Below are 110,862 nucleotides of genomic sequence, written 5' to 3' on the forward strand. Positions count from 1 at the left end.
TCTCGTCGCGCGCGGCATTGTCCAGTGCCCGGGTGATGTAGATTTCCATTTCGTCGCGCGGGATTTCGTTGGCCTCCGGTACCGGATTGGCAATCAGCATGCCGCCATCGACGCCGAGCAGGTCGCGCATCCTCTGGAAATTGGCAATTGCTGCCGGGCTGTTCAGCATCAGCGGGCTCTTCAGGCCGCTGTCGCGCGACCAGAAGGCCGGAAAGATGTCGCTGTCATAGGTGACGACCGGAACGCCGCGCGTTTCCAGAACTTCCAGGGTTTTTGGAATGTCGAGAATGGCTTTTGCGCCGGCGCAGACGACGATGACGCCGGTGCGGGCCAGTTCGTCGAGGTCGGCGGAGATGTCGAAGCTTTCTTCGGCCTTGCGATGCACGCCGCCGATGCCGCCGGTGGCAAACACGCGGATGCCGGCGCGCGCCGCTGCAATCATCGTTGCGGCCACCGTGGTGGCGCCGGTGCGGCGCTCGGCGATCGCAAAGGCGAGATCGGCGCGCGACAGCTTCATGGCGCCTTGCGTCTGCGCCAGCGCTTCCAGCTGGGCATCTTCAAGGCCGATATGCAGGACACCGTCGATGACGGCGATTGTTGCCGGGACGGCACCTTCCTCGCGGATGATCGCTTCGACGCTACGGGCCATGTTGAGATTGCCCGGGAAAGGCATGCCATGGGTGATGATGGTGGATTCCAGCGCGACGATCGCTGCGCCGCGTGCCTTGGCGGCCGCGACTTCGCTGGAATATTCCATCGGCAGAAGGGGGGAGAAGGGCTTGGTCATCGCGGATCCTTGTTTGGCTTTTTAAGGCGCGTTCATGACAGGATTTCGGCTGGCGGCACAAGTCGAATTGCTTCTTTGAGCATTGCCCGCGACATTTTTTCCGATACGGCCAGTGGCGACCGGACGGTGATGCCGGCAGCGGCAACGCCGGAGCGAAGGCATATGTCGAGCGGTTCGCCTTGGACAAATGCCGACAGGAACCCGGCTGCGAGCGAATCGCCAGCGCCCGTGACGTCGGCCAGCGCGTCAAGCTGCGGCGGTGCGACCGTAACGGTTCGCCCGTTCTGAAAGGCGATTGCGGGCTTGCCGCCGCGGGTGATGACGCCGCCGGTCAGGCCGGCCGCCTTGAGCAGAACAGGCCATTCTGCGGCTTCCGCGCTGTCGCGGCCCGTCAGTGCCCGCGCTTCCGCCTCGTTCATGAACAGGAAGGTGAGCCCGGGCAGACTTTGCACCAGCCGCGCGACTTTCGCAGGGGAAATGGCGATGGCGGCGATCGGCTTTGTTCCGGCGTTTGCCCGGGCAACCAGACCGGTCAGCGTCTCTTCGGGCAGGTTGGCATCGGTGACGATCAGATCGCTTGCCGAGATGATTTCGCGCATGGCCTTCTGTTGCAATCGCCTGGGAGAAAACAGCCGGTAAAGCTCCATGTCGGCCAGCGCGATGACCAGATTGCCGTCATTTTCGAGAATGGCCGTGTAGCTTGGCGTCTTGCGATCGAGGAAGATGAAGGGGCAATCGATAACGCCGGCTTCGCTTGCCGCCCTGGCCACCGTCTCGCCGGCGGCATCGCCGCCGCGCGGGCTGATCATGCGAACGTCATGTCCAAGCCGCGCCAGATTGCGGGCCGCGTTGAAGCCGCCGCCGCCGGCCTCCTCGAACCAGCTGCCCGGATTGCTCGATCCCGGCACGGTGGTGCCGAAGATACGGGCCCGGCGGTCGATATGCGCGCCGCCGAAGATGGAAACTTGTCTGCCTGTCATGCGTTTTCCCGTGTGCCGATCCCTGGCGATTCGTTGCGCTATGATGTTGATCCGCTTTTTGTTTCAGTCATTTCCACCGATTGTGGAATCTGTCGAACGAGGCCTGGAACAAGAAAAGAACACGCATCCGTTTATGTTGATAAATCAAGTTCATAGATGGCTCTTGCAAAATGAGAACAAAAAGTGTACATAGCTTTCATCGGCGACTTCATTGCCTCAACAGCTTCCATAACTTAAAGGTGGATCACATGGCACAAAACTCTTTGCGGCTTGTAGAGGACAAATCGGTGGATAAAAGCAAGGCACTTGAAGCGGCACTTTCCCAGATCGAACGTTCGTTCGGCAAGGGATCGATCATGAAGCTCGGTGGAAAAGACAGCATTGTCGAAATCGAAACCGTTTCGACGGGATCGTTGAGCCTGGATATCGCGCTTGGTATCGGCGGACTGCCCAAGGGGCGCGTCATCGAAATCTATGGACCGGAAAGCTCGGGCAAGACGACGCTGGCACTGCAGACCATTGCCGAAGCCCAGAAGAAGGGCGGCATCTGCGCCTTCGTCGATGCGGAACATGCGCTGGATCCGGTCTATGCCCGCAAGCTTGGCGTCGATCTCGAAAACCTGTTGATCTCGCAGCCGGATACCGGCGAACAGGCCCTGGAAATCACCGATACGCTGGTGCGTTCCGGCGCCATCGACGTACTCGTCATCGATTCGGTTGCTGCACTGGTGCCGCGCGCTGAAATCGAAGGCGAAATGGGCGACAGCCTTCCCGGCCTCCAGGCCCGCCTGATGAGCCAGGCGCTGCGCAAGCTGACCGCGTCGATCTCCAAGTCGAACTGCATGGTCATCTTCATCAACCAGATCCGCATGAAGATCGGCGTCATGTTCGGTTCGCCGGAAACGACGACAGGCGGTAACGCCCTGAAGTTCTACGCTTCCGTTCGCCTCGACATCCGCCGTATCGGCGCCGTCAAGGATCGCGAAGAGGTGATCGGCAACCAGACGCGCGTCAAGGTCGTCAAGAACAAGATGGCGCCGCCCTTCAAGCAGGTCGAATTCGACATCATGTATGGCGAAGGCGTGTCGAAGACCGGCGAACTGGTCGATCTCGGCGTCAAGGCTGGCATCGTTGAAAAATCCGGTGCCTGGTTCTCCTATAACAGCCAGCGCCTCGGCCAGGGCCGCGAGAATGCCAAGATGTTCCTGCGCGACAATCCCGATACGGCCAAGGAGATCGAACTGTCGCTGCGCCAGAATGCAGGCTTGATCGCCGAGAAATTCCTTGAGAATGGCGGCCCGGAAGCCGGAGACGAGGATGACGATGCCGCTCTGGCATAAGATCGCTTGATTTTCGACATCATGTTTGCCGGCCGCCCTTTCCAAGGGCGGCCGGTTTTCTTTTGCCGTCTGGACAGGGATTGGCCCTGACGATAAAAGCCTGTGTTCCCATGGGGCGGGAGAGGATCGGCGGATGTCCGGTGATCCGCAATTTTCAAAAGTTTCCGGTTCGCGGTTCGGCCAGGCAGGTCGCGGACGGTCCGATGCAAGAGATAAGGGCGCAATATGAGCGGCGTGAATGAAATCCGGTCGACGTTCCTCGACTACTTCAAGAAGAACGGCCATGAAGTCGTAGCGTCGAGCCCGCTGGTTCCGCGCAACGACCCGACCCTGATGTTCACCAATGCCGGCATGGTGCAATTCAAGAACGTCTTCACCGGCCTTGAGCAGCGCCCCTACTCGACGGCTGCGACCGCGCAGAAATGCGTGCGCGCCGGCGGCAAGCACAACGACCTCGACAATGTCGGTTATACCGCGCGTCACCACACTTTCTTCGAAATGCTCGGCAATTTCTCCTTCGGCGATTATTTCAAGGAGCGGGCGATCGAGCTTGCCTGGAACCTGATCACCAAGGAGTATGGTATCGACGCCAAACGCCTGCTGGTCACCGTCTATCACACGGACGACGAGGCTTTCGGCCTGTGGAAGAAGATTGCCGGCCTGACCGACGACCGGATCATCCGTATTCCCACCAGCGACAATTTCTGGGCGATGGGCGATACCGGTCCATGCGGTCCCTGTTCTGAAATTTTCTACGATCACGGCGATCATATCTGGGGCGGCCCTCCCGGCTCCAAGGATGAAGACGGCGACCGCTTCATCGAAATCTGGAACCTCGTCTTCATGCAGTACGAGCAGGTGACGAAGGAAGAACGGGTCGACCTGCCGCGTCCGTCGATCGATACCGGCATGGGCCTCGAGCGTGTTGCGGCCCTGCTGCAGGGCAAGCATGACAATTACGATATCGACCTTTTCCGCGCGCTGATCGCAGCTTCGGAAGAGGCGACGGGCGTCAAGGCTGAAGGCGATCACCGCGCCAGCCACCGCGTCATTGCCGACCATCTGCGCGCGTCCGCCTTCCTGATTGCCGACGGCGTTCTGCCGTCGAAGGAAGGCCGTGGCTATGTGCTGCGCCGGATCATGCGCCGCGCCATGCGCCATGCGGAGCTGCTGGGCGCCCGTGACCCGTTGATGTGGAGGCTGTTGCCGGCGCTGATCGGCCAGATGGGCCGCGCCTATCCCGAACTTGTCCGGGCGGAATCGCTGATTTCGGAAACGTTGAAGCTGGAAGAGACCCGTTTCCGCAAGACGCTGGAGCGTGGTCTCGGCCTGCTGTCGGATGCAACGACGGATCTGGTCGAAGGTGACCAGCTGAACGGCGATACCGCCTTCAAGCTTTACGACACGTTCGGTTTTCCGCTCGATTTGACGCAGGACGCCTTGCGCGCCCGCGGTATCGGCGTCGATACCGAGGCTTTCACCGCAGCCATGCAACGACAGAAGGCGGAGGCCCGCGCCTCATGGTCCGGTTCCGGCGACAAGGCAACGGAAACGATCTGGTATGAGCTGAAGGAAAAGCTCGGCGCCACCGAATTCCTCGGTTATGACACCGAGACCGCCGAGGGCGTGGTTCAGGCGATCGTTGCCGATGGCAAGGCGATCGAAACCGCGTCGAAGGGGGACACAGTGCAGCTGGTGCTCAACCAGACCCCATTCTACGGCGAGTCCGGCGGCCAGATGGGCGATACCGGCGTCATCTCGACCGATCACGCCAAGCTGACGGTGACCGACGTGCAGAAGCGCGGCGAAGGCCTGTTCGTGCACTCCTGTGTTGTGGAAGACGGAACGGTCAAGGTTGGCGACGCTGCCGCACTCACGGTCGATCACGCCCGACGCTCGCGCCTGCGTGCCAACCATTCGGCCACGCATCTGCTGCATGAAGCGCTGCGCGAAGTGCTGGGAACCCATATTGCCCAGAAGGGCTCACTGGTTGCGCCCGAACGCCTGCGTTTCGACGTCTCGCATCCCAAGCCGATGTCGCCCGAGGAGTTGAAGATCGTCGAGGACATGGCCAACGAGATCATCGTGCAGAACAGCCCGGTGACGACGCGGCTGATGAGCGTCGATGACGCGATTGCCGAGGGTGCGATGGCGCTGTTCGGCGAAAAATACGGCGATGAAGTGCGTGTCGTGTCGATGGGGCAGGGCATCCATGGCGCCAAGGCCAACCGGCCCTACTCCGTCGAGCTCTGCGGCGGCACCCATGTCGGCGCCACCGGCGAGATCGGCCTGGTGCGGATCGTCGGCGAAAGCGCCGTCGGTGCGGGCGTTCGCCGTTTGGAAGCTTTGACCGGGGTGTCGGCACTTGCCTATCTCAACGAACAGGACGAGCGGGTCAAGACCTTGGCAACGACGCTCAAGGTTCAACCGGCCGACGTTCTGACCCGCGTCGAAGCCTTGATGGATGAGCGCCGCAAGCTGGAGCGCGAACTGAACGAGGCGAAGAAGAAGCTGGCGCTCGGCGGCGGCGGCGCCGGTGGTGCTGCCGATCAGATCCAGGATATCGGCGGGGTCAATTTCCTCGGCAAGGTGGTCACCGGCGTCGAGCCGAAGGACCTGAAGAGTCTCGCCGATGACGGCAAGACGAGCCTCGGCTCCGGCGTCGTCACCTTCGTCGGCGTTTCCGCAGACGGCAAGGCGAGCGCCGTTGTTGCGGTGACCGCCGATCTGACGTCGCGGTTTAGCGCCGTCGATCTGGTTCGTGTCGCCTCTGCAGCGCTCGGCGGCAAAGGCGGCGGCGGCCGTGCCGACATGGCGCAGGCCGGTGGCCCGGATGGCAGCAAGGCTGCGGAAGCGATCGATGCTGTTGCTGCGGCACTGGCCGGGTAATCCGGCTTCCGGTTCATGACAGTATTTGAGAAGCCGGGCTGAAAAGCCCGGTTTTTCTTTGCCCAATCGTTTTTTCTCCTGCTCAAATCGTGCGCGCCAACTCCGCAGGATTTGTCAAATGCGGATGTGGTTCTGTCTGGTTGTTCGGCTTGTATGAGGATCGGCATGAAGGAAGACAGCATCTGGGCGGTTTACGAGCAGCGTCTGCGGCGCGTATCGGCCTATATTCACGATCACCTGGACGAGGAGCTCGATCTCGATCGGCTCTCGGATATTGCGTGCCTATCGCCGCATCATTGGCACCGGATCTACCGGGCCCCGTGCACGGCGAGACGCTGGCGGCGACCGTCAAGCGGTTGCGGCTGCACCGGGCGGCGGGTGATCTGGTGCGCACCCCTCTTTCTGTCGAGGAAATCGCAAGACGGACCGGCTATCCCAATCTCCAATCCTTCAACAGGATTTTCAAATCGGTGTTCGGCATACCACCGGCCCGCTACCGGAGAGAGGGCAGCCACACGGTCTTTCAATCGGCAAACGGCAAAGGATTTGGCGACATGTATCCTGTTACGATGATAACGATTTTCCCCCGTGAACTGGTCGGGGTCAGCCATACCGGCTCCTATATGGGCATTGGCCGGGCTTTCGAAACGCTGGGCGGCACGCTACAGGCGCGCGGGCTCTACAGGCCGGTGATGAAGATGGTCGGCCTCTATCTGGACGACCCGGATCTGGTGGCGGAGGACAAGCTGCGTTCGTTTGCCTGCGTGACCGAAGGCGAGCATGTGCCGGCGGACGAGCCGCTGGTTCGACAGCATCTGGATGGCGGCGACTATGCGGTCCTGCGCCACAAGGGGCCCTACGCCGACATGCACAAGGCCTATCAGTGGCTCTATGGCACATGGCTGCCGCAATCGGGCCGGGAAGTCCGCGATACCGTGATGTTCGAGGAATATGTCAACAACCCGCGAGATGCCGCACCGACGGGCCTGTTGACCGACATTCATCTGCCGTTGAAATAGCAGTTAGCAGGACCCGGCGTTGAAATCGCGATGCCGGGTATTCTATTTCATGAGCTGGCTAATGAAATTCGGCTGGTTGAAGCGCGGGGATTACTTTTTAAGGACACCCCAATGCACAAGCCCCTCGAGCACGCCATCGGCGACGGAACCCTGGGCGCTGTAGATCTCCGGCCGATGCTCCGCGATGGCCTTCAATTCTGCCAAAGCATTGGATACGACGATACCGCGCACGCCCGGCAGTTCGAACATGCTGCGGTCGTTGTTGGTATCGCCGGCCACCACGACATCGTCATGCGACAGGCCAAGCTGGCGGCAGAGCCAGGAGACGGCGGCCCCCTTGTCGACGCCGTCGGGCAAGATGTCGAGATCGCGGTTGCTGGAATAGACCAGGCGCGCGGCAATGCCAGCGCTCGCCAGCCGTTCCTCGATGCCAGCCAGGGTTACCGCATCGGCGTCCATCAGATACCAGCTGGATTTCTGCGCATGCTGGTAGGCGTCGGGCTGGACGGCGATGCCGGTGATACCGGCAAGCGCCTTGGCAATTCTCTCACGGTCGAAACCCGCTCCGATGGAGCTGGAATAGGCCGGGCCATGGGACGGTTCCTTTTCGTGGTCGAGCATCGTGCCGACGCCGCCAATATAGACATCCGGCCTCGGTAATGCCGTCGTGGCGACAAAGGCCTTCTGATCGGCGATCAGCCGGCCGCTGTTGAGCACCAGAAGCGGCCGCTCGTCCGGGCTGAGGCTTTGCCATGCCTGACCAAATCTTGCCTCTGCATCCGTGTTTCCTGCCAGCGTCCCGTCTATGTCGCTGCAGAACAGCCGGACGCGCTTCAATCTCCATCCGTCCATGGTTCCGCCCATTCGTTGTCATCCATTGCCTGCGGCATCGGCCGTCCTTCGACGACGCCGATCAGCTGCTGGGCAATGCCGGTCCAGGTAAACAGACTGCGGGCCTTATGAGCGCCCATGCGCGACAGGCGGCCGTAGAGCCGCTCGTGCTTCAGCGGCTTCATCATGGTGATGCCCAGGTCGTATTTGTCGAACGGATCGGCAAACAGCGCGTGGCGGCCATAACTGACGGCGCGGAACAATCCGCCATGAATGGTGATGATAGTCGGCGTGCCGCTGGCCATCGCTTCAATCGCCGTCATACCGAACGGCTCATAGCGGCTCGACAGCACGAAAATATCGGCGGCGCGGTAAAAATCCGGCAGGTCGTCGTCGGCCACGAAACCGGAAAAGACGACTTTGTCCTCAAGGCCCAGCGAGGCTACGCGCGCCTTCAGCTCGGCGAGAATGCCTGCCTCCTGTGGGTCCATATTTTCGCCGCCGACGGCCAGGTGCAGCCGCGCTTCCGGCACACGCTCGGCCAACACCGAAAAGCCGTCGATCAGGAGGTCGTAGCCCTTGTTGGTGGCCAGACGCCCCATAGCCATCACAACCTTGCCCTCGAAACCAAAGCGCTGGCGGGCCATTTCGCGCGTTGCCCTCGATACGGGGAAGAAGCGGTTGTCGTCGTAGCCGGGCGGGATCATGTGCACCCGGTCGCGCGGCAGATTATAGTCGTTGACCAGCATTTCCACCTGAATCGGCGTCGTGGCAATCACCATGCTGCAGGAGCGGTAGATGATCAGCTCATGCTTGATGCGTTCGGAAAAGTTGAATTCCTTGTCGAACTCGGCCGCCTTGTCCGGATAATCCGTCTCCATCTGGCTCTTTTTCCACATGCCCAGCGAATGCGGCGTGTGGATATGCGTAACGGCAAGCGCTTCGGACAACCGTTGTCCGGCAATGCCGGCGTCCCAGTAGTGGCTGTTGATCAGCGTGTAGGTAAAATTGTTCTTGCGAATGAAGCGCACAGCGTTTTCGCACCATTCCATTAGGTGCCTATAGAGATATTCCTTCGGAATGAAGTCATTGCCGCCGCAGGGGATGCGAATGACGCGGACGCGGTCATCGACTTCGTCGAATTCCGGCTGGTCCTCGAACCGGCGCGTGTAGATATCGACCTGATGACCGAGCAGCGCCAGCTTGCGGGCGAGTTCGATGACATAGACGACCTGACCGCCCGTGTCGGCAGCGCCAAGCGGTGGTTCCGCGGCGACATATCCATGCGTTGAAACCAGCGCGATGCGCGGAAGAAGCGGTTGGGTTCTCTCGGTAGAAACAGTCATTTAAAAAGGTTCACGATCTTTTGGGAGGTGAAGCATGCAGCGCAGCATGCAAGGGTCTCACATCGCGAACGGGCGAAGCATAAGAAGGTTCCATAAAAAAACCCGGCACGGTGGCCGGGTTATCTGTTGATGACTCTGTGTGTGCTTAGGCAGCCATTGCCTTCTTCAGGTTCTCGTCGATCTTATCGAGGAAGCCGGTGGTGGAAAGCCATGGCTGGTCGGGGCCGATCAGCAGCGCCAGATCCTTGGTCATGAAGCCGCTTTCGACCGTGTCGACGCAGACCTTTTCCAGCGTGTCGGAGAACTTTGCCAACTCAGTGTTGTTGTCGAGCTTGGCGCGGTGGGCAAGGCCACGCGTCCAGGCGAAGATCGAGGCGATGGAGTTGGTCGAGGTTTCCTCGCCCTTCTGGTGCTGGCGGTAGTGGCGCGTCACCGTGCCGTGGGCGGCTTCGGCTTCGACCGTCTGGCCATCCGGCGTCATCAGAACCGAGGTCATCAGGCCGAGCGAACCAAAGCCCTGGGCCACGATGTCGGACTGGACGTCGCCGTCGTAGTTCTTGCAGGCCCAGACGTAACCGCCGGACCACTTGAGCGCCGAAGCGACCATGTCGTCGATCAGGCGGTGTTCGTACCAGATCTTGGCTTCCTTGAATTTGTCCGCGAATTCGGCGTCGAAGACAGCCTGGAAAATATCCTTGAAGCGGCCATCATAGACCTTGAGGATGGTATTCTTGGTCGACAGATAGACCGGAACGCCGCGCTGCAGGCCGTAGTTCAGCGATGCGCGGGCGAAATCGGTGATCGATTCGTCGAGGTTGTACATGCCCATGGCAACGCCGGCGGCCGGCGCGTCGTAGACTTCGTGCTCGATTTCCGTGCCGTCTTCGCCGACGAACTTCATCGTCAGCTTGCCCTTGCCGGGGAATTTGAAGTCGGTGGCGCGGTACTGGTCGCCGAAGGCGTGACGGCCGACGATGATCGGCTTGGTCCAGCCGGGAACAAGCCGGGGCACGTTCTTGCAGATGATTGGTTCGCGGAAGATGACGCCGCCCAGAATGTTGCGGATCGTGCCGTTCGGCGACTTCCACATCTTCTTCAGGCCGAATTCCTCGACGCGCTGTTCGTCCGGGGTGATGGTCGCGCACTTGACGCCGACGCCGTGCTTCTTGATGGCGTTGGCGCTGTCGATCGTCACCTGATCGTTTGTCGCATCGCGGTTTTCCATGCCAAGGTCGTAATATTCCAGATCGATATCCAGATAGGGATGGATCAGCTTTTCCTTGATGAACTGCCAGATGATGCGGGTCATTTCATCGCCGTCGAGCTCGACGACCGGATTGGCGACCTTGATCTTTGTCATGTTGCAAACCTCTGCATGGGGTTGGATGGAGAAGGGTTTGCGCCCCTATAGCATCCAGTTCACCACAGGCAAAGACATACGCGCGCGATTCCGCCTGCGTTGCCTGCCGATTGCAAAACCTCTGTTCAATGGCCCCGGACGGAGCGCGGAAAATCTGCAGCGCGCGGTTTTGCATAGCGTCTGTCCTCGCGGACAAGAATGCTGTCCGCATCGAGCGCGGCAATCGGTGTATGGCGATCAGTTGGCACGAGCCCCTCGACTTGCAGCGCCAGATAGCGGCCGCAGCAAACCCTCAGGAAGGATGTGAAATTCTCCGGCGGATGGCCTTCGCCGAGCGATTCGACATAGAGCCGGCCAATCAGACGGCCAACCGACATGCCGTCGCGGCCGCCGATATCGTCCAGAATGGACCAGAAGAAGCTTTCAAGCCTGATGCTTGTCGCTACCCCGTCGATCCGCACCGAGCGGGTGACACTTTGCCAGAGCGCCGGGTCGGCGCCGATGAATAGCCTGCACATCCGTTCCTCCCAGAACTCCGGCCTGAAGTGTTCACCCTTCGGTGCGGTTTGGCAAGGCCGCTGTCAGGCGGCTGATCTTGTCAACGGCTTGCTGTGGCGGATTTCCGTGCCGAGCACTGTCAGAAACTGGCCGATCCAGGCGGGGTGGGCGGGCCAAGCGGGTGCCGACACCAGATTGCCGTCGGTGACTGCCTGGTCCACCGGGATATCCGCATAATGTCCACCGGCAAGCTCGACGTCGAAACGGCAGGCGGGGTAGGCAGAGCAGGTGCGTCCCTTCAGCACGCCGGCCGCCGACAGCAATTGCGCACCATGGCAGATCGCCGCCACCGGTTTGCCTGCGTCGAAGAAGTGTCGAACCATGGCGATGACGTTGGCATCGAGCCGCAGATATTCCGGTGCGCGGCCGCCTGGGATAACCAGCGCGTCGTAGCTTTCGACCTTGGTTTCGGCGAAGGTCGCGTTCAGGGTGAAATTGTGGCCGCGTTTTTCCGAATAGGTCTGGTCGCCCTCGAAATCATGGATGGCCGTGGCGATCTGCTGGCCGGCCGCCTTGCCGGGGCAGATCGCGTGAACCGTATGCCCTACCGCGAGCAGCGCCTGGAACGGCACCATCGTCTCGTAGTCCTCGGTGAAATCGCCGCAGATCATCAGAATTTTCTTGCCGCCCATCATATCCTCCATCGGGTTGCGTCGGCAGGCAGGATGCCACGGGCGTTGCCCTGCCGGGTATTAGCCGGATACTACATTGCTGCTGGTGGGCGAGGGGCTCTGCCGCTCATTCCGGCCTCGCCTGACGCTCAGAAAATGGTTATGACCAACCGAACATGGTGTGGCGCCGGCAGACCAGCTGCGCCTTAAATTGGAGATGGTCGATGAAACGGTTGATGCTTGTTGTTCTTGCCTGCGCGGCCTTTTCGACGGCGCAGGCGGCGGACCCGGCGGCCCCCGTCAACGAGATCATGCAGGAGGCGGTCAAGGGCTGGGCGGAAGAGGCGCAATCCGGCGAGGACTATTTCTCTAAGGCACGACTGGGCCGCATCTATAGCCAGGATTTCGCCAAGACCTACCGTGAGGCGGCAAAATTCCCGGCCTATGACGAAGGCGATTCGCCCTTTGACTATGATGTGATTGTCAGCGGTCAGGATAGCTGCTCGATCAAGGACCTGTCCATCATCGCTGGTCCGGAGGCGGATGGTAAAAGCGACGTGAAGGTCACTTTCGACAATAGCCATTGTTTTGGCGAGCGCGCGAGCGACTGGAAACCGAGCGAACTGCATTTCATGGTGATCGAGGAGGGCGGCAAAGCTGTCATCGACGATATTGTCCGGACGGGCGAAACAGGCTCGCTCAAGGGGGAATTGCAGGGGATCGCCAGCCAGGGCGTCACCAATCCGCAATAGGCCGTCGCGGGTTGCGGCTTTCAAAATCCGCGCATCTATGCAAGGAAGCGCTGAAATCCAGGCGCTGAAACAGAGACGAAAGTACCGGAATGGCAGGAACCAACAGCGAGCGCGTACTTCTCACCGAAGGACCGGCGATCATTCTGGTGCATCCGCAGCTTGGCGAGAACATCGGCATGGTGGCGCGGGCCATGGCCAATTTCGGTCTTTCCGAGTTGCGGCTGGTCAGCCCGCGCGATGGCTGGCCAAGCGAAAAGGCCCGCTCTGCCGCAAGCCGGGCCGATCATGTGATCGACGCGGCCAAGGTCTATGAGACCGTGCCGGAAGCGATCGCCGACCTGAATTTCGTCTATGCGACAACCGCACGCGACCGTTACGGCTACAAGCCGGTGCGTTCGCCGCTGGTCGCCGCCGAGACGCTGCGCAGCCGCTTCAACATGGGCGAGGTGACCGGCATCCTGTTCGGCCGCGAGCGTACCGGGCTCACCAACGAAGAGGTGGCGCTCGCCGACGAGATCGTCACCTTCCCGGTCAACCCGGCCTTTGCCTCACTCAATCTGGCGCAGGCGGTTCTTCTGATGTCCTACGAATGGCTGAAGACATCCATGGAATCGAGGGAGGAAACCTCCTTCCAGGCATTGCCGCAGAACCCGGCGACCAAGGACCAGTTGCAGGGACTGTTCGATCATGTCGAGGAGGCGCTGGAGGCGCGCGGGTACTTCCGGCCGGTCGCCAAAAAGCCGAAATTGGTCGACAATTTGCGTGCAGTCCTGACCCGCCCTGGCTTTACCGAATCTGAAATCCGTCTGGTGCGCGGCGTCATCTCGTCGCTCGACCGTTTCACCCGCGAGGCGCCGCGCGGTACCGGAGCGCCGGAAAATTCGCGCGCGAACAAGGTTGACGACGCCGGTGACGATACCTGAGCTAAAACCCATCCTGGTTTTCGACAGCGGCATCGGCGGGCTGACCGTGCTGCGCGAAGCGCGCGTGCTGATGCCGGAGCGGCATTTTATCTACATCGCCGATGATGCCGGCTTTCCCTATGGCGGCTGGGAAGAGGAAGCGCTGAAGCAGCGCGTCATCTCGCTGTTTGCCAGATTGCTCACCGAGCACGATCCCGAAATCTGCGTTATCGCCTGCAATACAGCCTTCACGCTGGTCGGCGCCGATCTGCGCGCGGCCTTCCCCGGGATGCGCTTCGTCGGCACGGTACCGGCGATCAAGCCTGCGGCGGAGCGGACGCGCTCCGGCCTCGTTTCGGTGCTGGCAACGCCCGGCACCGTCAAGCGCGCCTATACCCGCGATCTCATCCAGTCTTTCGCTACGCAATGCCATGTCCGCCTCGTCGGCTCGGAAAACCTGGCACGCATGGCGGAAGCCTATATTCGCGGTGAGCCGATCGAGGACGCGGCGGTTCTATCCGAGATCGAGCAGTGTTTTGTCGAGAAGGATGGCAGGAAGACCGACATCGTCGTGCTGGCCTGCACGCATTATCCCTTTATGGCCAATGTCTTTCGCCGCCTGGCACCCTGGCCGGTGGATTGGCTCGATCCGGCCGAGGCGATTGCCCGCCGCGCGCGCAGCCTCGTGCCTCTGCCGGATGGTTTTGAGCCCTTGAACGGCATCGATCCGGCTATCTTCACGTCGGGGCACCCGGACTTTACTACACGCCGACTGCTGCAAGGATTTGGGCTGACTGTGTCGTAGGCCATCTGACGTGATGCAGATCGTGCCGATAACGCCTGACTTTGATGGATTCGCAGCCTTGCGGGAGGCAAGCGTTGCCGAGGGGCAGCGCATGCTTGCCCGGTTGCAGGAAAACTGGATGTCCGGCCTCAACCGGTTCGATCGCCCAGGCGAAATCCTTGCCGGGGCGATTGTTGATGGCGTGCTTGCTGGTGTCTGCGGCCGCAATGTCGATCCGTTCGCCGGTAATGCGGCTGCGGGCCGCGTTCGACATCTTTATGTGGCACCGGTTCATCGGGGCAAGAGTATCGGCAGCCAGCTGGTCCGCTTCATTGTCAGGGATGCAGCCGATTTCTTCCGGTTTTTGAACACAAGAGCGCCGCCGCAGGCGTTCGAATTCTACGAGCGCCTCGGATTTTCGCCGGTTCTGGAAAACAGCACAGTCACGCACAGGCTTTATTTCTGAAGATCGGCTGTCTTAGCTGTGGGTTTTGCTGCGATTGGCGCCCCACACAGGCGGTTTGGTGGTAGGGGTCAACGCTTGCGGGTTCGTGGCGGCGCATCCGGCATGGCATTTTGAACGAGGTGGATATGAAAGTCGGCATCGACATGGGGACGGCGTCCGATGGCGCATCCGTTCCGCTCGATATCGAGGAGCTTCTGGCGACGCGTCTTTTGGTGCAGGGAAATTCCGGCTCGGGAAAATCGCACCTTCTGCGCCGTCTGCTGGAACAGTCCGCCCCGTGGGTGCAGCAGTGCATCATCGATCCGGAAGGCGATTTCGTCACGCTGGCCGACAAGTTTGGCCATGTGGTGATCGAGGGCGAGCGTACGGAAGCCGAGCTGATCGGCATCGCCAGCCGTATCCGCCAGCACCGGGTCTCCTGCGTGCTTTCGCTGGAGGGACTGGATATCGAGCAGCAGATGCGCAGCGCCGGTATCTTTCTCAATGCGATGTTCGATGCCGATCGTGATTATTGGTATCCGGTGCTGGTGGTTGTCGACGAAGCGCAGATGTTTGCGCCGTCGGTTGCCGGTGACGTCTCGGAAGAGGCGCGCAAAATCTCTCTTGGCGCTATGACCAACCTGATGTGCCGTGGCCGTAAACGCGGCCTGGCCGGTGTTATCGCCACGCAGCGGCTGGCAAAGCTTGCCAAGAACGTTGCCGCCGAAGCCTCCAACTTCCTGATGGGCCGCACCTTCCTCGATATCGACATGGCGCGCGCCGCCGATCTGCTCGGCATGGACCGCCGCACCGCCGAAATGTTCCGCGACCTGAAACGCGGTTCTTTCGTGGCGCTCGGCCCCGCTCTGTCGCGGCGTCCGCTGCCGGTGACCATCGGCCATGTCGAGACCTCGGCCCGCTCTACCAGCCCGAAGCTGACGCCGCTGCCGGAAGCGGTCGCCGATGTCGAGGACCTGATCTTCACGCCCGACCCGGACGAACTGATCCGGCCGATCATGCGCCGTCCCAGCGCCCAGCCGCGCCCGGCCACCGATATCCTTGCCGAGCTTTCGCGGCCGCGCCCGGAACCGATCGGTCTTACAGAGCCGAAGGCACCGGTGCCGGAAATGCCGGTTCAGGAGCGCGAAGCGCTGCTCGACGGCCTGCTTGCCGAGATCCTCGAACATCCCGACGCAGCGTTCCGCGCCGATGCCGAGCTTTTTCAGGACTTTCTCGTTCGTTGCCGGATCCGCCGCGTTCCCGGTGCACCGCTGTCGCTGAGCGCCTTCCGCCGCAAGATGGCGGTTGGCCGGTCCGGCGTCGATGCCGAGACGGCCGCGACCGAAATCTGGGCATCCGCGCTTAACCTGTCACGCAATGTCACGGACGATCTGCAGGGCGTGTTCCTGCTGGTGGCGCAATCTGCCGTGCGCAACCTGCCATGCCCGTCGGATGCGATGATTGCGCGCGCCTATGGCACGCATTCCGCCCGCCGCGCCCGCCGTCTGCTCGGTTATTTCGAGGAGCAGGGCCTGATCGTCGTTCACAGCGACCTTTCCGGCAAACGCATCGTGGCGTTTCCGGACCTGCAAGTGGAAACGGCGCCCGGTGCTGCCGATGCTGTTTATGATGATGCGGGTAGCCGGAACGCTGCGGAATAAGGCAGTCAACAATCGCGGGATTGTCAGACCCAGGTCTGGATGACGCGTTCGGATGCGTGAATGCAGGTGAGTTCGAGCCTGTCGGGTCCCGTATTGACGAAACGGTGCGGTGTTTCGGCATTGACCACAATGATATCGCCCACTTTAGCATCGAGCGTTTCAAGCCCGACGGTGAACTGCGCCTGGCCGGATCGGACGATCCAGGTTTCACTATACGGATGCGTGTGCAGCGCCGGTCCCTGGCCGGTTTCGTTGTCGACCAGGAAAATCGAAATTGGCGTGTCGTACTCTGCGCCCTCGAACAGGACTGTCCTGTTCGACCGCTGATCCTGCTCGGTGCGGGAAATGACATGGAACATGCTGGCCTCCGTTTTGCGGTCTGGTGAATTAGAACAAAGGACTATATATCTCGACAGGAAGATATTATACCAAACTGTCTTCTCGTCAAGATAGTTTGGGTTTCTGAAAGGCGCACCCGTGATGGAAGACAAGGAAAACACCGATCACGTGGACCGTCTGCGCGGGCAGTGGCAAAGGGAGTTGCCTGATCTCGACACCCAACCCATGGCCATTCTGGGTCGCGCCTACCGGCTGGCCAATCTGGTGCGTCCGTCGATCGAGGCGACCTTTGCGTCCTTCGGTCTCGATCGGGGCGAGTTCGATGTCATATCGACGCTGAGGCGGTCAGGACCGCCATACAGGCTGACGCCGACGGAGCTTTATACGTCGCTGATGATCTCGTCCGGCGGGCTGACGCATCGGCTGGACAGGCTGAAGACATCGGGGCTGATCCTTCGCGAGCGTTCGCAGGCCGACGGACGCAGTATGGTCGTCGGCCTGACGGAGGAGGGCATACGGCTTGCCGAGGCGGCGTTTCGCGTTTATATGGCCAGCGAGGCATCCTTCATGGCGGATTTGAGCGCTGAGGAGCGAACGGACTTGGCGGCATTGTTGCGGAAGTTGCTGGTCTCGGTGGAGCGGCGGACGGAGTGCGATACGCGTTGAATCTCGTGCGCGGAAACGCAAATTCGTTTGACAATAGAGGGTGAAGTGACTAAAGCCGCCACAACGCCGGGCCGAAATGCCCGGTGTTTTATTTGACATGTCCCGTGGATTCTCCGTTAGCGTAATGTGAGAAACCTGTCAGAGCTTTCAAAAGAAGTTCAGAGGAGGGCGTGTTTCCTTGATCCGGTTTGGCAACAGACCGGTGTAACCTGTTGAAGGGAAATACGATGAGCAAGCGCGAATCGTCTAAGTACAAAATTGACCGCCGTATGGGCGAGAACATCTGGGGCCGTCCGAAGTCCCCGGTGAACCGTCGCGAATACGGTCCTGGCCAGCACGGCCAGCGTCGCAAGTCCAAGCTTTCCGACTTCGGCGTGCAGCTGCGCGCCAAGCAGAAGCTCAAGGGCTATTACGGCGACATCCGCGAAAAGCAGTTCCGTGCGATCTTCGCCGAAGCTGACCGCCGCAAGGGTGACACGTCTGAAAACCTGATCGGCCTGCTCGAATCGCGCCTCGACGCGATCGTGTACCGCGCCAAGTTCGTTCCGACGGTCTTTGCTGCCCGTCAGTTCGTCAACCATGGCCACGTCAAGGTCAACGGCGTTCGCGTCAACATCGGTTCGTACCGCTGCAAGGCTGGCGACGTGATCGAAGTTCGCGAAAAGTCCAAGCAGCTCGTTTCGGTTCTCGAAGCCGTTTCGCTCGCTGAACGCGACGTTCCGGATTACGTCGAAGTCGATCACAACAAGATGGTTGCGACTTTCGCTCGTATTCCTGCCCTGGCCGACGTTCCTTACCCGGTCATCATGGAACCAAACCTTGTCGTCGAATTCTATTCGCGATAATTTCTTAGAGGCCCGGCCTTGTGAAATTCGGAAAAGCCACTCAGAGATGGGTGGCTTTTTTGTTGCCCAATCTCCACCAAATCTCATGCGGAGAATGACCGATGCCCGGCCCGTTGGACCTGCAGTCGATTGTCGATGATATCCACCGCGAGCTTGCGCCACGGCTCGGCGAGGGCAAGGTGGCCGATTACATCCCGCAGCTCGCCCGCGTCGATCCGAAGCGTTTCGGCATGGCGATCGTCACCGTCGACGGCGATGTGCATATGGCCGGCGATGCTGAGGTGCCATTCTCGATCCAGAGCATTTCCAAGGTTTTCACGCTGACGCTGGCGCTCGGCAAGCATGGCGAAAACATCTGGAAGCGCGTCGGCCGCGAACCCTCCGGGTCGGCCTTCAATTCGATCGTCCAGCTTGAGCACGAACACGGAATCCCGCGCAATCCGTTCATCAATGCCGGGGCGATCGCCATTACCGATCTGGTGCTGGCCGGTCATACGCCGAAGGAAGCTATCGGCGAAGTGGTCCGGTTCGTGCGTTATCTGGCCGACGAGGACGATATCCTCATCGACGCCGATGTGGCGCGTTCCGAGGAGGCGACCGGCTACCGGAATTTCGCGCTGGCCAATTTCATGCGCTCCTTCGGCAAGCTCGATCATCCCGTCGAGCACGTGCTTGGTGTCTATTTTCATCAATGCGCGCTGGCGATGAGCTGTGTCCAGCTGGCCAAGGCCGGGCTGTTCCTGGCCGCGTCCGGTACCAATCCGCTGACCAAACATTCTGTTGTCTCCAAACAGCGGGCACGGCGTATCAACGCTTTGATGCTGACCTGCGGCCATTATGACGGTTCTGGGGATTTCGCCTATCGCGTCGGCCTGCCGGGCAAGAGCGGCGTCGGCGGCGGCATTCTCTGTGTTGCCCCCGGAAAGGCTTCCGTCGCCGTCTGGTCGCCGGGGCTCAATCACAACGGCAATTCGCTGCTCGGTTCGCTGGCCCTTGAAATGCTGGCCAGCCGCACGGGATGGTCCGTGTTCGGCGCTTAAGCAGACGTTACGGAAGTTTCACACCGGATCCTGTGCATTTTCCTTGATCTTGCTGCTTTAGACGGGCAAGTGCAGGGCATCGTTTCCGCGCGCCGTTTTTTGCCTGCGCGCCCTTTCATCCGGGACTTTGTCATGGATATTGCCTTTCAGCCGTCGGCCGCCGACCTCGAAAATCTTTCGCCCAGCCCGGATCATGCCGGCGATGACGCGATGCATCCGATCTTTGCAAAGATGCCTGCCTCCGTCTCCTTCAACAAGCTGCGCAAGCGGTTGCTGCGGCAGGTGCGCCAGGCGATCGAGGATTTCGGCATGCTGAAGGGCCAGAATCGCTGGCTCATCGGCGTTTCCGGCGGCAAGGACAGCTATAGCCTGCTGGCGCTGCTGATGGATCTGCAATGGCGCGGCCTGCTGCCGGTCGAACTCGTCGCCTGCAATCTCGATCAGGGGCAGCCGAATTTCCCCAAGCATGTCCTGCCGGACTATCTCACATCGATCGGCGTCAAGCACCGGATTGAATATCGCGACACCTATTCGATCGTGAAGGAAAAGGTTCCTGCCGGTGGCACCTATTGCGCGCTCTGTTCGCGCCTGCGCCGGGGCAATCTCTACCGGATTGCCCGTGAGGAAGGTTGCGACGCGCTGGTGCTCGGTCATCACCGCGAGGATATTCTCGAAACCTTCTTCATGAACTTCTTCCACGGCGGCAGGCTGGCGACGATGCCGGCCAAGCTCTTGAACGACGAAGGCGATCTGATGGTCATGCGGCCGCTCGCCTATGCCGCCGAAGACGATCTCGCCAAATTTGCGGCTGCGATGGAATTCCCGATCATTCCCTGCGACCTCTGCGGCACGCAGGATGGACTGGAGCGCAATGCGATGAAGGCGATGCTGTCGGACATCGAGCGCCGCATGCCCGGCCGCAAGGACACGATGCTGCGGGCACTCGGCCACGTCAATCCGTCGCATCTGCTCGACCCAAAGCTGTTCGATTTCCAATCTCTCTTCGCGGAGCCCAAAGCATGACGTCTGCCATCGATATCGCTGCCATCGCCAATATCCTGCAGGAAGCCGCCTTCAAGGAAATCCTGCCAAAATTCCGCAATCTCGGTGCTGGCGACGTGCGGATGAAGTCGGAGGCGATCGATCTGGTAACTGAGGCGGATGAAGCCGCCGAACGGCTGATCAAGGCGCGGATGGCGGAACTTGCACCCGATGCACTGTTCATCGGCGAAGAATCCGTCGCCGCCAACCCGGCACTGCTCGACAGCCTGGCCGGGGCTGACCTCGCCATCGTCGTCGATCCGATCGATGGCACGTTCAACTATGCGGCGGGTCTGCCGCTGTTCGGCGTCATGGCCGCCGTCGTCTCCAAGGGCGAGACGGTCGCCGGTCTCATCTACGATCCGATGGGCAATGACTGGGTGATTGCCGAAAAGGGTTCCGGCGCCTGGCTGTGCAAGGCTGATGGGTCGCAGGAGCAGCTCTCGACTGTTCCGTCCGTGCCGCTGGAAAGCCTGGTCGGCTGCGCTTCGACCGGATTCTACTCGCCTGAAAACCGCCGGATCGTCATGGGCAATATGGCCAAGGTCCGCATCGCCACCAGCTACCGCTGCGCGGCGCACGAATATCGCGGCTTTGCCGGCGGTCACTTCCACTTCCTGATGTATCAGAAGCTGATGCCTTGGGATCACCTTGCCGGTACGCTGATTGCCCAGGAAGCCGGCGCCTATGCTGCCCGGTTCGATGGTTCGCCGTACCTGCCGCATCACGTCGATGGCGGCCTGCTTCTGGCTTCCGACAAGGATTGCTGGGAGATGCTGCGCCGCGAGGTGTTTACCGTCTGAGGCAAGACATTGCTGATTGGAAAAGGCCCGCCAGGAATTTTTCTGGCGGGCCTTTTTTCGTTTCGTCTCAGCGGCTTACATATGGCCGCCAGCGCCTTCCAGCGTGGCGTGATCGTCGCCCGGATGGGTGAAGAGCTTGCCTCTTTCCGCCCAGAGAACGGCAACAATGGTCACTGCACCAAAGGCGGTAAAACCGGCGAACAGCGGCTGGACCGTGCCGTTGAACAGTTGGCCGACAGTGCCGCCGATCAGCGCGCCGCCGGTTGTCGAGACAAAGCCGGTGATGGCGGTGGCCGTGCCTGCCAGGTGTCCCATCGGTTCGAGGCTGATCGCGGTGAAATTGGTGGCGATCACGGCGAACATCATCAAAAGCACGGAAAACAGCAGGTAGGCGACCAGGAAGTCCGGGCGGCCACCAAGCGAAAGCAACAGCCCCGCGCCCGACAGCAGCGTGAACAGGATCATCGCCACGTGCGAAATGCGCCGCATGCCGAAGCTGCGGACGAAATAGCCGTTGGCGAAATTGGCAACCGCGATACCGCCGGCCGTGCCGGCAAAGGCGATCGGCAACCAGTCGCCAAGGCCATAGACCTCGCCAAAAATCTGCTGGACGGTGACGATATAGGCGCAGATGACGGCGGTGAACAGCGTCAGGCCGATCATGTAGCCGCAGGTGACGCGGTTGGTCAGCACCGTGCGGAAGCCGGAGGTGACGGAGGCGACCGACAGCGGCAAGCGCTCGCTTGCCGGCAGTGATTCCTTCAGACGCATGCCGGCCCAGACGAACAGGACGGCACCGACGCAGCCGAGCAGGATGAAGATCCAGTGCCAGTTGGCATAGTAGATGACGGCTTGGCCGAGCGACGGCGCGACGATCGGCACGATCATGAAGACGATCATCACATAGGACATCACCCGAGCCATTTCACGGCCACCGAAGCAGTCGCGCACGATCGCCATCGTGGTGATGCGAACGGCTGCGGCGCCAATGCCCTGCACGAAACGCAGGAGAAGCAGCATTTCGAAGCTCTGGGTCAGGGCTGCGCCGAACATCGTCAGGGTGAAGAACACGAGGCCGGCGAGCAGGATGTTGCGGCGCCCGAACGTGTCGGAGAGGCTGCCGAAGACGATTTGCGAGCAGCCGAACCCGAGGAAGAAGATGCCGATGACCAGCTGGGTGTCATTGGTATTGGCAACATTCAAAGACTGGCCGATGGCGGGCAGGGCCGGCAGCATGATGTCGATGGCGATGGCGACGCTCGCCGTCATCAGGGCGATGGTGATGATGAACTCGAAAAATCCGAGTCCTATTCGGGATGAGCCGATATTTTCGACGTGTTCGGTGGTGGTGGCGGACATGAAGGAACCTATGAATGTCTTGGGAGAGACAGGACGTTAAATTGCGGGATTGTGCGGTCTGAAAAGCTGGCCTTTTTCGGCGGTGAGAACAAAGGCAAGCCCGATGATGGAAACGCTTAAGAAGCCGATGGCGAGTGGCGTGATCGTGCCGTTGAACGCCTGGCCGATCAGCGCACCGATGGTGGCGCCGCCGATCGTCTGGGTGAAGCCCAGAACCGAGGATGCGGTTCCGGCAACATGGCCGAGCGGCTCCATCGCCATGGCGTTGAAATTCGAGCCGATCAGCCCGAACTGGAACATGGCGCAGGCATAGAGAACGGCGAACAACCAGAACGGAAGCAGGTCGGAGACCGACGCTGCGACCCAGATCAGGCTGGTCAAGACAAAACCGATCAGCGCCCCATGCGACAGGCGGCGCATGCCATAGCGCTTGACCAGCCGCGAATTGGTGAAGGAGGCGAGCGCCATCATGCTGGCAAAGCCGGCGAAGACCAGCGGAAACCAGGTTCCGAGCCCGTAGATGCCGACGAGGATCTGCTGTGCCGAATTGATGAAGCCAAACAGCGATCCGAACAGAAACGCAGCCGCCAGAGAGTAACAGAGCGCGACGCGGTTTGTCAGGACGATGCGGAAGCCGGCCAGGATGGACGTGACCGTGAACGGCCGGCGGTGCTCGACCGACAGCGTTTCAGGCAGGCGCAGCATCACCACTGTCGCGACGGAGATCGCAAACAGGCAGATGACCACGAAGATCATGTGCCATTCGGCAAAGATCATGATCAGCTGGCCGACGCTGGGCGCAATGACCGGCACGATCATGAAGACCATCAGCACCAGCGACATGACTTCCGCCATCATCCGGCCACCGTAGACGTCGCGGACGATCGAGACGGTGATGACGCGGGTGGCGGCTGCGCCGATGCCCTGAATGAAGCGCAGCGCCAGCAATCCGGTAAACGAGGGAACGAAGACGATGGCAAGGGCGCAAAGCGCATAGAGACCAAGGCCGCCGAGAAGGGGCAGCTTGCGGCCGAATCGATCCGACAGTGGGCCGAAGACCAGCTGCGCACAGCCCATGCCGATGAGATAGGCGGTGATGACATATTGGCGGGTATTTTCATCGACGACGCCGAGGCTGGCACCGATTTCCTGAAGGCCGGGCAGCATGATGTCGATCGAAATCGCATTGATCGCCATCAGCATGGCCATCAGGGCAATGAAACGTGGTTTTGACAAAGCCGGGAGACCCGGCGCTTCGGACAGTATGGTCATTGGGTATTCCTGGCGGATGTGCCGGGCGCCTGAAACTGGAAGCGGGAACGTTTCGGACGCGGATGAAAATGCTGGAGCCAGCATGGAAGATCGAAAGAAAAGCGCGGCTCCGAAGCGCTTTCAAAACGGCAACCGGGCTCGCCGGTCTGGAAGCAATTCCGGCAAAATGGCGCCAGCAATTACCGATATATGTGGGAGGTCAGATCGGCCTCATTGACTGCGCGCCGACCATCGGCACCGCGTGTGCATACTCCCAGTATCGCGACCGGCTTGTGACAGCGGATCACTTTGGTTTCAGCTAAAAAAGGGCGTGCAACATTAGCTTTTCGTCGCAATCATACGGAATCAAAAAAGGCGGTGACCCGCCTTTTTCAGGTGTCACTGTGGCTCAAATCAGGTTTCAGGCTGCGCCCTTGACCGCGATGCCGTGTTCTTCGAAATGCGACTGAAGTTCGCCAGCCTGGAACATCTCACGCACGATGTCGCAGCCGCCGATGAATTCGCCCTTTATGTAGAGCTGCGGAATGGTCGGCCAGCTGGAATAGTCCTTGATGCCCTGGCGAAGGTCGGCGTCGGCAAGCACATTGATGCCCTTGTAATCGACGCCGATGTAATCGAGCATCTGCACGACCTGGCCGGAGAACCCACACTGCGGGAACTGGGGGGTGCCCTTCATGAAAAGAACGACATCGTTGCTCTTCACTTCATTGGCGATGAAATCGTTGATACCGCTCATGGCGTAGTCCTTCCTCATCCCGCTTCAAGGGCCGGGTGTGTCGATGTCTGTTAGATAACATGCACGCGGGTGATTTTCACCACCTGAATACAACAAAAATTGATGACTTGCACGACTGCAACAGTGAACGGGGCAGTCCTAGCGTATCCTGCTGCGGGATGCAGCTGTCTTGCGGCGGCTCACCTGCTTCTTTGCCGGTTTCGCCTTAGCCGCCGGCGCCTTCTTGAACCGGCCGGTGCTTGCCGAGCGGGTCTGCCGCTTTTGCCGTTTTGTTGTCGTGGTGCCGCCAGCTTTCTTCAGGATTTCCTTCAGAACGCTCTCGACCACGCCGCTGACCAGCTCTTTCATCAGGTTGGCCATCTGGCGTGCTACTCCGGCGCAGATGTCTGAAGGGCGAGTGCGTGCAACACGCCACCCATATTGCCCTTCAGCGCATTGTAGACCATCTGGTGCTGCTGTACCCGGCTCTTGCCGCGGAAGGCTTCCGCGACAACTTCGGCTGCGTAATGATCGCCATCACCGGCGAGATCCCGGATTGTCACCTTTGCGCCGGGGATGCCCGACTTGATCATGTCTTCAATATCGCCAGGTGCCATCGGCATGGTCTGCACTCCCTGATTACTCGGCGGCGATCTGTGCTTCGCCGTCCATGAAGTCAGGGAACCATGATTCATGTGCCGAGCGCAATTGCAGAATTGCAAGCGGCCTGGCCGAACCGAGCACAACTTCCGTGCCACCGGTGCTGCCGATGACGGGGGCCGCGACGCCGGCAGCCTTTGCCCGCTCTGCAACCAGGGCTGCGTGTTCCGGCTTGACGGTCACGACATAACGTCCCTGGTCTTCGCCGAAGAAGACTTCGATCGCATCGCGGTCTGTAACGGCCGAGATCTTGGCGCCGATCCCGGATGCCATTGCCATTTCGGCAACCGCGAGCGCCAGTCCGCCGGACGAGCAGTCATGCACTGCCGTGGTCAGGCCGTCGGTGATCAGGCTACGGACGAAATCGCCGGTCTTGCGCTCATGGGCGAGATCGACATGCGGGGCAGGGCCATCTGTGCGGCCATGAATGTCGCGCAGATAGACCGACTGGCCGAGATGCGTTCCAAGGCCTTCGGGTGCACCGACCAGCAGGATCGTTTCGTCTTCGGCGGCAAAACGGATACGCGCCATCTGCGACCAGTCAGCCATGAGGCCGACGCCGCCGATGGTCGGGGTCGGCAGGATGCCCTGGCCGTTGGTCTCATTGTAGAGCGAGACGTTGCCGGAGACGATCGGGAAATCCAGCGCGCGGCAGGCTTCGCCGATGCCCTTGATGGCATGAACGAGCTGGCTCATGATTTCCGGGCGTTCCGGATTGCCGAAGTTGAGATTGTCGGTGGCGGCCAGCGGCAGGGCGCCGGTTGCCGTGATGTTGCGCCAGCATTCGGCCACGGCCTGCTTGCCGCCTTCGAATGCGTCGGCCTCGACATAACGCGGGGTGACGTCCGAGGAGAAGGCGAGCGCCTTGGTCGGATGACCTTCGACACGGACAACACCGGCATCGCCGCCTGGAAGCTGCAGCGAATTGCCCTGGATCAACGTGTCGTATTGCTCATAGACCCAACGGCGGGAGGAATTGTTGGCGGAACCGACCAGCGACAACACGGCATCGGCAATGTCTGCCTGCGGAATATCGCCGGCTGCGAGCGGTGCCGCAACCTTCGCCGGTGTCCACGGACGGTCGTATTCCGGGGCTTCGTCACCCAATTCCTTGATCGGCAGGTTGGCGACTTCCTCGCCCTGATGGAGAACGCGGAACCGCAGGTCGTCGGTGGTTTTGCCGACAATGGCGAAATCGAGACCCCATTTGACGAAGATCGCCTTGGCGACCTCTTCCTTGGCGGGCTCCAGCACCATGAGCATGCGCTCCTGGCTTTCCGACAGCATCATTTCATAGGCCGTCATGCGCTCTTCGCGCACCGGCACCTTGTCCAGTTCCAGCTCGATGCCGAGGCCGCCCTTGGCGCCCATTTCGACAGCCGAGCAGGTCAGGCCGGCAGCCCCCATGTCCTGGATGGCGATGACGGCGCCGGTCTTCATCAGCTCAAGGCAGGCTTCGAGCAGGCACTTTTCGGTGAAGGGATCGCCGACCTGTACGGTCGGGCGCTTTTCCTCGATCGATTCGTCGAATTCGGCCGACGCCATGGTGGCACCGCCGACGCCGTCACGGCCGGTCTTGGCGCCGAGATAGACGACCGGCAGGCCGACGCCCTTGGCTTCCGAGAGGAAGATCGCATCGGACTTGGCAAGGCCGGCAGCAAAGGCGTTGACGAGGATATTGCCGTTATAGCGGGCATCGAACTCGACTTCTCCGCCAACCGTCGGCACGCCGAAGGAATTGCCATAGCCACCGACACCGGCAACGACGCCGGAGACGAGGTGGCGGGTCTTCGGGTGATCCGGCGACCCGAAACGCAGCGCGTTCATTGCCGCAATCGGGCGGGCGCCCATGGTGAACACGTCGCGCAGGATGCCGCCAACGCCGGTCGCAGCGCCCTGATAGGGCTCGATATAGGACGGGTGGTTGTGGCTCTCCATCTTGAAGACGACGACATCGCCATCATCGATATCGACGACACCGGCATTTTCGCCCGGACCCTGGATAACGCGCGGACCAGTGGTCGGCAGCGTGCGCAGCCATTTCTTCGAGGACTTGTAGGAGCAGTGCTCGTTCCACATCGCCGAAAAGATGCCGAGTTCCGTAAAGCTCGGCTCGCGGCCGATCAGGCCGAGGATACGCTGATACTCATCCGGCTTCAGGCCGTGCGAGGCAATCAACTCGGGGGTGATGGGGCGGGTATTGGAAATGGTCATCGGGGTCCATTCGGTCCGTTGGAGCATCCCGGACGGCCAAGGTTCCGTCAGCTTGCGGGGATACGTCAAAACAAAGAGATCACGTCGGGGTTTCTTTAACCGAAGCTACTCGGCGATGCGACAGGAAAATGCCGGAAAAGCACAGGAGATCGCGTGCTTTTCGCCGATAATGCGATGGCTCGCTCAGGCGAAGCTGTCGTAACCGGTGCGGCCGCTGTCGAGCAGCCGGCGCAGCGTCAGGAAACCGCGCCGCACTTCGCTGCGGTCGGCCGGTGACGAGAAGCCGATCCGGACCCGGTGGTAGACGCTTTCCGTCCGTCCGGCCTTGAACTCGTCCTCGTCATCGACCAGCACGCCTTCCTCGAAGGCCGCATGTTTGAACGTGCCCGAAAACCAGGGTTCGGACAGTTTCAGCCAGAGGAACGGCACGTGCGGATGCGAATTGAAGTCGACGCCGGCGAAGATTTCGCGCGCCATCTGCTCGCGTGCGCGGATCTCGTCGATACAGCGCGTCCGCAAGCTTGCAGCCTCACCACTGAGGACCAGGCGCGCACAAAGCTCGGCGAGCAGAAACGGCATGCCGCCGCTGACCATCTTGTGGGCGATGCGGATGCGCTGGCTGAAGTGGGGAGGGCAGGCGACCCAGCCGCCGCGCACACCGGCAGCGACCGATTTCGACAGGCCGCCGACCAGGAATGTCCGCTCCGGCGCCAGTTCCGCGAGAAGCGGCATCGTATCTCCGGTCATCGCGCCATAAAGATCGTCCTCCAGCAGCCAGACGCCATAGCGGCGGGCAATGTCGGCGATCGCCTGGCGCCGCTCCAGCGACAATGTCACCACTGTCGGGTTTTGCGCCGTCGGCATGAGAAAGGCGAGTTTCGGGTGCTGCTGGGCGCAGACACGTTCGAAGTCGTCAGGGTCGACGCCGTGGTCGTCGGTGCGCAAGAGGATTGTCCGGCGGCCGATCAGTCCGGCACTGCGGCTGATCTGGGAGTAGGTGATGTTCTCAAAGGCGATCTTGTCGCCCGGTGCCGTGACGGCGGCGATCACAGCGACAGCGCCGGCATGGGCGCCAAGCGTCGGCACGATGCGATCGGGCTGCGGCCTAAAGCTTCCCTTGGCCAGCCACTGGCTTCCTGCAGTAAACCAGTGTGCCGGAAAATCGCGGGCATAGCTGGCGATATCGGAGTGATGTACGCGGCTGATCTCGCCCAGCACCTTTTCAAGCGACGCACCTTGGCCGATATCGGGTGCCGCCGTGCTGTCGAACCGGAGTTTTCCGGGCGGCGCTTTCAGCGCCCTCGTGCCGGCCAGTGCCGCGCTCATTGGATCAGGCTGCTCGGCAGGGCGCAATTCGGCATTGTCGAGCACATAGGTCCCGCGTCCCACTTCGCCGCTGACAAGCCCGCGTTCGCGCACCAGATGATAGGCACGCCCGATTGTCCCGATTGTCACGCCGATATCGAAGGCAAGGTTGCGCTGAGGCGGCAGTTTCGTACCGACCGCCAAGATGCCACCCGTAATCGCCTGCTCGATCTGATCAGCGATACGGGCATAAAGCGGGCCTTGGCCTAGGGTTGGGTCTGGCATCCATGTTGTCATGGTGACAATTTCTACATTGCATCGCTTCTCCTGTCAATTATGACAATGGCATACCGAAATGAAACCATTGCAATCGACAGGATGGTGACAATGAGTACAATTTGCACCGATGACAGTGATGTATGTGCCCCGCCAAGAGGTGCAATTCAGCCAAGAGGCTTCGTCTCGCGTTTGAAGGCGCTTGGCCGGCTGGTGATCGCCTGGATAATTGACCGTGAAGAAAAGCGGCTGAGCCGCATTGCTCTATCCGAGTTGACGGATGGACAGCTTGCCGACATCGGCGTCACGCCTTCGGAGGCCCGCCGGGAAGCGGCGCGGCCGTTCTGGAACTGACTGCATCGTTGGGGGTTACAGCAGCTCCAAGACCTTCGTTTTCGGACGGCAGAGTTTTGCGCCTCTTTCCGTCACTACGATCGGCCTCTCCATCAGCTCTGGATGGGCCAGCATGGCGTCGATAATCTGCCGGTCCGTCTTGCTCTGATCAGCAAGCTGGAGCGACAGATACGCGGGTTCCCTGGCGCGCAGCAACTGGCGTGGCGCCATGTCCAGGGCAAGCAGCAGAGCCAGCATTTCCTCGTGGCTTGGCGGTGCTGCCATATAGTCGATAATGGCAGGTTCAATTCCCGCCTCACGAATGATCTTGAGAACCGAGCGAGACGTATCGCAACGACGATTGTGATAAATCATGACGGTCATCAGCGTGCCTTTGGTATCGGTAGGGCGGTCGAAAGAGCCTGTCATAAGCTGCCCAAGGAGATCGTCTGCGCCTACCATGAGAATGATTGCGGCATCGTGACAGGTGCAGCAAACCTATTCTCTGGATGGGCGCGAAAAAATGGTTTCTTGGGTCGTGTGAATCAACAGGAGAAGTCTCGAGCTGATTGTTTCGCAAAAGCGCAAAAATGAAAAGCTGCGAGAAATAACGATAGGCGATGGTTCCACCGCTATTTCGGTTGGCCTGGGAGTGGAAGCCTTAACCGCAGCGTTACCGGGGTGAGCCGGCACCCACGCAAAGACCAATCCGGTCAGTTTTTCCGCTGTACATAAGCTGTTGACCGCAGCATGGTTCCGTGGTGAGCGCGCCTAGCGGCAGCCTTCACCACCGGCACCCCAGCGCTTGATATCCGTCGTCATTCTTGCGCCTACGGCTTCACTGAACAGTGGGCCGAATGCCTGAAGCCGGGCAGGGTGCCCCTCTGCCTGGACCACTGCGAGTGGCCGCGATTCGGGTGACTTGCGCTTGACGATCAGGATGCGTGGGCGCCCCGAGAATGAATTCAACTCGGGAGCGAGGCGGTAGGGCTTGAAGGCCGGATCACCCGACTTGAACCAGCAGGCATTGGCGCCAAGGGCCACCCTCTCCATTGTGGCCAATGCCGCCGTGTTACGGGCTGGTGCAGGCGGAGGCTCCGTCTGGCAGCCGGCTGCAAGCCCGAGCAAGGCAACGGAGCCGACTGTAGCCATGAAACGGATAAAAGCTGCGGCGCGCATGAAAGCCCCCTGTGATTCGGTCTCTAGGGTGCCTTCTAGCAGGTGGAATGTTAAGCAGCGATTACATCGAGCGCGGAAGCGAACAATCCACGTCCGTCCGAACCGCCATGGGCGGCCTCGATCAGGTTTTCCGGATGCGGCATCATGCCGAGGACATTGCCTCCAGCATTGACGATCCCGGCGATGTCGTTGACCGAGCCGTTCGGATTGGTGCCTGCGGCATAGCGGAAAACCACTTGGCCGTTGTCCTCGATGGTCTGGAGCGTTTCCGCGTCGGCAAAATAATTGCCGTCGTGATGGGCGACCGGGCAGCGGATGATCTGACCCTGTTCGTAGGCGCGGCTGAAGTCGGTATTGGCGTTGACGACTTCGAGCTTGATTTCCTTGCAGACGAATTTCAGCGAGGCGTTGCGCATCAGCGCGCCCGGCAGGAGGCCTGCTTCGACGAGAATCTGGAAGCCGTTGCAGACGCCCAGCACCTTGACGCCGGCCTCAGCCTTCGCCTTGATCGCCTGCATCACCGGCATGCGGGCCGCGATGGCGCCACAGCGCAGGTAATCGCCGTAGGAGAAGCCGCCGGGGATGACGATCAGATCGACATCCGGGATGTCCGTTTCGGTTTGCCAGATGGTGACCGGCGCCTTGCCGGAAATCTTGGTCAGCGCTGCGATCATGTCGCGGTCACGATTGAGGCCTGGAAGCTGAACGACGGCGGATTTCATGGGTGCGGTTCAAACCTGGATTGGGCCTCGGCAAGCTCGCGCAATTCGAGGCGGTTTTCGATACGGTCGAGGCGGTTCTCAATGTGGGCAATCGAACCGTGTAGATTGTTGATGTCTCCCTGCATTGTGTGAAACTGATTGCGTAGGGATAAATTATCCTGCCGAAGGTCGCGCTGGCCGTCCTTCAGCAAGCCAATATCTAATTGGATGCGCTTCAGCATTTCGTAGATCAGATTGCCATCAACCGTCGTCATGCGGCGCCCTCAACCTTTACGGGAATGAGATAGTGTAATTCTCAATCACCGTGTTGGCGAGGAGTTTCTCGCACATGGCTTTCACTTCTGCTTCGGCCTTTGCCTTGTCGGCGGTGTCGATCTGCAGATCGAAGACCTTGCCCTGGCGGACATGGCCGACGCCGCCGAAGCCGAGAGCGCCAAGGGCGCCCTCGATTGCCTTGCCCTGGGGGTCGAGAACGCCGTTCTTCAGCGTCACTGTTACGCGTGCGTTGATCACTGTCGTCTTTATCCTGCTTATTTCACCAATACCGGGCCGGAGCCGCGGGGCGGTTCGTTCTCGTTCATGATGCCAAGGCGGCGGGCCACTTCCTGGTAGGCCTCGACAAGGCCTCCCATGTCGCGGCGGAACCGGTCCTTGTCCATCTTTTCCTTGGTCTCGACATCCCAGAGACGGCAGCTGTCCGGCGAAATTTCGTCGGCCAGGATGATGCGCATCATGTCGCCTTCGAACAGACGGCCGCATTCGATCTTGAAATCGACCAGCTGAATGCCGACGCCGAGAAACAGGCCGGTGAGGAAGTCGTTGATGCGGATGGCGAGTGCCATGATGTCATCGAGTTCCTGCGGGCTTGCCCAGCCGAAAGCGGTGATGTGCTCTTCCGAGACCATCGGATCGTCGAGCGCATCGGCCTTGTAGTAGAATTCGATGATCGAGCGCGGCAGGACCACGCCTTCCTCGATTCCGAGACGTTTGGAGAGCGAACCGGCTGCAACATTGCGCACAACGATCTCAAGCGGAATGATTTCCACTTCCTTGATCAGCTGCTCGCGCATGTTGAGGCGGCGAATAAAATGCGTGGGAATGCCGATACGGTTCAGATGCGTGAAGATATATTCCGAAATCCGGTTGTTGAGCACACCCTTGCCGTCGATGATCTCGTGCTTCTTGGCGTTGAAGGCTGTAGCATCATCTTTGAAGAACTGGATCAGAGTGCCCGGCTCAGGACCTTCGTAAAGGATCTTGGCCTTGCCCTCGTAGATACGGCGGCGACGGTTCATGAATGATGTCTCTATCTTTAAATGCGCTCTTGGGCTGCGCGCTTGGCATTTTCTAAGGCGGTCCATAACTGAAATGAAACCATTTCACAATCGGCGACTCATCCGATCCCCCGAATTAGGTCTGCCGAATGGGTTCTAGCGTAGCATGAAAGTCGTCACGCCGGAAAACTTCGCATTGCACTTTCGGCGGCCTTTTGGTTTATGGGCGAAAAGCTAAACGTAAAACGGTTTTTGGAGATCGGAGATGACCAATATGCAGGATCGCGAAAAGGCGTTCGAATCGAAGTTTGCTCTGGATGAAGAGTTGAAGTTCAAGGCCGAAGCGCGCCGCAACAAGCTTCTTGGTCTTTGGGCTGCCGAGCTTCTGGGCAAGAGCGACCCGGCTGCCTACGCAAAGGATGTCGTCGCCGCCGATTTCGAAGAGGTAGGGCACGAAGATGTCGTGCGCAAGATTCGCGCTGATTTCGATGCGGCGGGCATCGCCCTGACCGACGACCAGATCCGTTTGAAGATGCTCGAGCTTCTGTCCGAAGCCGTCACACAGATACAGAACGGCTGATATCGTCGTCATATCGGCCAATTTGAACCGTCCGAGGTTTCGGGCGGTTTTTTTATGCCTTGCGGTCTCTCCGGACCATTCCGTGCACGGCCTCGATGGGTGTTTCCGGCGGGCGCCAGCTGCCGGAACGGATGAACGTCTCAAGGTCTGCTCTGGCCATCGGCCGGGCGAAGGCATAGCCTTGCAGCGTATCACAGCCGAGATCGCGCAGAATATGGGCGTGACACATCGTCTCCACCCCCTCTGCGACGACTTCGATATTGAGCGAATGGCCGATATCGATGATCGATCCGACCAGCCTGCGCTGCTCGGCCGCCTCGATAATCGGCTTGATGAGAGCCCGATCGATTTTTAGGCGGCTCGGATTGAGCTTCATGAGCCCGACGATCGAGGCGTGGCCCGTTCCGAAATCATCGATTTCAATGTCGATGCCGAGCATGCTGAGATCGCTGAGTATCTGTGACGAATCCTCGTCGAGATCGTCGAGGAAGATCGATTCGAGCAGTTCGAACGATAGTTTCCCACGCGGTATGTTCAGTTGCCGCAGGCTATCTATCAGGCCAGGCTCTCGCAACCGTGATGAAGAAACGTTGACGGAAACGCGCGCAATACCGAAACCCTGCGTCTCCCAACTGCTGAAATCGCTCAAGGCCTGCTCGGCAATGCAGCGATCGATGGCTGTCAGCGCGTTGATGTCCTCCGCGATCTTCAAAAAATAATCCGGCGCCAGCAACCCGTGCTGCGGGTGTCTCCAGCGGGCGAGCGTCTCGACACCGGTGACATCGAGCGTGCGGGCATCAAACTGCGGTTGATAGAAGGGAACGAATTCGCCGTCTTCGAGCCCTTTGATGATTTCGTCGGCAGTGCGCTTGGCGTGATGGATCTGCGTTTGCAGTTGCTGTGTGAAGAATTCATAGCGGTTCCGGCCCAGACCCTTGGCCCGGTAAAGGGCTATATCGGCGTTCATCAGCGACTGCCTGGCGTCGGCTGTGCCATCAGCGGTCCAGGCGATGCCGACGCTGGCTCCGAACCGGCACAGGTGTCCTTCATAGGCCACCGGTTGGCGCAGGGCTTCGATGATCTGGTCGGTGAGCAGGATGACGTCATCCTGGGAGCGGCGTGGGTCGCACAGCACCAGGAATTCGTCGCCACCGATCCGCGCAACGAAATCGCGCTCGCCAATGATTGCGGAAAGGACGTTTGCGGTGTGCATCAGCATGGCATCGCCGGCCTGGTGGCCGAGCGTGTCGTTGATCTGTTTGAACCGGTCGAGATCGATATGCAGGATGGCACTATAGTTGACCTTACCGGCAATCCATTCATCGAGGCGCTGATCGAGGAACCTCCGGTTCGGCAGGCCGGTCAGGTGATCGTGCAACGCATTGAATTCGATCCGTGTGCGCGCCGCCTCAAGTTCCAGATTGCGCGCCTCCGCCAGTTGCCGGGCTCTTTCCAGATCGTCGCGCAAGGTAACATCTTCTGTCACATCCCAGTTGGCACCAATCAGTTTGTGCGCGCCTTCATTGTCCGTGTACGTAACGGACCTGGAGCGGATATGGCGGATTTTCCCGTCGGGACGGATGATGCGAAAAGCGTTCATGAAGGGAATGGCAGAAGCGACGCCGGCGGCGACCCTTGCAAGGGCTGCATCCCGATCTTCTGGGTGCAGTCTCTCTTCGAAGGCCGAGAGGCCCGGTTGTTGTGGATCCAGCCCATAGATGGACAGCAATTGCTTGTCGCGCATGATGGTGCCGGTATCGAGATTGGCTTCGAAGACCCCGACTTTCGATACATCGAGAGCAAGTCTCAGCCGCCGCGATATTTCTTCAAGCTGAGCCTCGGCCTTCTTACGTTCTGAAATATCAGTATCCGTGCCGATGATCCGGCTCGGTTTGCCCTCCGGTGTCCACTCGATGGAGGCGCCCCGGCTTTCGATCCAGATCCAGTGACCATCCGCATGGCGTTCGCGGTACTGGAATATGTTGAATTCAACCTCGCCTTCATCCTGACGCCGAATACACTCGAGCACATGCTCGCGGTCAGCCGGATGGACATTTTCAATCCAGACATCAAGGGAGCCGTCCACGGGGGCGTCCGCTGCCATGCCGCGCATGGTCTTCCAGGGGATGGAATAGAAAAGATCGTTGGCGTCGAAATCGTGATCCCAAACACCTTGATGGGCGCTTTCGAGTGCGTATTTCCAGCGGGTTTCACTCTTCTGCAGGGCGGTGATCGCCTGTTTCAGTTCATCGATCGACTGAATTTGCAGGATGATGGATGGCGAAGGACCGGTCATCTGCGACAGGGAGGCCATGACCGGTTTGGTGGAACCATCGGGCTGAACCAGGCGGAGCTCACATTGGTTGGCGAGAACGCCGTCTCCTTCCATGTCTGCCGTCTTAGCGCTCAGCAGACCGGCGTCGTCAGGGTGGACAAAGCGTACTATTTGTTCCCCGAGAATCGCATCCGCTGGCAGTGAGAGCGCATGTGAGAACGCTGCATTGACATGGCGGATGCGACCATCCGGTTCCAGCAGGCAGAAGCCCAGGGGCGCGCAATCGAGAACGACTGCTGCGTCCGGCAATGTGCCGGCCACGGCCGGCTTTGGTGGCGAGCCTTTGTCTTCACTGGCGGTGGTCACTGTCGGCCATTCCCGAATTATTTCGGGCATCATGACCGACGACAATGAAAGCCCCCTTAATGTGAGGAAGCTAAAATAATATGGCGGGGAACAGCATTGTCAGGGCTGAAGCCGGTTGAGAAACTGGGCAAAGACCATCGTGCCTTCCGGCCAGGGACCGTGTCCGGATTCACTGTTGATATGTCCCGATTCCCCTGCATCGACGAGCAGTGAGCCCCAGGCGTTGGCTATGTCGCCGGCATGCTCGTAGGTCCCAAACGGATCGTTGCGGCTTGCCACGACCAGACTTGGAAACGGCAGCGGATCGCGGGGGTAGGGGCCGAACGTCATCAGGTGTTTCGGGCGGATCTTCTGATTGGTCACCTCCGGCGGTGCAACGAGGAAGGCGCCGGCGATCTTCTTTTCGATATGCGGCAGCGCATGCAACGCCGTTGCAACGCCAAGCGAGTGCGCAACGATGACAACGGGCTTGGTCGACGCATTGATGTCGTCGATCATCCTCTTCACCCAATCCTCGCGCACGGGCTTGGCCCACTCTGCCTGCTCCACGCGCCGCGCGGAGGCAAGTTTGTTCTGCCACCGGGTTTGCCAATGGTCCGGTCCGGAATTGGTATAACCGGGTACGATCAGGATATCTGCTTCGGATGCTTTCATGATAACGGCGATTTGAGGTCGAGGAGAGCGGAAGTCAAGTGTAAGACCGACGGTTTTGGTATATGTTGATCGGACGGCGCGATTGGTCACGACGCTCCGTGGCAGAAAAAGACGCCGATACCGGGAGCATCGCATTTCGGTCCATCCTACCGGGCTGACCTTCAAGCCGACACTACTGATTGTTCTCGAATGACGTGACACCGCGTGTTTCAGGAGGAGAATTGGTCATGACAGCATTTCATGTAATAGCAGGATCCAGCGCCGGGCTCGTCCATCCGGACATTCGCAGGATCGGCGTAGCTGATGTCTTCGACGCGCTGCGTCTGGGTTGGCAGGATTTCAACGCGAAACCGTCTCACTACGTTTTTCTCTGCCTGATCTATCCAATCGCCGGAGTCGTCCTCGCCACATGGAGTTCGGGCGTCAACATGTTGCCTCTGGTGTATCCGCTGGTTTCAGGCTTTGCCCTTCTGGGGCCGGTCGCCGCCATCGGTCTCTACGAGATCAGCAGACGGCGCGAACTGGGCATGGACACGTCATGGCGGCATGCCTTCGACGTGCGCCGGTCCCCAGCGCTGGCATCGATCCTTGGACTTGCCTTCATGCTGCTCATGCTGTTTGTCGTCTGGCTGCTGGTGGCGCAATCGCTCTACACGCAACTGTTCGGCGACATGCCGGCGACATCGCTTCAGGCGCTCTACCATCAGGTCACCGGAACCGAACAGGGTTGGAACCTCATTCTGGTCGGCAATGCCGTTGGTTTTGTGTTCGCCGTGATCGTGCTTTCGACCGTGGTCGTGTCATTCCCATTGCTGCTGGAGCGCGATGTCGGAGCCGTCGCTGCCATCGAAACGTCAGTACGGGCAACGCTTGCCAATCCGCTTCCGGTTGCCGTCTGGGGATTGATCGTGGCAACCGGCCTGGTCATCGGCTCGATCCCGGTTTTCGTCGGTCTCGCTGTTATCATGCCGATCCTCGGACATGCGACATGGCATCTCTACCGCAAGATGGTCGTCGTCCCGGAAGGCAAGTAGCGCTGCGTAACCCGGTACCTGCGACAAGCGCCGCCGTCTTGGCGTCGCCTTATCGCTGAGAGATGAGGGCCTTAGCGGAAATATTTGTAATAGGACGAAATCTGCGCCGAGGTATTGGAGGACACGTCGAGGCGGATACCGATCTTGTCGCCGCGATACCATTGAACGACACCGGTCAAATGGCCGAACTCGTCACTCTTGATCGAGACTTCCTGGCCGGTCGTGGCATTGATGTCGAAATAGAGTTGAAAACAAATGCCGGCCGCCGACAGGTCTTTGACAATTCCCCGGCTTGATCCGCCCTTGCAGGTCACTTCGCCGGTGAATTTCGTTGTCGTTCGCGCAGTCTTGCGTTCGATGGTCTGCTGGTGCGACATGTTCACCCACTCCTCTCTATTCATTTTTCCGCAATTTCTCATGGAAAACTGACAAAAAGCTTGAGAAATTCGTTCATAATTGAACAAACTGGGTCGAAATCAAACACAAGTTTGGTACGGAGAGCGGTTACGCTCTCCGTAGGGTGGATCAGCCGAAGACGCGGCGGAAGATCGTGTCGACATGCTTGGTGTGATAGCCAAGATCGAATTTCTCACGGATTTCCGCTTCCGGCAGAGCCGCGCGCACTTCCGCGTCGGCCAGCAGTTCCTCAAGAAAATCGGCGCCCTTTTCCCAGACCTTCATGGCGTTGCGCTGCACCAGACGGTAGCTGTCTTCACGCGACACGCCGGCCTGGGTGAGGGCCAGAAGCACGCGCTGGCTCATCACCAGGCCGCGGAACTTGTTCATGTTCTTCAGCATGTTTTCCGGGTAGATCACCAGCTTCTCGATAACACCGGCCAGACGGTTGAGGGCGAAGTCGAGGGTGATCGTCGTATCCGGGCCGATGGCGCGCTCGACGCTGGAATGGCTGATATCGCGCTCGTGCCAGAGAGCGACATTCTCCATGGCGGGAACCACCGACATGCGCACCAGGCGGGCAAGGCCGGTGAGGTTTTCGGTCAGGACCGGATTGCGCTTGTGCGGCATCGCCGACGAGCCCTTCTGGCCCGGCGAGAAGAACTCTTCCGCTTCCAGCACCTCGGTGCGCTGCATGTGGCGGATTTCGGTGGCGACGTTTTCGATCGAGGAGGCGATGACGCCGAGCGTGGCGAAGAACATCGCATGACGGTCGCGCGGGATCACCTGGGTGGAAATCGGCTCCGCCACGAGGCCGAGCTTTTCGCAGACATATTCCTCGACGCTTGGGTCGATATTGGCAAAGGTGCCGACAGCGCCGGAGATGGCACCGGTGGCGATCTCAGCGCGGGCAGCAACCAGGCGGGCGCGGTTGCGGCTCATCTCGGCATAGAAGCGGGCAAAGGTCAGGCCCATGGTGGTCGGCTCGGCGTGAATGCCGTGGCTGCGGCCGATGCGGACGGTATCCTTGTGTTCGAAGGCGCGGGTCTTCAGCGCATTAAGTACGCGGTCAAGATCGGCAAGCAGCAGGTCGGCGGCGCGCACCAGCTGGATGTTCAGCGTCGTGTCGAGCACGTCGGACGAGGTCATGCCCTGGTGGACGAACCGGCTGTCGGGGCCGATGAATTCGGCCAGATGCGTCAGGAAGGCAATGACGTCATGCTTGGTGACGGCTTCGATTTCGTCGATACGCGCGACGTCGAAAGTGGCCGAACCACCCTTTTCCCAGATCGTCCTGGCGGCGTCCTTGGGGATGACGCCGAGTTCGGCCAGTGCGTCGCAGGCATAGGCCTCGATTTCGAACCAGATGCGGAATTTGGTTTCCGGCGACCAGATGGCCACCATTTCCGGCCGGGAGTAACGGGGGATCATGGGCTTCAGCTTTCGTGACGATGGGAGTTGGCTGAGCCTCTAGCAAAGATAGACGGCAATCTCAACGTTGCTGTTTTGGCATCCGGCAGGTCAGCCACAGGCTGGTCAGTGCGAGAGCGGCAAATCCGAGCGGCAGATACAGGCGGATGCCCATGACGATGAACTGATAAATGGCGCTGGCCGAGGTGAACGTGAATTGATAGGCCCAGGTGCCGGTGCCGAACGGGGCGTGCCAGCGGGCATAGAAAATCCGGTAATCGAGGGCAAACAGAACCGCCGTGACGGCGATTGTGCAGAGGGTCAAGCACAGAAAGAATGCCGCAAAGTGGGTCTCCCGGCCTCTTCCCATCGCGCCGAAACGGCCGAGCAGCAGCGCAAATGGCCAGGACGCGACGCCACCACAGAAGAACAGGATGAGAATGCTCTTGAGATGGAAAGTCTCGGCGCCATTGCGCAGGTACAATGCCACAAGTGCCGATCCAGCCATCATCAGGCCCCACAAAGGTGCACCCAGAACGAGTTCCCACAGGCCCGGCAAAGCCAGACGCAGGCGCTGCGCGATTTTTCGCGTCAAGCCGTGCTGCCCGTCCGTTGCCGCATGCTCGGGTGCACTCATTGTGCTGCTGGCGCCGGAACGGCGATCCAGCGGCCGTCGCTGCCTTCGAAACCGACACTCAAGACCTGAACGAGGACAACGTGGACCGGTTCGCCTTGCAGTGGGTTGAACACCATGACACCGCCGATACGGTAACCCGTCGGGCATTTGCGGCTGTCGGGAATGGCCGTGTCGGCGTGCAGCACGCGGTCCGATGACTTTCCGTCCTCTGTTTTAAAGGCGAGACGAAAGCCGGTCGACTGGGGCGTGACATCCTTGCAGAGTGCGGAGGGGGCGAGGGGGATGTCATCGAGCGAGAGCGTGAAGTCTCCACCAACCGGCGGTTCGACGGCATATTGCCGGTATGTCAGGTGATGAGGAGCGCTGTCCGTCTCCGTGATCGGATTGAAGGCGGCGAGCAGGCCGGGATTGGCGCCAAGATCGAATTTCTCGACAAGCGGGGCGGCCTTTGCGGCCGTCTGTGCTCTCACCTTAGCAAGGCTGGTGTTTTCTTCATCGACGCGCAGCCGGATCGGCGTTCCGGGCAAAAAGGTGTCCTTGCGGGTATCGACGAAATAGATGTTCGAATAGGGAAAGCCCGAGCCGTCCTGAACGCCATATTCCTCGAAGGCAAAGACATTGCCATCCGCCGAAAAGCCAAGCGGTTGGAATGAGGCGAAATCGCCAGCACAAGCCGCGCCGGAAAAAAGCGCCGAGGCAAGCAATGCAGCCGCGATTCCGCCCGGCAATCTCATCCGCGGCCTCCTTCGGCGTTGCTGCGCAAGGTGTCGATGGTTTTGCGATAGGCATCGACATGCCCACCGCCGAAGATGGCCGAGCCCGCGACGAACACGTTGGCACCGGCGGACGCCGGAAGCGCGATCGTGTCCAGCGCGATGCCCCCATCGACCTGGATGTCGATCGGCCGGTCGCCGATCATCGCCTTGATGCGGCGGATCTTCTCTTCCATCGCGGGAATGAATTTCTGGCCGCCGAAACCTGGATTGACCGTCATCACCAGAACGAGGTCGATCTTGTCGAGCAGGTAGTCGAGCACGCTTTCGGGCGTTGCCGGATTGACCGAAACACCGGCCTTCTTTCCCAGCGCCTTGATGGCCTGAACCGAACGGTCGAGATGCGGGCCTGCTTCGGCATGCACGGTGATGCTGTCGCAGCCGGCCTTGGCAAAGGCTTCGAGATAGGGATCGGCCGGCGCAATCATCAGGTGGCAATCGAAATAGGCCTGCGTGTGCGGCCGCAGCGACTTGATCACATCCGGGCCGAAGGAAATGTTCGGAACGAAATGGCCATCCATGATGTCGAGATGGATCCAGTCGGCACCGGCGGCAACGACGTCGCGCACTTCCTGTCCGAGCTTGGCGTAATCGGCGGCGAGAATGGAGGGGGCGATGCGGATAGGCAGGGGCATGATATGGGGCTCCAACTGTTTTGCGGGCAATAGCATCGCTTTTCACGGCAAACAACAGATGTTGCCGCTTTCATCATCCCAACGGGTCTAGGTGCGCCGCCCAAACGGGCAGCAGATCGTTTTCCTGGGCCGTCGCGTCATGCACGCCACGGGCGATAGCGCGGGCCATGGTGGAGGCTGCCGCGGCCCCGAGATCGATAAAATCCTGCAGCGAAATGGTTTTGCCGCTTGTTCCGGTCGCCAGCGCAAAGACCAGGTCGCCATCAAGCGGCGTATGCGATGGCCAAAGCGCCCGGGAAAAACCGTCATGGGCGGCGATGGCCAGCCGTTTTGCCTCGGCCTTGGTCAGGACCGCATCTGTGGCGATGACGGCGATCGTGGTGTTTTTTGTTTCGCTCTGCTTGCCGCGAAACTTGATGCGCAGGTCTCGCGCGTCTCTCGGGAACGGATGCGGCATGCCGAGGCCGCCGAATTCCGCGTCCTCCTCGAACGGTGCCGACCAGAAATGCCTGCCGTCACCGATGGTTGCGGAGCCGAGCGCGTTGACTGCCACTAGCGCGCCGATGGTGATGCCGTTGTCGAGGATCGTCGAGGCCGTGCCGAGGCCACCCTTGAACGTGGCCGTCAGGGCGCCAGTTCCGGCGCCGGCGGTGCCTGTCGAAAATTCCAGTGCTGCGGCCTGTACCGCCGCGTAGCCTAGTTCGCGATAGGGCGGATAAAGACCCCAATCCTTGTCGCCGCCATTGATCAGGTCGAACAGGATGGCGGCCGGAACGATCGGGATATGCAGGTTACCGACCGGAAAACCACGGCCCATCTGGCGCAGCGCCGCCTGCGCGCCGGAGGCCGCATCGAGCCCGAAGGCCGAGCCGCCCGACAGAACGATGGCATCGACGGTCTGCACGGTGTTGTGCGGCTCCAGCAGATCGGTCTCCCGCGTACCGGGAGCGCCGCCCAGAACCTGCACGGCAGCGACAGCCGGTTGATCGCAGACGATGACGGAGACGCCGGATTTCAGCCGATGGTCCTCGGCATTGCCGACCCTCAGGCCGCCGACATCGGTGATCGCATTGCGCGGGCCGGGGCGCATCATTGGCTTCCCGAAACGGCCGGCGCGGTGATGAACCGGTTGTTTTGCCATTCCAGCAGGCGGTAGGGGTTTTCAGCCAGTTCGTGACCGGCGTTGAAGCGGATCGGGCCAAGAACCGTCTGGTAGGGACCTTTGGCCAGCGCATCCAGTACAGGGCCGCCATCCTTGCCGGCCTGATCCTTCGCCTGTTCCAACAGCGTGACGGCAGCGAATGCTGGCAACACATAGCCTTCAGGCAGCAATTTTGCCGCCGTCATGGCATCGACGGTGACCTTGGCGTCCGGCAGTGCGGCATAATCGGGCAGGGATACGGCCAGAACGCCGTTTGCCAGCGGAACCGGCAGGTTTGCCGCTTCCAGCGCCTCGCCGCCCATCAGCGTCAGCGGCACCTGTTCGGACGCCGCGTCGCGGGCAATGATTGCGGCATCGGCGCGGTCGCCGCCGGTGAAGACATGCGTCGCGCCACTCTTGGCGAGCCGTCGAACAAGGCTCACCTGCTGTTCCTGGGCGGGACGGTAGGTGTCGGAGAAGGTCGGGGTGAGGCCGATTTCGGCCAGCGCGCCGCGCACGGTTTCCACCAGTTCGCGCCCATGGATCGTTCCGTCCTCGATCAGTCCTAGCGGTTCGTTCTTCCAGCGCGACAGAATGATCTCCGTCACTTTGGCCGCTTCCGCCTTGGCGCTCGGCACCAGCCGGAAGAGTGGCCATTTCTTTTTCAGCGCGTCTTCCATCAAAATATCGGAGCGCACACTCAGCGTCAGGGCCGGAATGCCGGCCTCGGCCAGTGCCGGCAGCGTTGCCTCCAGGCTTTCCGTACACAGGAAACCGATCGCCGCCTCGGCGCCGCTGGCGAGCAGCGCCTTCGTCAGGCTTTCGGCATCCTTAGGCTCGCAGGTTTCCGGGATGGCGATGATTTCCGAGCCGCGATCGTCCGCCTGAAAGCGTGCGCCGTCCAGCATCTGCTGCCCCAGAAGCGCAAACGGTCCGTCCGCCGGGGCGACGACAGCGATCTTCAGGCCTGCAGCCAAAGCCGGGGCGGCCTGGACCGATCCGGCAATCACAAGGCTGGCAAAAATCGTACGAAACATGCGCTTATCCAGTTGAGAATGCCCATGTTTTAAAGATGTGGCAGCAGGGGTCAAAGGAAAAGATCGGAACATGCGCCAGGGGGACGGCAACTGTCGTCGATGAGGAAGAAAAAACAGACGATGGGTTTCATATTTCGTCGCAATGTCTATGTGTTAAGGCGTAACTCGATCTGGAGACTGCCGTGTTGGACAAGACCCAACTGGACCCGCTGGCCTACCGTGATGCCATGAGCCGGCTGGCCGGCCACGTGCATATCGTCACGGCGGCTAATAACGGCGTGCGGCGCGGCGTGACGATCACGGCTGCCTGCTCGGTTTCCGACGATCCGGCGACGCTTTTGGTCTGCCTCAACGGCGCCAATCCGCGCAACGACATCTTTGCCGACAGCGGCAGCTTCGCGCTCAATCTTCTGGGTGCAGACCAGATGGATCTCGCCCATGTCTTTTCGGGCAAGAACAATGTCGATCCGGCAGAGCGGTTTTCCCACGGCACCTGGGGCGAACTGAAGACCGGCGCGCCGATCCTTGCCGAGGCCGTGGCGGTGTTCGATTGCCGGCTGATCGATATCAAGACCGTGGCCACCCATATCGTCCTGTTCGGACAGGTCGTCGCGGTGGCGCTCGGCCCGCAGCAACCGGCGCTCGTCTATCTGGACCGGGACTACCGCACGCTATAGATTTTCCTTGCACCGGCAACGCGGTTCCCGTGGCTTGCGAGCCATGCTGCCGCATATTGATGGAACAGCCGACTTTACCATTCGCATGTTGAAAGGCTGACAGACATGGACAATGCGGCAATCGAGGAGATGTTTTCGGCTCTAGGGCCAGTGACGGTCAAACGCATGTTTGGCGGCAAGGGCATCTATTTCGAGGGCCGGATTCTGGCTCTGGAGGTCAGCGGCGACATTCTGTTGAAAGCAGACGGCGAGAGCGCCGGAGAATTCGCGGCGGCCGGTAGTTCGCAGTGGAGCTATGACGGCAAGGGCAAACTGGTGAAGATGCCCTACTGGTCCGTTCCAGAAGAAGCCTTCGATGATCCCGATGAAATGGCCCGCTGGGTGCGGCTTGCCTTTGAGGCGGCCTTGCGCGCTAAGAAATAGCCAGCGCCCGCAACGCCTTGACCGCATCCTGAGCAAACAGGGAGAGCGGCTGCGGCAGCTCGTCGAGCGAATACCAGCCTATTGCGGACAGTTTGTCGGGTTCCGTCAATTGTGGTTCGCCGGAGAAATCGTCGGTCACGTAAATCAGCGAGATCCAGTGCTGCCGGTCGGCCGCAATCAGCTGTTCGCTGAGGCAGAGAAAACGCGCCGAATGGATTTTAAGGCCGCTCTCTTCCTCCGCCTCGCGGCGGGCGGCGTCGGCTGCCGGTTCCATATGATCGACCTTGCCGCCGACAATGCTCCAGTGACCAGCTTCCGGTGCTTTTAAGCGCTTGCAAAGCAAAAGCTTGCCGTCACTAAAGACGGCAAGCCCTGATCCCACACCGGGAAAATCTATGCCTGGATATGCCATCCGACTGCGTGAAGGCTCAGGCCTTGCCGGCAATCAGCATGAAAGCCGGGATATCGTCGCCGAAGCCGACCGGCGTCGGGCCGTCGTCCTGGTCGCGGCGATAGCGATTGCGGCGATCGCGGTTGTCGTCATTGGCAGGATTCGGCTGGGGAGCAGGACGGTTGCTGTTACGGCCGGCATTCTGCGGTTTCGTTTCTGCCTTGCGTTCTGATCTCACAGGTTCTGCCTTTGCTACTACCGGTTCGAGGGGGGCTGCTACGACTGCCGGACTATCGTCTGATTTGATGTCCGATTTGTGACTGGCCACGGGCCGGGGAGCGTGTTCACGATCCCGGTCATTGCGGCGTCCACCGCGCTTGCCGTCACGGCCGCCGCGCTCCGGCTTGCTGCTCTCGTGGCTCTCCATCGGAGCGGGCAGGGCGGAAAGGTCGCCGTTCAGCCACTCGATGTTCTTGTCGATCAGCTTTTCGATGGCATCGACGAATTTCGTGTCGCGCTTGGAAACCAGCGTGAACGCTGCACCCGAACGGCCGGCACGGCCGGTGCGGCCGATGCGGTGGACATAGTCTTCCGCATGGATCGGCACGTCAAAATTGAACACATGGCTGACATCCGGAATGTCGAGACCGCGAGCGGCGACGTCGGAGGCAACCAGCAGGGTGATCGCATTGTCCTTGAATCCCGCAAGCATTTTCGTGCGCGAACTCTGGTCCATATCACCGTGCAGAGCGCCCACGGAGAAGCCATGACGCGAAAGCGAGCGGTACAGTTCGGCAACATCAAGCTTGCGATTGCAGAAGATGATGGCGTTCTTCAGCTCGTCCTGCTTCTGGATCAGATCGCGCAGCACAGCGCGCTTTTCGTAATCCTTGCTGTGGGTGGCGACCAATCGCTGCGTCACGGTCGTTGCCGTCGAAGACCGCGTCGACACTTCGACACGCTCGGGGTTCTGCAGGAACCGGTCGGCGAGCTTCTGGATTTCCGGCGGCATGGTGGCCGAGAAGAACAGGGTTTGGCGCGTGAACGGGATCAGCTTGGCGATGCGCTCGATATCGGGAATGAAGCCCATGTCGAGCATGCGGTCGGCCTCGTCGATGACAAGGATTTCAACGCCGGTCATCAACAGCTTGCCGCGTTCGCAATGGTCAAGCAGGCGGCCTGGCGTGCAGATCAGCACATCGGCGCCACGCTCAAGCTTGCGGTCCTGCTCATCGAAGGACACGCCGCCGATCAGCAATGCGACATTGAGCTTGTGATTCTTGCCGTATTTTTCAAAGTTTTCCGCAACCTGGGCAGCCAGTTCGCGCGTCGGCTCGAGAATGAGCGTGCGCGGCATCCGAGCGCGGGCGCGGCCCTTTTCCAGAAGCGTCAGCATCGGCAGCACGAAGGATGCCGTCTTGCCCGTGCCCGTCTGGGCGATGCCCAGAATATCACGCCGCTGCAGGGCTGGCGGAATGGCGCCTGCCTGGATCGGCGTAGGGATGGTGTAGCCCGCATCTGTCACTGCGGTAAGAACTTTTTGGCTCAGGCCAAGGTCTGAAAAAGTGGTCAAAGGGAAATCTGTTTCCGTTCCGGTTCGGTCGAACTCTGGTCAATCGGCGCAAGCGTTAACTGCCGTCGCTGGGGCTCTTAGTCCCATAGCCAAGCAAAGTCAAGAAAACCGGTGGTTTGATCGGCGAAAGAGTCAATAATGGACTGCCAACAACAGGATAGCGCAAAAACGCCTGCCGTTACGTCAAGAGCGGCCACAAAGCCATCAAGTTCAATTGATGTAGTGGCTGAGCTTAATGCCTGCGGTCAAAAACCGCATGGGATCGACGGCCTCGCCATTGAGGCGGACTTCATAGTGCAGGTGCGGGCCGGTCGAGCGGCCGGTGCTGCCGGAACGGGCAATGGCCTCGCCGGCGGTAATCTTGTCGCCGGCATTGACCAGTATCGTCGAGAGGTGCGCGTAGCGGGTGGTGATGCCGTTGCCATGGTCGATTTCGACCATGTTGCCGTAACCGCCGGTCTTGCCTGCGGTGATCACCGTGCCAGGTGCGGTTGCGAGGATGCGGGTTCCGGTCGGGGCGCGAAAATCGATGCCGGCGTGCAGCGCCAACCGGCCAAGGAACGGGTCGAGGCGATTGCCGAAGCTTGAGGTAATGTCGCTGGCTGGGGACGGATTGTTGAATGGCAGCTTCCTCGCCTGGCTGCGAACGCTTTCGAGACGGCCAAGCGCTGTATCGAGCTCAACCAGCGAGCTGTCGAAGGCTTCTGTCGTTTCCGGCTCGACGAACGGACCGCCAATGGCATCGTCGTCTGCCGTAACGGGCACCGTAGCCGCCACCGCATCTGCGGCCAGCTTGACGCCGGTGCGGGCGAGAATGGTCATGATGGCATCGGTGGCTTGCGACGCGCCCGCAGTCAGGCTGTCGATCCGGGTTTTCTGTTCCTGCTCGATATCCTTGAGCGACAGTGTCACCTTCGAAAACAACCGATCGGCCCGGTCCGACATGGCCTCCTGTCGGCTCGATGCGGATTGCGGCGCGTAGGCCAGCGCCATCTTCTGTTGCGGCGCTTTGCCGCCCATGCCCATCAAGCGTTCGATGGCTTTCAGGCCGCCACTGGCGTCGGCGCGCTTTTCGTAGGCAAGGGGAGCTGTCTCTGCAGGCTGGACGTCCTTATCTGCGAGACCGGATTCTTCGGCGCGGTCGAGCAGCGTTCCGAGGCGGCCGTGGCGCGATGACAGTGCCATCTGCTGTTGCAGCAGCTTTTCTACCTTGTCTTCGACGACTTGCTGATCAAGGAGCTGGCGGCTGGTGACGCGGTCAACCTGCGCGCGCAAGGCGGCGATCCGGTCCTCATACTCGTGCTGCATGCGCGCCTGGCGCGCCATCGTGCCGCCGATCAGGTCGTCGCGCAACACAAGATAGGAGGTCGCAGCAAGATAGCCGATCGAGAAAACAGAAATAAAACAAACCGAAAGTGCTGCCATCCATGGGCGGACGGTCATGTGGCGAACCTTGTCGCCACTGGCCAGAATGATGATGTGCTTTTGTGCGCGCTTGCCGAAAACCCGGCTTTCCGTAGACACCAACTCACCCCCGCCGCGTGCGATTCTGCCCGTCCTGATGAGGTCGATTAGACACCGTTAAGGTTAATAAAGCCTTGCTGGGCGGCTTTTCTGGCGGCCAATCAGGTATTCACGGAGGCCGTCATAGAGCGATAGAATGATGGTGTCAGGCCTGCTTCGGCACGGGCGATATCGTTGAACGGCGCCTTCAGCGGCCCGCGAAAATTAGCCCTGACCAAGGCTTGGAATGCCGCTGCCGGGTCTTTCTTTTGCCGGGCGCAGAGGAAACGGAACCATTTGGCGCCGACAGCCACATGGCCTTTTTCATCCTCGTAGATCACATCGAGCACCGCAGCGCTTTCCACATCGCCGGCCTCGCGCATCTTCGCCTGCAGGGCTGGCGTCACGTCAAGGCCGCGCGCCTCGAGAATCAGCGGCACGACCGCCAGCCGCGCCGTAAGGTCGTTGCGCGTATCGTGGGCTGCCTGCCAGAGCCCGTCATGGGCCGGCAGGTCGCCATAGTCGGCACCAAGCTGGCGCAGACGATCGCGCACCATGCGGAAATGCTTGGCCTCCTCGAAGGCGACCTTCATCCAGCCGTCGAAGAACGAGTTCGGCACGGGCTCCGTTGCAAACCTGGCGACGATGTCAAGCGCCAGATCGACCGCATTGAGTTCGATATGGGCAATGGCGTGCAGCAGGGCGATCCTGCCCCTGTCGGTGGTCAGCGCGCGTTTTGGCACCTGCCTTGGCGGTATCAGCTCCGGCTTCTCCGGCCTTCCGGGACGGTCTGGCACGGGTGTATCGAGCGGCGAGCGCAGCGACAGGGTCCGGGCATTCCACCGGCGCGCGGTTTCCTGGGTCAACAGCGTCTTGATATCCAGATCGGCCGCACGGATTGCGCGGACGGCCCCGTCACGGAGGCTTCGGATCGCCGGCAGGCTGGTCATCGTCAAACGGTTCCGGTGGCAAGGCTCTGGGCTGCGGCGAGCACCTCTTCGGCATGGCCGGCAACCTTCACTTTTGGCCAGATGCGCCGGACGACGCCATCGGGTCCGATCAGCAGCGTTGTCCGTTCGACCCCCATATATTTGCGGCCGTACATGCTCTTTTCGACCCAGACACCGTAGCTGTTCAGCACAGCCAGATCCTCGTCCGAGGCGAGAATGACGGACAGATCGTATTTCTTGGCGAACTTGTCGTGCTTCTTCACCGAATCGGGCGACATGCCGATGACCACAGCGCCAGCTGCAGAAAACTCGCCCAGGAGTCCGCTGAACGCGATCGATTCGGTGGTGCAACTGCTGGTGTCGTCCTTTGGGTAGAAGAAAAGCACGACGGACTGTCCCTTGAAATCCGACAGAGAGACGTTTCCGCCGCCATCACGGGGCAGGGTAAAGTCGGGCGCAATTGCGCCTTCGGTCAGGTTCGCCATGGTTAGTCCTTTATTCTGGGTCATATGCCGCAAGAGGCATAGCCAATCGGAACCCTGCCCGTCCAGCGCCGGAGGAACGGAAGGCTGTTTCGAGCACAGGCAAGATCGGTTCGATGGCAGACATCGTTTGCCCCCGGACCGTTCTTTAACTACTGTGCAGCGAATGCAGATTCAAAAATCCCCTGCGGTAGGTCGCTGGCATTTTCGGGCGAAAAATTGGGACGAATCAACCACATATGACATCGGTTCGGCACCGTGGCCATGGAGCTGTTTGATACTGGGAAATGGAATCGCAACAGATTTGGAAAATACCGCATGATTCTTTTTCACACTTCCGAGGTCACCGGCGCTGATGAATGAAATCCGCGGCGAAAAGGTATCGTTTCGCAAGGAAGACATTGTCGTTCTGCATTCCCTGCCGTCGGCGCAGGCCCATGATCCATGTATCGTCCACGCGCCGAACAAACGTGGCATCACCCATCGCGTCTTCACCGCGACGGCAGTCATCGCCTCGCTCGTCCTTTTGCTTGGCGCAGCGCTTTTGGCGGCCATCGAAGGCGGGTTGCTCGACGCACCATTGAATGCACGCGCGCAGGCGGCGCTGAACGCAGCGATCGGTGGCGTTTATCGTGCCGAGGTGGGCAGCACGGTATTGCGCGTGACGTCGAATGGCGCTTTGGCTTTGAAGGCGCAGGACGTGACGCTGGTGGAAAACGTCTCCAACAAGCGCCTGGTCACCACCGATTCCGTCTTTATCGAACTCAATCCGCTGGCGTTGATGACCGGCCGGATTGCCGTTTCGCGAATCGAGGCCGAGGGATCGACGCTTGATCCGTCGTTGCTGCCACAGGGCAAGCCGATCGATCTGACGGCCATTCGTATCGCCGATGTCGCCAGCGGGCTGGAGGTTGTTTTCAACCAGATCGACAATATTTCGCAACTGATCAGCCGCAGCAATACCGAAACCGTCCGTATCGCCGACCTCCGTTTGTCGTTTGCCGGTCTTCGCCAGCGCATCGTCCCAATGGTGGTAGAGACCCTGGATTTCAAGCGCACCGCCGATGGCTCCATGCAGATCGACGGCGTCTTTTCCATCGATGGACAATCCTCGGAACTGCATTTGCGGGCCGACCGGCAGAGCGGGCGCATCGCGACACTCGACGGTTCCGCCATCGGCTTGCCGCTGTCTGCTTTCCTGCATCGCAATGAGACAGCGACGGAACTTGCATTTGGGGTCAAGAGCAGCGCCGATCTGACCATCAAGGCGACGCGTGCCGCCGAAAACATGACGCCGACCCTGCAGTTGAACGGCCGTTCCAATAATGGCGCATTCGATGCGGGTGGATTCACATCGGAGCTCAAACCCTCGGAACTGAATATCAGCTACGACTTTGCCCGCGACCGGATCGAGATCCTGCCGTCAATGGTGCGCGTTGGTCGTTCAACCTTCCCGTTTACGGGTGCGATTGCTGATATCGACCCCGCCGTGCTTGCCGGTAAAAACGGCTTTTCGATCGATCTCCTTCTGCAAGCGGCGAGTTCGTCGCCGATCGACGTGTCCGAGGCGCCGCTGATCTTCGATGCCAAGGCCCAGGGGCACTACTTGCCGGAAAGCCACCAGCTGGTGTTTGACGAACTGACGGTCGCAAGCGGGCTCGGCACGGCGGCCGGCTCTCTCTCCATGACATTTGGGGATACATCACCGCAGATCAGTTTTGCGCTTCTGACGAGCAAGATTCAGTCGGCTGCGGTCAAGCAATTGTGGCCCTGGTGGGTTGGCAAGAATGCGCGGCGCTGGGTGATCAACAACATCTTCGGCGGCACGGTCACCGATGGCAAAATCGAAGTCTTCCTGCCGATGGGACGCATCACGCACACTGTCGGTCCCATCGATCTGAATGCCGAGGAGTTGAGCGTTCAATTCAACATCGCCGATGCGCGGGTCAATCTGGCCGGCGACATCCCGCCGTTGCGCGACGCTGCCGGCGCCTTCAAGCTGAAGGGCGAACATCTGGATGTGGCGATCGAACGCGGCACGGCCTATTTCCCGTCCGGGCGATCTGCCACCGTGAACGGCGGTAACTTTGTTATTCCAAATACATACGAAAAGCCGCTGATCGCTGAAATGAAGCTCGATGTCGCGGGGCATGCCGACGCAATCGCAGAGCTTGTCAGCTACCGGCCAATCCTTGCCCTGCAGCGGACACCTTTCAAGCCGGAGGATTTTTCTGGCGAGATGACGGCCGAGGTCGGCGCGCGTTTCGGTTTGATCACCGCCCAGAAACCGCCGCCTCCGTTATGGCAGGCGGAAATGATGCTGAATGGCGTCACCGTCAACAAACCGTTTGCCGGCCGTGATATCTCCGACATAAAAGGCACGTTGCGGATCGATCCGAACCAGGCCGTGCTTGAGGCCAAGGCCGATATCGATGGCGGAGAGATGGACATCTCCGTGGTCGAGCCTGTCGGATCGGCCAGCACGGCCAAACGCAAACGCGAGATTTCCGGAACACTGAATGACGGCGAGCTTGCAAAGCTGGCCCCAGGGTTGGCCGGCATCATCAGTGGGCCTGTCGCGCTCGATATCCTGATCAATGACAATGATCAGCACACGGTTTCAGCTGATCTCGGCGGTGCCTCCATTTCGCTGCCCTGGATCGGCTGGTCGAAGGGTGCTGGCATTGGCGCCAGGGCGACCTTTTCCGCATCCACCACCGACGGCGTCACCCAGATCGGCGACCTGAAGCTGAACGGTGATGGTTTCGGTGCCACGGGTGCCCTTGTGCTCGACAAATCAGGTTTGAATTCCGGAGAGTTTTCCTCGGTTCAACTCTCCAAAGGCGACAATTATGCCGTCGACATCAAGCGTCAGAAAGGTGGCTTTGCCATCAGCGTCAATGGCTCGTCCGCTGATATGCGCCCGGTCATCGAAAGCCTGCGCAGCGGGTCGGGCGACGGAGACGGCGGCGGCGACAGCAAGCGGATCGCCATCAGCGCCAACCTTCAACAAGTGACCGGCTTTCACTCCGAGACGCTGTCCAACGTCAACTTGAGCTATGCAGCGAGGGGCAAACAGATCGACGCCGTCGATCTGTCGGCGGTGACCGACAGTGGTCAGGCCGTTGTTGCCAAACTGACGAAAAACGGTGCCGACAACATTCTCGAGCTGACCAGCGGCGATGCCGGCTCTCTGGCGCGATTTGCCAATATCTACAGCAATATGCGTGGCGGCCTGCTTAATCTGAAATTGCGCGATCGCGGCGGCAGCTCATGGCTGGGCAATGTCGATATCCGGAAGTTTTCACTGGTTAACGAGGCGAGGCTGCAATCGATCGTCTCGACGCCGACAGGCGCCGATGGCAGAAGTCTGAACCAGGCGGTAAAGAAGAATATCGATGTCAGCTCGGCCCGCTTCGAGCGCGGTTCCGCCAATATAGCACTCGATAATGGCTCGATCGCGATCGACAGCGGGGTCGTGCGCGGGGTTGATGTCGGTGCGACGTTCCAGGGCACGGTGCGCGACGCGAACGGCAACATGGACATGACCGGCACGTTCATGCCGGCCTATGGGCTCAACCGTCTGTTCGGCGAATTGCCGATCATCGGTGTTCTTCTCGGCAACGGCCGCGACCGGGGCCTGCTCGGGATCACCTTCAAGCTGGTTGGCCCCTTCGCCAAGCCGAATCTGACGATCAATCCGCTGTCGATTATCGCCCCCGGCGTGTTCCGCAGCATCTTCGAATTCCAATAAAAAACCGGCGGGAACGCCGCCGGTTTGCATGTCGTTCCATCGTTGCGGGGGGCACTTAGGCCGGCCGGACGAGAATGTGCTTTTTCTTGCCGAGCGACAACTTGATGACGCCATCCGCCGTGACATCACCTGTGCCGATCACCTGACGATCATCGCTGACCGCCTTGTCGTTCACTCGAACGGCGCCATCCTTCAGAAACTGCCGCACCTTGCCGTTCGATTCGGCCAGCCCGGCGCGCACGAACAGTGCAAGAACCCCGACACCGGCCTGAAGCTCCGCCGTGGGCACGTCGATGGACGGCAGGTTGGCGGCGAGCGCGCCTTCTTCGAAGGTCTTGCGAGCAGTCTCTGCAGCCTCTTCCGCTGCCTCACGGCCGTGCAGTGTCGCAGTGACTTCGGTTGCCAGGATCTTCTTGACCTCGTTGATCTCGGTGCCTGCGAGCTGCGAAAGGCGGGCGATCTCGCTCATCGGCAAGGTCGTATAGAGCTTAAGGAAGCGGGATACATCGGCATCTTCGGTATTGCGCCAGTATTGCCAGAAATCGTAGGCCGACATCATGTCCGGGTTGAGCCAGATGGCACCGTTGACAGATTTACCCATCTTGGCGCCCGAAGATGTGGTCAACAGCGGCGATGTCAGCGCGTAGAGCTGCGGCGTTCCCATGCGGTGGCCGAGATCGATACCGTTGATGATATTGCCCCACTGATCGGAGCCGCCCATCTGCAGGCGGCAACCTGTGCGCTTGTAGAGTTCGACGAAGTCGTAGGCCTGAAGGATCATATAGTTGAATTCGAGGAACGACAACGACTGCTCGCGGTCAAGCCGGGTCTTGACGCTGTCGAAGGCCAGCATACGGTTGACCGAGAAGTGACGGCCGACATCACGCAGGAATTCCAGATAGTTGATGCCCAGCAGCCAGTCGGCATTGTTGATCATCAAGGCGTCTTTCGGCCCGTTGCCATAGGTCAGATAGTTGGAGAAGACCGACTTGATACTGGCGATGTTAGACGCAATGGTTTCCGGCGTCATCAGCTGCCGAGCCTCATCCTTGAAGGACGGGTCTCCGACCATGCCGGTACCGCCACCCATCAGCGAAATCGGCTGGTGACCGGTCGCCTGCATCCAGTGCAGCATCATGATCTGGATCAGGCCGCCAGCGTGCAAGCTCGGCGCCGTCGGATCAAAGCCGATATACGCCGTCACGGTTTCCTTGTTGAACAGCGCATCCAGTCCGGCATTGTCGGACGTCTGGTGGATGAAGCCGCGTTCGTGGAGGGTGTGCAGGAAATCGGACTTGAATTCGGACATGACCTGTCTCTTTCGGTGGCTGTTTGGAAAAGAATGAGTGCTTGCTGGATATTTGCGCGGCGTTTAGCACTGTTTGGTGAAAAGTGCACCTGTTTGCGCTGGGAATGTTTGCAACGGCAATGTTTGGCTGGGAGTTGAGTGCAGGATGGCGCAGATGAAGACGGCGATCGGGCTGATGAGCGGAACCAGCATGGACGGCATCGATATTGCGCTGGTTCGAACCGATGGCCGCGACCGGGTCGAGCGTGGCCCCTTCATGGGCGTTGCTTACGAACCGGCTTTCCGGAACCGGCTGAAACTGGCCCTGGACGAGGCGCGCGCGCTGACAGACAGGATGGAGCGTCCGGGCGATCTGGGCGCCATCGAGCGAAACCTGACGTTACGGCATGCCGTTGCGGTCAATGATTTTCTCGCTTTAAACGGCCTGTCTCCGGCCGATATCGACGTGATCGGATTTCACGGCCAGACCGTTCTTCATCGCCCGAACGAGGCGTTGACCGTGCAGTTGGGCGACGGCGCGCTGCTGGCGCGGTTGACGGGCATCGCCGTGGTCCACGACATGCGCGCCAATGATATGACATTTGGCGGGCAGGGTGCACCCCTCATTCCTGTCTATCATGCCGCTCTCGCCCGAAGCGCTAAGCAAATGGCCCCGCTGGTTTTCGTCAATATCGGCGGTATTTCCAATCTGACGTTCATCGGCACGGACGGTGATATCGTTGCTTACGACAGCGGCCCGGGAAATACGCTGATCGACCAATGGGTGGAGAGCCATACCGGTGGCGCCTTCGACGAGGATGGCGCGATCGCCAATGCCGGCCGGATCATTCCGGGGCTGGCAGACCGTTATCTCGACCATTCGTTTTTTTCGTCCAACCAGCGCCGCTCGCTTGATCGCAACGACTTTTCGCCGCCAGCCGATGCGGAAGCCGCCCTGGCGGACGGTGCGCGCACTCTTGTCTATGTGACAGCCGCGGCCATTCTCAAATCGTCGAGACACCTGCCGGAGCGGCCCCGAGCCTATGTCATCTGTGGTGGCGGGCGGCTCAATCCGGTCATCATGGACGATCTTCGCAAGCTTGCGGCGCAGGAAGATGCAACAGTCGTTGTTGCCGAGGAGGCGGGGCTTGATGGCGATGCCATGGAGGCGGAGGCATGGGCCTATTTGGCCGTGCGTTCGCTTGAAGGATTGCCGCTGACACTTCCCGGCACGACGGGCGTAACAAAACCGGTCACTGGCGGCGTTTTCAATGCGGCTTTGACACCCGTGATAAACTGAGATTAACGTTTCTTTTGCCAGGCGCAGATACCATTCGCACGAATCTGCAAAGCCTTGCGGCGCAGCGGAGAGGAGCACACGGCCTGTGTGTTTCCGAAACGGACACATCGATGAACGGCGCGCTCTTTCTACTGACGGTGAATTTCCTCATAGCGCAGCTTTTTTGCGTGTTTTTCCTTGTCATATCGAGGCGCAGCCGCATTCCGTCGGCTGGACGCTGGTTTGCTGCTGCATTCGCGGTCGCCTCGCTATCGGCAGTCTTTGAGGTGATGATCCGCTATGGCGACTTCGACCGGATTGCCAGCTTCGGGGCATTCAGTTCCCTGCTCAGCGCGCTGTTGATGATCCGCGTCGGCATTGGCCGCTTGTATGCAGTCCCGGCGAACATCTGGACGATCACGGCGCTTCTCTGTGCAGCGCTTCCGCTCAACTTGATGATCTATGACTTGCCGCGCGGCACATTTACCCATTCGCTCGGCTACCAAATACCGTTCGCGATAGCGGAACTTATCTGCGCGATGGCGGTCTACCGGTCCGGGCGGCGAGAGACGTCCGACCGTATCCTGATGACGTTGCTGCTGATCACGGCCGGTAATTTCGCCAGCAAGGTCTATTTTGCGGTCAAGTTCAGTGGTGGTGACACGGCCCAAGCCTACCTGGGCAGCACCTATGCGCTGGTCTCCCAGAGCCTGAGCGCCGTTCTTGTCGTCTCGACAGGGCTGACATTGCTCGCCGTCATCGTCGTCGAAATCATGGATGACGCCAAGGCCAACTCTGAAATCGATCCCCTGTCCGGTCTGTTGAACCGGCGCGGTTTCGACGCAAGAGTGAACCAGATCCTTGCCCGGCCGATGTCCGCTTATCCGCATTGCGTGATCGTCTGCGATCTCGATCATTTCAAGGTGGTCAACGACACCTATGGTCCGCCGCCGGCGACCAGGTGATTCTGACGTTTGGCCGGCTGCTTGCCGGGCATGCGCCGCCAGAGGCAATCTGCGCCCGTTTCGGTGGTGAGGAGTTCGCCATCTTCCTGCCATCGACCGGAGAAGCGACGGGTTATCTGTTTGCCCAAGGACTTCGCAACAACTTTTCATCGCTTGCCATCATCGGATTGCCGGACACCGTTCGCCTGTCGGCAAGCTTCGGCGTTTGTGCGCTCGCGTCGCCGAGCCAGTCGATTGTCGATACGATCAAGGGTGCGGACGCAGCGCTTTATGACGCCAAGAAGAGCGGGCGCAACCGGGTGAACCGCGCAGGGCAAGCGACACCGGCCAGCCCCAAAGATGGATGGCAGGCGCAGGCCTGACATCTGCGAACCGGCCGCCGGGACGCCTATAAAGTGCCCTTCTGGTTGGAAAATCAGGTTAACGTTTGAAACTGTGCCTTGCCTTGATGCAGGAAACACGCCTTTGAAAAGAGGCTCATGTCGACGCGATTGGGCAGGCGGATGTCTCGAAGATCCGGCAATGGCTTGTTTTGCGGGTCGAAGGAGCGATCGATCTGCGACAGGAACGCGAGGATGATTCCAGCTTTTCGCGCAAAGGCTTGCAGCGCGTCCAGCTGTTCTGAAAGCGCGGGCTTGTTTCTGCGTTGATCAAGGATTTGCAGATAGTCGATGACGGCGACTGTGCCGCAGGCAGCGCCTGCAAGATGATGGATGATGTAGCCGGCGCAGATCTCATCGTCCGTTACGATTTCCACGACATCGCCAAGCCCGGGTGTTTCGCCCTCCAGCGACCGGATACGCTCCCGGGTTTCCTGCTCGGTATATTCCAAGGTGAAGAACACACTTCCCCTGCCGTCGCGGATCGCATCAAGCAGCAGCTTTAGGCCCAGCAACGTCTTGCCATGTCCCGGGCGGGCGCCCAGCAAGACGGTATCGCCATCGGTGAGCCGGGACAGGATGTCTCTTTCGTCTGAAGTCCCGGAAACTTGCGCGGCAAGCAGGCTCCAGCCTGCAAAGCCTTCATCCCGCGCTATGCGGTCCAAGGCGGCATGCAGGGCGATTTTTTCATCGCGCGCCAAAAACTTGGCCCGGCGTTTCAGTTGATAGATCGGGGCGGATAGCCTCATCAACAAACCTCCATTGCGAGCAAAAAACGCAATCCCTCCTTATGCGGCGCTCGAACAGATGGCTCGATGATGAACATACCCCGTATGAACGATACTTCCCCGATTGGAGGGAGGAGGCGCGGGCCAAGCCTGTGCCCTGATCAATACCGCGAGTCGGAAATGGCAACAAGACGCAGGCGCATGATCACCTTGGGAAGGGGCGGGCCGAATCGGCAGGGTTTGGGGGATGACCCCGAAAATAAAATGGCACCCTGCGACGCTTGAGGACGCAGAGTGCCATTCGAAACAAACGTGAGGCCGGGTGAACCGGCCAAAGCGGGTTTAGCGGATGCGTTTTGCCGCCGGTTCCGGCGTCAGTTCGCCGTTCAGCCGCCGGTCGAGATAGTCCTCGCATTCGGCCATCAGCGTATCGACCTGGCCGCTAAAGAAGTGGTTTGCACCCGGCACGGTCTTGTGGGTGATCAAGATACCCTTCTGGGCCTTCAGCTTGTCGACCAGCGTGTTGACATCCTTTTCAGGCGCCACCTTGTCGAGGTCGCCGTTGATGATCAGGCCGGACGACGGGCAGGGAGCGAGGAACGAGAAGTCGTAGGTGTTCGGCTGTGGCGCAATCGACATGAAGCCTTCGATTTCGGGACGGCGCATCAGAAGCTGCATGCCGATCCAGGAGCCGAACGAATAACCGGCGACCCAGCAGCTCTTCGAATCCGGATGCATGCTCTGCACCCAGTCGAGCGCCGATGCGGCGTCCGACAGTTCGCCGGCGCCATGATCGAACTCGCCCTGGCTGCGGCCGATCGAGCGGAAATTGAACCGGAGCGTCGTAAAGCCGCGCTTCTGGAACATGTAGAACAGCTGGTAGACGATCTGGTTGTTCATCGTGCCGCCAAACTGCGGATGCGGATGCAGGACGATGGCGATCGGGGCATTCTTCTGCTTGGACGGCTGGTAACGGCCTTCGAGGCGACCGGCCGGTCCGTTGAAGATGATTTCGGGCATTGGCTCTCCGGGCTTGATTCTGGGACTAAAAACCTGTTCAGCGCTGATGCAGTCTTGACGAAAGCAGTCAGCTTTTCTAAAACCAGTTTAGAACCATTCAAAACTTTGACACGGACTTTCCGTGGCGAGTGCTGTCTCTTACGGCAAGCGAAGCGAAAAATTCAAGGAAAATGCACCGGCCGCATGCCTTTACATGGCAGCCGGTTCATCTTTGGCAAGGGAATATGGGACAAGAGCGCATCTATATGGACTGGAATGCCACCGCGCCGCTGTTGCCGGCCGCGCGCGCGGCTTGCCTAGATACGCTCGATCTTCCCGGCAATCCATCCTCGGTGCATGGAGAAGGCCGCAAAATCCGGACATTGATCGAAAATGCCCGCCGTGATGTAGCCGCCCTTTGCGGTGCCTCTGCTTCCAGCGTGACCTTTACCAGCGGCGCGACGGAAGCGGCAAACTGGGTTCTGACGCCCTATTTTCGCATGGGCAAGACGCCGCTGACGATCGGCCATCTCTATATTTCGGCGATCGAGCATCCGGCCGTTCGCGAAGGCGGGCGGTTCGGCAAGGCTGATGTCAGCGAAATCGCCGTGACGCCGGCGGGCACGATCGATCTGGCCGAACTCGAAGCGGCATTGGCTGCCCATGACCGACAGTCCGGCCTGCCGATGGTCGCGGTGATGCTGGCCAACAACGAGACGGGCATCGTCCAGCCGATCGGTGACGTATCCCGTCTGGTCAAGGCCGTTGGCGGCATTCTGGTCGTCGATGCCGTCCAGGCTGCCGGACGCCTGCCGCTGTCGATAGAAGCGCTTGGTGCGGACTTCGTGATCGTCTCGTCCCACAAGATCGGCGGGCCGAAGGGTGCGGGCGCTTTGGTGGCGCGTGGCGAAATCCTGATGCCTGCCGCGCTCGTGCGTGGCGGCGGCCAGGAAAAGGGGCATCGCTCCGGAACGGAAAATCCCGCCGCGATTGCCGGATTTGGCGCTGCTGCCCGGTTTGCAGCTGACAATCTGAGCCAGCGGATGACCGGGATTTCGGCACTGCGCGAAAAGCTGGAGACAGCGATGATCGCGGCGGCACCCGACGTCATCATCCATGGATTGGGCGGAGAGCGCATTGGCAATACGTGCTTCTTCACGCTGCCCGGCTTGAAATCCGAGACCGGACAGATTGCCTTCGATCTGGAGGGTGTCGCCCTGTCGGCTGGTTCCGCCTGCTCGTCCGGCAAGGTCGGCCAGAGCTACGTTCTGTCGGCGATGGGGCACGATCCGCGCCATGGCGCGCTGCGGATTTCGATAGGGCCGTCAACGACGGAAGCCGACATCGACCGGTGTGCCGAGGTCTTTGCCAAGGTGTCGGCGCGGCGCCGGATTTCAGGGGCTGCGGCGTGAGAGTGAATTAAATTGCGGAAATTGAATTTTCCGCTTGGCAAACGGGGTGAAAATGCCCCTTAAGCCCATTACATAGGCGATACAACGACATTGTATCGTGCTGACAAGCTGCCGGACCTTGTATCCGGCGAGATTGGAGAACGACATGGCTGCTGTGCAGGAAACAATCGATCAGGTCGCCCTGATTGATGTGGACCAGTACAAATACGGGTTTGAGACGACGATCGAAATGGACAAGGCGCCCAAGGGCCTGTCCGAAGACATCATTCGCTTCATTTCGGCAAAGAAGAACGAACCGGACTGGATGCTCGAATGGCGTCTGGAAGCGTATCAGCGCTGGTTGACCATGGAAGAGCCGACCTGGGCGCGCGTCAACTATCCGAAGATCGATTTCAACGAGATCTATTTTTACGCGGCGCCAAAGAGCACGCCCGGCCCGACCTCGATCGACGATGTCGATCCCGAGCTTTTGCGGGTTTACGAAAAGCTCGGCATTCCCTTGCGCGAGCAGGAAATCCTGGCCGGTGTGAAAACGCCGCGCATCGCCGTCGATGCCGTGTTCGATTCCGTTTCGGTCGTGACCACCTTCAAGGAAGAGCTGAAGAAGGCCGGCGTGATCTTCATGTCGATCTCGGAAGCCATTCGCGAACATCCCGACCTGGTGAAGAAATATCTCGGCACCGTCGTTCCCACCACCGACAACTATTATGCGACGCTGAATTGCGCCGTCTTCACCGATGGTTCGTTCGTCTATATCCCCAAGGGCGTTCGCTGCCCGATGGAGCTGTCGACCTATTTCCGTATCAACGAGAAGGGCACCGGCCAATTCGAGCGCACGCTGATCATTGCGGAAGAGGGCGCCTACGTTTCCTATCTCGAAGGCTGCACTGCGCCGCAGCGCGATGAAAACCAGCTGCATGCGGCGGTTGTCGAACTCGTTGCGCTTGATGATGCCCAGATCAAATATTCGACTGTGCAGAACTGGTATCCGGGCGACAAGGACGGCAAGGGCGGCATCTACAACTTCGTCACCAAGCGTGGCGATTGCCGCGGCAAGAACTCGAAGATTTCGTGGACGCAGGTCGAAACCGGATCGGCGATCACCTGGAAATACCCGTCCTGCATCCTGCGCGGCGATGGTTCGCGCGGCGAGTTCTACTCGATCGCCGTTTCCAACGGCCATCAGCAGATCGATAGCGGCACCAAGATGATCCATCTGGGCAAGAACACCTCGAGCCGTATCGTCTCCAAGGGGATTGCTGCCGGCTTCAGCCAGAACACCTATCGCGGCCAAGTCTCGACCCACCGCAAGGCCGAAAACGCCCGTAACTTTACCCAGTGCGACTCGCTCCTGATCGGCGACAAGTGCGGCGCCCACACGGTACCCTATATCGAGGCACGCAATTCCTCGGCCCAGTTCGAGCATGAGGCGACGACCTCGAAGATTTCCGAAGACCAGCTGTTCTACTGCCTGCAGCGCGGCATCCCGACAGAAGCGGCGATCGCACTGATCGTCAACGGTTTCGTCAAGGAAGTCATCCAGGAACTGCCGATGGAATTTGCGGTCGAAGCACAGAAGCTGATCGGGATTTCGCTGGAAGGTAGCGTTGGTTAGAAATCTGACCGTCATCCTCGGGCTTGTCCCGAGGATCTGATGGAGTTGATCTGGACACGTGATTGAGCGGTTTCGTCTACATGATGTCCGATAAGCCTAGAGGCGTTATCTACATCGGCGTGACGTCAGACCTCGCTGGAAGAATTTGGGAACACCGCAATCACATCCACGAAGGATTTACTGCGAAATATCGAGCTGAAAAGTTGGTTTGGTTCGAACGTCATCCGAACATCGTTCTTGCGATACAACGTGAGAAATCTTTGAAGAGGTATAGACGGGACTGGAAAATTGAATTGATCGAAGGACTCAATCCCACGTGGCTAGACCTATTCGAACGTATTGACGAAATCGACAATGCCTATCGCCCACATTCCAGCACGAAAATGTGGAGTGATTACAATTGATAGACTGTCAGATCCTCGGGACAAGCCCGAGGATGACGGCGGTCTGATTGAAGCGCCCAAGACATGGGTTTGCATGGATCATGCGAGCCGACCACTCTAGGAAGATTGAAATGCTTGAAATCAGAAACCTCCATGCCCGCATCGCCGAAGACGGCACCGAGATCATCCGTGGTCTGAACCTGACCGTGAAAGCCGGCGAAGTGGCTGCCATCATGGGGCCGAACGGCTCCGGCAAGTCGACGCTGTCCTACATCCTGTCGGGCCGCAGCGATTACGAAGTGACCGAAGGCGACATCCTTTACAATGGCGAGAGCATTCTTGAACTCGACCCGTCCGAGCGCGCTTCCAAGGGCATCTTCCTTGCCTTCCAGTACCCGGTCGAAATCCCGGGTGTTGCGACCATGCAGTTCCTGAAGGTGGCTCTCAACGAGCAGCGCAAGTATCGCGGCGAAGACGAGCTTTCGACGCCGGATTTCATCCGTCGCGTCAAGGAAGCCGCTGCCAAGCTGCAGATCAACCCGGACATGCTGAAGCGTCCGCTCAACGTCGGTTTCTCCGGCGGCGAGAAGAAGCGTGCGGAAATCCTGCAGATGGCGCTGCTGGAGCCAAAGCTGTGCGTACTGGATGAAACCGACAGCGGCCTCGACATCGATGCTCTGAAGATCGTTTCGGACGGCGTCAATGCGTTGCGCTCGCCTGAACGTGCGGTGATCGTCATCACCCACTATCAGCGTCTGCTGGAGTACATCGTGCCCGATAGCGTCCATGTTCTTTACAAGGGCCAGATCATCAAGTCCGGCGACAAGTCGCTGGCGCTTGATCTTGAAGCCAATGGTTATGCCGACATCATCGATGCGGCGGCTTGAGGAGTACCGGGATGAACATGCAAACGGCAATCACGATGACAGCCGCCGAGACGGCCCTCGTCGATGCCTATACTGCGCAGATCGGTGAACTGCCCGGCGAAGGCGCCGTGCTGTCGGCCCGCGATAGCCTGCTGGCAAATCTCAGGCGGCAGGGCCTGCCGACCCGCCGCGTCGAAGCCTGGCACTATACGGACCTGCGTGCGCTTTTGCGTGCCGTTCCAGCCTACGATCCGACGGCGTTTGCGCAAAAGGTCGATCCACTGGTTCCCGGCTCCTCGGTTCTTTCAGTCCTGAATGGCAAGGCCGACACCAAGAACCTCCCGGCCGGCATTAATGTCCGCTCCTATGCCGAAAGCCTGATCGACGGCGTTGCCGCCGCTGATCTGGTCGAGCGCGATCAGGACGATGCCATCGGACGGATCAATGGCAGCTTCGTGCGCGATGGTTTCGAGATCGAGGTGCCGGAAGGCACCGTGCTCGAGCAGCCGCTAGAGTTCCAGCTGGTACAGAGTGCCGGCCAGAGCCATTCGCGCTTTCCGGTAACGTTCGGCGCCAATTCCAAGGCAACGATCATCGAGCGCCATCTTTCGGTCAACGATGCGGCCAGCCTTGTCACGGTTGTCAGCGACCTGATCCTTGATGAAGGTGCCGAGATCACCTGGATCATCCTGCAGCAGCAGGGCGCAAGCGACAGCCATCTTGCCCAGGTCAATTTCGACCTCGGCACCAATGCCAAGCTCCGGCTGTTCATCATCAATGCCGGCGGCAAGCTGGTGCGCCAGGAAGTACACGGCGTCACAACGGGTGAAGGCGCGGATTTCAAAATGCGCGGTATCAACCTGCTGGGTAACGAAACGCATACCGACGTGACCTTCACGCTCGGCCATGACGTGCCGAACACCACATCGACGGAAGTCCTTCGCAACGTACTGTTCGACCGCGCCAAAGGCGTGTTTCAGGGCCAGATCCGGGTTGCGCCCGATGCGCAGAAGACTGATGCGAAGATGGCGTGCAACACGCTGCTTCTCTCCGACGACGCCGATTTCTCGGCCAAGCCGGAGCTGGAAATCTTTGCCGACGACGTTCAGTGCGGCCATGGCGCCACCGTCATCGATATCAACCCGACGCATCTCTACTACCTGCGGGCCCGCGGCATTCCGGAAAGCAAGGCGCGCGCCATGCTGGTCAACGCCTTCGTGGATGAGATTGTCGAAGAACTCGAACATGAAGGTTTGATCGAGACGCTGGAAACGATCATCGCCGCCTGGCTCGAAAAGCACGCCTGATTGGATCTTTGACATGGAACACACGGTGCCGGTTCCGGCCTATGACGTCGAAGCGATCCGCAGGGATTTTCCGATCCTGTCGCGGACCGTCTACGGCAAGCCGCTGGTCTATCTCGACAACGGCGCCTCGGCACAGAAGCCGCAGGTGGTCATCGACGCCGTTGCCCATGCCTATTCCAACGAATATGCCAATGTCCATCGCGGCCTGCATTTCCTGTCGAATGCCGCCACCGACGCCTATGAAGGTGCCCGCGAAAAGGTACGCCGGTTTCTGAACGCGCCGTCGGTCGACAACATCATCTTTACGAAATCCTCGACCGAGGCGATCAACACGGTCGCCTATGGCTATGGCATGCCGAAGATCGGCGATGGCGACGAGATCGTCCTGTCGATCATGGAGCATCACTCCAATATCGTGCCGTGGCATTTCATCCGCGAACGCCAGGGGGCCAAGCTGGTCTGGGCGCCGATCGACGATCAGGGCGCCTTCCATATCGACGATTTCGTCAAGTGCCTCAGTGACAAGACCAAGCTGATCGCCATCACCCATATGTCGAATGCGCTCGGCACGGTCGTTCCGATCAAGGAAATCTGCCGGATCGCCCGTGAACGCGGCATTCCGGTGCTGGTCGATGGCAGCCAGGCCGCCGTCCACATGCCGGTCGATGTGCAGGATTTCGACTGCGACTGGTACGTGATGACCGGCCACAAGCTCTACGGTCCCTCGGGTATCGGCGTGCTCTACGGCAAGATGGACCGGCTGCAGGAAATGCGTCCGTTCATGGGCGGCGGCGAGATGATCGTCGAGGTCACCGAAGACGCGGTCACCTATAACGAACCACCGCACCGGTTTGAGGCCGGCACGCCGCCGATCGTACAGGCGATCGGTCTCGGCTATGCGCTGGATTACATGGACACTATCGGCCGGGCCGCGATTGCCGCCCATGAAGCCGATCTGGCCGCCTATGCGCATCAGCGCCTGTCATCGGTCAACTCGCTGCGGGTGATCGGGACGGCGCCGGGCAAAGGTGGTATCTTCTCCTTCGAACTCGAGGGTATCCATGCCCATGACGTGTCGATGGTGATCGATCGCGCCGGCGTGGCGGTGAGGGCCGGAACGCATTGCGCCCAGCCGCTCTTGAAACGCTTCGGCGTGACCTCCACATGCCGGGCATCCTTTGGCCTTTACAATACGCGGGCCGAAGTGGACGTTCTGGTGGATGCGCTGGAGCAAGCCCGCAAATTCTTTGCGTAAGGACATAAGCCGATGAGCCTTGATACGACTGAAAACAAGATCGACGTTCGCGAAGGAATTGTTCATTCCGCCATTCCGGCTGACGAACTGGCACGTCTGAGCGACGATGTCATTTCTGCGCTGAAGACGGTCTACGACCCGGAAATTCCATCCGACATCTTTGAGCTCGGGCTGATCTACAAGATCGATATCGAAGACGACCGCATGGTCAAGATCGCCATGACGCTGACGGCCCCCGGCTGCCCCGTGGCCGGCGAAATGCCGGGCTGGGTGGAAAATGCCGTCGGCGCTGTCGAGGGCGTGTCCGGCGTCGAAGTGTCGATGACGTTTGATCCGCCGTGGACGCCTGATCGCATGTCGGAAGAGGCGCAGGTTGCGGTCGGCTGGTACTGATCGCGTATTGATCCCTTAACCGCCGCGCATTACATTCGGGACTCGGAAAGCATCAGGCCTTGAACCTGATTGCTACAAGGAGAACGGTCCATGGGCTTTGCAGTCATGAGTTTGAGCGATGCGGCGGCTGGCCGCGTCAAGGCGATCGTCGATAATGCCGGTGGTGATGCCCAGGGCATTCGCGTCGGCATCAAGAAGGGCGGCTGCGCCGGCATGGAATATGCCATCGACATGGTGACCGTAGCGAACCCGAAGGACGATCTGGTCGAACATCAGGGCGCCAAGGTCTGGGTTGCCCCTGAAGCCGTGCTCTATCTGCTCGGAACCCGGATGGACTTCGAGGTGACGACATTGCGCTCGGGCTTCACCTTCAACAACCCGAACCAGACATCGGCATGCGGCTGCGGCGAATCCGTCGAACTGAAGCCCGCCGATCTGGCTGCGCTGGCAGCAAAGGGCGACGCGGTGGTTCGCGCCAGCTAAGCATCTTCTCGCCGTGGTCCGGCGCTCTATCGGGAATTAGCAAAGAGACTGGTTTGCGCCAGTCTCTTTTTCTGTTTTTATGCCCTTGTGTAGGGGGCGGAGCGTGACCGAGTAACCATGACCGCGGCGCAGACGGATTTCGTTCAAGCGATCTATGAGGTTTTTCCTTCTCCCGTCATCTTTGTCGATGCCGACCGCGTTGTTCTGTCTGTCAATGCTGCCACGGTCGAGCAATTCGGCTATGCCGCCGATGACATGATCGGTGGGTCTATGCAGATGCTCTATGCCAGCGACCAGGACTTTGAAGCCGCTGTTTTCGAGAACGCGGCGAAACCGGGAAACACACAATTTTCCGAGGGTATCCACCGCTACCGTCGCCGCGATGGCTCGGTGTTTACGGCACGGATTCGGGTAACGCCGGTTGCCGATTCGGACGGTATGGCGGTAGGTTTCGCCGGTGTCGTTCATGATATCTCCGACTATCTCGAGCTTGACCGCGAGCGCCGGAAAGCTGGCGAAATTCTCGACACTGCACTGCAGGCCATTCCGGAGGGGTTTGCGATCTTCGATGCAGATGAACGGATCATCGTCTACAACGACGCTTATAAACGAATCTGCGGCGCGGCCGGACCGCGCTTGAAAATCGGCATGACCGCCGAAGAGATCATGCTTGCCGTCTACGAGGTGGGATATTACCCCAACGCCCCCGTCGGATCGCCGCAGGCGAAGGCCTGGCTTGAAGCCCGCATGCGGGCGTTCCGCAATCCCGGCGGCGACAACCAGATCTTTGAATATGGCGACGGACGCTGGTTGCGTATCGAGGATTTGAAGACGCAGGATGGCAATACCGTTGCGCTGCGCATCGATGTCACCGATTTGAAGCGGGCCGAGATCGCGCTCGATCGGCAACGGCTGGAATATTACACGCTGGTGCAGAATATTCCCGACTTCATCTGCCGTATTTCCGGCGATCTTCGCTACACGTTCATCAATGACCGGTATGCGCGGTTGGTTGGCATGCCGGCCGAGGATTTGATCGGACAATTGCTTCGAGATTACGTTCCGGTAACGGACCGCGAAAGCCTGGTCACCACGCTGAAAAGCCTTTCGGTCCAGACGCCGCTCGCCACGCGAGAACAACATCGCAAACTGTCCGATGGCAGCGATCTCTGGCTATTCTGGTCGAATATCGCCGTCTTCGATGGCGGCGAACTGGCGGAATATGTCACGGTCGGACGCGATATAACCGAATTGAAGCAGCAGCAGCAGCGCATCGCCCAACAGACCGCAGAGTTGCAGCGCAAGAATGAGGCGCTCAATCAGTTTACCGGCACGGTGTCGCATGACTTGAAAGCGCCGCTGCGGCACATGTCGATGTTTTCGGACATGATCGTCGAGGATGTGGCCGGCGGCAATCACGAGGAACTGCCCGTTTATGCCGGCCATCTGCGCCAGAGTGCGCGGCGGATGGACCAGCTGATCGACAGCCTGCTCGACTACGCCCAGATTGCCGACGAAATAGGTAGCTGGCAAATCGTCTCGATGAGCGATGTGATTTCCGACACGATCCTCAATCTCGACAGCTTCATTCAGGAGGCCGGAGCGAGCATCAAAGTTTCGGCTCTGCCGCAGCTCAAAGGCGACCCCGAACTGTTGAAGCGGCTTTGCCAGAACCTGATCGGCAATGCCATCAAGTACCGCCGGGAGGACGTGCAACCGGTCATCCGGATCTACGCCGAAATGGATGAAGGTGCGGTTCGGGTGATTTTCGAAGACAATGGCATCGGCGTCGATCCGCGGTTTTCCAGGAAGATTTTCGACGTGTTCCAGCGCCTGCACCGGGATGAATCTATTTATCCCGGCACGGGTATCGGACTGGCGCTGGCAAAACGGATCGCCGAGAGCCACGGCGGCTCCATTTCGCTTGATACGGCGTTCACACAAGGCGCACGGTTCGTGGTGACGCTCCCTGAGCCGAGGCAATCTGGCGGGAAGTAATGACGCGGGTGGACGTTCGCTCGCATCGCGCAGTAATAAAAAAAGGGGCGCATCGAGCGCCCCTTTCGAGTTTGGAAATTACTCTGCCGCCTCGGCATAATCTTCCAGCGGCGGGCAGGTGCAGACGAGGTTGCGGTCGCCAAAGACATTGTCGACACGGTTGACCGGTGACCAGTATTTGTCGACACGGAACGCTCCTGGCGGGTAGCAGGCCTGTTCGCGCGAATAGGGGCGATCCCACTCGCCGACCAGGTCTTCGACCGTGTGCGGGGCATTCTTCAGCGGATTGTTCACCCGGTCCATCTTACCGTCTTCGATCGCCTGCGCTTCGGCGCGGATCGCCAGCATAGCATCGCAGAAACGGTCGATTTCGGCCTTGGTTTCCGATTCCGTCGGCTCGATCATCAGCGTGCCGGCGACAGGCCAGCTCATGGTCGGGGCGTGGAATCCGCAGTCGATCAGCCGCTTGGCAACATCATCGACGGTGACGCCGGCGCTATCGACCAGCGGACGGGTATCGATGATGCACTCATGCGCCACGCGGCCCTTGGCCGACTTGTAGAGCACGTCATAAGCGCCCTTCACCCGGGCGGCGATATAGTTGGCGTTGAGGATCGCCACCTTGGTCGCCTGCGTCAGGCCTTCGCCGCCCATCATCAGGCAGTAGCTCCAGGAGATCGGCAGGATCGAGGCCGAGCCGAACGGAGCAGCCGACACGGCACCTTCGCCGCCATCGGTTTCCGGATGGCCGGGCAGGTAAGGCGCAAGATGCGCCTTAACGCCGATCGGCCCCATGCCCGGACCGCCGCCGCCATGCGGAATGCAGAAGGTCTTGTGCAGGTTGAGATGGCTGACATCGGAGCCGATGTCGCCGGGACGCGCAAGCCCGACCATGGCGTTCATGTTGGCGCCGTCGAGATAGACCTGGCCGCCATGCTTGTGAACGACCTCACAGACTTCGCGGACATTCTCCTCGAACACACCGTGTGTCGACGGATATGTGATCATGCAGCACGAGAGGTTTTCCGCATACTGCTCTGCTTTTGAACGGAAATCGTCCATGTCGATATCGCCGTTGTCGCTGACCTTGATGACGACGACCTTCATACCGACCATCTGGGCGGAGGCTGGATTGGTGCCATGGGCGGAGGTCGGGATCAGGCAGACATCGCGATGGCCGTTGCCATTGGCGCGGTGATAGGCGCGAATGGTCAGAAGTCCGGCATATTCGCCTTGAGCGCCGGAATTCGGCTGCATGGAGACTGCGTCATAACCGGTGATCTGGCAGAGCTTCTGGCTGAGATCCGTGATCATGTGGCGATAACCTTCAGCCTGGTCGGCCGGCACGAAGGGATGGATTTCAGAAAATTCCGGCCAGGTGATCGGCAGCATTTCGGCTGTCGCGTTCAGCTTCATCGTGCAGGAACCGAGCGGGATCATCGAGCGGTCGAGCGCCAGATCCCGGTCGGACAGCCGGCGGATATAACGGGTCATCTCGCTTTCCGCGCGGTTCATGTGGAAGATCGGATGGGTCAGGTATTCGCTGGTGCGCAAAAGGGTTTCCGGCAGGCGGTAACCCGCTTCGAAATCCTCGACCTTGAAATCGCCACCAAACGCCCGCCAGACGGCTTCCAGCGTCACCGGCCGCGAGCGCTCATCGAGGCTGATGCCGATCTTGGTGGTGCCGATGCGGCGAAGGTTGACTTCTTCCGCCACGGCCGTCTTCAGGATGATGCCCTGCAGCTTGCCGACATCGACGGTGACCGTGTCGAAGAACACATCCGGCTCGACCGTGTAGCCAAGCTTTTCGAGGCCAAGGGCCAAAAGGACGGCCTTTTGGTGGACGCTCTGGGCGATTGCCTTGATGCCTTTGGGGCCGTGGAAGACGGCATACATCGAGGCCATGACGGCGAGCAAGACCTGCGCGGTGCAGATGTTCGACGTCGCCTTTTCGCGGCGGATATGCTGCTCGCGGGTCTGCAGCGACAGGCGGTAGGCGCGATTGCCGCGGCTATCCTGCGAGACGCCGACCAGACGGCCGGGCATCGAGCGCTTGTAGGCGTCCTTGACGGCCATGTAGGCTGCATGCGGGCCACCGTAACCGACGGGAACGCCAAAACGCTGGGTGCAGCCGATGGCGATGTCGGCGCCCATTTCGCCGGGCGATTTCAACAGCGCCAGCGCCAGAGGGTCGGCCGCAACCGTGGCGATCGCGCCCGTCTGGTGCAGGCGGGCAATCAGGCCGGTGAAGTCGTGAACGTGGCCATAGGTGCCCGGATACTGGAAGATCGCCCCAAAAACATCGACCGGGTCGAGATCGGTGAACGGGTTGCCGATGACGATTGCCCAGCCGAGCGGCTCGGCGCGGGTCTTCAGAAGTGCGATGGTCTGCGGGTGGCAACCTTCATCGACGAAAAAAGCCTTGGCCTTGGACTTTGCCACGCGCTCGGCCATCGCCATGGCTTCGGCGGCTGCAGTTGCCTCGTCGAGCAGCGAGGCATTGGCAACGTCAAGACCAGTCAGGTCGCAGACCATCGTCTGATAGTTGAGCAGAGCCTCGAGACGGCCCTGGCTGATTTCCGGCTGGTAGGGCGTATAGGCCGTGTACCAAGCGGGGTTTTCGAGGATATTGCGCTGGATCACCGGCGGCGTGATCGTGCCGTAATAGCCCTGGCCGATCAGCGACACGAGCTTCTTGTTGCGGTTTGCCGTTTCGCGCATCTTGTCGAGCGCCTCGCGCTCGGTCATCGCAGCGCCCCAGGCAAGCGGGGCCTTATGGCGGATCGACGGCGGAACGGTGTCGTCGATCATGGCATCGAGGCTGGGATAGCCGATGACCTTGAGCATCGCCGTCATTTCATCGGGCGAGGGGCCGATATGACGCCGGTTGGCGAAGTCATACGGCTTGTAGTCGGTAAAGGTGAAATCCTTCGGCATGCTCATCAGGCGATCAGCTCCTTGTAGGCGGCCTCGTCCAGAAGGGCGTTGACGGCCGACGGATCGGACAGTTTCAGTTTGAAGAACCAGCCGGCGCCCTGCGGGTCGCTGTTGACCAGGGCCGGGTCATCGACGATGGCCTGATTGCTCTCGACGATCTCGCCGTCAAGTGGACAATAGACGTCGGAGGCTGCCTTGACGGATTCGACGGTGGCGGCGGTGGCGCCCTTGTCAAGTGCAGTACCGGCTTCCGGCAGTTCCACGAAGACGAGGTCGCCGAGCTGTTCGGCCGCATGGGCGGTAATGCCGACCGTTGCGATATCACCCTCGATTTTCAGCCATTCGTGTTCATCGGTAAATTTCAGCATGGGTTCAGCTCCTGATCAGCGTTTGTAGGTCGGGGTGACGAAGGGAAGGGCGGAGACGGTGATCGGCAGGTATTTACCGCGCACCTCCGCGAAAAGCTTTGTGCCACTGGCGGTGTGGGCCGTATCGACGTAGCCCATGGCGACGGGGTGGTCGGCGCTTGGGCCAAAGCCGCCGGAGGTAACAGTGCCGACCGATACCTTGCCTTCGGCATCGGCAAACAGCGGCGCTCCACCGCGCACCGGGGCCTTGCCTTCCGGCTTCAGGCCGACACGGCGGCGGCTCGCGCCATCGGCGAACTGGCGAAGAATCACATCAGCCCCCGGAAAGCCGCCTTCACGGGCACCGCCGGCGCGGCGTGCCTTCTGCATCGCCCATTCCAGGCCTGCTTCGACCGGGGTGGTGGTGGTGTCGATATCATTGCCATAGAGACACAGGCCAGCCTCGAGACGCAGCGAATCGCGCGCGCCGAGACCGATCGGCAAAACATCGGGATGTTCGAGGATCCGGCGCGTCACATCCTCGGCCGAGGCAGCCGGGATGGAGATTTCAAAGCCGTCTTCGCCGGTATAGCCCGAGCGCGAGATGATGCAGGGCACGTCGTGCAATGCCGCCTCCGCCACGTCCATAAAGCGCATGGTGGCGATGTCGGCCCAGAGTTCGGCAAGCACGCATTCGGCGCGCGGTCCCTGCAGCGCGATCAGCGCGCGGTCGTTGAGCAGGGTCAATTCGCATGTGTCGCCGAGATGCTTTTCGAGATGGGCGAAATCGGCATCCTTGCAGGACGCATTGACGACGAGGAAGAGGTGATCGCCGCGGTTGGCGATCATCAGGTCGTCGAGGATGTTGCCGTTGTCATCGGTAAATAGTCCGTAGCGTTGGCGTCCGTCGGCGAGGCCGAGCACATCGACGGGCACCAGTTTTTCCAGCGCCAGTGCTGCATCTTCAATCCGGCCGGATTTCGGACGCAGGATTACCTGTCCCATATGCGAGACATCGAAAAGGCCGGCGGAGGAGCGGGTGTGCAAATGCTCCTTCATGACGCCGGCAGGATATTGCACGGGCATGTCATAGCCGGCAAACGGCACCATGCGGGCGCCAAGAGACACGTGCAACGCATGCAGCGGTGTCTGTTTCAGTGGGGAATGTTCGTTCAAGTCCGGCCTCCAGGTCTGGCGTCACGCGCCGGCTCATCTCCACGGCGCATGTTCTGCGACGTTTCCTCGAGCCCCCTCTGTCCCTTTGCCTGAGATTGTTATCCCTTCGGCGAGCGGAAATGCTTCTCTCCAGAGTCCTACCGGCACCTTGCTGGTCCTTTGGCCTGAGAGTTTCCGGGGCGGTTGCTCCTTCGGCACCGGTGTTAACCAGATTCTCCCAACAAGATCGATTTCAGATAACGGCGATGCCGGCGGCTTGGCAAGCGCAAAATGTCGCGACCAAACAGATTTTTGTCGTGCCTGTTTCGGAGTAGCGGACAGAACAGAAAATCGTCCTTTGCTTTTTCACCGGCAAGGCGATAACGCAATCCCACGAGACGAGGATGATCGATGGCGGTAGCTGGGCGACAGTGGCAGGTGACGATGCGGGTGCTTTCAGCGCTGGCACTGCTGCTTTTGTCGTTTGCCCATCAGCCGGCTTTCGCGCGCCAGATTACCCCGGCAATGGCTGCAGACTATATGCTGCCGGACGGTACGATCGGTGATATCTGCTTCGGGCTTGATGGCACCGAAGGAAAAAGCCACGGCTCTTCGCACGAAGCCTTGGCGCCGGTTTGCGATTATTGCCGGTTGTCGGCTACCATTGCCCTGCCATCGCCCCCAGGCGACGGCTATCTGATTATCCGCGTTGCCGCACTTTCAGACAGCAAGCCGGATTTCCCCAGCGTTTTCGTTTCGCATCCGCGCCTCCTGCCGCAATCGCGCGCACCTCCGCTCCCGCTCTGACAGCTTCGCCCCGGCGATTTTCCATAATATTAAGAGTATTGAGCCGCCCTAGGCGGCATTGACCGTCCTGCCGTGCGTGCAGGCTCCGGCCGGAGACAGATCGATGACACAGACCAGGACCACACTGCTTGCACTCGCACTTTCGCTAGGGGCTGCCGTATCGGCGCATGCCCATGCTTCTTTCGAGACCGATGAAGTCGCCTCCGAAAGCAGTTTCAAAGCCGTGCTGCAGATCCCGCATGGCTGCGATGGCAAGGCCACCACCGAGGTGCAGGTCAAACTGCCGGAAGGCTTCGTTTTCGCCAAGCCGCAGCCCAAGGCCGGCTGGGAGCTGGAGATCATCAAGGGCGATTACCAGAAGAGCTATGATAATCACGGAAAGACGGTCACGTCCGGTCCGCTGGAAATTCGCTGGAAGAACGGCAACCTGTCCGACGATTTTTATGACACCTTCGTGATCAGCGGCAAAATCTCGGGATTCGACAAGGACACGCAGATCGCCTTTCCGGTGACGCAGATCTGCGGCACATCCGGCAAGGTTGTCTGGGACGAGATTGCCGCTGAGGGCCAGAGCGCCCATTCGCTGGAGCACCCGGCGCCGACAGTGACGGTGACGCCTGCCCAAGCCGGCGGCCACGATCATCATGACATGGCGGCGATGGCTGGCATGGGCGCAACCGATGGCGCGCCGGTCAAGGCCGGATCGCTGGAAATTTCCGGCGGTGCGGTCAAGGCGATGTTGCCGGGCGCAAAAGTTGGCGGCGGCGGCTTCATCATCAAGAACGACGGTGGCGAAGACGATGTGTTGCTTTCGGTCGAGAGCCCGGCTGCGGGCCGTGTCGAGTTGCATGAGATGACGATGCAGAACGACGTGATGAAGATGCGCAAGCTGGAGAGCGGCATTGCCCTTCCAGCTGGCGAAACCGCCACGCTTCAAAGCGGTGGCCTGCACCTGATGTTCTTTGATGTGAAAAAGCCGTTCGCCGAGGGTGACAGCATTCCGGTGACGCTGACCTTCGAAAAGGCTGGCAAGGTGGATTACGTGCTTTCCGTCGGCAACGCCGCCGGTGGAGCGCAAAAGCACAAGTAAAGCCTGCCGATTTTTGCGGGACGCATGACGCGCAGGAAACTGCGCCGTTACGTTTGGCCAGCATCTGTTTGGCTCGGTTAGTTGTCTGCCGCTTCATCGTCCGGGCTCAATGCCTCGTCGCTCTCATCGGATTCCACCTCATCCGGGCCGAATTCCATGTAACGTCGCACCGCTTCGCCGCGCGTACCCTGCGGCAGGCGGCCATTGGACGTCATCAGCATCAGGGACAGCGCGGTCGGGCTGCGAAGGGCAGCAACCGAGGCATGGGTGTTTGCCGCATCATCCTTTGGCCGCGCCGAAAGCAGGGTGATCGCCTCGTCGGTCGGGCCATCGCCGCTGACGCGGGCGGACGGCTTGATGGCTTGCGCCGCGTAAGCCGCCGTGTTGGCTGACATGGTTACGACCAGGGTCATGGACGATCTGCCCGTGCCGGGCACTCCTTCGGATGTGCAATCGATCCTTTTTAACCCGGCCTCCGTTTCCTCCCGGTGAAATCGCGCGCTGGCATTTAAGGCAAATCTTATCGATCATCCGATGGAAAAAGGGGGCGCAGACCGCCGGGGAAAGCGCGCGCCCCAAAGGTTTAGGCGTAGCGCCGCGCAGGGGTATTCCGCGTTGCTGCGGATGTTGTTGCCGATATATCGTCAAACTCGACACATTTGCCGGCCGGTGCGCGGCACACCGCGCGCGCATCGTGATTGCTTTCTTCATCGGCAAAGTGCAGGGCCGCTGCTTCGCTGGCAAACAATCCGCCAACCCGGCCCAGCCGGTCGTGCACGACCCACCAGCCGTGATGATCGCAGCCGACGGTGAAACGCGGCATTGCGGAATGTGTGTTCGTGAGGGGGTATCGACTGCCCATGATCCTTGTAGACCTTCGTGTTGTTAATGGTGGCTTGCTACTGGTGTGGTGCTGATTGCGCGCCTCAGCGCAGAAACCAGCCTGCCAGAATCTGAATAGTGCCGGCGCAGGCAAAGACTGCAGCCAGGCGGATGACGGCGCCGGACAGGCTGCTGCGATCCGATGTCATTGGCGCCGCTGCCTGCCTGTCTGATGAATTTTGCCGGGCGTAGGGTTGCATGACCTGCTCTTTCGGTTGAGATACTTGCAATCCGTAACGCACTGATTGCCATAAGAAAATATGCACTCTGTCATTGCCGTTCCATGCGTGGTCGGCGGGTTTGTTGTTAAAATCTCATAGGAATTGCCGGCGCGCTGGCGCCGGTTTGCACAGCACCGGTGCCAGTGCCATGCGGATCGCCGCAGTGGTTTCCGCGACGATCGGCGTCAGCGGCAGCCGGACATCGTCGCTGATGCCTCTGAGCAGACTGAGGCCGTATTTGATCGCAGCGGGGCTCGGTTCGCGCTCCAGCGCCTGAAACAGCGGGCTGAGCCTTGCCTGCAGGCTTTGCGCCGATTGCTGGTTTCCGGTGGCGAGCGCCTGATGCAGCGCAACGGTCAGTCGCGGCACCAGATTGGCGGCGGCCGAGATAACGCCACGGCCGCCCATGAGGGTGAAGGGCATGGCCGTCAGATCGTGACCGGAATAGAGTGCGAACCTTTGACGCAGGGCCGCGGGAATTGCAGCAAGCCGGGCGATGTCTCCCGTTTCATCGGCAATTCCAACGACGGACCGCAGCGTTGCCAGCCGTTCCAGCGTACGGGGAGAAATATCGATCGCCGTTCGCTGCGGTGAGACGCCGAAGATGAGCGGCAGGTCGACCCGATTGGCGATCGCCTGATAGTGGCGGAACAGGCCTTCCTGAGCGGGCTTGCTGTAGTAAGGCGTCACCACATAGGCCGCTGTGGCCCCCATGTTCTTCGCCTCTGCCGTCCGCGCAACCGTTGTTTCGGTGCAGTTCGTGCCAGTACCTGCGAAAACCGGGACGCGGTTGCCGGCAACTGCGACGGCAAGCCTGATCAATCGTGTCCGTTCGTCATCGGTCAGCGCCCAGGGTTCACCGGCAGGTCCCGCAACGAGCAGGCCCGAGATGCCGCTGTTGATCTGCCATTCGGCGAGGTCAGCGAAGGCGGCTTCGTCCAGTTGATCGCCCTGAAAGGGGGTGACGAGGTCGCAGATTGCGCCTTGTGGCGTGGTGTCGATCCGGTGGCGTTCAGTCATTTCCAAATTCCTTTTGCACGGCTGCGTTTTTCCGTCTTCGGTGCACAAACGGTCTGGCTTTGCGGATGGTGCTGCTCAGAACAGCGATCAGGACGGCAGCCGGGGGATCTCGATGTTCGGCGCGCATCAGCTTGCGCCGCCGCGGCTGGGAAAGGGCGCTGCGGACAGTCAGGGTGGCGATCCAATGATCTCCCTGCGGGTCAAGATCGCGGATATCACGGGCCGGCTGGCAGGATTGCGCCAGAAGGCGAAGAGCGGCGGTAAACGCCTCCTTTTCCATCAGCCGGCGAAACTCCGGCAGTTGTTTGATGTCATCCGGCAGGCCGGCGATCTCCGGCAGGATGCGCACGGCTTCCCAGATATGGTGCTCGCGCAAGACCCGCGCCGCGCAGACCCTGGCAATCAGGCTTGCGAGTGCTGTTCCAGCCGCCGTATGATCTGCAGGAGGGGCGACTGCGGTTGGCGTTATCCGGGCCTGCGACCAAGGTGTCGTGCTCATCATGATGCCTCAGGCGACGACCAGGATCAGGGCGATACCGACAAGGGAGAGAACGATCGCCGCAGCGTTCAGCGCCGCCGTCAAGCGGGCGCGACGCTGCCTGCGGGAGCGCTTGTGCCCGGCTGGCTGGTGGGCGGAGCACCGGGTGTCAATGCTGCGTGCGGAAAGGATGGAGGCGTGAACGTGTAACATGGGCATCGGGGCAGTGACCTGTTTCGAATGCCTGGATGCTAGAGCTACCGCCCATTTGAAATCCATTCCGGGAAAACCGGAAAGAGATAAAGGTTTTATAGGAGAACGATTTTAGGCAGGCAGCCCTTCTGCCTTTGAAACTCTAGTACTTGCAGACCTTCTTAAATATGGCACACTTCTCTCAGCCAAAGGGGAGGGATGCAGATGACGGACAGAGAAACGCTCGAAGGCATTATCAACAAGCTCTACGAGGCACGTGCGGTCAACAACATCGATGCGTTGATGTCCCATACCGGACCCGGCTTCAGTTTCTGCCTCGTCGGCAGCGGCAAGCTGGCACCGATGGCACAGCGGGTCTGCGAACCGGCGGCGGTCGATACCGCCATGCGTGGGTTGGTTGCTGACTGGGACATGTCCCAAATCAAGACCACCCGCCTTTATGTCGATGGCGATACTGTTTTTGCGCATCGGGCAGGGTTGATCCGCTACAGGGGCGGCCGGGAAATTCACACGGAATATCTCGATCGTTTCACCTTCAAGGACGGCAAGATCATCGACCTGACCGAATTCGTCGATACATTGATGGTCGCCGAGACTACCGGTTTGGTTCAATAGGCAAGACGATCCTGAATGACCGGATTTTCTGTGAACGTGACCAAACTCAGGCTGTCCCATCGATCGGGCGACCGATAACCAACGCAGTCTTCAGGTCCGAATCCAGATTTTCATAGGCGCTGTCGGCCTGTACGCCGAGAGCATCAAGCGTCTTGGAAAAGAAGCAGCGCACGGCGGCGGCGGTGACGATATCGAAAATCTCCGCGTCAGAAAGGCCATGCTGCCTTAACTCATCGATATCAGCGGCCTCGATCGACGACGCTTCGTTAACGACCTTGGCGGCAAAGCGCATGATGGTGCGCTCGGTCTCGTCGATCACAGCCGTGCCGGGATCATCAACCATTTGGCGGAGTGTATCCGGGGTGAAAATGTCGCGCAAAAGAACGGAGCCGTGGGCGAGCAGGCAATAGGAGCTCTTCATCTCTTTCGCTGCCGCCATCGTCACCAGTTCGTAGCGGCGCAGGTCCATTCCGGCCTTGATGCTTGAAAGTAGAGCGCTCCAGTTTTCCATCACATCCGGCCGGTGGCCGAACGCTTTCACCATATTCGGCACATAACCGTAGCTGGCTTCCGCATCAGCGTACAATTTCGCAGTCTGCTCACTTACTGATGCGTCGGGCGTGTCGATGAAGGGCATTGTGAAGCTCCCTGCGCAAGAAACAGCATGATGGTGGGCCGGCAATCCGCAGCAAGCCGGGTGCTGCTGTTCACCTGTCTTGTCTTTTTTTGGCGTCTTGAGCGCCAATCACGGTGTTTCGAACGCGTAGATTTTCTTCCAGTCGTTCTTCATGTCGACGAGCAGCCACTTGCGTTGTGCTGCCTCGTCCATGGCCTTGTCGAGTTTTCCAAAGTGTGATTCGCGGTCGTAGGCATATTCGCGCACGGCATCGGTGTGGTGCACGATCAATCCAAAGCTTTTTGGTTTTCCACCGGTCACCCAACGCAGCATCTCGTAATCGCCATCGGAATTTCCAGCCACGAAGATCGGGCGGCGACCGATGAACTTGTTGATGCCGACGGGTTTGCCCGGACCATCATCGACGAAATCGATCTTCGGCAGGCGATTGAGAACAGGCTCGCCGTCTACAAGCGCATATTCGGTGGCGATGCTACTGCCAATGACCTGCTCGGGGGGGATGCCATACGCCTGCTCGGTAACCGGCCGCATGAACTCGATGCCACCACCAGAGACGATATAGGTCTGGAAGCCGTTGGCCCTCAGATAATCGAGCAATTCGCGCATCGGCAGGAACGTCATTTCGTTATAGGGCTTGCCGGTTTTGGGGTGTTTGGAGGCCGAAAACCAGTCGGAGACGATCTTGGCGAATGCGTCGGTGGTCATGCCTGCGTGGGTGGCCATTCCGAGCTCGACGACACCCTTTTCGCCGCTCGCTGCCATGCCCTTCAGGTCGCCGGCCAGGATGGATTTGAACGGCTCATTCTCCTTCCATTCCGGATGATCGGGCGCGAGCGCCTTCACCCGGTCGAGCATGAAGCCGAGCTGGAAATAGAATGGCTGCTCCGACCAGAGCGTGCCGTCATTGTCGAAGACGGCGATGCGATCTTCCGGCTTGACGAAATCGGCATTCTTCTCGTCGGTGACCTTGGAGACGAAATCGACTATCGCCTGTTTCGACGCGCCGTCGTTCCACGACGGCAGATCATCAGCAAGTGCTGCCAGAGGCAACAGAAGCACGACTAGGAATACCCGAACAAAATTCAGCATGGATCTCTCCCGGATCAGTTTGCAGGTCTTTTCACGCAGCGAAAACCGACATGGCTGGTGGACGTATCCTCCGGCTCCGCATGGCGGGCGGCAGGGCGGTAACGGCGGCAATAGTTCGGCGCGCAGAGATGCGATCCGCCCTTCAGGACCCGCCGTGGAATGCGGATATCAGGCACATTCGGATCGTAGCTCGCATCGACGGTCCCGCCGCGCGGGTTCTGCGGAATGCAGCAGGATTTGGCGGCCGGTTCCGGATGACGTGTCGTCCAATAGTCGGTCGTCCACTCCCAGACATTGCCGATCATGTCATAGGCGCCGTGACCGTTTGCGGCGAAGGATTTGACCGGCGTCGTCCGGTCCTTGCCTGCGGGTTTGGTGCTATGGGTCGGAAAGGTGCCGGCCCAGGTGTTTGCCATGACGACCCCTCCGGGGGTCAGCTCATCGCCCCAGGCGAATTCGACATCGTCAAGACCACCGCGCGCGGCCAGTTCCCACTCGGCTTCCGTCGGAAGATCGAAGCCCGCCCATTCGGCATAGGCCTTCGCATCGCAGAGCGCCACATGCACGACGGGATGGTCGAGCTTGCCGCGCAGGTCGCTCAAGCCACCATAGGGGCGCCGCCAGTTGGCGCCGAACTTGAAAGCCCACCACTGGCTGATATCCGGTCCGTTGACCGATTTGGGTGGCGTGAAGACGAGCGAGCCGGCTCTCAGCATCTCCGGCAGAGCACCGGGATAATCCTTGGGATCCGGTGCCTTTTCGGCGAAGGTCAGATAGCCCGTGGCTTTTACGAATGCCATGAACTGCCGGTTGGTCACGGGCGTCGCTTCAATCCAGAAACCATCGACTTTCACAGGGTGAGGGGGAGCCTCCTCGGGATAGTGTTTGTCGGATCCCATCGTGAAGGTGCGGCCCGGTATCCAGAGCATCTCGCTCAGCGCCAATGAACTGTTTTTTCCGCTATCCAACGCCAAAGCCATGGCAGTCTCCGAATTTCGATGCCGCAACATCGCAACGGCGATGTACATCCGGAAGTACGTTACAGTAACAACGCCTCCCGGGCAGCTGCGTCTTTCACGCAACGACACATCACGATGTGGTGACCGGGCGGGAAACTTGACGCCAGAACCGCAACGTCCCGTTGGAAAGGGCTGCGATTGGCTGCATAAGAGCTTTGATCCGATTCCTGCGGAGTGAAGACGCGTGGCGCATTGCTTGATTGGCGAGCATGCCGGCTGCTTCGTCCAGATAGGCCGGACATTATTGCCGACTAGCGAATTGATGGGGCTCATGACGACCGATCACAGTTTTTCCCGCCGCGGTTTTCTCGGCGTTCTTGCGGCAGGCACGCTTGCCGGATGTTCCACCACGATGCCGGGCGGAAGCAATGCTCCGACGCCCGGGCGGCTCAGCCGGCCGATCGGCCCACCGTCGGATGCCGAGTTGCAGGTGATGTACGGCCCTGTCGAGGACGGCGGCTATCTGATCCCGGCCATTCCATACCAGCAGATCGATCCGCAATTCTACCGCCAGCGCGTCGCCGATCGCACCGGCGAAGCGCCGGGTACCGTCGTCGTCGATACGCCATCGCGCTTGCTCTACGTCATCGAGCCCGGTGGCACGGCGATGCGGTACGGTGTCGGCATCGGCCGCGAGGGTTTTGCCTGGCAGGGCGACGGCGTCATCCACTGGCGCCAGGCCTGGCCGCGCTGGAAGCCACCGAACGAAATGGTGGCGCGCACGCCGAGCCTTGCCAAATATTCGATCGCCAATGGCGGCATGGAGCCGGGCCTGAAAAATCCGCTCGGTGCCCGGGCGCTCTACATCTTCCAGAACGGCGAAGACACGCTCTACCGGCTGCACGGCAATCCGGAATGGAAGTCGATCGGCAAGGCAGTCTCGTCCGGCTGCGTGCGGCTGATGAACCAGGACGTGATCGATCTCTACCAGCGCGTTCCTGCAAAGGCGAAGATCGTCGTCTGGCAATAAGACTTTGAGAGGCCGGCGCAACCGCGCCTGCCTCCCGCAAGCTGCGGGGCAGATATTAACCGGACGCTAACCGCGATGACCGATTCTTCGATGGTCGGGCGCATTATTGCTCCGATTTGACACGTCCGACAAAACTTTGGCACGATTTCCAGCGATAGACGCTTTCATGAATTCTCTGCTTGCTCTTTATCGCGCCTCGACGCGCGTCAGTTCCGCCCGCACGGTCGTGTCGCGGACGTTGGCAGCACTTGCCCTTGGCGTGGCGCTGTCGGGCTGCATGGCGCTCGACGACCTCTCCGAGGCACCGCCGAAACTGTCCGGCAAGATGATCGCGGAAATGTCGAAGAAGGGCATGAAGCCGGAAAGCCCGGTTCTGGTGCGCATTTTCAAGCAGGAAAGCGAGCTGGAAGTCTGGAAGGTCAACAAGACGGGTGCCTATGCGCTGTTGAAGACCTACCCGATCTGCCGCTGGTCCGGGGAGCTCGGCCCAAAGACGAAGGTTGGCGACCGCCACGCGCCGGAAGGGTTTTATCACGTCTCCGCAGGCATGCTGAACCCGAACTCGCAGTTCTACGTTTCCTTCAATCTCGGCTATCCCAACCGGCTGGAATCGGCGCTCGGTTATACCGGCGAGGCGCTGATGGTGCACGGCGCCTGCTCGTCATCCGGCTGTTATGCGATGACTGACCAAGGCGTCGGCGAAATCTATGCAATAGTCCAGAAAGCACTGGCGGGCGGCCAGGAAAAATTCCAGGTCCAGGCCTATCCTTTCCGCATGACGGCGCAGAATATGGCCGGCCATCGCGGCGATCCGAACATGTCGTTCTGGCGCACGATGAAGGAAGGCTACGATGCCTTTGAAGTAACGCGCCGGCAGCCGAAGGTCTCGGTGTGCGAACGCCGTTATGTTTTCAACAAGGAATTCGAGGGCGGCGAGCCGACCGATCCGCTGGCGGCCTGCCCGCCGGTTGTCAATCAGATCGAGCCGCAGGCGATGGCCAGGATAGAGGCGGAAGACCGCAAGCTGGACACGGCGATTACCGGGTCCGTTCCCGCCAGCTCGACACTCAGCGCCTATTCGGATGGCGGCATGCATCCGAGTTTTCGGGCGCTGTTGAAGGCGCAGGGGCCGAAGAAGCTGGCCGCCAGCATTTCCGGCACACAATATCCGATCAGCCGCCCAGATGCTGCCCTGGCCGATCCTTTTGACGGGCGGTAGCATCACCGATCAGTGACGCGACGGATGGTGCGCGCGCTGCCGGCTGTGGTTTATCCTCGCCATGCCGCTCCGTTCTGCTATTCCACTCCCAGTACCATCCGGCGCGTTGCAAACGCTTGCTCTCGCCCGCAGATGGCCTATCTTCACAGTCACGACAATGCTTCGGCAGGAGCCACATGGCCAACGATCCCTACAAAACCCTCGGCGTGGCGAAAACCGCGACGCAAAAGGAAATCCAGAGCGCCTATCGCAAGCTTGCCAAAAAGCTGCATCCTGACCTCAATCCGGGCGACAAAGGCGCCGAGGACCGTTTCAAGACGGTCTCCGAGGCCTATTCGGTGCTGGGCGACGAGGACAAGCGGGCCCGTTTCGACAAGGGTGAGATCGACGGCGCCGGAACCGAACAGGCGCCGCGAAACTATTACCGCGAATATGCAGGCGCTCCGGGCACCGACGCGCGCTACCAGAACAGCAGCGGATTTTCCGACTTCACCAGTACGGACGATATTTTCTCCAGCTTCTTTTCACGGCGGGACCGGAGCCAGATGCGCGCCAAGGGCAGGGATTTGCAGTTCTCGATGGAAGTGGACTTCCTCGATGCCGTCAATGGCTCGAAAGAGAAGATTACGTTGCCGGACGGAAGCGTGCTCGACCTGCAGGTGCCGCCCGGTACCCAGCAGGGCCAGACGCTGCGGCTGCGCGGCAAGGGCGACCCCGGCTCCGGCGGCGGCCCGGCCGGCGATGCGCTGATCGAAATCCACGTCCGGTCCCATCCCATCTTCACCCGTGACGGCGACGATATCCGCATCGACATGCCGATTTCTTTGCGTGAAGCCATTCTTGGCGGCAAGGTCAATGTCCCGACGGTATCCGGCAGCGTCATGCTCACTCTGCCGCCGCATTCCAATACCGGCAAGACGCTGCGGCTGAAGGGCAAGGGCGTTGCCAAGCGCGGCGGCGGCAACGGCGACCAGTACATCACCCTCAAGATCATGCTGCCGGACGCCGCCGATCCGGAACTGACGGCCTTCGCCACCAACTGGGCGGCCGGCCAAGCCCATAATCCTCGCAGGGCCTGGGGAGATTGACATGGACCATCTGGAGTTTTGCGAGCGTCTCAGCATCGTTTCCTCCACGCTGACGATATGGATCGACCGGCAATGGATCATTCCGGAATTGAGCGAACAGGATGAAACGTTTCACGACGCGGATCTCGCGCGCGGGCTTTTGATCCTCGATCTCTCAGAGAGCATGGGTGTCAACCAGGATGGTATTGACGTGATCATGGCGCTTGTCGATCAGGTGCACGGCCTGCGCGCCAAGTTGTCCGCACTGACGAATGCGATCCGGGAACAGGATGGCGATGTTGCCGAGCGCGTGGTGAAAAAACTCGAGGGCATACGATAGCGGGTGAGGGCATCCGTTACATTTGGGGCGTGGCTGCCGCCGGAGTGGCTTTGCGCCGGCACCGGCATGACGGGAGGATTTTTCAATGCGGCATATCTATAGCCTCGACCATTTCGCGCTTCTGGTCCGCGACCTCGATCGCAGCGTCGCCTTCTACACCGATATCCTCGGCTTCACCCCGATCGAGCGAACCGGCAGCGGCAACGTTGCGTGGCTCGATATCGGCGGCGGCGACGCCATCCATCTGATCCAGGGCGAGTTTGGCGCGACTCATCTCACCAAGGACACGCATGTGGCGGTCTCCACCGCCGATTTTGATGCGCTGGTCGCGGACCTCAACGCCGGCGGCATCCCCTTTACGGACTGGCCCGGTAATCCCGGCCGGATCGGCGTCCATCGCAACGGTTTCCGCCAGATCTACGTGCAGGACCCGGATGGCTACTGGATCGAGATCAACGACCACCGGCCGCCGGCTGTCTGACGGGCGGCCGGGCATGCTGGTGCGTTCACGCGGCGGATTTCGCCCGTGGCTGTCAAAGAGCAAGTCGGACGGGGCGCTCGCAAGAGCCTCGTTTTGTAGTGGGAAAGTGGCTCTCGCCAGCGCCCCGTTCGGCGGTTTCTGCCCGCAAACTTGTTCCGCTACGGCCTTCCGGCCCTCAGTGCATCGCACGCCCGCAGCAGCTTCAGCCTGCGGAGGGGAACTGTCTTGCGAACCCCTGATATGAGGACTTCCGTCTTTTCCTCACACCCGGCGCCGGTCCCGCCTCGCTGCCACGGCTGGCAGTGTATCCGTGGCGGAACGGAAGAAGTATGGCACGGGTTTTGGGGGCGGGGATTTTGAGGGTGGGATCGGGAGCTCCTCAGCAGCAAAATTGAACACTTAGCCTTGGGCTAAGGTGTTGATTTTGTTTCTTCTCCCGCAAGGGGAGAGGGAGGGGTGGTGCGTCCCGGCTGCGATGGTGCGTCCCCGCTTTAGTTCATGATGTGCGCACTTCCTCTCCTCCGTCAGTCCTGTGCTCGTCACAGGAATCCAGCCACGGCGCGTCTGCGCCTTGAGAGAACTCTCCTGCTCGCATTGACGAAAGAGTCTTGCGCGCCGTAGACACGGCGCGCTGGATTCCTGTGACGAGCACAGGAATGACGGAGGGTGGGGCACGTGCCGCGATTTTACCTCTCCCCTTGCGGGAGAGGACACAAAATCAACATCTTAGCCGAAGGCTAAGTGTTAGATTTTGCTGGTGAGGGGATCGTTCCTTGCGTCCATACCTACCCCCTCTCCTGCAATTTCTAGCAATTAGCTGAAGCTAAGATGCTGAAATTGCTTTCTCCCCCGCCGAGGGGGAGAAAGATTCGCGTCTGCCGTTCTTGCAGGGTGTACCTCGTTAAGAAAACCCTTCGCTTCTTGAACCTTTTACCTCACACTCTGGATTGATACATGGAGGGCGTGAAGACGAGGCGCCGCAGTTGCAAGGCGATCAGGAAGAAGATTGCCAACCGGGAACTTCCTTGCGCAACCTCGTTTACTTTTGCAATGAAAATGAGAAATGAGGGAAAGGATTACGGAGTTCGTCCGCGACAGGGCGTATGTCGGATATAGATAAGCTATTGTCGAGTTTTTCGACAATTTCGGAGTGTTCAGGATCGTCGAATATGAAAGTAGATATCAACAAGTTTTCATGTAGCAAAAATTGAAAAACCGCCGATTTGCAATTCTCCACCGCCCCATACCTATAAGAAAATTGTCGTTCAACGCTCCATGAGCCCTGTTTTATCGAATTCAGATCACCTAAAAAATTTAATTGTGTTGGTAAAGTATTTTCAGCGGCGTTTGCTGATGTATGCACGTAGACTACAATTTTCGCGTTTTCGGAGGCTATTCTCCCCGATGTCATATAATATGTCGCAACTGTAATTTTTAATCCAAACAGATTTATATGTTCTCTTTGCTTCGGGCCGAGAGAAACTAATACGACTTTTTCACCGTATGTAGTCTTTAGTTTCTTTTCCTTGCGTCGATTACCAAAGCGGCCATTAATAATTTCGTTATACGTCTCTGGGCAGTAATTGAGAATAGCCTTCGCGGACTTCCTAAAATCCACGTCATATTCTTCTGATAAATTGTTGAAAGAGGCAAATTTCGCCAAGAACGATACGACAGTATCTGTTTTCCTCGATGCACGGTTGCATGGAGTACATGTGGGAAATTCAAATCCGGCCGGACGATGCTTGTTCAAAAACATTATTCGAGGAGGTATATGCTCCACTTCCTCACTTCTAGAATGTCCACCGCAAAAGCAACACGTCGGATGTTTGGAAAAGAACCTAATTCGAAAATTGCTTGCTTCACCCATTGATCACCAAAGGACGTAAGCCAGTCCAAAAAATTTGGACTGGCTTCACATTGACTATCAGCTGCACCCACTCGTCGCGCCACAAGTGTCGCACTTCTCGCACGTACCATTCCGCACCATCGTAAAATTCTGGCACTCGCTGCACATGTTGCCCGTATAGCCTTGCGCGATCGAGCGGATGCGGCGGGCGGCTTCGAGTTTTTTGGCGTCCGACTTGGCGGCTGCGGCTTCGGCGGCGGCCTTGTCGGAGAACAGGGCGGTGACGTCCGGTTCGGTGCTGGCGTCCTCTGTGATCTCTTCGGTGAGTTCGACGGCGCGCTCCTCGTAATCGCGCTTGAAGGCGACGATTTCGGAGGTGGAGATCGCGACGGCGGCGACCGTTTCGAGCTTGCGGGCGGCACTGCCGGAAAACGCGGTAACCGTTCCGCCCGACGATGCCTTTGCAGGAGCGGCGGTCGCAGCCCCCTTCGGCTCGCCGGAGGTGCGGTCGATCTGGCCGCCCTGGATCAGCGTCGGCTTGTGGCCGCGGGTCCAGCCGGTGGAGAGCAGGTTGGTCTTGCCTTCCTGGATGCCCTTGCCGAGCGCCGTGTTGGAGAAATCCGACGTATCGACATGCGCCAGGTCATGGCGGTTGAGGTAGGAGACGGCGAGTTCGCGGAACACGTAGTCGAGGATCGACGTGGCGTTCTTGATCGCGTCATTGCCCTGCACCATGCCGGCCGGCTCGAACTTGGTGAAGGTGAAGGCCTCGACGTATTCTTCGAGCGGCACACCGTATTGCAGGCCAAGCGAGATGGCGATGGCGAAATTGTTCATCATCGCCCGGAAGGCAGCGCCTTCCTTGTGCATGTCGATGAAGATCTCGCCGATACGGCCATCGCCGAATTCGCCGGTGCGCAGATAGACCTTGTGGCCGCCGACGATCGCCTTCTGGGTATAGCCCTGGCGGCGGTTCGGCAGCTTTTCACGCTCGCGGGTGACCCGCTCGATGACGCGTTCGATGATCTTTTCGGTGACCGTGACGGCCTGGGCGGCGGCGGGCGCTGCCAGGAAATCCTCCATCGCATCCTCGTCCTCATCGTCCTCGATCAGTGAGGCGTTGAGCGGCTGGGAGAGTTTCGAGCCATCGCGGTAGAGAGCGTTGGCCTTCAGCGCCAGCTTCCAGGAGAGCATATAGGCGGCCTTGCAATCCTCGACCGTCGCCTCGTTCGGCATGTTGATGGTTTTGGAAATCGCCCCCGAGATGAACGGTTGGGCAGCCGCCATCATGCGGATATGGCTTTCGACCGAGAGATAGCGCTTGCCGATCTTGCCGCAGGGATTGGCGCAATCGAACACGGGCAGGTGTTCGTTCTTCAGGAACGGCGCGCCTTCCAGTGTCATCGCACCGCAGACATGCACGTTGGCCGCTTCGATATCCTTCCTGGAGAAGCCGATATGCTCGAGCAGGTTGAAGCTCATGTCGGCGAGCTGCTCGTCGGACACCTTCAGCGTGCCCTTGAGGAAATCGACGCCGAGCGTCCACTGGTTGAAGACGAACTTGATGTCGAAGGCAGCCTTGGTGGCGCCGTTGATCGCCGCGATCTTGTCGTCGGTAAAGCCTTTTGCCTTCAGCGAGCCGGGATTGACCGCCGGAGCCTGGTTGATATTGCCGTGACCGACGGCATAGGCCTCGATCTCGGCGATCTGGCTTTCCGAATAGCCGAGCGTGCGCAGTGCTTCCGGAACGGCGCGGTTGATGATCTTGAAGTAACCGCCGCCGGCAAGCTTCTTGAATTTCACCAGCGCGAAATCGGGCTCGATGCCGGTCGTGTCGCAGTCCATGACCAGGCCGATCGTGCCTGTCGGTGCAATGACCGAGACCTGGGCATTGCGGTAGCCGTGCTTTTCGCCCAACGTCAATGCCTTGTCCCAGGCATCCTTGGCGTGAACGATCAGGTCCTGATCCGGGCATTCGCCGTGGATCAGCGCCACCGGATCGACCGACAGGCCTTCATAGCCTTGCGTTTCGCCATACGCGGCGCGGCGGTGGTTGCGGATGACGCGCAGCATCGATTCGCGGTTCGGCTTGAAGCCCGGGAACGGGCCGAGCTTGGCGGCGATTTCGGCCGAGGTGGCATAGGAGACGCCGGTCATGATGGCGGTCAGCGCACCGGCAATGGCGCGGCCTTCGGTCGAATCGTAGGGGATGCCGGAGGACATCAGCAGGCCGCCGATATTGGCGTAGCCGAGACCCAGCGTGCGGTACTCATAGGAGCGCTCAGCGATTTCCTTGGACGGGAACTGCGCCATCATGACAGAGATTTCGAGAACCAGCGTCCACAGGCGCACGGCATGCTCGTAATCGGCAATGTCGATGTTCTTGGTGGCGGCATCCTTGAACTGAAGCAGGTTCAGCGAGGCAAGGTTGCAGGCGGTGTCGTCGAGGAACATGTATTCCGAACAGGGGTTGGATGCACGGATCTGTCCTGCGGCCGGCGAGGTGTGCCAGTCGTTCATGGTCGTGTTGAAATGCAGGCCCGGATCAGCCGATGCCCAGGCGGCGTGGGAAATCTGTTCCCAGAGGTCGCGGGCCTTCAGCGTCTTCATCACCTTGCCGTCCTTGCGGGCGGTGAGGTTCCAGTTTCCATCCGCTTCCACCGCGCGCAAAAAGTCGTCCTTGAGGGAGACGGAATTGTTGGAGTTCTGGCCCGACACGGTGAGATAGGCTTCCGAATCCCAATCGGTGTCATAGGTCTTGAACTCGATATCCTTGTAGCCCTGCTTGGCGAACTGGATAACGCGCTTGACGTAGTTTTCCGGAACCTGGCTCTGCTTGGCAGCCTTGATTTCGCGCTTGAGGGCAGGGTTTTCCTTGGGATCGTAACAGGCGTCGTTCTCGGCCGAGCAATTGATGCAGGCCTTCATGATCGCCTTCAGGTGCTTGGCAACGATCTTCGAACCGGTGACGAGGGCTGCGACCTTCTGCTCTTCCTTGACCTTCCAGTTGATGTAATCCTCGATATCCGGGTGATCGATATCGACGACGACCATCTTGGCGGCACGGCGCGTGGTGCCGCCCGACTTGATGGCGCCGGCGGCGCGGTCGCCGATCTTCAGGAACGACATCAGGCCCGACGACTTGCCGCCGCCCGACAGGCGCTCGCCTTCGCCGCGCAGGTAGGAGAAATTGGAACCGGTGCCGGAGCCATATTTGAACAGACGGGCTTCACGCACCCACAGGTCCATGATGCCGCCTTCGTTGACGAGATCGTCGCCGACCGACTGGATGAAACAGGCGTGCGGCTGCGGGTGCTCATAGGAAGACTTGGACTTCACCAGCTTGTTGGTGAAGGGGTCGACATAAAAATGGCCCTGGCCGGGGCCGTCGATACCATAGGCCCAGTGCAGGCCGGTGTTGAACCACTGTGGCGAATTCGGTGCGACGCGCTGGGTGGCCAGCATGTAGGCGAGCTCGTCGCGGAAGGCGAGGGCGGATTCTTCGGAAGCGAAGTAATTGCCCTTCCAGCCCCAATATGTCCACGTACCGGCCAGGCGATCGAAAACCTGGCGAGCATCGGTTTCGGAACCGTAATGCTCTTCCTTCGGCAGATCCTTCATGGCGGCAAGGTCGGCTTCCGAGCGCCACAGCCAGGACGGAACGGAATTTTCCTCGACCTTCTTCAGGCGCGCGGGAACGCCGGCCTTGCGGAAATATTTTTGGGCGAGAATGTCGGCCGCGACTTGGCTAAACTGCGCGGGAACATCGATATCCGCGAGACGGAACACGATAGAGCCATCGGGATTCTTGATCTCGCTGATGGCCTTGCGGAACTCAATTTCAGCATAGGCCGATTGGCCTGGCTTGGTGAAACGACGTTCGATCTGCATCTGTCCCTTGTCCTTTGTTTGCCGCATGCCCGAACCACTTCAAAGGCTCAGGGCACAGCTGTTCGCTTCCGGCTGCGCGGGTGGTGCGCAGCCAGTTCCGTTTTCCGCTCTGATGGGAAACCCGTTCCGGGCAACCCTGTATCTTGTGCTGATTTTGGCTGCAAACACTAAATATAGTATCAACAACTTCCTAACGCCAGCGATTTGTGACGTGTTTGGCGCCTGGGGAAATCACAAAAAATAACCGTCACGACCGGTGGATCATCCACCGGACAGTTTTGAAGACACAGACGATTTCCTCTGAAATGAACCGGCCTCGTTACTTTCCGGTCCCGCCGCCGCCGCAACGTAGAAACCATTAACGGCATTCGACCCGAGTCCGTCAAGGGCTGGTTTGTGTCGTAATTGCGAACACCAGATGTTGTGTGTGTGACCTGTGGAAAACGGGGACAGCGGGCATATCCAGCAAAATCAGACGCTTCGCCGGGTTCCCTCCAGCGTTGTCCGCCATGGCAGGCAATTTTGCAAAATTTTGCGGGTGAGAAACCACACTATATTTACCATGGTACCCAGCGGTCATAGCCAAACCCAGTAAAATATGGGCTTGGCGAACTGATTCGAAAAAGTCGCGCCGCCAGCCTAGAGGGCGTCGAGATTGATACCGATAGTGATGGCACCGATCGGCCGTCCGGTCTTCGGATCGGAGATCGTCAAGCTGGCCTGCGATTGCAGCATCTGCGTCGATTCATCTTTCTCCGCCGCATCGACGAAGAGGGTCGAGGCTCCGGCAAGATAGGTTTTTTGCCACTTCAGTTCGTCGCCTTGCCAATAGTCGGAACTGATCTCGCTTTCGCCAACGGCTAGCCCCTTGGCGTCGATGACGAAAATTTCGGTAATGACGCCACCCGAGGCGATCTGCTTCTCCTTGAGAAACATCGACAACGGATTACCGACGACCGTATCGATCAGCGGATGAACGTTGCTCGAAAATTCTGCGCGCCACGTGGCGTCGAGATCGTCCATGGCGGCCTGGGTGAGGGCGGCGTGAAGCCCATTCTGGGTGTTCAGCGCTTCAATGATGGCCGGGTTTTCGATCCACGCGCGGATATTCGCCTCGACATAGGCCGTAACCGGCTCGACATGAGCATCGCCTGCCTTCGACGGCGCGAACTGCATCAGAAAGAGCGCCGCGCCGCCTGCAGCGAGAAAGAACATCCTGCCCCCGATCATCCGTCCTCCCCATGCGGTCATGCGATCCGTTGAGAAAGCCTTGGGGCATTCCGTCTGGGCGCCTGATTCCGCAGCGATTGCGCCGCGAAATATGGTTCAATCTAGCAGAACAGTTCGTTGTTCAAACAGGAATATTCAACACGTCTTGTATGCGCGCGGCTGTGCCCGCTTCATCAAAATGCTGAGTTAGCCGCGCGATCCCTTGGCGATCGGCTCCTGATAGGTGAGGCCCATATCCCAGGGGAAATAGATCCAGGTATCCTGACTGACTTCGGTGACGAAGGTATCGACCTGCGGCCGGCCCTTCGGCTTGGCGTAAACCGCCGCGAAATGGGCCTTGGGCAGCATGGCGCGCACCACTGCTGCGGTCTTGCCGGTGTCAGTGAGGTCGTCGATGATCAGAACGCCTTCGCCGCCATCAGCCTTCAATTCCTCCGAAATGCCCTTGAGTACGTACATCTGCCCCTGCGCATCATAGTCATGATAAGAGGCGACGCAGACGGTCTCGATCAGCCGGATGTTCAACTCGCGGCAGACGATCGCCGCCGGAACGAGGCCGCCACGGGTGATACAGACGATCGCCTTCCATTCGCCGCCATTGTCGGCAAGGCGCCAGGCAAGCGCACGCGCGTCACGATGAAACTGGTCCCAGGAAACGGGAAATGCTTTTTCAGGAAGTGACATGTGCTGAAGCTCCAGTTGATCGAGGCATCCGGTTTCGGGAGTGGTGCGGACGACGGGGGTCGAACCCGTACAGATCTCTCCGAGAGATTTTAAGTCTCTTGCGTCTACCAGTTTCGCCACGTCCGCTTGCTTTCCCTTTCAAACACTCGGGCTTTAAGGTCAATAGGCAGTTTTTCAAAACACGATCCGGACGACGAATTTGGCCGAGGTTGAGCAAAAATAGTCGATTTCTAAAAACCCCTCAAACCACAGGGTTATGCCAAACCGGCTGCAGACCTATATTAGGATGTGAATCAAAGCTGGGGCGTGATCGCATGTTGCAAGAAATCCCATTGACGTGGAAACCGATCCGCAACCGCTCGTTTGCCGGTATGCTTGGCCAGCAGGAACTCGCCTATGTCCTGCAGCATGACGGTCAGACGAGTTGGAAATGGATGGTGTCGGGTTGCAACGGTACCATACGATACGATTTTCGATCGGCCGATACGCTGGATGATGCCAAAGCCGCGGTGCAGGCCAGTGTCGAGGAATGGTTCAGGCGGGCGGGCCTGCTGAACAAGGCCGCACCGATATAGGTGGCTTCTGCAGGATTGGCGGTTACATAGCGTGCATTGTCCAAAAAATCAACTGACGATAATTATAAGCAAAAACTTATAGTTGAATTACAACAATTGAATATTACTATGGATGCTGCAATCGTTGAAAAGGTGAGGCTTCCGATGTCGGACAAAACGCATGTCACGGATCTTCTACAGGCTGCAAAATTGCTGGCCGACGCTGAACAGAATGTGATGCTGAGCTATCTGATCTGCATGGCGCTTCTTGAGGCCCGGCAGCTCCCGAAGGAAAGAGCCGCGAAGGCGGCTTAAGGACAAGCCTCAGCAATGGGCCGGCGAATGCCGAGGTGATAGCGGCTTCGCTTGTAAAACGTGAATCACAGCCTCAACTGTGACTGGCCCCTCAGGCGGGGTGCCATTAACCCTACCTATGAAGGTTAATCAACGGTTTCGGTTGATCCCTCTGCGAAGTGACGCTTTAACAGCGGCGCCGAGGGAGGGAAACTCGGCGTTTTCAGCACCAAACAATTAGCCCCTCTTCGGCGCCGGAGAGGGGCATTGTGGTCCAGCGTACCAGCGACCGGATGGGTCGAGCTGATATTGGCGTGCTCCCCCTATTGATCTTCGACAATGGCTTCCGGCCGATCACCACCGTCTGCATGTTCAAAATGCCACTGACCGCTTTGGTCCTGAAAACTGATTTCCTCATCCTCGCCGCCGACCTGCTGTTCCGCTGCTGCGGCTTTAGCCGCCGCTACTGCCATGTCGCGGTTCGGGAAGGCCTCTGAAAACACGTCGGAAAGCTTATAGGCCCATCCGCCGTCATGCTCGACGATTGCATAGATCACCTTGGTCATTTCGTACTCCCTGGAGTGCGCCGCATTCCAATATCTCTTGGAGTCGACGTGACCGGACAGGAACGGCCAAAACAGGCATACGTTCCAATCGCTAATATCCGCGTTGCCAACGGTTGCCCTGCGTCGCGGCTGCCCAAGGTAGCACGAAATACGCGGTGTTTGCCACTTATCCGGTGGGCGTATGAACACAGCGGCTATCCAACTGCCGCAGCCGTCATCCGTTCTTCCAGCACAGAAGTAAAAGGGCGACCTTGCGGCCGCCCTTTTTACGTTCACTGCGGTAACCAGGTAGGTGCCGCTTGCGCCTTAGGCCGACAGTTTGGCGGCGATCTTGGCAACATGGGCGCCCTGGTAGCGTGCAGCTTCCAGTTCGTTTGCCGACGGCTGGCGCGAACCGTCACCATCAGTGATGGTCGACGCGCCATAGGGGGAGCCGCCCTTGATTTCATCGACGCCCATCTGTCCCTGGAAGGCATAGGGAAGGCCGACAACGACCATGCCCTGGTGCATCAGCGTGGGAATGAAGCCGAGAATCGTCGATTCCTGACCGCCGTGCTGCGTTGCAGAGGAGGTGAAGACCGAGCCGACCTTGCCGACAAGCGCACCCTTCATCCACAGGCCACCGGTCTGATCGACAAAATTGCGCATCTGCGATGCAACGGTGCCGAAACGCGTGCCGGCGCCGAAGATGATGGCATCGTAATCGGCCAGTTCATCCGGAGTGGCGATTTCGGCTGCCTGATCGACCTTGAAATGGGAGGCTTTGGCGACGTCGGCCGGTACCAGCTCCGGTACACGCTTGACAGTTACCTCGGCACCGGCCGACTTGGCTCCCTCGGCAACCGCATACGCCATGGTTTCGATATGTCCGTAAGCCGAATAATAAAGCACCAATACCTTAGCCATCGTATTCTCCTTTGAGTTGGCAATTCTGCTTGATTGCCGCTGGAGATAAGATTTATCAGTTAACCCGCCCGTTGTCAGAAGCGAAGCGCGCGACAGACTGTTCGAGAATAAAAGACAATCGGATTTTTCGACTGAACAATCCCAGCGTCACATAGGACCTCCCGATGCCCAGCGAAAAAATTGTTACTGCTGCCATGCTCGCCATCGGCGACGAATTGCTCTCCGGCCGAACCAAAGACAAGAATATCGGCCATCTGGCGGATGTACTGACGCTCGCAGGTATCGATCTGAAGGAGGTCCGCATCGTTGCCGACGATGAAGCTGCGATCGTCGCAGCTCTCAACGGGTTGCGGACCGAGTATGACTACGTTTTCACCTCGGGTGGCATCGGCCCGACCCATGACGACATTACCGCCGACGCGGTGTCGCGGGCGTTCGGCGTCGAGTGCATTCACGATCCGGATGCAATGACATTGCTCGGCGCCATGTACGAGCGGCGTGGCATGGAGTTTACCGAAGCGCGGCGGCGCATGGCACGCATGCCGAACGGCGCGCGTCATATTCCGAACGCCGTATCGACAGCGCCAGGGTTCATCATCGGCAACGTTCATGTCATGGCCGGTGTACCACAGGTGTTCCAGGCCATGCTGGATGCACTCCTGCCGCAGCTGCAAAGCGGCACGGTCGTCAAATCACGCACCGTGCGCTCGCCTTTGGGGGAAGGCGATATCGGCGGACCGCTTGGCGAGGTGCAAAAGGCCCATCCCCTGACCAGCATCGGATCCTATCCGAAATTCGACGGTACGTCGTTTTCGACCGACCTCGTGATCCGCGCCCGCGACGAAGGCTTGCTCGATGCGGCGGAGGCGGATGTGAAGGCTATGATCGAGAAAATCGCAGCATCGAAGCACAAGGCCTGAGCGGTTACGGCGTTGGAGGCGGGGCAGCGATCGTGAACTTCTGATCGACGCTTGCGGACTTGCCACTGTTCAGATCGTTGAAATGAAACCGCAGAACATAATCGCCTGCTGCAGCGCCGCTGACGTCCGTGGTCAACGTGGCATAGATTTCCTGGTTGTGGAAAAAGCTGGTGAACGTAAAGTCGCCAAAAGCCTTCTTATTGCCCAGCACCTCGCCCGAAGCGCTGAGAATGTCCAAATCGACCGTAAAATGCGTTTCTACCTTGCCTGCAACCGCCGACGTTTTCCAATTCAGGCCTATCGGCTCGACATAGGAGATGAGGGCTTCACCCGGCTTGAACACCGGCTGCGGCTTTTGCTCATACATGGCGTAACCGATGGGAGGAGCTGCGACGAACACCGCTTTGCCGACGGAAAAGGGTAACGTCGCTGAAAATGCGCTGATTGCAGAGCGCATGGCATCATGGGCACCGAGCGTATCGCCGGCCGCTGCCAGCGCTTCCGCCTTCGTTGCTGCCTCTGCGAAAGGTCCGGAGAGAGCAGGGTTGGCCAGCAGCAACAGGAGAGGGACTGCGGTGATTGCGCCTGTCAGGCCCCCTTTTCGATTGCCGTTGCGCATTGCCGCTCCCCTGATCCTGCATTGTTACGGATGTTCGGCATTTGCCGGCCGGAGTCAAGGCGGGCCAACACTCAAAAAGCTGAGTAAGTTAGTCCACTTAATGACGAATAGCTGTGGTTTAGCCGGCTGCGATGTGGCATAGGCAGGGCGATCCGAACCTGAACGAAAGACCGCATTCCATGAAGCAGGACGTTGATAATGCCGTCGAGGCTTTGCGCGCATTGTTCCCGGCAACGCCGCTGCAGCTCAACGATCATCTGAGCGCGCGTTACGGCGCGACGATCTACCTGAAGCGCGAGGACCTTTCGCCGGTGCGATCCTACAAGATCAGGGGCGCGTTCAACTTTTTCCGCAAGGTGATTGCCACTGGTGGAACCGGAAAGACCTTCGTCTGTGCGTCTGCGGGCAATCACGCGCAAGGGTTTGCCTTTGTCTGCCGCCATTTTGGCGTGCCGGGCGTGGTCTTCATGCCGGTGACGACACCGCAGCAGAAGATCGACAAGACGCGGATATTCGGCGGCGAGTTCATCACCATCAAGCTGGTCGGCGACTTCTTCGACCAGTGCTATCAGGCGGCACGCGAGCATGTGGAGCGGATCGCCGGTGTCATGGTGCCGCCGTTCGACCATGCCGATATCATCGAAGGCCAGGCGACGGTGGCCGCCGAGATGGTTGAGCAGCTGCCAGACGGCGTCATTCCGGATCTGGTGATCATGCCGGTCGGCGGCGGCGGCCTTTCGGCCGGCATGACCGGCTATCTGAACGACCGTATCCGGCCCGAAGCCTTCATCTTCTGTGAGCCGGAGGGCGCGCCGAGCCTGCGCCGTAGCTTAGAGACAGGGTCGGTGGTGACACTCGACCAAGTCGATAATTTCGTCGATGGCGCTGCAGTCGGGCGTATCGGTGACCTGAATTTCGCGGCGCTGAAGCATTTCTCAACAGATCAAGTTCTGCTTCTGGCGGAAAATGCCATCTGCGTCACGATCACCGACATGTTGAACGTCGAAGGCGTCGTGCTGGAACCGGCGGGCGCCTTGTCGATCACGGCTCTGGAAACGCTCGGCCGTGCGGCGCTGGAGGGCAAGACGGTTGTCGCCGTAGTTTCCGGTGGCAATTTCGACTTCGAACGCTTGCCTGACGTCAAGGAACGGGCAATGCGGCATGCCGGCCTGAAAAAATATTTTATCCTGCGGATGCCGCAGCGCCCCGGCGCCCTGAAGGATTTTCTCGGCCTGCTCGGCGAGGAGGACGATATCGCCCGGTTCGAATATTTGAAGAAATCGGCGCGCAATTTCGGCTCGATCCTGATCGGCATCGAAACCAAACATCCGGAGAATTTTCCAAGGCTGAAAGCGGCTTTCGACCGGGCCGGACTGCATTATCAGGATATTACCGATAACGAGATTCTCGCTAATCTGGTGATTTGATATTATCACTATATATCATATTATTGGTTAGTTTTACTAAACCAATCTATGATGGCTTTTCCAAGCCGGTCTGTCGTCTTTGGCGATAGGGCGTCGCCTGCGGGCACATGACCATGGGGATCGCCGATTTCACCGGGGTCGAGGATGGCGGCCGGGCCACCCCAGCGCGCGGCGACGGCAGATGTTTGCCGCGCATCAACCACCTGATCGCGCGCCGATTGGATGAACAGCACCGGCGTCGATATCTCTTCAAAGGGCAGCGCCCGAACCTGCGCCACAAGCGATGCCACCGGCAGAATCGAAGAAACTGGATATTCCGTTGTCCAATAGGCTGCGTGAAGGGCGTTTATCGGTACGAAGGAACGGCGACGGCCAAGCAAGAGGCGGGCGCTGAGACCGGCAAGCGGCGCAGTCAACAGAAACGCACCACGGCCCTTGATCCGGAAATTCGGAGCCAGGAAAACGGCGCCTTTGACGCGCGCGGCTAACAACGGCTGCGAAAGGGCTGAGGTGGCCAGAGCCGCGCCGGTGGAGGTTGCAATGATCAGCGTTCCGTCACCGAGAAGCGCGGCGATATCCAGTGCTTCACGCATATCCTCCCGCCATTCGTCCACCGAGGCCTCAGACATTGCATCGCCGCTGCGGCCATGCCCGGCAAGGCGCGTATAAAACAGGTTGGCGTTAAGCGCCGTCGCCACGAGATCGGGCAGGGGCCGAACTTCGCCCTTGGACGCGGAAAAACCATGGATGTAGACAATGGCAAGCGGCGTCCGCTGCTTTGTGATGGGATCGGCCCAGACGACCTGCTTGGCCAGTCCCGGCCTGATGTCGGGGAAGGCTGATTCGCTGGCAGCAAGATATGCTTCGATTTCATCAGTCGATCCAAAGGTAATTGCTCTGGGGTCAATCGATTTGGTGACAGGAAAATCCGACGTCATGCTCGCCACATCATCCCTACCAATCCATTTTCCGCGAACCTGCGCCTGGTGCGCTGATGGGCGAACTTAGGCTTTGACAGCCCCGTTTGCCATGGTTAAGTCTTTTGCATGGCTTCATTCCTGTCAAAACTGTTTGGCCTTTCCAAAGGCTCCGGCACCGATACGGCTGCGTCTTCCGGCAAGACGGAGACCTATGGCGACTGCCTGATTCGCGCCACGCCGATCCGCGAGGGTTCCCAGTTCAGGCTGGCCGGTTCGGTCGAAAAGGAAATCGAGGGAGGAGTTCGCGTCCGCACGTTCATCCGCGCCGATGTGTTCACGTCGGAGCAGGACGTGATCGACGCGACCTTGCGCAAGGCGCGTCAGATCATCGACCAGCACGGCCCTTCGCTGTTTGCCGACGACGCTGCCTCCCGGCAGATCTAACTCTGGGCAACTGATGCTATTCTTGTGCGAGCTTTCATCGCGCCGTTCCTGAAAAGCAGCGGCAAACCCTAAACGTTTCTTTAAATTTGCCGTCTATAGATCCTTACAGTGAAATCCGAGTGAATATCCGGCGATGACCAATGTTGTCCTGTTTCTCTGCGAAGGCCTGGTCTACGTCGCAGTCATGGTCACATTGCTGCACCTGCGCCATCGCCTGGGCCTTGGGGTCTTCATCGCAGCGCTCGGCGTCCTGCATTTCATAGAGACTTACCTCGCCGCTGTCTTTTATGTGCAGTTGCCGTTCGGCGTGATTTCTCCGGGCTCTGCCGTGCTGTTTGCCGGCAAGCTGCTGATGATCCTTCTGCTCTACGTGAAGGAGGACGCAGCAACCGTGCGTCAGCCGATCTACGGTCTTTTGGCTGGCAATTTTATCACCGTCGCACTCAGCCTGCTTCTGCAAATGCATCAGACGGTATCGGCCGTTTCCAACCGCAGCGCCGACCTCGCCTTCATCGATGAGATGGGATGGCTGATGCTGTGGGGAACGCTACTGCTCTATCTGGATTCGCTGCTGATCATCCTGCTCTATGAGCGGATCGGCCGTTGGACGCGCGGGTTTCTCACGCTGCGTTTTCTCATCTGCGGCGTCGTGGTGCTGACCTTCGACCAGGCCGGATTCTATTTGGCGCTGCATGCACTGAATGGCGCGCCGGCCGAGGTATTCTGGGGCGGCTGGATTGCCAAGATGGGAGCGGCGATCGTCTACTCGCTGATTTTGGGCGCCTATCTGCATTTTTCCAGTCACTCGCTGTCCGTCGTAAGGCAGCCAATCGGGGACATATTCAACACACTGACATTCCGGGAGCGTTACGAGGATCTGTTGTCGAGATCGGGACGCGACATGCTGACCGGCGTGCTTGATCGCAGCCGTTTCGAATTTGAAGCGCCTCGGCTGATCCGCAATGCGGTGATGTCGGGCAGCGTCATCAGCCTGATCATGATCGATGCCGATCACTTCAAGAGCATCAACGACCGCTTCGGCCATCTCGAAGGCGACCGGGTGCTGAAATCCGTTACTGACGCCATCCAGGCGGGCCTGCGCCCCAACGATCACCTTTTCCGTTACGGCGGGGAGGAATTCGTCGTCCTGTGCGAGGGACTGGATCACGGCAGCGCCTTGTCGCGAGCCGAACAATTGCGGCTACGTGTCCTAGGCGGTGTGACGACGTCGGATCAATCTGCCGTTACGGTCAGCATCGGTGTTGCCTCAACCCCTACCGACGGAACGACGATGCGCGATCTGTTGTCGAAGGCCTATATGCGGCTGTACGAAGCCAAGCGCAGAGGGCGCAATTGCGTGGTCGGAAACGCCTGAGACTTATGACCAAGGGCATTCAGACGCCGACATTTGGCCTGTCGATAACCTCCCGCAGCGAGAAGCTGGAATTGATCTTGACCACGTGGGGCAGGGCCGAAAGCCAATCCCGGTGGATGCGCTCATAGTCCTCAAGGTCCTTGGCGGCGACACGCAGGATATAGTCGTATTCTCCCGACATCAGATAGCAGACCAGCACGTTCGGACAGAGCTTTACCGCCGCTTCGAACTCGGTGAGGGTCTTGGCAAATTGACCGGACAGCGAGATATGGACGATGACCATAATGCGGTAGTCGAGCGCCTTGTGCGACAGGCGCGCATGATAGCCGCTGATGACGCCGGATTTTTCAAGAATATCGACCCGGCGCGAGCAGGCGGAAGCCGACAGGCCGACCTTTTCGGCCAGCTCCGCGTTGGCGATACGCCCGTTCTGCTGCAGAATCCGCAGGATCGCAGCATCAATTGCATCCATCGCCGCCAATCGAATATCCTTCGAATTTTTCTTCAAAAACGCAATAATCTGCGAAATATTACGCGATCGAACCGTCATTATGCAAGGACATGCGGTGCTCTTTCTGTTTCGCTACGCTGGTAGAACAATGATGGCGAAAGCTGCACAGGAGAGGAACGCGAAGATGCGTGTCGGTTGCCCGAAGGAAATCAAAAACCATGAATATCGTGTCGGTTTAACACCCGGATCGGTAAGGGAATATGTGGCGCATGGCCACGAGGTAATCATCGAAACAAAGGCCGGCGCAGGCATCGGCGCGGAAGACGACAGCTATCGGGCGGCCGGCGCGAAAATCGTCGCCACCGCCAAGGATATTTTTGAAAAATCCGACATGATCGTCAAGGTCAAGGAGCCGCAGCCGGCCGAATGGGCGCAGCTTCGCGACGGTCAGATCCTCTACACCTATTTGCATCTTGCGCCCGATCCCGAACAGACCAAGGGCCTGCTTGGCTCCGGCGTCACAGCCATCGCCTATGAAACCGTCACCGACGATCGTGGCGGGCTGCCGCTTCTGGCGCCGATGTCGGAAGTTGCCGGGCGGCTGGCCATCCAGGCCGGCGCCACCTCGCTGCAGAAAGCCAACGGCGGGCGCGGGATCCTGCTCGGCGGCGTTCCGGGCGTGCTGCCGGCCAAAGTCACGGTCATTGGCGGCGGCGTGGTTGGCCTGCATGCGGCCCGCATGGCAGCCGGCCTAGGCGCTGACGTCAGCATTCTCGACCGTTCCATTCCGCGCCTTCGCCAGCTTGACGATCTCTTTGCCGGGCGCGTCCATACCCGGTTCTCCACCATCGATGCGCTGGAGGAGGAAGTCTTTTCTGCCGATCTGGTGATTGGCGCCGTGCTGATCCCCGGTGCCGCCGCACCAAAGCTGGTGACGCGCGAAATGCTGTCCGGCATGCAGAAAGGCGCCGTCATCGTCGATGTCGCCATCGACCAGGGCGGCTGTTTCGAGACCTCGCATGCGACGACCCATTCCGATCCGACCTACGAAGTCGATGGTATCGTGCATTACTGCGTCGCCAATATGCCGGGCGCGGTTCCGGTCACTTCCGCGCATGCGCTGAACAATGCGACGCTCTATTACGGCCTGCAATTGGCAGACCGTGGCCTGAAGGCGATTGCCGAGGACAGGCATCTGCGCGCCGGGCTCAATGTCCATAGGGGGCGCGTCACCAACAAGGCGGTTGCAGAGGCGCTTGGTTATGAGAGCTACGCCCCGGAAGCCGCGTTGATGATCGCCTGATAGGAGCGCCGGTACCATTGTCCCAGGCGGGGCCGGTATTTCCGGCCCCGTTTTCATGCGCGCTCTATTCGGCATTGATAACAGTTGTTGCGGGCTGAGCGAACGTGGATATAGGCCACGTCGGATCTTTCCAGCAGTTCCGCTGCCCGGGACTCAATGGCATCAACTGGGGTTACTGCGCCGGTGCCATAAACGATCCGATCGTCGGCGCCATAGCCACGCAACAGATAATCCTTGCTGGTCGTGAGGACAGGCGGAACGGCCTCGCCTCCGGCATAAGCCTCGCATTCTTCGGCGTGCAGGAAAATCGGCCCGGTCTCGGCATAGGGCTGAAGGCCGGGAAAGGGGCGATAGGCAAGAATCAGATAGGGATCGCCATCGGCGATATTGGCGAGGCAATGACGGCAAGGCATGCCCTGGCCATCGGAGACATGCAGTTCGGGTGTCAGGCCATAGGCATCGGGTTCGCGGCGGCGGTAGCGCGCAGCCAGATCGCTCGGCATCGGCCTGTATCGCAGGTTGATCATCGGTTCCTCCTCTTTCAATAGCGAAGGAACTAACATTCACACAAAGCGGGAGACACCCGATTCTTGCCGCTGTCAAATCAGAGACTGAGAGCGAATTTCAGGAGTTCGTCATCGCTCAGCGGCTGTACCGACGCATCATGCGTGGAAACCGGGGAGAAGCCGAACCGCTGGTAGAGTTGCAGCGCGCGTGGATGATCCAGCGTGTTGGTCGCGACACGCACCGTTTTCGGATTCGAGTTCCAGGCGGCGTATAAAGTCTGCAGCAGAAACCATTTGCCGAGCCCCAGGCCGAGCGCATGTTCGAACATGCCGAAATGGGAGAGTTCGACGGTGTCCTCGTCCACCTGCAGCAGCTCGAAGAAACCGGCCGGCGCGCCGTTGACGTAAAGCACGGTCACGGTATTGCGCTTGTCGTGCAAGACGCCGGTCAGGTCGGTGTCGCTCATCCGCAGCCGGTCGACCCAATTCCAGCGCTTGCCAACCTGGAGATAGAGGAAGCGATAGAAGGGCAACGGAATTTCCGGCACGCGCATGATGGCGGTCTGGATATTCACCGGTACCGGGAGGCTTTGCTTTGGTGGTGCTGTCATTTCCAGTTCGGTGACACGAACGGCGAGCGCTTCGACTGCTTTGTCCTTGGTCATGCTGATCATTCTTTTCCGGTAATGACGGGTGTGTCTGCCCGGCTGCCCCATTCGGACCAGGAGCCATCATAGAGCGTATTTTGGGTATGGCCCAGCGATTGCAATGCCAGCATGATGATTGCTGCGGTAACACCGGAACCACAGGAGGTGACGACCGGCTTGTCGAGATCGATACCGGCCGCTTCGATCGTTTCGCGCAGGGAGTCGAGTGATTTGAACTTGCCGCCAGTCGAGAAAACACCGGAAGGCAGGTTTTTGGCGCCGGGCATATGGCCGGATCGCATGCCGGCTCTCGGCTCGGCTTCCTCGCCGGTAAAGCGCGCAGCACCACGTGCATCGGCAATCTGGCGGGAACCGGTTTCAACGATGTCGCGCATCTGCGCAAACGAGGTCACCGCTTCAGCGTTGAACGTTGGATGGAATGTTGCAGGTTTGGGCTGTGGGACATCGGAAGTGACCGGCCGGCCCTCGGCCTTCCAACCGTCCATGCCGCCGTCCAGCACGAAGACAGACTTTGCACCCATTGTGCGCAACAGCCACCAGACGCGGGGGGCGGTGAAGATGCCGGGACCATCATAGACAACGATCGTGTCGCTTTCGCTGATCCCGAGCTTGCCGATCGATGCGGCGAAGGATTCGGGCGAGGGGATGGTGTGCGGCAGGCCGCTCGTCAGGTCGGCAATGGCGTCCTGGTCGTAAAAGACGGCGCCGGGAATGTGGCCCGCCGCATACTCGGCCTTCGGGTCCCGCTTCTGGGCCGGAAGATACCAAGCTGCATCGAGGATTTTTACCGACGGATCGGTCAACCGCTGCTCAAGCCAATCTGCGGATACGACGAAGGCGCTTTTCTGTTCGGTCATCGATTACTCTCCCGTGGACGTAGCGTCAGGCGTGCCGAAACGGATGCGGAAGCGCCGGTTTTCCTTGCCCTTCTTTTCGATCTTGGCGATGTAGATCGCCCCGACTTCCTGGGTTTCGGACACATGCGTGCCGCCGCACGGCTGGCTATCGACCGATGCGTTTTCGCCGATGCAAACAAGGCTGACGCGGCCAAGGCCGACCGGCGGGCGGACATTCTTCGATTTGACGATATCGGGATTGGCCGCAAGTTCCGCGTCGGTGATCCACTGCAGGTAGATGGGGTGATTGCCATCGACCAGCGCCATCATCGCGGCGGTGACCGCGTCCTTGTCGATGGTTTCGCTCATGTCGAAGTCGACGCGGCTCTCGTCCTCGCCGACGGCTGCCCCCGTGATCGGATACTGGCAGACGACGGAGAGAAGATGGCAAGCCGTGTGCATGCGCATCAGCTTGTAGCGGCGCGGCCAGTCGAGATGAAGCACCAGCTGTTCACCCACCAGCACAGGCGGCTGATCGGCTGCCGGAACATGGATGATGATGTCCTTGGTATCGCCATGACGGGTGGTTTCGATGTCGATGCGGCTGCCATCGGCGCGCTCGAAAAAGCCGTTATCGCCGGGCTGTCCGCCCGACGTTGCGTAAAAACACGTCTGGTTCAGCTCGATGCCGCCGTCTTCCCGTATTCCCGTGACGATCGCCTCCGTGGTTGAAAGATAGAAATCGTCGCGAAAAAGGGCAGTCGTTGTCATGAGATGCTATCCGGCGGGTTCGTATGGCACTGCTATTGCGGAATTCCGTGTCAACCAGGCCGGCACGGGAAGGCCCTTAGACTTGAGAAATGCCGGGTTGAACAGTTTCGACTGATAGCGGTTACCATAGTCGCAGAGGATCGTCACGATGGTATGTCCCGGTCCCAGATCTTTTGCCAGGCGAATGGCGCCGGCGATGTTGATGCCGGAGGAACCGCCGAGGCAGAGCCCCTCTTTTTCAACCAGATCAAACACCAGCTGTACGGCCTCCGCGTCCGGGATCTGATAGGCGAAGTCCGGGGTGAACCCTTCGAGGTTCGCCGTGATGCGCCCCTGGCCGATACCTTCGGTGATCGAGCTGCCGGATGATTTCAACTCGCCATGGGCGTAGAACTCGTAGAGGGCAGCGCCCTCCGGATCGGCGATCCCGATCTTGATGTCCGGGTTCTTCGCCTTCAGGCCAAGCGCGACACCGGCCAGCGTGCCGCCTGAGCCGACCGCACAGATGAAGCCGTCGACCTTGCCATCGGTATCGCGCCAGATTTCCGGCGCGGTCGTTTCGACATGGGCGTCGCGGTTGGCGACATTGTCGAACTGGTTGGCCCAGATCGCGCCGTTCGGCTCGGTCTTTGCCAGTTCGTCGGCGAGACGGCCGGACAGTTTCACGTAATTGTTGGGATTCTTGTAGGGAACAGCGGGGACCTCGATGAGTTCGGCTCCGAGAAGACGCAGCGCGTCCTTCTTTTCCTCGCTTTGGGTCTCTGGAATGACGATGACCGTGCGGTAACCGAGGGCATGGGCAACAAGCGCAAGACCGATGCCGGTATTACCGGCCGTGCCTTCGACGATCACCCCGCCAGGCCTCAACTGGCCTGATTTTTCGGCATGCCGGATGATCGACAGGGCGGCACGGTCCTTGACCGACTGGCCCGGATTGAGAAATTCCGCCTTACCGAGAATGGTGCATCCGGTCGCTTCCGAGGCGCCTTTGAGGCGGATCAGCGGCGTATTGCCGATGGCGTCGAGAACGGAATGCAGAACGGGCATGATTAAACCTTTTGGCTTCGGGCGATACCATCAGGCGCGTGCCTGAAACGGACGACGATTGAACAGGAAATAGGGATCTGCATAAACCGGGAAAGCCCCTGCAGTTCAACAGACCGAAATCCTAGCGTCTTTTCGGCTGAGACTCCTGATCAAGCAAGAAATAGCGTTTCACCGCGACGCTGTCGTGGGCAAAAATTGACCCAAAAGTGGATGATCCGGTTTCGTAAGGATGTGATCCAATTCTTGACCCTTGGCGTAGTGAGGCGATAGTTTCTCCTGCGCGATCCGCCAAGACAGGTTTTAAGATGAATGGCTGAAGTCCAGCTCGATACGGTGGATGCCTTGATGGCACGATATGCTGCAGGTGTTCTGCCGGAGCCCGCACGTGTGCTCGTCGAAGCGCATCTTCAGATGCAGTCCGTCAACAGACCCAAGGTCGCCGAGTACGAAATGGTCGTCGGCGGTATTCTCGAACACATGGAGCCGGTTTCTCTCAAGTCAAGAGACACCGCACTGAGAGCCGTTTTCGCGGCCGCGGCCGTGGCAGTGGCCGATACGACATTCGAGCAACCGGAAACGGCGCTTTTCCCCAAGGCCATTCGCGACTTTGCCGGACTCGATGCCGCAGAAATTCCCTGGAAACGCAAACTGCCGGGTTTCAAGGAATACAGCCTTGGAAAAATCGACGGCTGCGACGTTAGCTTCTTCTGGCTGAAGCCTGGGCGCGTGATTCCGGCCCATACGCATGAAGGGTACGAGCTTTCGCTGGTTCTCGACGGCGCCTTTAACGATACACGCGGGCGCTTCGCCAAGGGCGATATATCGGTGGCGGACGAAAGCATCGACCACCGTCCCGTGGCGGAAGCCGAATGCCCCTGCATCGGCTTTGCCGTCTCCCAGGCCCCCGTCAAGCTGACTGGCTCATGGAGACAATTGCTAGGTGACATGATCGGCTGACGTTTTGCCGAACAATGGCCCGAATGCGGGAACAAACTACATTTCAACGCGTATTGTTTGGTGATCCCGGTTTCCGGGGTCGGCGATGAAGCAGCGAGAGGAAACCCCATGACCGAGTTTGTCGCACACCCCGAGTTGGGTCTGGCCTGGGTCACGGGAGCAAGCTCCGGTATCGGCCGCGCTTTGGCGTTGCGCTTGGTCAGGGACGGTTTCAACGTCGTCGTCACCGCCCGCGATCACGAAAAACTGGTCCAGCTGCAGCATGAATCACCTGGGCCTGGCAAAATCATCGTGCTTGATGGCGACGTCACCGATCCACGCGATATGGAACGGATTTTGGCTGCTATCGAATACGAGCACGGTTCGATGGTGCTCGCGGTCCTGAATGCCGGCTTCTACGTTGCCGTTCACGGGGAAGACTTGCACCGCGAGGATTTCGAAAAGACTTTTGCAGTCAACCTGAACGGCACGGTCAACTGTCTGTTGCCGGCCGTGCGCCATATGAAGGCGAGGGGGCAGGGCCAAATCGCCATTGTGTCCTCCGTCACGGGATATGGCGGACTGCCGACCAGCGCTGCCTATGGGGCAACCAAGGCGGCATTGATCAATATGGCTGAAAGCTTGAAATTTGATCTCGATAAAGTCAGCGTGCGCCTGCAGATCATCAATCCCGGCTTTGTCGAAACGGCAGCAACGGCAAAGAACGCGTTTCCGATGCCGGCCCTAGTCAGCGCCGAGGTGGCGGCAGATCGCATTGCCGAGGGCCTGAAATCCAGTGGTTTCGAAATTACCTTTCCACGGCGCTTCACCTACGTCATGAAGCTGCTCAACCTCTTACCTTACGGCCTCTATTTCTGGCTGATCAACAGGGCTACCGGATGGAAGACACGGCCGCTGGTCACTGACGGGCATGCCGTCGAGACGTTGGAGCGAGACCCTCAGGCTGTGTAATATCCCACAGCCCAGCCGTTCCATCCCACCGTATTTATGGGTGGATGCGCAACCGCAGATTATTCTGTGCCGTCTCGTCCAGCGGGAAATTCCACATCAGCGCGATAGCAGCGAGTTTCAGTACGACCGGAACCCAGGCATAGATCGCCGCGAGTGCGAACAGCGCAGGTGCGCTATTATTTGCTGCCGGTGCCGGATCGAAACCGAAGTACTCAAGCAGTGGAAAGATGACGCCCACGCCGGCCGCCAATGAAAGCTTGGTCGCAAGCCCCCATGCGGCAAAATAAAAGCCGCTGCGCTGATCACCGGAGGCTGCGGTATCGGCATCGATGACATCGGCCTGGATCGACGGCGGCAACGTCAGGTCGAAACCGAGCAGCAGCCCGGTCGAAGCGCAGATCAGGGCAAACGGTAGGAGCGCTCCTGGCGGCAGCATGGGAGCTACCGCAAATATGGCGCAGGCGACGGTCATCGCCATGGCCCATGCCCGGTGTTTGCCGAGCTTTCGCGCCGTCCACGCTGCAAGCGGGATGCCGGCGACGGCACTGAGGAAGTAGAGAAAAAGCAGCGGTCCGCGCATATCCGGCAGTTGCAGGCGCGCCGAAACGAAATAAAGGAACAGTGTCGCCGGAATGCCGTTGGCAAGGCCGTTGAGGAAAAAAGCGGCGATCAAACGCAGGAATGGCTTGTTGCGACCGAGACAGGACAGTGCCTCCCTCAAAGGCAAGGTGTTTCGCGTCAGGTTCGTGGGCTCCGGGACGATCCAGACGGTCAAGCCGCCGAAGACAAGCAGTAAGACCGCCACGGTGATGCCGAGGACGGCCAGCCCTGAAAATCCTTGCCGTTCAAACCCAAGCGCAAAGGGCAGCACGATGGCGACCAGCGTGCCCAACAGCGTCAGGCCTTCCCGCGCCGAGGTCAGCCGCGTGCGGCCATGATAGTCCGAGACCAATTCAGCGCCCCAGGCGGAGTAAGGCACGACCGCCAGCGTGAAGCCCAGCGATGTCAGCATGCCCCAGACGGCGAGCCAGGCAAGACCAGCGCCGTCTGCAGGCCAATACAGCATCAGGGCCGATAGGGCGGCGATCGGCAAGGACAGCAGGAAAAGCAGCCGGCGGCGGCCAAAGCCCGGATTGATCCGGTCTGCCGCATAACCTGCCAGGGGATCGGTGATCGCATCGAAGAGCCGCACCAGCAACAGCGCCCATCCGACGGATGCAATCGGCAGGCCGAGTGTTTCGGAATAGTAGGTCGGAACCAGCGAGTAGAGCGGCAGGCCGAGAGCTGCCAGCGGTGCTGCAGGAAGAGCATAGGCGAAAAGCAGCCGGTGGCTGATCTGCGTCCTGGCAACACCCCCGGCTGCGGGCTTATTCATAGACGATCTGTCGGACGTCGATGTTTTTGGCGCGAAAGCCGGCTTCGCAGTAGAACAGGTAGAATTCCCAAAGCCGTTTGAAGCGGATATCGAAACCGAGCGGTTCGACCTTGTCCCAGACACTCCAGAAGCGCTCGCGCCATTCGGCGAGCGTGCGAGCGTAATCCAGACCGAAACCGAAGTCACCGCTGATTTTCAAACCCACCTTGCGGCCGAGATCGATCAGATGTTGCGGGGTTGGCAGCATGCCGCCCGGAAAGACGTATTTCTGAATGAAATCCGGATTGGCGCGATATTCCTCGTAGGCTTCCGGCTTGATGGTGATGATCTGCAGCCCTGCCTTGCCGCCCGGCTTCAGGCAGCGCTGCAACTGCGAAAAATAGGCCGGCCAATATTTTTCGCCGACAGCCTCGAACATCTCGATGGAGACGATCCGGTCATAGATTCCGGCCTCGTCGCGATAATCCTGGAACTTGATCTCGACCTTGTCGGACAAGCCGGCATTCTTCATCCGCTCATTGGCGAAGGCCAGCTGTTCGCGGCTGATCGTCAGACCGGTCACCTTGCAACCGATCTCGCTTGCTGCATATTCGGCGAACCCACCCCAGCCGCAGCCGATCTCCAGCACGTGATGGCTGGCATCGATGCCGGCCGCATCCGCCAACGCCTTGTACTTGGCGCGCTGGGCCGATTGCAGATCATTGGCACCGGTCGAATAGAGGGCCGACGAATAGGTCATCGTTGGATCTAGCCACTGTTTGTAGAAGGCATTGCCAAGATCATAATGGGCGGAAATGTTCTTCTTGGAGCCCGATTTCGTATTGGCATTCATCCAGTGACGGAATTTTTCGACCAGACGCAGCGCGCCGCGCGCGCCGTTGGAAAAATTACGGCCGACATCGGTGTTGACGAGAAACAGTTCAAGAAACGCGCCGACATCCGGGCTGTCCCAATCGCCGTCCATATAGCTTTCGGCAACGGCGATGGTGCCACCGGTCAGCGCCCGCTGCGGCAGGTTCCAGTTGTGCAACGTCACGGCAGCGACAGGTCCCTGTGCCTTGCCCTTGACCACCACGGTACGTCTATCCGGCAAGGTCAGCTTCAGACACCCAGCCTGCATATGCACAAGGCCACGCAAAACCATCTGAGCTTTCGCTGGTAAGCCTTTGACAATGCGTGATAAATTTTCTGTTGAAAGACGTTCTCCGTCTTTCGGATCACAATAACCGGTGCCTGCTGTACTCATTCGACAGATCCTCAGCAATCATTGCTCTTGACGCAAAATAACCTCATTCCGCCGGAGCGCCAACCTGAGATTCATGGGAAAAACCGCTCCCTGTTCTACGCCCTTCTCTCCAGACGCTGGTTGGTTCCGGCGCTT

Annotated in this window: 114 protein-coding genes, 1 tRNA gene, 1 pseudogene and 1 riboswitch (2 of these 117 cut by a window edge); of the genes and pseudogenes, 49 read left to right on the forward strand and 67 right to left on the reverse strand. The window is 59.6% G+C overall.

Features of this window, described 5'->3' with window-relative positions:
* Together ACP7BS_RS03830 and ACP7BS_RS03835 are read right to left on the reverse strand one after the other, a co-directional pair.
* Window positions 1-787, reverse strand: the 5' portion of a protein-coding gene (locus ACP7BS_RS03830; protein ID WP_426236217.1) for a pseudouridine-5'-phosphate glycosidase. The gene continues 137 nt to the left of window position 1, outside the view; the window shows 787 of its 924 coding nt (coding positions 1-787); the start codon lies at window positions 785-787; its stop codon lies beyond the left edge, outside the window.
* A gap of 32 nt (window positions 788-819) precedes the next feature.
* Window positions 820-1,767 (reverse strand): carbohydrate kinase family protein, encoded by a 948-nt coding sequence (locus ACP7BS_RS03835; protein WP_426236219.1) that lies wholly within the window; start codon window positions 1,765-1,767, stop codon window positions 820-822.
* 248 nt (window positions 1,768-2,015) lie between these two features.
* On the opposite strand from ACP7BS_RS03835, the gene recA reads away from it, so the two are divergent.
* The 3 genes and pseudogenes from recA (at window position 2,016) to ACP7BS_RS03850 (ending at window position 7,015) form a co-directional block, all read left to right on the forward strand.
* Window positions 2,016-3,107 carry a recombinase RecA gene (gene recA, locus ACP7BS_RS03840; RefSeq protein WP_113318207.1) on the forward strand — a complete coding sequence of 364 codons (1,092 nt, stop codon included), beginning with the start codon at window positions 2,016-2,018 and terminating at the stop codon, window positions 3,105-3,107.
* A gap of 225 nt (window positions 3,108-3,332) precedes the next feature.
* A complete protein-coding gene (gene alaS, locus ACP7BS_RS03845) occupies window positions 3,333-5,996 on the forward strand; it encodes an alanine--tRNA ligase (protein WP_426236221.1) in 2,664 nt (887 codons plus the stop codon).
* 165 nt (window positions 5,997-6,161) lie between these two features.
* A pseudogene (locus ACP7BS_RS03850) lies at window positions 6,162-7,015 on the forward strand (AraC family transcriptional regulator).
* A gap of 90 nt (window positions 7,016-7,105) precedes the next feature.
* On the opposite strand, the gene ACP7BS_RS03855 reads toward ACP7BS_RS03850, so the two are convergent.
* From ACP7BS_RS03855 to ACP7BS_RS03875, 5 genes are all read right to left on the reverse strand, one after another.
* Complete coding sequence (locus tag ACP7BS_RS03855; RefSeq protein ID WP_426236223.1) at window positions 7,106-7,879, reverse strand: HAD-IIB family hydrolase; 774 nt, start codon at window positions 7,877-7,879, stop codon at window positions 7,106-7,108.
* Window positions 7,849-9,192, reverse strand: a complete 1,344-nt coding sequence (locus tag ACP7BS_RS03860) for a glycosyltransferase family 4 protein (RefSeq protein ID WP_426236225.1) — start codon at window positions 9,190-9,192, stop codon at window positions 7,849-7,851. Before ACP7BS_RS03860 ends, ACP7BS_RS03855 begins: the two co-directional genes overlap by 31 nt.
* Before the next feature lie 145 nt (window positions 9,193-9,337).
* On the reverse strand, window positions 9,338-10,552 hold the full coding sequence (locus tag ACP7BS_RS03865) for an NADP-dependent isocitrate dehydrogenase (protein WP_426236227.1): 1,215 nt from the start codon (window positions 10,550-10,552) through the stop codon (window positions 9,338-9,340).
* A 125-nt stretch (window positions 10,553-10,677) separates the two neighbouring features.
* Entirely contained in the window at window positions 10,678-11,070 is a 393-nt protein-coding gene (locus ACP7BS_RS03870) for a ribbon-helix-helix domain-containing protein (RefSeq protein WP_426236229.1), read from the reverse strand.
* A 63-nt stretch (window positions 11,071-11,133) separates the two neighbouring features.
* Window positions 11,134-11,742: a DJ-1/PfpI family protein gene (locus ACP7BS_RS03875; RefSeq protein ID WP_426236231.1), complete on the reverse strand. Its 609-nt coding sequence runs from the start codon at window positions 11,740-11,742 to the stop codon at window positions 11,134-11,136.
* Between the two features lie 203 nt (window positions 11,743-11,945).
* Here ACP7BS_RS03875 and ACP7BS_RS03880 point away from each other — a divergent pair, with 203 nt between their 5' ends.
* The 5 genes from ACP7BS_RS03880 (at window position 11,946) to ACP7BS_RS03900 (ending at window position 16,265) form a co-directional block, all read left to right on the forward strand.
* A complete protein-coding gene (locus tag ACP7BS_RS03880) occupies window positions 11,946-12,473 on the forward strand; it encodes a hypothetical protein (RefSeq protein ID WP_426228249.1) in 528 nt (175 codons plus the stop codon).
* Between the two features lie 89 nt (window positions 12,474-12,562).
* Window positions 12,563-13,396, forward strand: coding sequence for an RNA methyltransferase (locus ACP7BS_RS03885; RefSeq protein ID WP_426236233.1), 834 nt, complete (start codon window positions 12,563-12,565; stop codon window positions 13,394-13,396).
* Entirely contained in the window at window positions 13,383-14,180 is a 798-nt protein-coding gene (murI, locus tag ACP7BS_RS03890) for a glutamate racemase (protein WP_426236235.1), read from the forward strand. Before ACP7BS_RS03885 ends, murI begins: the two co-directional genes overlap by 14 nt.
* Window positions 14,181-14,238: 58 nt before the next feature.
* Window positions 14,239-14,625 carry a GNAT family N-acetyltransferase gene (locus ACP7BS_RS03895; protein WP_426236236.1) on the forward strand — a complete coding sequence of 129 codons (387 nt, stop codon included), beginning with the start codon at window positions 14,239-14,241 and terminating at the stop codon, window positions 14,623-14,625.
* Between the two features lie 125 nt (window positions 14,626-14,750).
* Window positions 14,751-16,265, forward strand: a complete 1,515-nt coding sequence (locus ACP7BS_RS03900; protein WP_426236238.1) for a helicase HerA domain-containing protein — start codon at window positions 14,751-14,753, stop codon at window positions 16,263-16,265.
* Window positions 16,266-16,288: 23 nt separating this feature from the next.
* On the opposite strand, the gene ACP7BS_RS03905 is transcribed toward ACP7BS_RS03900, so the two are convergent.
* The gene (locus tag ACP7BS_RS03905; RefSeq protein WP_426236240.1) at window positions 16,289-16,624 is read right to left on the reverse strand and encodes a cupin domain-containing protein; all 336 of its coding nucleotides are present in this window, start codon (window positions 16,622-16,624) and stop codon (window positions 16,289-16,291) included.
* 121 nt (window positions 16,625-16,745) lie between these two features.
* Between ACP7BS_RS03905 and ACP7BS_RS03910 the strand changes: the two genes are divergently transcribed.
* The 5 genes from ACP7BS_RS03910 to ACP7BS_RS03930 all read left to right on the forward strand — a co-directional run bounded on the left by ACP7BS_RS03910 (window position 16,746) and on the right by ACP7BS_RS03930 (window position 20,999).
* Window positions 16,746-17,270, forward strand: a complete 525-nt coding sequence (locus ACP7BS_RS03910; protein WP_426236242.1) for a MarR family winged helix-turn-helix transcriptional regulator — start codon at window positions 16,746-16,748, stop codon at window positions 17,268-17,270.
* Window positions 17,271-17,497: 227 nt separating this feature from the next.
* Window positions 17,498-18,115, forward strand: coding sequence for a 30S ribosomal protein S4 (rpsD, locus tag ACP7BS_RS03915; RefSeq protein WP_113244728.1), 618 nt, complete (start codon window positions 17,498-17,500; stop codon window positions 18,113-18,115).
* Between the two features lie 101 nt (window positions 18,116-18,216).
* The gene (locus ACP7BS_RS03920; RefSeq protein WP_426228259.1) at window positions 18,217-19,155 is read left to right on the forward strand and encodes a glutaminase; all 939 of its coding nucleotides are present in this window, start codon (window positions 18,217-18,219) and stop codon (window positions 19,153-19,155) included.
* Window positions 19,156-19,365: 210 nt separating this feature from the next.
* Complete coding sequence (gene ttcA / locus ACP7BS_RS03925) at window positions 19,366-20,178, forward strand: tRNA 2-thiocytidine(32) synthetase TtcA (RefSeq protein ID WP_426236483.1); 813 nt, start codon at window positions 19,366-19,368, stop codon at window positions 20,176-20,178.
* Complete coding sequence (locus ACP7BS_RS03930; RefSeq protein WP_426228263.1) at window positions 20,175-20,999, forward strand: inositol monophosphatase family protein; 825 nt, start codon at window positions 20,175-20,177, stop codon at window positions 20,997-20,999. The genes ttcA and ACP7BS_RS03930 overlap by 4 nt, the downstream gene beginning before the upstream one ends.
* Window positions 21,000-21,074: 75 nt before the next feature.
* Here ACP7BS_RS03930 and ACP7BS_RS03935 read toward each other — a convergent pair whose 3' ends face one another.
* Window positions 21,075-22,358 carry a multidrug effflux MFS transporter gene (locus tag ACP7BS_RS03935; RefSeq protein WP_426236244.1) on the reverse strand — a complete coding sequence of 428 codons (1,284 nt, stop codon included), beginning with the start codon at window positions 22,356-22,358 and terminating at the stop codon, window positions 21,075-21,077.
* 36 nt (window positions 22,359-22,394) lie between these two features.
* Window positions 22,395-23,630 (reverse strand): multidrug effflux MFS transporter, encoded by a 1,236-nt coding sequence (locus ACP7BS_RS03940; protein WP_426236246.1) that lies wholly within the window; start codon window positions 23,628-23,630, stop codon window positions 22,395-22,397.
* On the opposite strand from ACP7BS_RS03940, the gene ACP7BS_RS03945 reads away from it, so the two are divergent.
* Window positions 23,630-23,932 (forward strand): hypothetical protein, encoded by a 303-nt coding sequence (locus ACP7BS_RS03945; RefSeq protein WP_426236248.1) that lies wholly within the window; start codon window positions 23,630-23,632, stop codon window positions 23,930-23,932. The genes ACP7BS_RS03940 and ACP7BS_RS03945 overlap by 1 nt on opposite strands.
* A gap of 98 nt (window positions 23,933-24,030) precedes the next feature.
* On the opposite strand, the gene grxD is transcribed toward ACP7BS_RS03945, so the two are convergent.
* From grxD to ACP7BS_RS03970, 5 genes are all read right to left on the reverse strand, one after another.
* Window positions 24,031-24,366, reverse strand: coding sequence for a Grx4 family monothiol glutaredoxin (grxD, locus tag ACP7BS_RS03950; RefSeq protein WP_426228269.1), 336 nt, complete (start codon window positions 24,364-24,366; stop codon window positions 24,031-24,033).
* Window positions 24,367-24,504: 138 nt separating this feature from the next.
* On the reverse strand, window positions 24,505-24,726 hold the full coding sequence (locus tag ACP7BS_RS03955; protein WP_426228271.1) for a hypothetical protein: 222 nt from the start codon (window positions 24,724-24,726) through the stop codon (window positions 24,505-24,507).
* 8 nt (window positions 24,727-24,734) lie between these two features.
* Window positions 24,735-24,968: a BolA/IbaG family iron-sulfur metabolism protein gene (locus ACP7BS_RS03960; RefSeq protein ID WP_037095612.1), complete on the reverse strand. Its 234-nt coding sequence runs from the start codon at window positions 24,966-24,968 to the stop codon at window positions 24,735-24,737.
* Between the two features lie 16 nt (window positions 24,969-24,984).
* Window positions 24,985-27,219, reverse strand: coding sequence for a phosphoribosylformylglycinamidine synthase subunit PurL (gene purL, locus ACP7BS_RS03965; RefSeq protein WP_426236250.1), 2,235 nt, complete (start codon window positions 27,217-27,219; stop codon window positions 24,985-24,987).
* A 183-nt stretch (window positions 27,220-27,402) separates the two neighbouring features.
* Entirely contained in the window at window positions 27,403-28,821 is a 1,419-nt protein-coding gene (locus tag ACP7BS_RS03970; RefSeq protein ID WP_426236252.1) for a PLP-dependent aminotransferase family protein, read from the reverse strand.
* Window positions 28,822-28,911: 90 nt separating this feature from the next.
* Between ACP7BS_RS03970 and ACP7BS_RS03975 the strand changes: the two genes are divergently transcribed.
* A complete protein-coding gene (locus ACP7BS_RS03975; RefSeq protein ID WP_426236254.1) occupies window positions 28,912-29,154 on the forward strand; it encodes a DUF1127 domain-containing protein in 243 nt (80 codons plus the stop codon).
* Between the two features lie 15 nt (window positions 29,155-29,169).
* Here ACP7BS_RS03975 and arsC read toward each other — a convergent pair whose 3' ends face one another.
* The 6 genes from arsC to purC all read right to left on the reverse strand — a co-directional run bounded on the left by arsC (window position 29,170) and on the right by purC (window position 32,329).
* Entirely contained in the window at window positions 29,170-29,517 is a 348-nt protein-coding gene (arsC, locus tag ACP7BS_RS03980; RefSeq protein WP_426228279.1) for an arsenate reductase (glutaredoxin), read from the reverse strand.
* Between the two features lie 387 nt (window positions 29,518-29,904).
* Window positions 29,905-30,312 carry a hypothetical protein gene (locus tag ACP7BS_RS03985; RefSeq protein ID WP_426236256.1) on the reverse strand — a complete coding sequence of 136 codons (408 nt, stop codon included), beginning with the start codon at window positions 30,310-30,312 and terminating at the stop codon, window positions 29,905-29,907.
* Between the two features lie 50 nt (window positions 30,313-30,362).
* Entirely contained in the window at window positions 30,363-31,034 is a 672-nt protein-coding gene (gene purQ / locus ACP7BS_RS03990; protein ID WP_426236258.1) for a phosphoribosylformylglycinamidine synthase subunit PurQ, read from the reverse strand.
* On the reverse strand, window positions 31,031-31,288 hold the full coding sequence (locus ACP7BS_RS03995) for a hypothetical protein (RefSeq protein WP_426236260.1): 258 nt from the start codon (window positions 31,286-31,288) through the stop codon (window positions 31,031-31,033). Before ACP7BS_RS03995 ends, purQ begins: the two co-directional genes overlap by 4 nt.
* Before the next feature lie 16 nt (window positions 31,289-31,304).
* Complete coding sequence (gene purS / locus ACP7BS_RS04000; protein ID WP_426236262.1) at window positions 31,305-31,547, reverse strand: phosphoribosylformylglycinamidine synthase subunit PurS; 243 nt, start codon at window positions 31,545-31,547, stop codon at window positions 31,305-31,307.
* Window positions 31,548-31,564: 17 nt separating this feature from the next.
* Window positions 31,565-32,329 (reverse strand): phosphoribosylaminoimidazolesuccinocarboxamide synthase, encoded by a 765-nt coding sequence (gene purC / locus ACP7BS_RS04005; protein ID WP_113315563.1) that lies wholly within the window; start codon window positions 32,327-32,329, stop codon window positions 31,565-31,567.
* A 244-nt stretch (window positions 32,330-32,573) separates the two neighbouring features.
* On the opposite strand from purC, the gene ACP7BS_RS04010 reads away from it, so the two are divergent.
* Window positions 32,574-32,888, forward strand: a complete 315-nt coding sequence (locus ACP7BS_RS04010) for a DUF1476 domain-containing protein (protein WP_426228288.1) — start codon at window positions 32,574-32,576, stop codon at window positions 32,886-32,888.
* Between the two features lie 52 nt (window positions 32,889-32,940).
* On the opposite strand, the gene ACP7BS_RS04015 is transcribed toward ACP7BS_RS04010, so the two are convergent.
* Window positions 32,941-35,529: a sensor domain-containing protein gene (locus ACP7BS_RS04015; RefSeq protein WP_426236264.1), complete on the reverse strand. Its 2,589-nt coding sequence runs from the start codon at window positions 35,527-35,529 to the stop codon at window positions 32,941-32,943.
* A 99-nt stretch (window positions 35,530-35,628) separates the two neighbouring features.
* Window positions 35,629-36,183, reverse strand: coding sequence for an RBBP9/YdeN family alpha/beta hydrolase (locus ACP7BS_RS04020; RefSeq protein ID WP_426228293.1), 555 nt, complete (start codon window positions 36,181-36,183; stop codon window positions 35,629-35,631).
* 227 nt (window positions 36,184-36,410) lie between these two features.
* On the opposite strand from ACP7BS_RS04020, the gene ACP7BS_RS04025 reads away from it, so the two are divergent.
* Window positions 36,411-37,217: a DUF2189 domain-containing protein gene (locus ACP7BS_RS04025; protein WP_426236266.1), complete on the forward strand. Its 807-nt coding sequence runs from the start codon at window positions 36,411-36,413 to the stop codon at window positions 37,215-37,217.
* Between the two features lie 71 nt (window positions 37,218-37,288).
* Here the strand turns inward: ACP7BS_RS04025 and ACP7BS_RS04030 are convergent, their stop codons facing one another.
* From ACP7BS_RS04030 to ACP7BS_RS04060, 7 genes are all read right to left on the reverse strand, one after another.
* Window positions 37,289-37,594 (reverse strand): PilZ domain-containing protein, encoded by a 306-nt coding sequence (locus ACP7BS_RS04030; RefSeq protein ID WP_426236268.1) that lies wholly within the window; start codon window positions 37,592-37,594, stop codon window positions 37,289-37,291.
* Window positions 37,595-37,742: 148 nt separating this feature from the next.
* Window positions 37,743-39,044 carry an adenylosuccinate lyase gene (gene purB / locus ACP7BS_RS04035; RefSeq protein ID WP_426236270.1) on the reverse strand — a complete coding sequence of 434 codons (1,302 nt, stop codon included), beginning with the start codon at window positions 39,042-39,044 and terminating at the stop codon, window positions 37,743-37,745.
* A 61-nt stretch (window positions 39,045-39,105) separates the two neighbouring features.
* A complete protein-coding gene (locus ACP7BS_RS04040; protein WP_426236272.1) occupies window positions 39,106-39,660 on the reverse strand; it encodes a hypothetical protein in 555 nt (184 codons plus the stop codon).
* On the reverse strand, window positions 39,657-40,394 hold the full coding sequence (locus tag ACP7BS_RS04045; protein WP_426236274.1) for a DUF2259 domain-containing protein: 738 nt from the start codon (window positions 40,392-40,394) through the stop codon (window positions 39,657-39,659). Before ACP7BS_RS04045 ends, ACP7BS_RS04040 begins: the two co-directional genes overlap by 4 nt.
* Window positions 40,391-41,068, reverse strand: coding sequence for a ribulose-phosphate 3-epimerase (gene rpe, locus ACP7BS_RS04050; protein ID WP_426236276.1), 678 nt, complete (start codon window positions 41,066-41,068; stop codon window positions 40,391-40,393). The genes ACP7BS_RS04045 and rpe overlap by 4 nt, the downstream gene beginning before the upstream one ends.
* A gap of 73 nt (window positions 41,069-41,141) precedes the next feature.
* Window positions 41,142-42,161, reverse strand: a complete 1,020-nt coding sequence (locus ACP7BS_RS04055) for a P1 family peptidase (protein ID WP_426236278.1) — start codon at window positions 42,159-42,161, stop codon at window positions 41,142-41,144.
* Window positions 42,158-43,246 (reverse strand): branched-chain amino acid ABC transporter substrate-binding protein, encoded by a 1,089-nt coding sequence (locus tag ACP7BS_RS04060; protein ID WP_426236280.1) that lies wholly within the window; start codon window positions 43,244-43,246, stop codon window positions 42,158-42,160. The genes ACP7BS_RS04055 and ACP7BS_RS04060 overlap by 4 nt, the downstream gene beginning before the upstream one ends.
* A gap of 227 nt (window positions 43,247-43,473) precedes the next feature.
* On the opposite strand from ACP7BS_RS04060, the gene ACP7BS_RS04065 reads away from it, so the two are divergent.
* Window positions 43,474-43,923 (forward strand): flavin reductase family protein, encoded by a 450-nt coding sequence (locus tag ACP7BS_RS04065; RefSeq protein WP_426228556.1) that lies wholly within the window; start codon window positions 43,474-43,476, stop codon window positions 43,921-43,923.
* A gap of 105 nt (window positions 43,924-44,028) precedes the next feature.
* Complete coding sequence (locus tag ACP7BS_RS04070) at window positions 44,029-44,346, forward strand: TfoX/Sxy family protein (protein WP_426236282.1); 318 nt, start codon at window positions 44,029-44,031, stop codon at window positions 44,344-44,346.
* On the opposite strand, the gene ACP7BS_RS04075 is transcribed toward ACP7BS_RS04070, so the two are convergent.
* The 5 genes from ACP7BS_RS04075 to ACP7BS_RS04095 form a co-directional block, all read right to left on the reverse strand.
* Complete coding sequence (locus tag ACP7BS_RS04075) at window positions 44,336-44,758, reverse strand: NUDIX domain-containing protein (RefSeq protein ID WP_426236284.1); 423 nt, start codon at window positions 44,756-44,758, stop codon at window positions 44,336-44,338. The genes ACP7BS_RS04070 and ACP7BS_RS04075 overlap by 11 nt on opposite strands.
* Window positions 44,759-44,774: 16 nt before the next feature.
* Window positions 44,775-46,310: a DEAD/DEAH box helicase gene (locus ACP7BS_RS04080; protein WP_426125428.1), complete on the reverse strand. Its 1,536-nt coding sequence runs from the start codon at window positions 46,308-46,310 to the stop codon at window positions 44,775-44,777.
* A 210-nt stretch (window positions 46,311-46,520) separates the two neighbouring features.
* Entirely contained in the window at window positions 46,521-47,837 is a 1,317-nt protein-coding gene (locus ACP7BS_RS04085) for a M23 family metallopeptidase (RefSeq protein WP_426236286.1), read from the reverse strand.
* Window positions 47,838-47,935: 98 nt separating this feature from the next.
* Window positions 47,936-48,763, reverse strand: coding sequence for a ferritin-like domain-containing protein (locus ACP7BS_RS04090; RefSeq protein ID WP_426236288.1), 828 nt, complete (start codon window positions 48,761-48,763; stop codon window positions 47,936-47,938).
* Window positions 48,764-48,765: 2 nt separating this feature from the next.
* A complete protein-coding gene (locus tag ACP7BS_RS04095) occupies window positions 48,766-49,248 on the reverse strand; it encodes a peroxiredoxin (protein WP_426236290.1) in 483 nt (160 codons plus the stop codon).
* Between the two features lie 352 nt (window positions 49,249-49,600).
* On the opposite strand from ACP7BS_RS04095, the gene ACP7BS_RS04100 reads away from it, so the two are divergent.
* Entirely contained in the window at window positions 49,601-52,999 is a 3,399-nt protein-coding gene (locus tag ACP7BS_RS04100) for a DUF3971 domain-containing protein (RefSeq protein WP_426236292.1), read from the forward strand.
* Between the two features lie 55 nt (window positions 53,000-53,054).
* Here the strand turns inward: ACP7BS_RS04100 and tyrS are convergent, their stop codons facing one another.
* On the reverse strand, window positions 53,055-54,308 hold the full coding sequence (gene tyrS / locus ACP7BS_RS04105; protein WP_426236294.1) for a tyrosine--tRNA ligase: 1,254 nt from the start codon (window positions 54,306-54,308) through the stop codon (window positions 53,055-53,057).
* A gap of 145 nt (window positions 54,309-54,453) precedes the next feature.
* Here tyrS and ACP7BS_RS04110 point away from each other — a divergent pair, with 145 nt between their 5' ends.
* The 3 genes from ACP7BS_RS04110 to ACP7BS_RS04120 all read left to right on the forward strand — a co-directional run bounded on the left by ACP7BS_RS04110 (window position 54,454) and on the right by ACP7BS_RS04120 (window position 56,893).
* On the forward strand, window positions 54,454-55,587 hold the full coding sequence (locus tag ACP7BS_RS04110) for an anhydro-N-acetylmuramic acid kinase (protein WP_426236296.1): 1,134 nt from the start codon (window positions 54,454-54,456) through the stop codon (window positions 55,585-55,587).
* A gap of 110 nt (window positions 55,588-55,697) precedes the next feature.
* Window positions 55,698-56,531, forward strand: coding sequence for a diguanylate cyclase domain-containing protein (locus ACP7BS_RS04115; protein WP_426236298.1), 834 nt, complete (start codon window positions 55,698-55,700; stop codon window positions 56,529-56,531).
* Entirely contained in the window at window positions 56,528-56,893 is a 366-nt protein-coding gene (locus ACP7BS_RS04120) for a GGDEF domain-containing protein (protein ID WP_426236300.1), read from the forward strand. The genes ACP7BS_RS04115 and ACP7BS_RS04120 overlap by 4 nt, the downstream gene beginning before the upstream one ends.
* 53 nt (window positions 56,894-56,946) lie before the next feature.
* Here the strand turns inward: ACP7BS_RS04120 and ACP7BS_RS04125 are convergent, their stop codons facing one another.
* Both ACP7BS_RS04125 and ACP7BS_RS04130 read right to left on the reverse strand, forming a co-directional pair.
* Window positions 56,947-57,660, reverse strand: a complete 714-nt coding sequence (locus tag ACP7BS_RS04125) for a DNA helicase (RefSeq protein WP_426236302.1) — start codon at window positions 57,658-57,660, stop codon at window positions 56,947-56,949.
* Between the two features lie 321 nt (window positions 57,661-57,981).
* Complete coding sequence (locus ACP7BS_RS04130; RefSeq protein WP_426236486.1) at window positions 57,982-58,707, reverse strand: alpha/beta hydrolase; 726 nt, start codon at window positions 58,705-58,707, stop codon at window positions 57,982-57,984.
* 176 nt (window positions 58,708-58,883) lie between these two features.
* Between ACP7BS_RS04130 and ACP7BS_RS04135 the strand changes: the two genes are divergently transcribed.
* The 9 genes from ACP7BS_RS04135 to ACP7BS_RS04175 all read left to right on the forward strand — a co-directional run bounded on the left by ACP7BS_RS04135 (window position 58,884) and on the right by ACP7BS_RS04175 (window position 68,350).
* Window positions 58,884-60,050, forward strand: a complete 1,167-nt coding sequence (locus ACP7BS_RS04135) for a cysteine desulfurase family protein (protein ID WP_426236304.1) — start codon at window positions 58,884-58,886, stop codon at window positions 60,048-60,050.
* A gap of 145 nt (window positions 60,051-60,195) precedes the next feature.
* On the forward strand, window positions 60,196-61,665 hold the full coding sequence (gene sufB / locus ACP7BS_RS04140; protein ID WP_426236306.1) for a Fe-S cluster assembly protein SufB: 1,470 nt from the start codon (window positions 60,196-60,198) through the stop codon (window positions 61,663-61,665).
* Between the two features lie 62 nt (window positions 61,666-61,727).
* Complete coding sequence (locus ACP7BS_RS04145; RefSeq protein ID WP_426236308.1) at window positions 61,728-62,069, forward strand: GIY-YIG nuclease family protein; 342 nt, start codon at window positions 61,728-61,730, stop codon at window positions 62,067-62,069.
* Window positions 62,070-62,179: 110 nt separating this feature from the next.
* Entirely contained in the window at window positions 62,180-62,935 is a 756-nt protein-coding gene (gene sufC / locus ACP7BS_RS04150; RefSeq protein WP_426236310.1) for a Fe-S cluster assembly ATPase SufC, read from the forward strand.
* Window positions 62,936-62,946: 11 nt separating this feature from the next.
* Window positions 62,947-64,221, forward strand: a complete 1,275-nt coding sequence (sufD, locus tag ACP7BS_RS04155) for a Fe-S cluster assembly protein SufD (RefSeq protein WP_426236312.1) — start codon at window positions 62,947-62,949, stop codon at window positions 64,219-64,221.
* 13 nt (window positions 64,222-64,234) lie between these two features.
* Window positions 64,235-65,476: a cysteine desulfurase gene (locus ACP7BS_RS04160; RefSeq protein ID WP_426236314.1), complete on the forward strand. Its 1,242-nt coding sequence runs from the start codon at window positions 64,235-64,237 to the stop codon at window positions 65,474-65,476.
* Between the two features lie 12 nt (window positions 65,477-65,488).
* Complete coding sequence (locus ACP7BS_RS04165) at window positions 65,489-65,869, forward strand: SUF system Fe-S cluster assembly protein (RefSeq protein WP_113244768.1); 381 nt, start codon at window positions 65,489-65,491, stop codon at window positions 65,867-65,869.
* Between the two features lie 90 nt (window positions 65,870-65,959).
* The gene (gene sufA / locus ACP7BS_RS04170) at window positions 65,960-66,352 is read left to right on the forward strand and encodes a Fe-S cluster assembly scaffold SufA (RefSeq protein ID WP_426228341.1); all 393 of its coding nucleotides are present in this window, start codon (window positions 65,960-65,962) and stop codon (window positions 66,350-66,352) included.
* Between the two features lie 117 nt (window positions 66,353-66,469).
* Complete coding sequence (locus tag ACP7BS_RS04175) at window positions 66,470-68,350, forward strand: PAS domain S-box protein (RefSeq protein ID WP_426236316.1); 1,881 nt, start codon at window positions 66,470-66,472, stop codon at window positions 68,348-68,350.
* A gap of 78 nt (window positions 68,351-68,428) precedes the next feature.
* Here the strand turns inward: ACP7BS_RS04175 and gcvP are convergent, their stop codons facing one another.
* The 3 genes from gcvP to gcvT are packed head-to-tail and all read right to left on the reverse strand — an operon-like array spanning window position 68,429 to window position 72,810.
* On the reverse strand, window positions 68,429-71,293 hold the full coding sequence (gcvP, locus tag ACP7BS_RS04180) for an aminomethyl-transferring glycine dehydrogenase (RefSeq protein WP_426236318.1): 2,865 nt from the start codon (window positions 71,291-71,293) through the stop codon (window positions 68,429-68,431).
* The gene (gene gcvH / locus ACP7BS_RS04185) at window positions 71,293-71,655 is read right to left on the reverse strand and encodes a glycine cleavage system protein GcvH (RefSeq protein WP_060640913.1); all 363 of its coding nucleotides are present in this window, start codon (window positions 71,653-71,655) and stop codon (window positions 71,293-71,295) included. Before gcvH ends, gcvP begins: the two co-directional genes overlap by 1 nt.
* Window positions 71,656-71,670: 15 nt before the next feature.
* The gene (gcvT, locus tag ACP7BS_RS04190) at window positions 71,671-72,810 is read right to left on the reverse strand and encodes a glycine cleavage system aminomethyltransferase GcvT (protein WP_426236320.1); all 1,140 of its coding nucleotides are present in this window, start codon (window positions 72,808-72,810) and stop codon (window positions 71,671-71,673) included.
* A gap of 142 nt (window positions 72,811-72,952) precedes the next feature.
* Window positions 72,953-73,040, reverse strand: a riboswitch (glycine riboswitch).
* Between the two features lie 160 nt (window positions 73,041-73,200).
* Between gcvT and ACP7BS_RS04195 the strand changes: the two genes are divergently transcribed.
* Together ACP7BS_RS04195 and ACP7BS_RS04200 are read left to right on the forward strand one after the other, a co-directional pair.
* Window positions 73,201-73,596: a hypothetical protein gene (locus ACP7BS_RS04195; RefSeq protein ID WP_426236322.1), complete on the forward strand. Its 396-nt coding sequence runs from the start codon at window positions 73,201-73,203 to the stop codon at window positions 73,594-73,596.
* A 103-nt stretch (window positions 73,597-73,699) separates the two neighbouring features.
* A complete protein-coding gene (locus tag ACP7BS_RS04200; protein WP_426236324.1) occupies window positions 73,700-74,686 on the forward strand; it encodes a DUF1775 domain-containing protein in 987 nt (328 codons plus the stop codon).
* Window positions 74,687-74,763: 77 nt separating this feature from the next.
* On the opposite strand, the gene ACP7BS_RS04205 is transcribed toward ACP7BS_RS04200, so the two are convergent.
* From ACP7BS_RS04205 to ACP7BS_RS04225, 5 genes are all read right to left on the reverse strand, one after another.
* The gene (locus tag ACP7BS_RS04205; RefSeq protein ID WP_426236326.1) at window positions 74,764-75,099 is read right to left on the reverse strand and encodes a hypothetical protein; all 336 of its coding nucleotides are present in this window, start codon (window positions 75,097-75,099) and stop codon (window positions 74,764-74,766) included.
* 170 nt (window positions 75,100-75,269) lie between these two features.
* Window positions 75,270-75,509: a hypothetical protein gene (locus ACP7BS_RS04210; protein WP_426228355.1), complete on the reverse strand. Its 240-nt coding sequence runs from the start codon at window positions 75,507-75,509 to the stop codon at window positions 75,270-75,272.
* 373 nt (window positions 75,510-75,882) lie between these two features.
* The gene (gene dapA / locus ACP7BS_RS04215; RefSeq protein WP_426236328.1) at window positions 75,883-76,809 is read right to left on the reverse strand and encodes a 4-hydroxy-tetrahydrodipicolinate synthase; all 927 of its coding nucleotides are present in this window, start codon (window positions 76,807-76,809) and stop codon (window positions 75,883-75,885) included.
* A complete protein-coding gene (locus tag ACP7BS_RS04220; protein ID WP_426236330.1) occupies window positions 76,802-77,308 on the reverse strand; it encodes a hypothetical protein in 507 nt (168 codons plus the stop codon). The genes dapA and ACP7BS_RS04220 overlap by 8 nt, the downstream gene beginning before the upstream one ends.
* A 9-nt stretch (window positions 77,309-77,317) precedes the next feature.
* Window positions 77,318-77,506 (reverse strand): hypothetical protein, encoded by a 189-nt coding sequence (locus tag ACP7BS_RS04225; protein ID WP_426236332.1) that lies wholly within the window; start codon window positions 77,504-77,506, stop codon window positions 77,318-77,320.
* A gap of 198 nt (window positions 77,507-77,704) precedes the next feature.
* Here ACP7BS_RS04225 and ACP7BS_RS04230 point away from each other — a divergent pair, with 198 nt between their 5' ends.
* On the forward strand, window positions 77,705-78,115 hold the full coding sequence (locus ACP7BS_RS04230) for a nuclear transport factor 2 family protein (protein WP_426236333.1): 411 nt from the start codon (window positions 77,705-77,707) through the stop codon (window positions 78,113-78,115).
* Window positions 78,116-78,161: 46 nt separating this feature from the next.
* Here ACP7BS_RS04230 and ACP7BS_RS04235 read toward each other — a convergent pair whose 3' ends face one another.
* The 3 genes from ACP7BS_RS04235 to ACP7BS_RS04245 all read right to left on the reverse strand — a co-directional run bounded on the left by ACP7BS_RS04235 (window position 78,162) and on the right by ACP7BS_RS04245 (window position 80,821).
* The gene (locus ACP7BS_RS04235) at window positions 78,162-78,752 is read right to left on the reverse strand and encodes a carboxymuconolactone decarboxylase family protein (RefSeq protein WP_426236488.1); all 591 of its coding nucleotides are present in this window, start codon (window positions 78,750-78,752) and stop codon (window positions 78,162-78,164) included.
* A gap of 108 nt (window positions 78,753-78,860) precedes the next feature.
* Complete coding sequence (locus ACP7BS_RS04240; RefSeq protein WP_426236335.1) at window positions 78,861-79,841, reverse strand: HAD family hydrolase; 981 nt, start codon at window positions 79,839-79,841, stop codon at window positions 78,861-78,863.
* Window positions 79,842-79,855: 14 nt separating this feature from the next.
* Window positions 79,856-80,821, reverse strand: coding sequence for a formylglycine-generating enzyme family protein (locus ACP7BS_RS04245; RefSeq protein WP_426236337.1), 966 nt, complete (start codon window positions 80,819-80,821; stop codon window positions 79,856-79,858).
* 310 nt (window positions 80,822-81,131) lie between these two features.
* Here ACP7BS_RS04245 and ACP7BS_RS04250 point away from each other — a divergent pair, with 310 nt between their 5' ends.
* The 5 genes from ACP7BS_RS04250 to ACP7BS_RS04270 all read left to right on the forward strand — a co-directional run bounded on the left by ACP7BS_RS04250 (window position 81,132) and on the right by ACP7BS_RS04270 (window position 84,937).
* Window positions 81,132-81,830: a L,D-transpeptidase gene (locus tag ACP7BS_RS04250; protein ID WP_426236339.1), complete on the forward strand. Its 699-nt coding sequence runs from the start codon at window positions 81,132-81,134 to the stop codon at window positions 81,828-81,830.
* A gap of 166 nt (window positions 81,831-81,996) precedes the next feature.
* Window positions 81,997-83,049: a hypothetical protein gene (locus ACP7BS_RS04255; protein ID WP_426228372.1), complete on the forward strand. Its 1,053-nt coding sequence runs from the start codon at window positions 81,997-81,999 to the stop codon at window positions 83,047-83,049.
* A 176-nt stretch (window positions 83,050-83,225) separates the two neighbouring features.
* Window positions 83,226-84,137: a DnaJ C-terminal domain-containing protein gene (locus ACP7BS_RS04260; RefSeq protein WP_426228374.1), complete on the forward strand. Its 912-nt coding sequence runs from the start codon at window positions 83,226-83,228 to the stop codon at window positions 84,135-84,137.
* Window position 84,138: 1 nt separating this feature from the next.
* A complete protein-coding gene (locus ACP7BS_RS04265; RefSeq protein WP_426228375.1) occupies window positions 84,139-84,456 on the forward strand; it encodes a chaperone modulator CbpM in 318 nt (105 codons plus the stop codon).
* 85 nt (window positions 84,457-84,541) lie between these two features.
* Entirely contained in the window at window positions 84,542-84,937 is a 396-nt protein-coding gene (locus ACP7BS_RS04270; protein WP_426236341.1) for a VOC family protein, read from the forward strand.
* Window positions 84,938-85,976: 1,039 nt separating this feature from the next.
* Here ACP7BS_RS04270 and ACP7BS_RS04275 read toward each other — a convergent pair.
* The 5 genes from ACP7BS_RS04275 to ACP7BS_RS04295 form a co-directional block, all read right to left on the reverse strand.
* Window positions 85,977-86,600: a hypothetical protein gene (locus ACP7BS_RS04275; protein WP_426236343.1), complete on the reverse strand. Its 624-nt coding sequence runs from the start codon at window positions 86,598-86,600 to the stop codon at window positions 85,977-85,979.
* Window positions 86,601-86,864: 264 nt separating this feature from the next.
* On the reverse strand, window positions 86,865-90,677 hold the full coding sequence (locus ACP7BS_RS04280) for a vitamin B12-dependent ribonucleotide reductase (protein WP_426236345.1): 3,813 nt from the start codon (window positions 90,675-90,677) through the stop codon (window positions 86,865-86,867).
* Between the two features lie 639 nt (window positions 90,678-91,316).
* Complete coding sequence (locus tag ACP7BS_RS04285) at window positions 91,317-91,907, reverse strand: hypothetical protein (protein ID WP_426236347.1); 591 nt, start codon at window positions 91,905-91,907, stop codon at window positions 91,317-91,319.
* A 186-nt stretch (window positions 91,908-92,093) separates the two neighbouring features.
* The gene (gpt, locus tag ACP7BS_RS04290) at window positions 92,094-92,591 is read right to left on the reverse strand and encodes a xanthine phosphoribosyltransferase (protein WP_318411742.1); all 498 of its coding nucleotides are present in this window, start codon (window positions 92,589-92,591) and stop codon (window positions 92,094-92,096) included.
* Between the two features lie 41 nt (window positions 92,592-92,632).
* A tRNA-Leu gene (locus ACP7BS_RS04295) sits at window positions 92,633-92,717 on the reverse strand.
* 206 nt (window positions 92,718-92,923) lie between these two features.
* On the opposite strand from ACP7BS_RS04295, the gene ACP7BS_RS04300 reads away from it, so the two are divergent.
* Both ACP7BS_RS04300 and ACP7BS_RS04305 read left to right on the forward strand, forming a co-directional pair.
* Complete coding sequence (locus ACP7BS_RS04300; protein ID WP_426228389.1) at window positions 92,924-93,166, forward strand: hypothetical protein; 243 nt, start codon at window positions 92,924-92,926, stop codon at window positions 93,164-93,166.
* Between the two features lie 144 nt (window positions 93,167-93,310).
* Window positions 93,311-93,460 carry a hypothetical protein gene (locus tag ACP7BS_RS04305; protein ID WP_426236349.1) on the forward strand — a complete coding sequence of 50 codons (150 nt, stop codon included), beginning with the start codon at window positions 93,311-93,313 and terminating at the stop codon, window positions 93,458-93,460.
* A gap of 302 nt (window positions 93,461-93,762) precedes the next feature.
* Here the strand turns inward: ACP7BS_RS04305 and ACP7BS_RS04310 are convergent, their stop codons facing one another.
* Together ACP7BS_RS04310 and wrbA are read right to left on the reverse strand one after the other, a co-directional pair.
* Complete coding sequence (locus ACP7BS_RS04310; RefSeq protein ID WP_426228393.1) at window positions 93,763-94,005, reverse strand: DUF2188 domain-containing protein; 243 nt, start codon at window positions 94,003-94,005, stop codon at window positions 93,763-93,765.
* A 306-nt stretch (window positions 94,006-94,311) separates the two neighbouring features.
* The gene (gene wrbA / locus ACP7BS_RS04315) at window positions 94,312-94,911 is read right to left on the reverse strand and encodes an NAD(P)H:quinone oxidoreductase type IV (RefSeq protein ID WP_426236351.1); all 600 of its coding nucleotides are present in this window, start codon (window positions 94,909-94,911) and stop codon (window positions 94,312-94,314) included.
* Between the two features lie 164 nt (window positions 94,912-95,075).
* On the opposite strand from wrbA, the gene ACP7BS_RS04320 reads away from it, so the two are divergent.
* Window positions 95,076-95,831, forward strand: a complete 756-nt coding sequence (locus ACP7BS_RS04320) for a competence/damage-inducible protein A (RefSeq protein ID WP_426236353.1) — start codon at window positions 95,076-95,078, stop codon at window positions 95,829-95,831.
* 4 nt (window positions 95,832-95,835) lie between these two features.
* Here the strand turns inward: ACP7BS_RS04320 and ACP7BS_RS04325 are convergent, their stop codons facing one another.
* Window positions 95,836-96,450 (reverse strand): hypothetical protein, encoded by a 615-nt coding sequence (locus tag ACP7BS_RS04325; protein WP_426228399.1) that lies wholly within the window; start codon window positions 96,448-96,450, stop codon window positions 95,836-95,838.
* 179 nt (window positions 96,451-96,629) lie between these two features.
* Between ACP7BS_RS04325 and ilvA the strand changes: the two genes are divergently transcribed.
* On the forward strand, window positions 96,630-97,877 hold the full coding sequence (gene ilvA / locus ACP7BS_RS04330) for a threonine ammonia-lyase (protein WP_426236355.1): 1,248 nt from the start codon (window positions 96,630-96,632) through the stop codon (window positions 97,875-97,877).
* 20 nt (window positions 97,878-97,897) lie between these two features.
* Here ilvA and ACP7BS_RS04335 read toward each other — a convergent pair whose 3' ends face one another.
* Window positions 97,898-98,815 (reverse strand): alpha/beta hydrolase, encoded by a 918-nt coding sequence (locus ACP7BS_RS04335; protein ID WP_426236357.1) that lies wholly within the window; start codon window positions 98,813-98,815, stop codon window positions 97,898-97,900.
* Window positions 98,816-98,923: 108 nt separating this feature from the next.
* Between ACP7BS_RS04335 and ACP7BS_RS04340 the strand changes: the two genes are divergently transcribed.
* Together ACP7BS_RS04340 and ACP7BS_RS04345 are read left to right on the forward strand one after the other, a co-directional pair.
* Entirely contained in the window at window positions 98,924-99,241 is a 318-nt protein-coding gene (locus ACP7BS_RS04340; protein ID WP_426236359.1) for an HlyU family transcriptional regulator, read from the forward strand.
* 133 nt (window positions 99,242-99,374) lie between these two features.
* The gene (locus ACP7BS_RS04345; protein WP_426236361.1) at window positions 99,375-100,616 is read left to right on the forward strand and encodes a diguanylate cyclase; all 1,242 of its coding nucleotides are present in this window, start codon (window positions 99,375-99,377) and stop codon (window positions 100,614-100,616) included.
* A gap of 19 nt (window positions 100,617-100,635) precedes the next feature.
* Here ACP7BS_RS04345 and ACP7BS_RS04350 read toward each other — a convergent pair whose 3' ends face one another.
* Window positions 100,636-101,097 carry an Lrp/AsnC family transcriptional regulator gene (locus ACP7BS_RS04350; protein ID WP_426236363.1) on the reverse strand — a complete coding sequence of 154 codons (462 nt, stop codon included), beginning with the start codon at window positions 101,095-101,097 and terminating at the stop codon, window positions 100,636-100,638.
* A 154-nt stretch (window positions 101,098-101,251) separates the two neighbouring features.
* Between ACP7BS_RS04350 and ald the strand changes: the two genes are divergently transcribed.
* Window positions 101,252-102,370, forward strand: a complete 1,119-nt coding sequence (gene ald, locus ACP7BS_RS04355; protein WP_426236365.1) for an alanine dehydrogenase — start codon at window positions 101,252-101,254, stop codon at window positions 102,368-102,370.
* Window positions 102,371-102,423: 53 nt separating this feature from the next.
* Here the strand turns inward: ald and ACP7BS_RS04360 are convergent, their stop codons facing one another.
* From ACP7BS_RS04360 to ACP7BS_RS04380, 5 genes are all read right to left on the reverse strand, one after another.
* A complete protein-coding gene (locus tag ACP7BS_RS04360; protein WP_426236367.1) occupies window positions 102,424-102,897 on the reverse strand; it encodes a DUF1203 domain-containing protein in 474 nt (157 codons plus the stop codon).
* Window positions 102,898-102,974: 77 nt separating this feature from the next.
* Window positions 102,975-103,541, reverse strand: coding sequence for a GNAT family N-acetyltransferase (locus tag ACP7BS_RS04365; RefSeq protein ID WP_426236369.1), 567 nt, complete (start codon window positions 103,539-103,541; stop codon window positions 102,975-102,977).
* Between the two features lie 5 nt (window positions 103,542-103,546).
* Complete coding sequence (gene sseA / locus ACP7BS_RS04370) at window positions 103,547-104,401, reverse strand: 3-mercaptopyruvate sulfurtransferase (RefSeq protein ID WP_426236371.1); 855 nt, start codon at window positions 104,399-104,401, stop codon at window positions 103,547-103,549.
* Window positions 104,402-104,404: 3 nt separating this feature from the next.
* On the reverse strand, window positions 104,405-105,151 hold the full coding sequence (locus ACP7BS_RS04375) for an alanyl-tRNA editing protein (RefSeq protein ID WP_426236373.1): 747 nt from the start codon (window positions 105,149-105,151) through the stop codon (window positions 104,405-104,407).
* A 6-nt stretch (window positions 105,152-105,157) separates the two neighbouring features.
* On the reverse strand, window positions 105,158-106,198 hold the full coding sequence (locus ACP7BS_RS04380; protein ID WP_426236375.1) for a cysteine synthase A: 1,041 nt from the start codon (window positions 106,196-106,198) through the stop codon (window positions 105,158-105,160).
* Window positions 106,199-106,507: 309 nt separating this feature from the next.
* On the opposite strand from ACP7BS_RS04380, the gene ACP7BS_RS04385 reads away from it, so the two are divergent.
* Both ACP7BS_RS04385 and ACP7BS_RS04390 read left to right on the forward strand, forming a co-directional pair.
* Entirely contained in the window at window positions 106,508-107,155 is a 648-nt protein-coding gene (locus ACP7BS_RS04385) for a cupin domain-containing protein (RefSeq protein WP_426236377.1), read from the forward strand.
* 108 nt (window positions 107,156-107,263) lie between these two features.
* Window positions 107,264-108,106: an SDR family NAD(P)-dependent oxidoreductase gene (locus tag ACP7BS_RS04390; protein WP_426236379.1), complete on the forward strand. Its 843-nt coding sequence runs from the start codon at window positions 107,264-107,266 to the stop codon at window positions 108,104-108,106.
* Between the two features lie 34 nt (window positions 108,107-108,140).
* On the opposite strand, the gene ACP7BS_RS04395 is transcribed toward ACP7BS_RS04390, so the two are convergent.
* The 3 genes in view from ACP7BS_RS04395 to ACP7BS_RS04405 are tightly spaced (at most 43 nt apart) and all read right to left on the reverse strand, a layout consistent with a single transcriptional unit that may run on beyond the window.
* Complete coding sequence (locus ACP7BS_RS04395) at window positions 108,141-109,481, reverse strand: MFS transporter (RefSeq protein WP_426236381.1); 1,341 nt, start codon at window positions 109,479-109,481, stop codon at window positions 108,141-108,143.
* On the reverse strand, window positions 109,474-110,727 hold the full coding sequence (locus ACP7BS_RS04400; protein ID WP_426236383.1) for a class I SAM-dependent methyltransferase: 1,254 nt from the start codon (window positions 110,725-110,727) through the stop codon (window positions 109,474-109,476). Before ACP7BS_RS04400 ends, ACP7BS_RS04395 begins: the two co-directional genes overlap by 8 nt.
* Before the next feature lie 43 nt (window positions 110,728-110,770).
* Window positions 110,771-110,862 carry the end of a DUF1365 domain-containing protein gene (locus ACP7BS_RS04405; protein WP_426236385.1) on the reverse strand. It continues 763 nt past the right edge of the window, so the window shows 92 of its 855 coding nt (coding positions 764-855); its start codon lies beyond the right edge, outside the window; the stop codon is at window positions 110,771-110,773.

The organism is Pararhizobium sp. DWP1-1-3 (genome assembly GCF_049896125.1).
Classification (GTDB): Bacteria; Pseudomonadota; Alphaproteobacteria; order Rhizobiales; family Rhizobiaceae; genus Pararhizobium.

What these genes read in the sequence shown, in the direction of transcription:
- ACP7BS_RS04280 (WP_426236345.1), bottom strand. Translation starts at nt 90,677, where the DNA reads ATGCAGATCGAACGTCGTTTCACCAAGCCAGGCCAATCGGCCTATGCT.
- ACP7BS_RS04040 (WP_426236272.1), bottom strand. Translation starts at nt 39,660, where the DNA reads ATGAGTGCACCCGAGCATGCGGCAACGGACGGGCAGCACGGCTTGACG.
- ACP7BS_RS04335 (WP_426236357.1), bottom strand. Translation starts at nt 98,815, where the DNA reads ATGACGTCGGATTTTCCTGTCACCAAATCGATTGACCCCAGAGCAATT.
- ACP7BS_RS04135 (WP_426236304.1), top strand. Translation starts at nt 58,884, where the DNA reads ATGGGACAAGAGCGCATCTATATGGACTGGAATGCCACCGCGCCGCTG.
- sufD (WP_426236312.1), top strand. Translation starts at nt 62,947, where the DNA reads ATGAACATGCAAACGGCAATCACGATGACAGCCGCCGAGACGGCCCTC.
- ACP7BS_RS04245 (WP_426236337.1), bottom strand. Translation starts at nt 80,821, where the DNA reads ATGGCTTTGGCGTTGGATAGCGGAAAAAACAGTTCATTGGCGCTGAGC.
- purC (WP_113315563.1), bottom strand. Translation starts at nt 32,329, where the DNA reads ATGAACCGTCGCCGCCGTATCTACGAGGGCAAGGCCAAGATCCTTTAC.
- tyrS (WP_426236294.1), bottom strand. Translation starts at nt 54,308, where the DNA reads ATGTCCGAATTCAAGTCCGATTTCCTGCACACCCTCCACGAACGCGGC.
- ACP7BS_RS04395 (WP_426236381.1), bottom strand. Translation starts at nt 109,481, where the DNA reads ATGAATAAGCCCGCAGCCGGGGGTGTTGCCAGGACGCAGATCAGCCAC.
- gpt (WP_318411742.1), bottom strand. Translation starts at nt 92,591, where the DNA reads ATGTCACTTCCTGAAAAAGCATTTCCCGTTTCCTGGGACCAGTTTCAT.
- rpsD (WP_113244728.1), top strand. Translation starts at nt 17,498, where the DNA reads ATGAGCAAGCGCGAATCGTCTAAGTACAAAATTGACCGCCGTATGGGC.
- ACP7BS_RS04070 (WP_426236282.1), top strand. Translation starts at nt 44,029, where the DNA reads ATGGACAATGCGGCAATCGAGGAGATGTTTTCGGCTCTAGGGCCAGTG.
- ACP7BS_RS03985 (WP_426236256.1), bottom strand. Translation starts at nt 30,312, where the DNA reads ATGCGCGCCGCAGCTTTTATCCGTTTCATGGCTACAGTCGGCTCCGTT.
- gcvP (WP_426236318.1), bottom strand. Translation starts at nt 71,293, where the DNA reads ATGAGCATGCCGAAGGATTTCACCTTTACCGACTACAAGCCGTATGAC.
- ACP7BS_RS03880 (WP_426228249.1), top strand. Translation starts at nt 11,946, where the DNA reads ATGAAACGGTTGATGCTTGTTGTTCTTGCCTGCGCGGCCTTTTCGACG.
- ACP7BS_RS04230 (WP_426236333.1), top strand. Translation starts at nt 77,705, where the DNA reads ATGACGGACAGAGAAACGCTCGAAGGCATTATCAACAAGCTCTACGAG.
- ACP7BS_RS04090 (WP_426236288.1), bottom strand. Translation starts at nt 48,763, where the DNA reads ATGACCAGCCTGCCGGCGATCCGAAGCCTCCGTGACGGGGCCGTCCGC.
- ACP7BS_RS03975 (WP_426236254.1), top strand. Translation starts at nt 28,912, where the DNA reads ATGAGTACAATTTGCACCGATGACAGTGATGTATGTGCCCCGCCAAGA.
- purB (WP_426236270.1), bottom strand. Translation starts at nt 39,044, where the DNA reads ATGATCCCCCGTTACTCCCGGCCGGAAATGGTGGCCATCTGGTCGCCG.
- arsC (WP_426228279.1), bottom strand. Translation starts at nt 29,517, where the DNA reads ATGACCGTCATGATTTATCACAATCGTCGTTGCGATACGTCTCGCTCG.
- ACP7BS_RS03875 (WP_426236231.1), bottom strand. Translation starts at nt 11,742, where the DNA reads ATGGGCGGCAAGAAAATTCTGATGATCTGCGGCGATTTCACCGAGGAC.
- ACP7BS_RS03955 (WP_426228271.1), bottom strand. Translation starts at nt 24,726, where the DNA reads ATGGCCAACCTGATGAAAGAGCTGGTCAGCGGCGTGGTCGAGAGCGTT.
- ACP7BS_RS04065 (WP_426228556.1), top strand. Translation starts at nt 43,474, where the DNA reads ATGAGCCGGCTGGCCGGCCACGTGCATATCGTCACGGCGGCTAATAAC.
- ACP7BS_RS04310 (WP_426228393.1), bottom strand. Translation starts at nt 94,005, where the DNA reads ATGACCAAGGTGATCTATGCAATCGTCGAGCATGACGGCGGATGGGCC.
- ACP7BS_RS04320 (WP_426236353.1), top strand. Translation starts at nt 95,076, where the DNA reads ATGCCCAGCGAAAAAATTGTTACTGCTGCCATGCTCGCCATCGGCGAC.
- ACP7BS_RS04045 (WP_426236274.1), bottom strand. Translation starts at nt 40,394, where the DNA reads ATGAGATTGCCGGGCGGAATCGCGGCTGCATTGCTTGCCTCGGCGCTT.
- gcvH (WP_060640913.1), bottom strand. Translation starts at nt 71,655, where the DNA reads ATGCTGAAATTTACCGATGAACACGAATGGCTGAAAATCGAGGGTGAT.
- ACP7BS_RS04340 (WP_426236359.1), top strand. Translation starts at nt 98,924, where the DNA reads ATGGCTTCATTCCTGTCAAAACTGTTTGGCCTTTCCAAAGGCTCCGGC.
- ACP7BS_RS03940 (WP_426236246.1), bottom strand. Translation starts at nt 23,630, where the DNA reads ATGACCATACTGTCCGAAGCGCCGGGTCTCCCGGCTTTGTCAAAACCA.
- ACP7BS_RS04160 (WP_426236314.1), top strand. Translation starts at nt 64,235, where the DNA reads ATGGAACACACGGTGCCGGTTCCGGCCTATGACGTCGAAGCGATCCGC.
- sseA (WP_426236371.1), bottom strand. Translation starts at nt 104,401, where the DNA reads ATGACCGAACAGAAAAGCGCCTTCGTCGTATCCGCAGATTGGCTTGAG.
- ACP7BS_RS04210 (WP_426228355.1), bottom strand. Translation starts at nt 75,509, where the DNA reads ATGCCGCGTTTCACCGTCGGCTGCGATCATCACGGCTGGTGGGTCGTG.
- ACP7BS_RS04270 (WP_426236341.1), top strand. Translation starts at nt 84,542, where the DNA reads ATGCGGCATATCTATAGCCTCGACCATTTCGCGCTTCTGGTCCGCGAC.
- ACP7BS_RS04195 (WP_426236322.1), top strand. Translation starts at nt 73,201, where the DNA reads ATGGCGGTAGCTGGGCGACAGTGGCAGGTGACGATGCGGGTGCTTTCA.
- recA (WP_113318207.1), top strand. Translation starts at nt 2,016, where the DNA reads ATGGCACAAAACTCTTTGCGGCTTGTAGAGGACAAATCGGTGGATAAA.
- ACP7BS_RS04100 (WP_426236292.1), top strand. Translation starts at nt 49,601, where the DNA reads ATGAATGAAATCCGCGGCGAAAAGGTATCGTTTCGCAAGGAAGACATT.
- ACP7BS_RS03995 (WP_426236260.1), bottom strand. Translation starts at nt 31,288, where the DNA reads ATGACGACGGTTGATGGCAATCTGATCTACGAAATGCTGAAGCGCATC.
- ACP7BS_RS04060 (WP_426236280.1), bottom strand. Translation starts at nt 43,246, where the DNA reads ATGTTTCGTACGATTTTTGCCAGCCTTGTGATTGCCGGATCGGTCCAG.
- ACP7BS_RS04400 (WP_426236383.1), bottom strand. Translation starts at nt 110,727, where the DNA reads ATGAGTACAGCAGGCACCGGTTATTGTGATCCGAAAGACGGAGAACGT.
- wrbA (WP_426236351.1), bottom strand. Translation starts at nt 94,911, where the DNA reads ATGGCTAAGGTATTGGTGCTTTATTATTCGGCTTACGGACATATCGAA.
- ACP7BS_RS03860 (WP_426236225.1), bottom strand. Translation starts at nt 9,192, where the DNA reads ATGACTGTTTCTACCGAGAGAACCCAACCGCTTCTTCCGCGCATCGCG.
- ACP7BS_RS04055 (WP_426236278.1), bottom strand. Translation starts at nt 42,161, where the DNA reads ATGATGCGCCCCGGCCCGCGCAATGCGATCACCGATGTCGGCGGCCTG.
- ACP7BS_RS04115 (WP_426236298.1), top strand. Translation starts at nt 55,698, where the DNA reads ATGAACGGCGCGCTCTTTCTACTGACGGTGAATTTCCTCATAGCGCAG.
- ACP7BS_RS04175 (WP_426236316.1), top strand. Translation starts at nt 66,470, where the DNA reads ATGACCGCGGCGCAGACGGATTTCGTTCAAGCGATCTATGAGGTTTTT.
- sufB (WP_426236306.1), top strand. Translation starts at nt 60,196, where the DNA reads ATGGCTGCTGTGCAGGAAACAATCGATCAGGTCGCCCTGATTGATGTG.
- ACP7BS_RS04375 (WP_426236373.1), bottom strand. Translation starts at nt 105,151, where the DNA reads ATGACAACGACTGCCCTTTTTCGCGACGATTTCTATCTTTCAACCACG.
- ACP7BS_RS03870 (WP_426236229.1), bottom strand. Translation starts at nt 11,070, where the DNA reads ATGTGCAGGCTATTCATCGGCGCCGACCCGGCGCTCTGGCAAAGTGTC.
- ACP7BS_RS04265 (WP_426228375.1), top strand. Translation starts at nt 84,139, where the DNA reads ATGGACCATCTGGAGTTTTGCGAGCGTCTCAGCATCGTTTCCTCCACG.
- ACP7BS_RS03835 (WP_426236219.1), bottom strand. Translation starts at nt 1,767, where the DNA reads ATGACAGGCAGACAAGTTTCCATCTTCGGCGGCGCGCATATCGACCGC.
- ACP7BS_RS04020 (WP_426228293.1), bottom strand. Translation starts at nt 36,183, where the DNA reads ATGAAAGCATCCGAAGCAGATATCCTGATCGTACCCGGTTATACCAAT.
- ACP7BS_RS04285 (WP_426236347.1), bottom strand. Translation starts at nt 91,907, where the DNA reads ATGATCGGGGGCAGGATGTTCTTTCTCGCTGCAGGCGGCGCGGCGCTC.
- ACP7BS_RS03935 (WP_426236244.1), bottom strand. Translation starts at nt 22,358, where the DNA reads ATGTCCGCCACCACCACCGAACACGTCGAAAATATCGGCTCATCCCGA.
- ACP7BS_RS04260 (WP_426228374.1), top strand. Translation starts at nt 83,226, where the DNA reads ATGGCCAACGATCCCTACAAAACCCTCGGCGTGGCGAAAACCGCGACG.
- ACP7BS_RS04390 (WP_426236379.1), top strand. Translation starts at nt 107,264, where the DNA reads ATGACCGAGTTTGTCGCACACCCCGAGTTGGGTCTGGCCTGGGTCACG.
- ACP7BS_RS04345 (WP_426236361.1), top strand. Translation starts at nt 99,375, where the DNA reads ATGACCAATGTTGTCCTGTTTCTCTGCGAAGGCCTGGTCTACGTCGCA.
- ACP7BS_RS03930 (WP_426228263.1), top strand. Translation starts at nt 20,175, where the DNA reads ATGACGTCTGCCATCGATATCGCTGCCATCGCCAATATCCTGCAGGAA.
- ACP7BS_RS04325 (WP_426228399.1), bottom strand. Translation starts at nt 96,450, where the DNA reads ATGCGCAACGGCAATCGAAAAGGGGGCCTGACAGGCGCAATCACCGCA.
- ACP7BS_RS04305 (WP_426236349.1), top strand. Translation starts at nt 93,311, where the DNA reads ATGTCGGACAAAACGCATGTCACGGATCTTCTACAGGCTGCAAAATTG.
- ACP7BS_RS04110 (WP_426236296.1), top strand. Translation starts at nt 54,454, where the DNA reads ATGGCGCAGATGAAGACGGCGATCGGGCTGATGAGCGGAACCAGCATG.
- ACP7BS_RS04235 (WP_426236488.1), bottom strand. Translation starts at nt 78,752, where the DNA reads ATGCCCTTCATCGACACGCCCGACGCATCAGTAAGTGAGCAGACTGCG.
- ACP7BS_RS03910 (WP_426236242.1), top strand. Translation starts at nt 16,746, where the DNA reads ATGGAAGACAAGGAAAACACCGATCACGTGGACCGTCTGCGCGGGCAG.
- ACP7BS_RS04200 (WP_426236324.1), top strand. Translation starts at nt 73,700, where the DNA reads ATGACACAGACCAGGACCACACTGCTTGCACTCGCACTTTCGCTAGGG.
- dapA (WP_426236328.1), bottom strand. Translation starts at nt 76,809, where the DNA reads ATGACTGAACGCCACCGGATCGACACCACGCCACAAGGCGCAATCTGC.
- ACP7BS_RS04075 (WP_426236284.1), bottom strand. Translation starts at nt 44,758, where the DNA reads ATGGCATATCCAGGCATAGATTTTCCCGGTGTGGGATCAGGGCTTGCC.
- ACP7BS_RS03855 (WP_426236223.1), bottom strand. Translation starts at nt 7,879, where the DNA reads ATGGGCGGAACCATGGACGGATGGAGATTGAAGCGCGTCCGGCTGTTC.
- ACP7BS_RS04360 (WP_426236367.1), bottom strand. Translation starts at nt 102,897, where the DNA reads ATGATCAACCTGCGATACAGGCCGATGCCGAGCGATCTGGCTGCGCGC.
- ACP7BS_RS04010 (WP_426228288.1), top strand. Translation starts at nt 32,574, where the DNA reads ATGACCAATATGCAGGATCGCGAAAAGGCGTTCGAATCGAAGTTTGCT.
- ACP7BS_RS03920 (WP_426228259.1), top strand. Translation starts at nt 18,217, where the DNA reads ATGCCCGGCCCGTTGGACCTGCAGTCGATTGTCGATGATATCCACCGC.
- purL (WP_426236250.1), bottom strand. Translation starts at nt 27,219, where the DNA reads ATGACCATTTCCAATACCCGCCCCATCACCCCCGAGTTGATTGCCTCG.
- ACP7BS_RS03865 (WP_426236227.1), bottom strand. Translation starts at nt 10,552, where the DNA reads ATGACAAAGATCAAGGTCGCCAATCCGGTCGTCGAGCTCGACGGCGAT.
- ACP7BS_RS04205 (WP_426236326.1), bottom strand. Translation starts at nt 75,099, where the DNA reads ATGACCCTGGTCGTAACCATGTCAGCCAACACGGCGGCTTACGCGGCG.
- ACP7BS_RS03960 (WP_037095612.1), bottom strand. Translation starts at nt 24,968, where the DNA reads ATGCCGATGGCACCTGGCGATATTGAAGACATGATCAAGTCGGGCATC.
- sufC (WP_426236310.1), top strand. Translation starts at nt 62,180, where the DNA reads ATGCTTGAAATCAGAAACCTCCATGCCCGCATCGCCGAAGACGGCACC.
- ACP7BS_RS03885 (WP_426236233.1), top strand. Translation starts at nt 12,563, where the DNA reads ATGGCAGGAACCAACAGCGAGCGCGTACTTCTCACCGAAGGACCGGCG.
- sufA (WP_426228341.1), top strand. Translation starts at nt 65,960, where the DNA reads ATGGGCTTTGCAGTCATGAGTTTGAGCGATGCGGCGGCTGGCCGCGTC.
- ACP7BS_RS04165 (WP_113244768.1), top strand. Translation starts at nt 65,489, where the DNA reads ATGAGCCTTGATACGACTGAAAACAAGATCGACGTTCGCGAAGGAATT.
- ACP7BS_RS04025 (WP_426236266.1), top strand. Translation starts at nt 36,411, where the DNA reads ATGACAGCATTTCATGTAATAGCAGGATCCAGCGCCGGGCTCGTCCAT.
- ald (WP_426236365.1), top strand. Translation starts at nt 101,252, where the DNA reads ATGCGTGTCGGTTGCCCGAAGGAAATCAAAAACCATGAATATCGTGTC.
- ACP7BS_RS04250 (WP_426236339.1), top strand. Translation starts at nt 81,132, where the DNA reads ATGACGACCGATCACAGTTTTTCCCGCCGCGGTTTTCTCGGCGTTCTT.
- purQ (WP_426236258.1), bottom strand. Translation starts at nt 31,034, where the DNA reads ATGAAATCCGCCGTCGTTCAGCTTCCAGGCCTCAATCGTGACCGCGAC.
- ACP7BS_RS03970 (WP_426236252.1), bottom strand. Translation starts at nt 28,821, where the DNA reads ATGACAACATGGATGCCAGACCCAACCCTAGGCCAAGGCCCGCTTTAT.
- ttcA (WP_426236483.1), top strand. Translation starts at nt 19,366, where the DNA reads ATGCATCCGATCTTTGCAAAGATGCCTGCCTCCGTCTCCTTCAACAAG.
- grxD (WP_426228269.1), bottom strand. Translation starts at nt 24,366, where the DNA reads ATGAGCGGTATCAACGATTTCATCGCCAATGAAGTGAAGAGCAACGAT.
- ACP7BS_RS03900 (WP_426236238.1), top strand. Translation starts at nt 14,751, where the DNA reads ATGAAAGTCGGCATCGACATGGGGACGGCGTCCGATGGCGCATCCGTT.
- ACP7BS_RS04385 (WP_426236377.1), top strand. Translation starts at nt 106,508, where the DNA reads ATGGCTGAAGTCCAGCTCGATACGGTGGATGCCTTGATGGCACGATAT.
- ACP7BS_RS04380 (WP_426236375.1), bottom strand. Translation starts at nt 106,198, where the DNA reads ATGCCCGTTCTGCATTCCGTTCTCGACGCCATCGGCAATACGCCGCTG.
- alaS (WP_426236221.1), top strand. Translation starts at nt 3,333, where the DNA reads ATGAGCGGCGTGAATGAAATCCGGTCGACGTTCCTCGACTACTTCAAG.
- ACP7BS_RS04095 (WP_426236290.1), bottom strand. Translation starts at nt 49,248, where the DNA reads ATGGCGAACCTGACCGAAGGCGCAATTGCGCCCGACTTTACCCTGCCC.
- ilvA (WP_426236355.1), top strand. Translation starts at nt 96,630, where the DNA reads ATGAAGCAGGACGTTGATAATGCCGTCGAGGCTTTGCGCGCATTGTTC.
- ACP7BS_RS04220 (WP_426236330.1), bottom strand. Translation starts at nt 77,308, where the DNA reads ATGAGCACGACACCTTGGTCGCAGGCCCGGATAACGCCAACCGCAGTC.
- ACP7BS_RS04255 (WP_426228372.1), top strand. Translation starts at nt 81,997, where the DNA reads ATGAATTCTCTGCTTGCTCTTTATCGCGCCTCGACGCGCGTCAGTTCC.
- ACP7BS_RS04240 (WP_426236335.1), bottom strand. Translation starts at nt 79,841, where the DNA reads ATGCTGAATTTTGTTCGGGTATTCCTAGTCGTGCTTCTGTTGCCTCTG.
- ACP7BS_RS04365 (WP_426236369.1), bottom strand. Translation starts at nt 103,541, where the DNA reads ATGACCAAGGACAAAGCAGTCGAAGCGCTCGCCGTTCGTGTCACCGAA.
- ACP7BS_RS04225 (WP_426236332.1), bottom strand. Translation starts at nt 77,506, where the DNA reads ATGCCCATGTTACACGTTCACGCCTCCATCCTTTCCGCACGCAGCATT.
- ACP7BS_RS03905 (WP_426236240.1), bottom strand. Translation starts at nt 16,624, where the DNA reads ATGTTCCATGTCATTTCCCGCACCGAGCAGGATCAGCGGTCGAACAGG.
- ACP7BS_RS04125 (WP_426236302.1), bottom strand. Translation starts at nt 57,660, where the DNA reads ATGAGGCTATCCGCCCCGATCTATCAACTGAAACGCCGGGCCAAGTTT.
- ACP7BS_RS04030 (WP_426236268.1), bottom strand. Translation starts at nt 37,594, where the DNA reads ATGTCGCACCAGCAGACCATCGAACGCAAGACTGCGCGAACGACAACG.
- rpe (WP_426236276.1), bottom strand. Translation starts at nt 41,068, where the DNA reads ATGCCCCTGCCTATCCGCATCGCCCCCTCCATTCTCGCCGCCGATTAC.